At 69.3% G+C, this 82490-nt stretch carries 75 protein-coding genes, 1 tRNA gene and 1 riboswitch; of the genes, 17 read left to right on the top strand and 59 right to left on the bottom strand.

Going from position 1 to position 82490, the window contains the following annotated elements:
- Positions 1-459: 459 nt before the first annotated feature.
- From argH to infC, 22 genes are all read right to left on the bottom strand, one after another.
- Positions 460-1884, bottom strand: a complete 1425-nt coding sequence (gene argH / locus CQ044_RS15725; protein WP_105689323.1) for an argininosuccinate lyase — start codon at positions 1882-1884, stop codon at positions 460-462.
- Positions 1881-2813 (bottom strand): ornithine carbamoyltransferase, encoded by a 933-nt coding sequence (argF, locus tag CQ044_RS15720; protein ID WP_045272324.1) that lies wholly within the window; start codon positions 2811-2813, stop codon positions 1881-1883. Before argF ends, argH begins: the two co-directional genes overlap by 4 nt.
- The gene (locus CQ044_RS15715; protein ID WP_105689322.1) at positions 2810-4030 is read right to left on the bottom strand and encodes an acetylornithine transaminase; all 1221 of its coding nucleotides are present in this window, start codon (positions 4028-4030) and stop codon (positions 2810-2812) included. The genes argF and CQ044_RS15715 overlap by 4 nt, the downstream gene beginning before the upstream one ends.
- Complete coding sequence (gene argB, locus CQ044_RS15710) at positions 4027-4926, bottom strand: acetylglutamate kinase (RefSeq protein WP_045272322.1); 900 nt, start codon at positions 4924-4926, stop codon at positions 4027-4029. The genes CQ044_RS15715 and argB overlap by 4 nt, the downstream gene beginning before the upstream one ends.
- Positions 4923-6080 (bottom strand): bifunctional glutamate N-acetyltransferase/amino-acid acetyltransferase ArgJ, encoded by a 1158-nt coding sequence (gene argJ, locus CQ044_RS15705; RefSeq protein ID WP_105689321.1) that lies wholly within the window; start codon positions 6078-6080, stop codon positions 4923-4925. The genes argB and argJ overlap by 4 nt, the downstream gene beginning before the upstream one ends.
- Positions 6077-7165, bottom strand: coding sequence for an N-acetyl-gamma-glutamyl-phosphate reductase (gene argC, locus CQ044_RS15700; RefSeq protein WP_105689320.1), 1089 nt, complete (start codon positions 7163-7165; stop codon positions 6077-6079). Before argC ends, argJ begins: the two co-directional genes overlap by 4 nt.
- A gap of 303 nt (positions 7166-7468) precedes the next feature.
- Complete coding sequence (locus CQ044_RS15695; protein WP_105689319.1) at positions 7469-9661, bottom strand: bifunctional hydroxymethylpyrimidine kinase/phosphomethylpyrimidine kinase; 2193 nt, start codon at positions 9659-9661, stop codon at positions 7469-7471.
- On the bottom strand, positions 9658-10524 hold the full coding sequence (gene thiM, locus CQ044_RS15690; RefSeq protein WP_105689332.1) for a hydroxyethylthiazole kinase: 867 nt from the start codon (positions 10522-10524) through the stop codon (positions 9658-9660). Before thiM ends, CQ044_RS15695 begins: the two co-directional genes overlap by 4 nt.
- Positions 10515-10608, bottom strand: a riboswitch (TPP riboswitch). It overlaps the preceding gene by 10 nt.
- A 133-nt stretch (positions 10609-10741) precedes the next feature.
- Positions 10742-13297, bottom strand: a complete 2556-nt coding sequence (gene pheT, locus CQ044_RS15685) for a phenylalanine--tRNA ligase subunit beta (protein WP_105689331.1) — start codon at positions 13295-13297, stop codon at positions 10742-10744.
- Positions 13297-14349, bottom strand: a complete 1053-nt coding sequence (pheS, locus tag CQ044_RS15680) for a phenylalanine--tRNA ligase subunit alpha (RefSeq protein ID WP_105689318.1) — start codon at positions 14347-14349, stop codon at positions 13297-13299. The genes pheT and pheS overlap by 1 nt, the downstream gene beginning before the upstream one ends.
- Positions 14350-14401: 52 nt before the next feature.
- A complete protein-coding gene (locus tag CQ044_RS19640) occupies positions 14402-14839 on the bottom strand; it encodes a hypothetical protein (protein WP_181158340.1) in 438 nt (145 codons plus the stop codon).
- Between the two features lie 77 nt (positions 14840-14916).
- Entirely contained in the window at positions 14917-15843 is a 927-nt protein-coding gene (locus CQ044_RS15670; protein ID WP_105689316.1) for an amino acid ABC transporter permease, read from the bottom strand.
- A complete protein-coding gene (locus CQ044_RS15665) occupies positions 15840-16496 on the bottom strand; it encodes an amino acid ABC transporter permease (RefSeq protein WP_105689315.1) in 657 nt (218 codons plus the stop codon). Before CQ044_RS15665 ends, CQ044_RS15670 begins: the two co-directional genes overlap by 4 nt.
- 85 nt (positions 16497-16581) lie before the next feature.
- Positions 16582-17487: a glutamate ABC transporter substrate-binding protein gene (locus tag CQ044_RS15660; RefSeq protein ID WP_105689314.1), complete on the bottom strand. Its 906-nt coding sequence runs from the start codon at positions 17485-17487 to the stop codon at positions 16582-16584.
- Between the two features lie 42 nt (positions 17488-17529).
- The gene (locus CQ044_RS15655; protein ID WP_105689313.1) at positions 17530-18318 is read right to left on the bottom strand and encodes an amino acid ABC transporter ATP-binding protein; all 789 of its coding nucleotides are present in this window, start codon (positions 18316-18318) and stop codon (positions 17530-17532) included.
- A gap of 173 nt (positions 18319-18491) precedes the next feature.
- Positions 18492-19469 carry a TAXI family TRAP transporter solute-binding subunit gene (locus CQ044_RS15650; RefSeq protein WP_105689312.1) on the bottom strand — a complete coding sequence of 326 codons (978 nt, stop codon included), beginning with the start codon at positions 19467-19469 and terminating at the stop codon, positions 18492-18494.
- Complete coding sequence (locus CQ044_RS15645) at positions 19466-20845, bottom strand: HAMP domain-containing sensor histidine kinase (RefSeq protein WP_105689311.1); 1380 nt, start codon at positions 20843-20845, stop codon at positions 19466-19468. Before CQ044_RS15645 ends, CQ044_RS15650 begins: the two co-directional genes overlap by 4 nt.
- Before the next feature lie 3 nt (positions 20846-20848).
- Positions 20849-21517, bottom strand: a complete 669-nt coding sequence (locus CQ044_RS15640; protein WP_105689310.1) for a response regulator transcription factor — start codon at positions 21515-21517, stop codon at positions 20849-20851.
- A gap of 25 nt (positions 21518-21542) precedes the next feature.
- Positions 21543-22343 (bottom strand): RNA methyltransferase, encoded by an 801-nt coding sequence (locus CQ044_RS15635; RefSeq protein WP_105689330.1) that lies wholly within the window; start codon positions 22341-22343, stop codon positions 21543-21545.
- A 67-nt stretch (positions 22344-22410) separates the two neighbouring features.
- On the bottom strand, positions 22411-22797 hold the full coding sequence (gene rplT / locus CQ044_RS15630; protein ID WP_045272308.1) for a 50S ribosomal protein L20: 387 nt from the start codon (positions 22795-22797) through the stop codon (positions 22411-22413).
- Between the two features lie 29 nt (positions 22798-22826).
- A complete protein-coding gene (gene rpmI, locus CQ044_RS15625; protein WP_045272307.1) occupies positions 22827-23021 on the bottom strand; it encodes a 50S ribosomal protein L35 in 195 nt (64 codons plus the stop codon).
- 86 nt (positions 23022-23107) lie between these two features.
- On the bottom strand, positions 23108-23728 hold the full coding sequence (gene infC / locus CQ044_RS15620) for a translation initiation factor IF-3 (protein WP_374954869.1): 621 nt from the start codon (positions 23726-23728) through the stop codon (positions 23108-23110).
- Positions 23729-24035: 307 nt separating this feature from the next.
- Here infC and CQ044_RS15615 point away from each other — a divergent pair, with 307 nt between their 5' ends.
- A complete protein-coding gene (locus tag CQ044_RS15615; protein WP_374954868.1) occupies positions 24036-24413 on the top strand; it encodes a DUF1844 domain-containing protein in 378 nt (125 codons plus the stop codon).
- A 39-nt stretch (positions 24414-24452) separates the two neighbouring features.
- Here CQ044_RS15615 and CQ044_RS15610 read toward each other — a convergent pair whose 3' ends face one another.
- The 6 genes from CQ044_RS15610 to CQ044_RS15585 all read right to left on the bottom strand — a co-directional run bounded on the left by CQ044_RS15610 (position 24453) and on the right by CQ044_RS15585 (position 28862).
- The gene (locus CQ044_RS15610; protein ID WP_105689308.1) at positions 24453-25268 is read right to left on the bottom strand and encodes an SseB family protein; all 816 of its coding nucleotides are present in this window, start codon (positions 25266-25268) and stop codon (positions 24453-24455) included.
- Positions 25252-25998, bottom strand: coding sequence for a bifunctional 1-(5-phosphoribosyl)-5-((5-phosphoribosylamino)methylideneamino)imidazole-4-carboxamide isomerase/phosphoribosylanthranilate isomerase PriA (priA, locus tag CQ044_RS15605; protein WP_105689328.1), 747 nt, complete (start codon positions 25996-25998; stop codon positions 25252-25254). The genes CQ044_RS15610 and priA overlap by 17 nt, the downstream gene beginning before the upstream one ends.
- A gap of 110 nt (positions 25999-26108) precedes the next feature.
- On the bottom strand, positions 26109-26759 hold the full coding sequence (gene hisH / locus CQ044_RS15600) for an imidazole glycerol phosphate synthase subunit HisH (protein WP_105689307.1): 651 nt from the start codon (positions 26757-26759) through the stop codon (positions 26109-26111).
- Positions 26756-27376, bottom strand: a complete 621-nt coding sequence (gene hisB, locus CQ044_RS15595) for an imidazoleglycerol-phosphate dehydratase HisB (protein WP_105689306.1) — start codon at positions 27374-27376, stop codon at positions 26756-26758. The genes hisH and hisB overlap by 4 nt, the downstream gene beginning before the upstream one ends.
- Positions 27373-28458 (bottom strand): histidinol-phosphate transaminase, encoded by a 1086-nt coding sequence (locus CQ044_RS15590; RefSeq protein ID WP_105689305.1) that lies wholly within the window; start codon positions 28456-28458, stop codon positions 27373-27375. The genes hisB and CQ044_RS15590 overlap by 4 nt, the downstream gene beginning before the upstream one ends.
- Before the next feature lie 47 nt (positions 28459-28505).
- Complete coding sequence (locus tag CQ044_RS15585; protein WP_045272299.1) at positions 28506-28862, bottom strand: LysM peptidoglycan-binding domain-containing protein; 357 nt, start codon at positions 28860-28862, stop codon at positions 28506-28508.
- Between the two features lie 321 nt (positions 28863-29183).
- Between CQ044_RS15585 and lexA the strand changes: the two genes are divergently transcribed.
- Positions 29184-29870, top strand: a complete 687-nt coding sequence (gene lexA / locus CQ044_RS15580; protein WP_045272298.1) for a transcriptional repressor LexA — start codon at positions 29184-29186, stop codon at positions 29868-29870.
- Between the two features lie 120 nt (positions 29871-29990).
- On the opposite strand, the gene metE is transcribed toward lexA, so the two are convergent.
- Positions 29991-32312 (bottom strand): 5-methyltetrahydropteroyltriglutamate--homocysteine S-methyltransferase, encoded by a 2322-nt coding sequence (gene metE, locus CQ044_RS15575; protein ID WP_105689304.1) that lies wholly within the window; start codon positions 32310-32312, stop codon positions 29991-29993.
- 37 nt (positions 32313-32349) lie between these two features.
- Positions 32350-33363, bottom strand: a complete 1014-nt coding sequence (locus CQ044_RS15570; protein WP_105689303.1) for a methylenetetrahydrofolate reductase — start codon at positions 33361-33363, stop codon at positions 32350-32352.
- Positions 33364-33509: 146 nt separating this feature from the next.
- On the opposite strand from CQ044_RS15570, the gene CQ044_RS15565 reads away from it, so the two are divergent.
- Positions 33510-35375, top strand: coding sequence for a prolyl oligopeptidase family serine peptidase (locus CQ044_RS15565; RefSeq protein WP_105689302.1), 1866 nt, complete (start codon positions 33510-33512; stop codon positions 35373-35375).
- Positions 35376-35383: 8 nt separating this feature from the next.
- Here CQ044_RS15565 and smpB read toward each other — a convergent pair whose 3' ends face one another.
- From smpB to prfB, 5 genes are all read right to left on the bottom strand, one after another.
- On the bottom strand, positions 35384-35860 hold the full coding sequence (gene smpB / locus CQ044_RS15560; RefSeq protein WP_105689301.1) for an SsrA-binding protein SmpB: 477 nt from the start codon (positions 35858-35860) through the stop codon (positions 35384-35386).
- A gap of 105 nt (positions 35861-35965) precedes the next feature.
- Positions 35966-36880, bottom strand: coding sequence for a permease-like cell division protein FtsX (ftsX, locus tag CQ044_RS15555; protein WP_105689300.1), 915 nt, complete (start codon positions 36878-36880; stop codon positions 35966-35968).
- Positions 36877-37884: a cell division ATP-binding protein FtsE gene (gene ftsE, locus CQ044_RS15550; RefSeq protein ID WP_105689299.1), complete on the bottom strand. Its 1008-nt coding sequence runs from the start codon at positions 37882-37884 to the stop codon at positions 36877-36879. Before ftsE ends, ftsX begins: the two co-directional genes overlap by 4 nt.
- A gap of 277 nt (positions 37885-38161) precedes the next feature.
- Positions 38162-38803, bottom strand: a complete 642-nt coding sequence (locus tag CQ044_RS15545; protein WP_181158339.1) for a C40 family peptidase — start codon at positions 38801-38803, stop codon at positions 38162-38164.
- A gap of 94 nt (positions 38804-38897) precedes the next feature.
- Positions 38898-40010, bottom strand: coding sequence for a peptide chain release factor 2 (prfB, locus tag CQ044_RS15540; protein ID WP_105689297.1), 1113 nt, complete (start codon positions 40008-40010; stop codon positions 38898-38900).
- Positions 40011-40145: 135 nt separating this feature from the next.
- Between prfB and CQ044_RS15535 the strand changes: the two genes are divergently transcribed.
- Together CQ044_RS15535 and CQ044_RS15530 are read left to right on the top strand one after the other, a co-directional pair.
- Positions 40146-41393: an HNH endonuclease signature motif containing protein gene (locus CQ044_RS15535; RefSeq protein ID WP_105689296.1), complete on the top strand. Its 1248-nt coding sequence runs from the start codon at positions 40146-40148 to the stop codon at positions 41391-41393.
- A 92-nt stretch (positions 41394-41485) separates the two neighbouring features.
- On the top strand, positions 41486-42706 hold the full coding sequence (locus CQ044_RS15530; RefSeq protein WP_105689327.1) for an MFS transporter: 1221 nt from the start codon (positions 41486-41488) through the stop codon (positions 42704-42706).
- Positions 42707-42802: 96 nt separating this feature from the next.
- Here the strand turns inward: CQ044_RS15530 and CQ044_RS15525 are convergent, their stop codons facing one another.
- The 7 genes from CQ044_RS15525 to CQ044_RS19455 all read right to left on the bottom strand — a co-directional run bounded on the left by CQ044_RS15525 (position 42803) and on the right by CQ044_RS19455 (position 53063).
- Positions 42803-43459: a hypothetical protein gene (locus tag CQ044_RS15525; protein WP_146116806.1), complete on the bottom strand. Its 657-nt coding sequence runs from the start codon at positions 43457-43459 to the stop codon at positions 42803-42805.
- Positions 43456-50184: a PA14 domain-containing protein gene (locus tag CQ044_RS15520; RefSeq protein ID WP_146116805.1), complete on the bottom strand. Its 6729-nt coding sequence runs from the start codon at positions 50182-50184 to the stop codon at positions 43456-43458. Before CQ044_RS15520 ends, CQ044_RS15525 begins: the two co-directional genes overlap by 4 nt.
- 226 nt (positions 50185-50410) lie before the next feature.
- A complete protein-coding gene (locus tag CQ044_RS15515) occupies positions 50411-50821 on the bottom strand; it encodes a pilus assembly protein TadG-related protein (RefSeq protein ID WP_105689293.1) in 411 nt (136 codons plus the stop codon).
- Complete coding sequence (locus CQ044_RS15510; RefSeq protein WP_258133338.1) at positions 50818-51318, bottom strand: TadE family protein; 501 nt, start codon at positions 51316-51318, stop codon at positions 50818-50820. Before CQ044_RS15510 ends, CQ044_RS15515 begins: the two co-directional genes overlap by 4 nt.
- Complete coding sequence (locus CQ044_RS15505; RefSeq protein WP_105689292.1) at positions 51284-51679, bottom strand: TadE family protein; 396 nt, start codon at positions 51677-51679, stop codon at positions 51284-51286. The genes CQ044_RS15510 and CQ044_RS15505 overlap by 35 nt, the downstream gene beginning before the upstream one ends.
- Before the next feature lie 101 nt (positions 51680-51780).
- Complete coding sequence (locus CQ044_RS19460) at positions 51781-52638, bottom strand: hypothetical protein (RefSeq protein ID WP_146116804.1); 858 nt, start codon at positions 52636-52638, stop codon at positions 51781-51783.
- A complete protein-coding gene (locus tag CQ044_RS19455) occupies positions 52638-53063 on the bottom strand; it encodes a hypothetical protein (protein WP_146116803.1) in 426 nt (141 codons plus the stop codon). Before CQ044_RS19455 ends, CQ044_RS19460 begins: the two co-directional genes overlap by 1 nt.
- Before the next feature lie 111 nt (positions 53064-53174).
- On the opposite strand from CQ044_RS19455, the gene CQ044_RS19940 reads away from it, so the two are divergent.
- The gene (locus CQ044_RS19940) at positions 53175-53333 is read left to right on the top strand and encodes a zf-TFIIB domain-containing protein (protein ID WP_146116802.1); all 159 of its coding nucleotides are present in this window, start codon (positions 53175-53177) and stop codon (positions 53331-53333) included.
- 166 nt (positions 53334-53499) lie between these two features.
- Positions 53500-54633: a GTP pyrophosphokinase family protein gene (locus CQ044_RS15500; RefSeq protein ID WP_105689291.1), complete on the top strand. Its 1134-nt coding sequence runs from the start codon at positions 53500-53502 to the stop codon at positions 54631-54633.
- A 280-nt stretch (positions 54634-54913) separates the two neighbouring features.
- On the opposite strand, the gene CQ044_RS19445 is transcribed toward CQ044_RS15500, so the two are convergent.
- The 4 genes from CQ044_RS19445 to CQ044_RS15480 all read right to left on the bottom strand — a co-directional run bounded on the left by CQ044_RS19445 (position 54914) and on the right by CQ044_RS15480 (position 58053).
- A complete protein-coding gene (locus tag CQ044_RS19445) occupies positions 54914-55543 on the bottom strand; it encodes a hypothetical protein (RefSeq protein WP_146116801.1) in 630 nt (209 codons plus the stop codon).
- Between the two features lie 219 nt (positions 55544-55762).
- Positions 55763-56281 (bottom strand): hypothetical protein, encoded by a 519-nt coding sequence (locus tag CQ044_RS15490; protein ID WP_105689289.1) that lies wholly within the window; start codon positions 56279-56281, stop codon positions 55763-55765.
- A 59-nt stretch (positions 56282-56340) separates the two neighbouring features.
- A complete protein-coding gene (locus CQ044_RS15485; RefSeq protein WP_105689288.1) occupies positions 56341-57516 on the bottom strand; it encodes a CpaF family protein in 1176 nt (391 codons plus the stop codon).
- Positions 57517-57603: 87 nt separating this feature from the next.
- On the bottom strand, positions 57604-58053 hold the full coding sequence (locus CQ044_RS15480) for a MarR family winged helix-turn-helix transcriptional regulator (RefSeq protein WP_105689287.1): 450 nt from the start codon (positions 58051-58053) through the stop codon (positions 57604-57606).
- A gap of 110 nt (positions 58054-58163) precedes the next feature.
- On the opposite strand from CQ044_RS15480, the gene CQ044_RS15475 reads away from it, so the two are divergent.
- Together CQ044_RS15475 and CQ044_RS15470 are read left to right on the top strand one after the other, a co-directional pair.
- On the top strand, positions 58164-59378 hold the full coding sequence (locus tag CQ044_RS15475; RefSeq protein ID WP_105689286.1) for an MFS transporter: 1215 nt from the start codon (positions 58164-58166) through the stop codon (positions 59376-59378).
- A 56-nt stretch (positions 59379-59434) separates the two neighbouring features.
- Positions 59435-59516, top strand: a tRNA-Leu gene (locus CQ044_RS15470).
- A 44-nt stretch (positions 59517-59560) separates the two neighbouring features.
- Here CQ044_RS15470 and CQ044_RS15465 read toward each other — a convergent pair.
- Positions 59561-60727 carry an MFS transporter gene (locus CQ044_RS15465; RefSeq protein ID WP_105689285.1) on the bottom strand — a complete coding sequence of 389 codons (1167 nt, stop codon included), beginning with the start codon at positions 60725-60727 and terminating at the stop codon, positions 59561-59563.
- A gap of 107 nt (positions 60728-60834) precedes the next feature.
- A complete protein-coding gene (locus tag CQ044_RS15460) occupies positions 60835-61119 on the bottom strand; it encodes an ArsR/SmtB family transcription factor (protein WP_374954867.1) in 285 nt (94 codons plus the stop codon).
- A 212-nt stretch (positions 61120-61331) separates the two neighbouring features.
- On the opposite strand from CQ044_RS15460, the gene CQ044_RS15455 reads away from it, so the two are divergent.
- On the top strand, positions 61332-62018 hold the full coding sequence (locus CQ044_RS15455) for a DedA family protein (RefSeq protein WP_105689283.1): 687 nt from the start codon (positions 61332-61334) through the stop codon (positions 62016-62018).
- 7 nt (positions 62019-62025) lie between these two features.
- Here CQ044_RS15455 and CQ044_RS15450 read toward each other — a convergent pair whose 3' ends face one another.
- Positions 62026-62862 carry a Ku protein gene (locus tag CQ044_RS15450; protein WP_105689282.1) on the bottom strand — a complete coding sequence of 279 codons (837 nt, stop codon included), beginning with the start codon at positions 62860-62862 and terminating at the stop codon, positions 62026-62028.
- A gap of 61 nt (positions 62863-62923) precedes the next feature.
- Between CQ044_RS15450 and ligD the strand changes: the two genes are divergently transcribed.
- On the top strand, positions 62924-64939 hold the full coding sequence (ligD, locus tag CQ044_RS15445; RefSeq protein ID WP_105689281.1) for a non-homologous end-joining DNA ligase: 2016 nt from the start codon (positions 62924-62926) through the stop codon (positions 64937-64939).
- A gap of 23 nt (positions 64940-64962) precedes the next feature.
- On the opposite strand, the gene CQ044_RS15440 is transcribed toward ligD, so the two are convergent.
- The 4 genes from CQ044_RS15440 to murI form a co-directional block, all read right to left on the bottom strand.
- Complete coding sequence (locus CQ044_RS15440) at positions 64963-65895, bottom strand: cation diffusion facilitator family transporter (RefSeq protein ID WP_105689280.1); 933 nt, start codon at positions 65893-65895, stop codon at positions 64963-64965.
- A 98-nt stretch (positions 65896-65993) separates the two neighbouring features.
- Complete coding sequence (gene rdgB / locus CQ044_RS15435) at positions 65994-66584, bottom strand: RdgB/HAM1 family non-canonical purine NTP pyrophosphatase (protein WP_105689279.1); 591 nt, start codon at positions 66582-66584, stop codon at positions 65994-65996.
- Entirely contained in the window at positions 66584-67342 is a 759-nt protein-coding gene (rph, locus tag CQ044_RS15430; RefSeq protein ID WP_105689278.1) for a ribonuclease PH, read from the bottom strand. Before rph ends, rdgB begins: the two co-directional genes overlap by 1 nt.
- The gene (gene murI, locus CQ044_RS15425) at positions 67339-68172 is read right to left on the bottom strand and encodes a glutamate racemase (RefSeq protein WP_105689277.1); all 834 of its coding nucleotides are present in this window, start codon (positions 68170-68172) and stop codon (positions 67339-67341) included. The genes rph and murI overlap by 4 nt, the downstream gene beginning before the upstream one ends.
- Before the next feature lie 70 nt (positions 68173-68242).
- On the opposite strand from murI, the gene CQ044_RS15420 reads away from it, so the two are divergent.
- Complete coding sequence (locus CQ044_RS15420; RefSeq protein WP_105689325.1) at positions 68243-69565, top strand: nicotinate phosphoribosyltransferase; 1323 nt, start codon at positions 68243-68245, stop codon at positions 69563-69565.
- A gap of 12 nt (positions 69566-69577) precedes the next feature.
- Here CQ044_RS15420 and CQ044_RS15415 read toward each other — a convergent pair whose 3' ends face one another.
- Genes CQ044_RS15415 through CQ044_RS15405 form a run of 3 tightly spaced genes read right to left on the bottom strand, consistent with a single transcriptional unit; the run spans position 69578 to position 73212 of the window.
- Positions 69578-69844 carry a DUF3039 domain-containing protein gene (locus CQ044_RS15415; protein ID WP_045272272.1) on the bottom strand — a complete coding sequence of 89 codons (267 nt, stop codon included), beginning with the start codon at positions 69842-69844 and terminating at the stop codon, positions 69578-69580.
- Between the two features lie 54 nt (positions 69845-69898).
- Positions 69899-71467, bottom strand: a complete 1569-nt coding sequence (locus CQ044_RS15410) for a hypothetical protein (RefSeq protein ID WP_105689276.1) — start codon at positions 71465-71467, stop codon at positions 69899-69901.
- A complete protein-coding gene (locus CQ044_RS15405; protein WP_105689275.1) occupies positions 71443-73212 on the bottom strand; it encodes an ABC transporter ATP-binding protein in 1770 nt (589 codons plus the stop codon). The genes CQ044_RS15410 and CQ044_RS15405 overlap by 25 nt, the downstream gene beginning before the upstream one ends.
- Positions 73213-73452: 240 nt before the next feature.
- Between CQ044_RS15405 and CQ044_RS15400 the strand changes: the two genes are divergently transcribed.
- The 5 genes from CQ044_RS15400 (at position 73453) to CQ044_RS15380 (ending at position 78255) form a co-directional block, all read left to right on the top strand.
- Positions 73453-74145 (top strand): NTP transferase domain-containing protein, encoded by a 693-nt coding sequence (locus CQ044_RS15400; protein WP_045272270.1) that lies wholly within the window; start codon positions 73453-73455, stop codon positions 74143-74145.
- Between the two features lie 100 nt (positions 74146-74245).
- Complete coding sequence (locus CQ044_RS15395; protein WP_258133337.1) at positions 74246-75235, top strand: hypothetical protein; 990 nt, start codon at positions 74246-74248, stop codon at positions 75233-75235.
- A 101-nt stretch (positions 75236-75336) separates the two neighbouring features.
- Positions 75337-75642 carry a hypothetical protein gene (locus CQ044_RS15390; protein ID WP_105689274.1) on the top strand — a complete coding sequence of 102 codons (306 nt, stop codon included), beginning with the start codon at positions 75337-75339 and terminating at the stop codon, positions 75640-75642.
- Between the two features lie 65 nt (positions 75643-75707).
- Positions 75708-77087: a sugar porter family MFS transporter gene (locus CQ044_RS15385; protein ID WP_105689273.1), complete on the top strand. Its 1380-nt coding sequence runs from the start codon at positions 75708-75710 to the stop codon at positions 77085-77087.
- A 130-nt stretch (positions 77088-77217) separates the two neighbouring features.
- Positions 77218-78255: a glycosyltransferase family 2 protein gene (locus tag CQ044_RS15380; protein ID WP_105689324.1), complete on the top strand. Its 1038-nt coding sequence runs from the start codon at positions 77218-77220 to the stop codon at positions 78253-78255.
- Between the two features lie 18 nt (positions 78256-78273).
- On the opposite strand, the gene CQ044_RS15375 is transcribed toward CQ044_RS15380, so the two are convergent.
- The 3 genes from CQ044_RS15375 to CQ044_RS15365 all read right to left on the bottom strand — a co-directional run.
- Positions 78274-79728 carry a CDP-glycerol glycerophosphotransferase family protein gene (locus tag CQ044_RS15375; RefSeq protein ID WP_105689272.1) on the bottom strand — a complete coding sequence of 485 codons (1455 nt, stop codon included), beginning with the start codon at positions 79726-79728 and terminating at the stop codon, positions 78274-78276.
- The gene (locus CQ044_RS15370; protein WP_105689271.1) at positions 79725-81008 is read right to left on the bottom strand and encodes a CDP-glycerol glycerophosphotransferase family protein; all 1284 of its coding nucleotides are present in this window, start codon (positions 81006-81008) and stop codon (positions 79725-79727) included. Before CQ044_RS15370 ends, CQ044_RS15375 begins: the two co-directional genes overlap by 4 nt.
- Before the next feature lie 106 nt (positions 81009-81114).
- On the bottom strand, positions 81115-82490 hold a 1376-nt coding region (locus CQ044_RS15365), incomplete at its 5' end, for a trypsin-like peptidase domain-containing protein (protein ID WP_105689270.1).

The following is an 82490-nucleotide window of genomic DNA, read 5'->3' as shown; positions in this document are numbered from 1 at the left end:
CAGCCCGAAAGCTGGACGAGGAATAAATTGGCATTTGACAAGTGCACGCTGTTGAGTTCTCAAGGATCGGATGCTCCCACAGTCCAGCCTGGCGGCATCACAAGTAGGGCTTGATCTCACTCCCCCTCGCTGCGCCTTGCGGCGAACCTGAGGTGGGAGTTCCCAATCATAGTCGAAGATCTTCCGCGAGGGAAGTTCTTCGTCGAGATCGGGATTCGTTCGCCGCTTGGGGAGTCAGACCTTCCGGCCTTTCGCTCTACCGCTTGGGGCGAACAAGTAATAAGTTACGCGGATCCCGGGGTTCCGGCAAATCGTGGTCGCAACCCGGGCGTGTCGTGCACCCCGATCGCCCGCGCTCACCCGAACGAAACACCTGATGAACGGCGAAACCCCCCTCCAGGCGATGGCCTGGAGGGGGGTTTCGACGGACGAAAGGTCTATCGATGCCGGGGACTTCGGTCACATCCCGAGGGCGTGAGCCGCCGACTGCGCACGGGCGACGAGCTCGGTGCGCTGCTCGGCGACGCGCACCGGCGCCGTTCCCCCGACGCCGTCGCGGCTCGCAACGGATCCTTCGATCGTGAGCACCTCGCGCACGGCCGGGGTCAGGTGCGGCGAGACCTCGGCGAGGAGCGCGTCGTCCGCATCCTCGAGGCCGATGCCCCGCTGCTCGCACGCACGCACCAGGGAGCCGGAGATCTCATGGGCATCCCGGAACGGCACGCGGTTCTTCACCAGCCACTCGGCGACATCGGTCGCGAGCGAGAAGCCCTGGGGAGCGAGCTCCGCCATGCGCGCGGTGTCGAATCGCAGCGTCGCGACCATCCCGGTGAACGCCGGCAGCACGACCTCGAGGGTGCGGACCGAGTCGAACACGGGTTCCTTGTCCTCCTGCAGATCGCGGTTGTACGCGAGGGGCAGGCCCTTGAGCGTCGCCATCAGGCCGGACAGGTTGCCGATGAGCCGCCCTGACTTGCCGCGCGCGAGCTCGGCGATGTCCGGGTTCTTCTTCTGCGGCATGATGCTGGATCCGGTCGAGTAGCCGTCGTCGAGGGTGACGAAGCCGAACTCGCGGGTGTTCCAGAGGATGATCTCCTCGGAGATGCGGGACAGGTTGATGCCGATCATCGCCATGATGAACGCGAACTCCGCGACCACGTCGCGCGAGGCGGTGCCGTCCAGCGAGTTCTCCGCGGGGCGGTCCAGACCGAGTTCACGGGCGACCAGCGCAGGGTCGAGCCCCAGAGTGGATCCGGCCAGCGCTCCCCCGCCGTACGGCGAGACGCCGGCACGCGCGCGCCAGTCGACGAGCCGCTCGAGATCGCGCACCAGCGGCCAGGCGTGCGCCTGCAGGTGGTGCGCGAGCAGCACGGGCTGCGCGTGCTGGAGATGCGTGCGCCCCGGCAGGATCGCGCTGTCGTGCGCCTGCGCCTGCGCGACGAGGGCGTCGACGAGGCCGAGCACCTCGCGTGCGATGACCCGCGCGTGGTCGATCAGGTACATGCGCACGAGCGTCGCGATCTGGTCGTTGCGGCTGCGCCCGGCGCGCAGGCGCCCGCCCAGATCCGCGCCGACCTCGGCGATGAGCGCCGCCTCGAGCGCGCCGTGCACGTCCTCATCGGCAGGCTGCGGGAGCAGCGTGCCATCGGCGATCCGCGCGGCGAGTGCGTCGAGGCCCGCGTGCATCCGCGCGGCCTCATCCGCCTCCAGGTAGCCCGCCGCCTCCAGCGCGGTGGCGTGCGCGTGCGAACCCGCGATGTCGTAGGGGGCGAGGATCCAGTCGAACTGGGTCGACCGGCTCAGCTCGGCGAGCTCCGGGCTGGGTCCCCCGGCGAACCGGCCGCCCCAGAGGGCGCCCTGGTTCGTGCCGTGCGCGGCGGTCACGGCTGGTCCTGCTTCCCGATGAGCCAGACGAGCAGGGCCTTCTGGGCGTGGAGGCGGTTCTCCGCCTCGTCCCAGACGACGCTCTGCGGGCCGTCGATGACCTCGGAGTCGACCTCGTAGCCGCGGTCGGCGGGCAGGCAGTGGATGAAGATCGCCTCAGGATCGGCGAGCGCCATGGTCGCGCTCGTCACCTTGTAGGCGCCGAGGTCGCGAAGGCGCTGTGCCTTCTCCTCCTCCTTGCCCATCGACACCCAGGTGTCGGTGACGATCACGTCGGCGCCTGCCGCGGCCTCATCCGGATCCGCGACCAGGGTCAGGGATCCGCCGGTCTCCGCCGCACGGCGGTGGGCGTCGGCCACGACATCGGCACGAGGTGCATAGGCCTCGGGAGAGGCGACCCGCACGTGCATCCCCGCGGTGACGCCCGCGAGCACGTACGAGTGCGCCATGTTGCTGCGCCCGTCGCCGAAGAACGAGAGCGTGAGGCCCTTCAGGTCGCCCTTGTGCTCGCGGATCGTGAGCAGGTCGGCGAGCAGCTGGCAGGGGTGGAAGTCGTCGGACAGGGCGTTGATCACCGGCACCCTGGTGCCGGCGGCCATCTCCTCGAGGCCCGCCTGCGCGTAGGTGCGCCACACGATCGCGGCCACCTGGCGCTCGAGCACCCTGGCCGTGTCGGCCGGGGTCTCCTTGCCGCCGAGCTGGCTGTTCGCCGTCGAGATGATCAGCGGGGATCCGCCGAGATCCGCGATGCCCACCGCGAACGAGACGCGGGTGCGGGTCGAGGACTTGTCGAAGATCACCGCGACGGTCTGCGGACCGGCGAGCGTCTTGTCCGCCCAGCGGTCCTTCTTCAGCTCGAGCGCGAGATCGAGGATCTCGGTCTGCTCGGCCGTGGTGAGGTCGTCGTCGCGCAGCAGGTGGCGGGTCATACTGATGTCTCCGTGAGTGCGGTGGCCGCGACCTCTGCGAGGGCGGCCGTGAACAGTTCGGTGAACTCGGCGATCTCGGCGTCGCCGATCGTGAGCGCGGGAGCGATCCGCACCGAGGACGGGTTGGCGGCGTTGACGACGAGCCCGAGGCGCTGCGCCGCGGCGACGACGTCCCCGGCGACGGGGGCGGCCAGCGCCACGCCGATGAGCAGACCGCGACCGCGCACGCCGGTGACGAGCGGGGATCCGATCCCCTCGACCGCTTCGCGCACCTGCACGCCGCGATCCCGTGCGTTCTGCACGAGGCCGGAGTTCTCGATCTCCTCCAGCACCGCGTTGCTCACGGCGGTGGCGAGCGGGTTGCCGCCGAAGGTGGAGCCGTGCGAGCCGGGCTGCAGGAGTGCGGCAGCCTCGCCGAACGCGACGAGCGCGCCGATCGGGAAGCCGCCGCCGATGCCCTTCGCCAGGGTGATCGCGTCGGGCACGATCCCCTCGTGCTGGAAGGCGAACCAGTCGCCCGTGCGGCCGGCACCGGTCTGGATCTCGTCCACGATCAGCAGCGCACCGTGCTTCGCGGTGAGCTCGCGCGCTGCGCGGAGGTAGCCCTCCGGCAGCTCGAGCACGCCGGCCTCGCCCTGGATGGGCTCGACGAACAGCGCGGCGACGCGGTCGTCGATCGCCGCCTCGAGCGCCTCGATCGTGGCGGGGATGTGCTCGACGCCCCCGGGAAGCGGCTGGAACGGATCGCGCATCGACGCCTTCGCCGTGAGCGCGAGCGCACCGATCGTGCGGCCGTGGAAGGCGTTGTCGAGCGACAGGATCCGCGGGCGCTCGGTGCCGCCGTGCAGGCGGGCGAGTTTGAACGCGGCCTCGTTCGCCTCGGTTCCGGAGTTGCCGAAGAACACGCGGCCCTCGTCCCCGGTGCCGGCGAGGCGCTTCAGCCGCGCCGCGAGCTCGAGCTGCGGAGGCGTTGCGAAGTAGTTCGACACGTGCGCGAGCGTGCCCGCCTGACGGGACACGGCCTCGACGAAGACGGGGTGGGCGTGCCCGAGCGCGGTGACCGCGATCCCCGCGAGGAAGTCGAGGTAGCGTCGCCCCTCGCCATCCCAGAGGTGCGATCCCTCACCGCGGACGAGCAGTTCGAACCGCGGCCCCGCATTCAAGATCAGGTCGCGATCCGCGCTCTGCTGCCATGTTCCCTCGGCCGGCGACGTCATCCCGCCACCACCTCCGTTCCGATTCCCTTGCTGGTGAACAGTTCGACGAGCACCGAATGCGGCACCCGTCCGTCGATGATGGCCGCCGCGTGCACGCCAGACTCCACGGCCTCCAGGCACGCGGTCATCTTCGGGATCATCCCCGATTCGAGCGACGGGAGGAGCTTCTTCAGCTCTCCCGTGGTGAGGTGCGAGACCAGGGAGTCGCGGTTCGGCCAGTCCGCGTACAGGCCCGCGACGTCCGTGAGGATCACGAGTTTGACCGCTCCGAGCGCGGTGGCCAGCGCCGAGGCGGCTGCGTCCGCGTTCACGTTGAGCGACTGACCGGGGTGGTCGAGGTCCGGCGCGATGCTGGAGACGACGGGGATCCGGCCGGCGGCCAGATGGTCGAGAACGGGAGTCGGATCCACCTGCACGACATCGCCGACGCGGCCCAGATCCACCTCCTCGCCGTTCACGACCACACCTCGACGGCGTCCGCCGAAGAGCCCGGCATCCTCGCCGCTGAGGCCCGTCGCGATCGGGCCGTGGCTGTTGATCTTCGCGACGAGCTGCGGATTGATGTGCCCCGTGAGCACCATCCGCACGACGCTGATCGCCTCGGTCGACGTGACGCGGTAGCCGCCCTTGAACTCGCTCGGGATCGCCAGGCGGTCCAGCATGTGCGAGATCTGCGGGCCGCCGCCGTGCACGACGACGGGCATCACGCCGACGTAGCGCAGGTACGCGATGTCCTGAGCGAAGGCCTCCTGCAGCTCGTCCGAGATCATGGCGTTGCCGCCGTACTTGACCACGACGATCTGGTCGCGGAACCGCTTCAGCCACGGCAGCGAGTCGATGAGGGTCTGCGCCTTGAGCGCTGCTTCCTCCGGCGCGGTGTCCTGGAGATCGCTCATGAGGCGTAGGCGCTGTTCTCGTGCACGTAGTCATGGGTGAGGTCGTTCGTGCGGATCGTCGCCGCGGCCTCACCGACCTTGAGATCGATCAGCACGTGCGTCGCGCGCGGGGTGAGGTCGACCTCCTCCCGCGGGCGGTCAGGACGGCCGGCGGTGCACACGCGCACGCCGTTCATCCACACGTCGACGTCATAGGGATCGAACGCCGCCCTGGTGGTGCCGATCGCGGCGAGCACGCGCCCCCAGTTCGGGTCGTTGCCGAAGATCGCCGCCTTGAAGAGGTTGTTGCGCGCAACCGAGCGGCCCACCTCGACGGCGTCCCGCTCGTCCGCCGCGTGCACGACCTCGATCGAGATCGCGTGGCTCGCGCCCTCGGCGTCATCCTGCAGCTTGCGGGCCAGCTCGTCCGAGACCTCGGTGAGCGCCGCCGCGAATGCGTCGAGGTCGGGGCGGATCCCGCTCGCGCCGTTGGCGAGCAGCGTGACCTGGTCGTTGGTCGACATGCAGCCGTCGGAGTCGAGCCGGTCGAAGGTCGTGCCGGTCGCGCGCCGCAGAACCGCGTGGGCCTCCGACGCCTCGAGGTCGGCGTCGGTGGTGAGCACCACGAGCATCGTGGCGAGACCAGGGGCGAGCATGCCCGCGCCCTTCGCCATGCCGCCGATGGTCCAGCCGTCGCGGCTGACGACGACGGTCTTCGCGACCGTGTCGGTGGTCATGATCGCCTCGGCCGCGGCCTGGCCGCCGTCGGTGCTCAGCTGCGCGACGCCCACCTCGACGCCCGCGAGCACCCTGCCGCGGAAGACCTCGTCGCCGGTGCCGATGAGACCGGTGGAGCAGACCACCACGTCTCCGGCACTCACGCCCAGCAGCTCGGCGGCGCGCTCCGCCGTGAGGTGGCTGGTCTGGAACCCGAAGGGGCCCGTGAAGCAGTTGGCTCCGCCGGAGTTCAGCACGACCGCCTCGACGACGCCGTCCTTCACCACCTCCTGCGACCAGATGATCGGGTTGGCCTTGGCGCGGTTGCTGGTGAACACCGCGGCGCCGACCTTGCGCGGGCCGCGGTTCACCACCAGCGCCACATCGGGCTTTCCGGTGGACTTGAGACCCGCGGCGACACCGGCCGCCTCGAATCCCTGGGGTGCTGTCACGCTCATGGGGCGACTCCGTTGATGCTGAGCGCCGTGGTCTCGGTGAGGCCGAGCGCGAGGTTCATGGACTGGATGGCGGCGCCCGCTGTGCCCTTGACGAGGTTGTCGACGGCGGTGACGACGACGACGCGGTTCGCGGCGCGGTCGATCGCGAGGCCGATGAGCGCCGTGTTGGCGCCCAGCACGTCGGCGGTGCGCGGGACGGATCCCTCCGGCAGCAGCTGCACGAAGGTCTCGTCGCCGTAGGCGGCCTGCCACGCGTCGCGGATCTGCGCGTCGGTGGCGCCGGGGGCGATGGGGGCGGTCGAGGTCGCGAGGATCCCCCGCGCCATCGGCACGATGACGGGGGTGAACGAGATCCGGATCCCGTCCGGATCCACGGTCCCTGAGCCTGTCGAAGGGCCCGACGCGGCTGCGAGCGCCTGCCGGATCTCGGGGATGTGCCGATGCGTGCCGCCGACCGCGTACGGGTTCGCGGATCCGAGGATCTCGCTGCCCAGCAGGTGCGGCTTGAGGCTCTTGCCGGCGCCGGAGGGGCCGACGGCGAGAACCGTCACGATGTCGGAGGGGTCGATCACGCCTGCCGCGACGCCGGGGGCGAGGCTCAGGCTGACGGTGGAGGCGTTGCAGCCGGGGGCCGCGATCCGGGTGGCGCCGCGGAGGTGCTCGCGCTGCTTCACCGAGCCGCCGGAGCCACCCCCGACCAGGAGCTCAGGGACGCCGTACGCCCACGGCTCGTGGAACGCCCCGCCGTAGAACGAGTCCCACGCGGACTGCGAGGTGAGCCGGTGGTCGGCGCCCGCGTCGATCACGAGCGGGACGTCGCCGAGCGCGTCGGTGTACTGACCCGACTGGCCGTGCGGCAGCGCGAGGAACACGATGTCGTGCCCGGAGAGGACCTCGGGCGTCGTGTCCTGCAGAGTCAGGTGCGCCAGGGAGCGCAGGTGCGGCTGATGCTCGGAGAGCTTCTGTCCGGCGTTCGAGTGCGCCGTGACGGTGCGGATCTCGACGTCGGGATGGCTCGCGAGCAGGCGAAGGATCTCGCCGCCCGCATAACCGGATGCGCCGGAGACGGCGACGGAATACGTCATGCTTCCACCTTAACGGTCGGGCCTGCCGACGACGCCCAAGAAGGCGGCGCGCGGCAACAGTGCGGATGCGGGGCCGGAGGCGGCGACACCGGCACCCCACCGTCGTCGACGCGGGAGCGCAGGGTCGCCTAGAGTCGGCGGTCGCCCGTGCGGCGTCGACGCACCACGGCAGCACCCGTCTGGGTGGTCGTGTGCGGAGCCGGAAGCATGCGGCGACGATATCGCGCCGTGGCGCCCTCGACCAAATCGTCCTTCGTCTCGCGTAGCGGTCCCTGAGCGAGCCGAAGGCGAGACGAAGGGCGCTCAGAGAGCCGCGGCGGCGAAGAACGCGCGCTCGTGCTCGCTCGAGCGCACGAACGCGATCCGCATCCGCTCGCGGGTCTGCACGTCCGCCGCGGCCGCGTGCGCGGTGACGATCCGGATCGCCTCCTCGGTCGCCTCGGCGAAGCGCGGATCCGCGTACTCGTCCAGCCAGGACGCGAACGGGTGCGCAGGGTCGCCTCCCGCCTGCGCGTGCAGCCGCGTGCCGACATCGGCGTAGATCCAGAAGCACGGCAGCAGCGCGGCGATGAGCACCCGGTAGTCGCCGTCGAACGCCGTGCCGCGCAGGTGGTCCAGGTAGGCGACCGTCGCGGGCGCGGCATCTGCGCGGAACGTCTCGTCGCCGACTCCCTCCGGCGACAGCATGCTCGCGTGCAGCTGCAGCTCGCCGATCACGGACTGCTCGGCGGAGTGCGCCCAGAAGGCCTGCTCCGCCGAATCCGGTGCGATGCGCGACGCCTCCGCGAGGGTGCGCGCGTAGTCGCGCAGGTAGAGGGCGTCCTGCGCGAGATACCAGCGGAACGCGGCCTCCGGCAGGCTCCCTTCGGCGAGTCGCTGCAGGAACGGCAGGTCGTCGATCGCACGGCGGATCGGGGCGATCGAGGACCACCACTCCGCGGCGATCGCCTCGCGACCCGGAGCGGCGTCGAGGCCTCCGCGGCGCCACAGCCCGGCGAAGTGGCTGACCGGACCGTGGCCGGATCCGACTTGGAGCCCCGCGCCGGCGACGATCGACTCGCGCAGCCACGAACGCACTTCGGCGACCACGTCGCGCCAGTCGTGATCGGCGGCCCGGCGGGTCGCGAGTCCGGCGGAGAGCGAGCAGCCGGTGCCGTGCGTGCTGGCCGTGCGGATCCGGGATCCGGGATACTCGCGCACCGGCCCGGAGGGACCGACGAGCGCGTCGGGCGCCTCATCGCCGCCGAGATGCCCTCCCTTCACGAGCACCAGGGCCCCGGTCTCGGCCGAGAGCCGCTGCGCCTGGGCGAGGGCGCCGGTCCAGCTCGTGGCCGCGGGCTCGCGGGCGAGCACGGCCAGCTCTGGCAGGTTCGGCGTGAGGAGATCGGCGAGCGGCAGCAGGGCGCGGAGGGCCTGCTCCGCCTCGGAGTCCAGCAGCCGGTCGCCGCTGGTGGCGATCATGACCGGATCCAGGACGACGGTGGGCGGCCGGTGCTCCCGCAGCCAGGAACCGACCTCGGCGATGACCGCGGATCCGGCGAGCATCCCGATCTTCACGGCGTCGATCCGCACGTCGTCGCTGATCGCGTCGAGCTGGGCGCGCAGGAACTCGGCGGGCGGGACGTGCACGCCCCTGACGCCGCGGGTGTTCTGCGCGGTCAGCGCGGTGATCGCGGCCATGCCGTAGCCGCCGTTCGCGGCGATCGCTTTGAGGTCGGCCTGGATCCCGGCCCCGCCTGATGGGTCGCTGCCGGCGATCGACAGCACGCGGGGCACTCCGCCCGCGCCCCAGGCGCGGAGCAGCTTGCGCGCGGCGACGCGCGGATCCGGTGCCGCGCACAGCGCGGAGACCACCGCGACCCCGGCCGCTCCCGCAGCGCGGAGGGCCGCCACGTCGATCCGCTCGATACCGCCGATCGCGACGCACGGCAAGGGGCTCGCGGCGGCGAACGCGGCGAACCCCGCCACGCCGAGGGGCGCGGGGTGGTCGGCCTTGGTGCTCGTGGGGTGGATCACGCCGACGCCGAGGTAGTCCACGGTGCCTGAGGGCAGGGCCCGCACGGCGTCGAGGTGCGCAGAAGTGTTGGCGGTGAGACCCACGATCGCGTCGGGGCCGAGCACCGAGCGCGCCAGGAGCGGCGAGGCATCGGACTGGCCGAGGTGGATCCCGTCCACGCGGGCGCCGCGGCGCCGCGCCTCCACGACCGCGTCGAGACGGTCGTCCACGACGAGCAGCGCCCGCCCCGCGATGGCCTCGGAGAGCTCCATCAGCTGGTCCACGATCGACGCGTCGTCGGCGTCCTTGTCCCGCAGCTGCACGAATCGCACGCCGCCCGCGACCGCCGCGTCGACCACGGCCGCGACACCGCGCGCCCCGCTCAGCACGGGATCCGTGACGAGGTAGAGGGCGAGATCGTCGGCCGTCAGCCTCCGGCGCGGCGCTGCTGGGAACGTGCTCGCGGACCGGGGCGCGGTCGCGAGGCCGGTCGGCGTCATGCCGCGACCCCCGCCGTCGCGGAGTCCCGCGCCTCGACGCGGGCGCGCCCCGGAAGGGCGTCCGGCCGGATCGCGGCGAGGGCGTCGAGCAGGGCGACCGCGAAGGACCCAGGCCCCTCGGACCGCGCCGCGGCGTCCTCGGCGGCGAGCGTGTAGACGAGCGTTGCCGCGGCCGCGGCGACCAGCGGGCTGTCGCCCGTCTTCCGGGCCGCGCCGAGGAACGCGGCCATCACGGCGCCGAGCGCGCAGCCGCCGCCGGTGACCCGGGTGAGCAGGACATCGCCGTTCGCGATGCGGACCTCGCGATCCGCATCGACGAGGAGATCGACCGGGCCGGATACCGCCACCGCTCCCCCGGTGATCCTGGCCAGCTCTCGGGCCGCGCCGGCCGCGGCCTCGGTGCCGTCCAGCGCATCGACGCCGCGCCCGCCCTGGCTGCGGCCGGCGAGCGCGAGAATCTCGGAGGCGTTGCCGCGGATGAGCGTGGGGCGCAGCGCGAGCAGGTCCTGCGCGAGCGCGGTGCGCACCGGCAGTGCGCCGACCGCGACCGGATCCAGCACCCAGGGGGTGCCGGCCGAACGGGCGCCGCCGACGGCTTCGAGGCTCGCGGAGCGCTGCTCGGGCGTCGGTGTTCCGAGGTTCACCAGCAGCCCGGACGAGATCGCGGCGAACATGCCCGCCTCGCCGGTGATGTCCACCATCGCGGGAGCAGCGCCCAGCGCCAGCAGCACGTTGGCGGTGAACCCGGTGACCACCGAGTTCGTGATGCAGTGCACGAGCGGGGGCTCCGCTCGCAGCTCGGTGAGAAGGTCCGCGGCGGCTTCCACCACGGATTCGGACGACATTTCCAGACGCGCGCTCATCGCGACATCCCTTCGCTAGTACGACCTAGATCAGGTTCGACGGGTCTGTTCTCAGCCGCGGATGCGGCACCCCGTGTCACTGCCGGCCAGTCTAGCCAGGAACGGTTCCGGCCCGCCTGCCTCTCGCGCGACGGATGCACGACGAAGGAACGCCTGCACGAGGGATCCGCGGATCCGGTCGTGCAGGCGTTCCCCTGTCGTGCGTTCGTGTCGCGTCTCAGTCGCGGATCTGGGCTCCGAACCGCTCGGCCGCGACGGCGACGCCGGCGAGCTTCGCCTCGGTCGCCTCGGCGGCGGTCAGGGTGCGGTCGTCGGCCCGGAAGCGCAGCGCGAAGCTCAGGCTCTTGGATCCGTCCGCGACGCCCTCGCCGCGGTAGTCGTCGACGAGGCGGACCGACTCCAGGAGCGCGCCCGCGCCCTCGGACAGGGCCGCGCTCACATCGGCGGCGGGGATCCCCGCGGCGATCACGAGGGATACGTCCTGCGTCGCGGCGGGGTAGGTCGACAGCGAGGCCGCGACCACGCGCTCCCCCGCCAGCCCCAGTACGCCGTCCAGGTCGAGCTCGAGCACCACCGCGCGTCCCGGCAGGTCGGCGTCGGCCGAGACCCGCGGGTGCAGCTCGCCCACGTAGCCGACCTCGGTCGTGGAGCCCGTCGATGCGTCGCGCACCTGCAGCACGCCGGTTCGTCCGGGGTGCAGAGCAGCGCGGCCCCCCTGCACGACGTCGATCTCGACGCCGGCGGCATCCGCGATCACGCGCACGGCGTCGAGCGCCTCGCTGAGACCGTACTCCTCGGCCGCGCGTCCCGGCTGACGCGGGGTCACGTGCCCGGTGAACAGCGCGGCGACGAAGCGGGCCTGCGGCGGGATCGAGGCGTCCAGGGCCGCGAGCGTCTCGTCCGAGGGCTTGACGCCGAGCGGCGGCACCTCGTCGGTGCCGTAGACGACGCCCGGCTCGGGCAGGAACACGACGCCGGTCTCGAAGATCGCGAGATCCACGAGCCCTCGCGCGATGTTGCGGTGCGCGATCTGCAGCAGGCCGGGGAGCAGCGAACGGCGCAGGAACGGCGCCTGCCCGTCGAGCGGGTTCGCCAGGCGCACACCGGGGATGCGCTCCCCCGTGGCGGAGCCGTGCAGGTCGTTCTGCTCCTGCGTGGTGAACGGGAACGCCGGGGTCTCCACGAGCCCCGCGGCGGCCAGCGCGTTCGCGACGCGGCGCCGGCCCTGCTGCAGGTCGGTGAGTCCGCGGCCGGACGGCGGCGTCGGCAGCACGGACGGGATCCGGTCCAGTCCGTGGATGCGCGCGACCTCCTCGGCCAGCGACCACTTGTCGGTGAGGTCGGGACGCCAGCTCGGCGGGATCACGTTCCAGCCGGTCCCTGACGCTTCGACGAGCTCAGCGGTCGAAGGGTCGACGGCCGTCACCTCGGCGCCGATCGTCTCGAGTGCGCCGGTCACCTCGTCGTCGGTGTAGTCGACGCCGATCAGGCCCTGCACGAAGCCGGCCGGAAGGTCGATGCCCTCGATGAAGACCTCGGCGAAGAGCGCGCCGCCCTCCTCGGTCAGTGTTCCGCCGGCGAGCTCGACCATCAGGTCGGCGACGCGACGCGCGGCCGCGAACGGGATGAGCGGATCCACTCCGCGCTCGAAGCGCTTGGACGCCTCGCTGGGCAGCTTGTGCCGGCGCGCGGAGCGCGCGATCGTGATCGGGTCGAACGTCGCCGCCTCGATCAGCACGTTGCGCGTGGTCTCGCTCATCTCGGTCGTGCCGCCGCCCATGACGCCGGCGAGGCCGATCGGACCCGATCCGTCGGTGATGAGCAGGTCCTCGGCGTGGAGGGTCCGCTCCTGGCCGTCGAGCGTGACCATCTTCTCGCCCTGCGCAGCACGGCGGACCACGATGTTGCCGTCGAGCTTGTCCAGGTCGTAGCCGTGCACCGGGTTGCCGAGCTCGAGCATCACGTAGTTCGTGATGTCGATCAGCACCCCGAGCGAACGCATGCCCGCGAGCGTGAGGCGCGCGACCATCCACGGCGGGGTCGGACGGGACGGATCCACGCCGCGCACCACGCGGGTGACGAACTCGCTCGCGCCGGCGGCGCCGCGGATGGGAGCCGCGTCCTCGACCACGGCGGTGCGGCCGTTGCCGGGCTGCAGCTCGGCGAAGTCACGGTTGGCGGGGTCACGGAAGGCCGCCCCCGTCGCGTGCGCGTACTCGCGGGCGATGCCGCGCAGCGAGAAGGCGTAGCCGCGGTCGGGTGTGACGTTCACGTCGACCGCGACGTCGTCCAGGCCGAGCAGCGCGATCGCGTCGGTGCCGACGGGCGCGTCGATGCCGAGCTCGGAGAGGATCAGGATCCCGTTGTGCTCGTCGCCGAGCCCCAGCTCGCGGGCCGAGGCGATCATGCCGTCCGAGACGTGTCCGTAAGTCTTGCGCGCGGCGATCGGGAACGGGCCGGGCAGCACGGCGCCGGGCAGGGTCACGACGACCTTGTCCCCGACGGCGAAGTTGCTCGCGCCGCAGACGATGCCACGGACGCCGCCGTTCGCCTCGGCGACGTCGACCTGGCACCAGCGGATGGTCTTGCCGTTGGACTGGGGCTCGTCCTCGAAGGAGAGGACCTGTCCGACGACGACCGGGCCGGAGATGTCGAAGCCGTGCAGCTCCTCCTCCTCGAAGCCCACGGAGACGAGCGCCGCGAAGACGTCGTCCGGCGTGGCCGTCTCGGCCACATCCACGTACTCACGCAACCACGAAAGCGGGACGCGCATCACACCACCATCCCGAACTGCTCGCTGAAACGGACATCGCCCTCGGCCATGTCGCGCATGTCCTGCACATCGCTGCGGAACATGAGCGCACGCTCCACGCCCATGCCGAACGCGAAGCCGCTGTACACGTCGGGGTCGATCCCCGCCGCGCGCAGCACGTTCGGGTTGACCATGCCGCAGCCGCCCCACTCGATCCAGCGCGCGCCGCCCTTGAAGGTCGGGTGCCACAGGTCGAGCTCGGCGGAGGGCTCCGTGAAGGGGAAGAAGTTGGTGCGGAAGCGGGTCTTCGCCTCCGGGCCGAAGAGCTGGCGCGCGACGTGGTCGAGCGTGCCCTTCAGGTGCGCCATCGAGATGCCCTTGTCGACGACGAGGCCCTCGAACTGGGTGAACACCGGCAGGTGCGTGGCGTCGAACTCATCGGTGCGGTAGACCCGCCCGGGGCAGAGCACATAGATCGGCACCTCGCGGTCGAGCATCGAGCGCACCTGCACCGGGCTGGTGTGCGTGCGCATCACGAGGTGGCGGGAGGACGGGTCCACGTAGAACGTGTCCTGCTCCTGGCGCGCGGGGTGGTCGACGTCGAAGTTCAGGGCGTCGAAGTTGAACCACTCGTGCTCGAGCTCCGGGCCTTCGGCGATCTCCCAGCCCATCCCGACGAACACGTCGCTGATCTGCTCCTGCAGCAGGGTGAGCGGGTGCCGGGCGCCCACGCGGGTGCGCGAGGCGACCGCGGTGATGTCGACGCGCTCGGCCTCGAGCCGCGCGGCGGTCTCGGCCTCGGCCAGCTCCGCCTCCTTCGCGGCCAGCGCCTGCGTGACGCGCCCGCGGCCCTGGCCGATGAGCTTGCCGAACGCGGCCTTGTGCTCGGGCGCGACCTGGCGCATGGACGCGTTGAGGGTCGCGAGCGGCGAACCCTCTGCGACGTGCGCCGCACGCGCGGCCTTGAGCTGGGCCGTGTCGGCCGCGGATCCGATCGCGGCGAGCGCGGCTTCGACGGCCGTCTCCACCGCCTCGGGCGTGATCTCAGATGTGGTCTGTGCGTTGTCGGACACGAGAACCGAGTCTACCGGCGTGCCGGAGCCCGCCCCGCTCTCAGCCGATCGCTCAGAGGGGTCCGAACACCGGGGTGCGTCCGTCCGGTGTCCACGACAGCCGCTCCTGCTCCAGGGTCGCCGCGAGGCGAGGGTCCTCGTGCGCCTGCCGCCGCAGGATCGGCCGGCTCCGGCCGAGGGTCGCGGACGGGACGACGAGGACAGAGGCGAGGAGGAGCACCATGCCGAGATCGACGAAGACCATCGAGAGGACGCGTCCCGACGTCAGCGCACCGATCACCAGGAACACGTTGACCAGGAGCAGGATCCCTCCCGCCGTCCACAGACCACTCCGCAGATTCCCCGGGCCCCGGACCGACAGTGACGTCCCCGGTCGCGGCACCCAGCGGCGCACCCGGTTCAGGAACAGCGCGCTGACCACTGCGAGCCACTGCTCCAGCGTCCGACTCGTAGCGGGCGGGTACGCGGAGACGGGTTCGACGTGCACCATGATCGCGAGGCTACAGGGCACCTCGGCCCGCCACGCGAGGTACCGGCGCGCTCAGCCCCTCGCTGAGCGCGCCGGAGTCAGGACTGCCCGCCGCCCGAGTCGAGCCGGCCGGCGCGGCCCTGCAGGGCGATGACCTCGGTCAGAGTCGACTCGTCGTCCGCAGCCGAGTTGCCGGCGTTGTGGTGCACCTTCGGCGAGCGCCGGGTGCGCACCTCGAGCCATTTCGCGATCCCGGAGAGGATCAGGCACATGGAGATGTAGATGACCGCGACGATGAGGCCCGCCTGCAGGAGCGGCCTGCCCGGCTGTCCGCTGAGGTACTTGGCGTAGTAGATGAGCTCGGGGTAGGTGATGATGAAGCCGAGCGCGGTGTCCTTCAGAGTCACCACGAGCTGGGACACGATGATCGGCAGCATGGCGCGCAGCGCCTGCGGCAGCAGGATGAACGCCATCACGCCGGACTTGCGGAGCCCGATCGCGTAGCCGGCCTCCTTCTGACCCTTCGGCAGCGCCTCGATGCCGGCGCGCAGCGCCTCTGCGAGCACGGATCCGTTGTAGAGCACGAGTCCGATCACGACCGCGGCGTACGGCGTCATCCGGAAGGTGCTGCCCGGGATGGAGTTGATGCCGTAGTAGAAGATCATCATCATGACCAGCACCGGCACAGCACGGAGCAGCTCGATCACGACCGTGACGGGGATCCGCACCCAGGCGTGCTCCGAGACGCGGCCGATCGCGAGCACGAAGCCGAGGATGAGGCTGCCGACCGCGGCGGCGAGGAATGCGCTGACGGTCGCCCACAGCGCCTGAGCCATGCCCTGCCACACGAGCGTGTAGGTGAACAGGTTCCAGCGCGCGGCGTCGAACTGCCCGGTCACGGCGAAGCGGTAGACGACGAAGCCGATCGCCGCGAGGACGACGAGCACGGTGACGGCGCCGAGGATGCGATTGCGGACCACGGCCCTGGGGCCGGGGACGTCGTAGAGAACGGATGCGCCGCTCATCGGACGATCCTCCACTTCTTCTCGAAGTGCCGTTGCACGAGGCTCAGCAGGAACACCAGGATGATGAAGATGACGGCGACCCAGAGCAGGATCTCCATGACCGTGCCTGGTCGGTTGTAGGAGTCGGCGACTTCGGCACGGAGCGCGGCGAGCTCGACGATCGAGAAGCCGGCGGCGATCGTGGTGTTCTTCAGCAGGGCGATGAAGACGCTCATCATGGGCGGCACGACCGAGCGGAACGCCTGCGGCATGATGACCAGGGTCATGACCTGTCCGAAGGACAGCCCGATCGCGCGGGCGGCCTCGGCCTGTCCCACCGGCACCGTGTTGATGCCGGCGCGCAGCACCTCGGCGACGTAGGTGGCGGTGTAGATCCCGAGCGCGAGGATCGCGAGCCACATGTAGGGGATGTCCGGCAGGTCGAGCTTCGGATACCCGAACACGAAGAAGAAGAACACCAGCGTGAGCGGGGTGTTGCGGATCAGGTTCACGTACACCGTGCCCACGCCGCGCGCGATCGGCACCGGCGAGACCCGCATGGCGCCGACGATGGTGCCGAGCACGAGCGCCAGCACACCGCCGCCGAGGAACAGCAGGACCGTGTTCAGGGTCGCCTGGCCCCACAGATCGAGGTTGCCCAGGAGTGCGTCCACGCATCTCTCCTTCGAGTTCGAGGACTTCAGAGGTCAGAAAGGGAGGAGACGGCCGGTGGGACCGAGCCCGCCGGCCGTCTCGGGGTCACTTCTCGACAGCGGGCTGAGTGACCTTCATGCCACTCGCGCCCAGGTTCTGCTCGAAGATCGCCTTCCAGGTGTCCCCGCCATCGGTGAACATCGTGTTCACGAAGGTCTGGAACGCGGTGTCGCCCTTGGCCAGGCCCACGCCGTACTTCTCGGTCGTGAACGGCTCGCCGACGACCTTGAGCTCCTCCGGGTCCTGCGCGGCGTAGCCGATCAGGATCGCCTGGTCGGTGGTGACCGCGTCGACCTGCTTGTTGATGAGCTGCTCGACGCACGCCGAGTACACGTCGAGTCCGACGGTCTTGGTGTCGGGGAAGTTCTGCTGGATGTTCTGCAGCGGCGTGGATCCGGTAGCGGAGCAGACGGTCTTGCCCGCCAGGTCCTTCTCGCTCTTGATCGTGTCCTCGCTCTTGCGGACCAGCAGACCCTGGCCGGTGACGAAGTACGGGCCGGCGAAGTCGATGACGGCCTTGCGCTTGTCGGTGATCGAGTAGGTGCCGACGTAGTAGTCCACGTCGCCGTTCACGATCGCCTGCTCACGGTTGGCCGACGGGATCGCCTTGAACTCGATCTTGTCCTCGCTGTAGCCGAGCGAGGCGGCGATCCAGCGGGCGATGTCGATGTCGAATCCGGTGCGCTCGCCGCTGGTGGCGTCCTTGTAGCCGAGACCGGGCTGGTCCTCCTTGACGCCGATCGTGATCTTGCCGTTCTTGGTGATCCGGTCGAACGTGGGGCTGCCGTCGATCTTGACGTCCTTGGCGACCTCGAACAGCGGCTTGTCGCTGGTCGGGGTCGTGCCCTCGGTCGCGCCAGGGCTGGTGGGGCTGCCACTGTTGCAGCCCGTGAGGGCGATCAGGGCGACGGCCGCGATGCCGATGCCGGTGAGGATCCGTGACTTTCGCATGTGCTTCTCCTTCGGTGCAGGTGCTGTGGTGCGGGGATCAGATCAGTGGGTGAGGAGCTTGGACAGGAAGTCCTTCGCCCGGTCGGACTGCGGGTTCGTGAAGAACTGGTCGGGCTCTGCCTCCTCGAGGATCCGGCCGTCCGCCATGAACACGACGCGGTTCGCCGCCTTGCGGGCGAAGCCCATCTCGTGCGTGACGACGATCATCGTCATCCCGCTCGCGGCCAGCTCGATCATGACGTCGAGGACCTCGGTGATCATCTCCGGGTCCAGGGCGCTCGTGGGCTCGTCGAAGAGCATGACCTTGGGGTGCATCGCGAGTGCTCGCGCGATCGCGACGCGCTGCTGCTGGCCGCCGCTGAGCTGCGCGGGGAGCTTCGAGGCCTGGGCGGCGACGCCGACCCGCTCGAGCAGTTGCATCGCCTCGTTCTCGGCGTCCGCCTTCTTGAGCCCGCGCACCTTGATCGGCCCGAGCGTCACGTTCTCCAGGATCGTCAGGTGGGCGAACAGGTTGAACGACTGGAACACCATGCCGACATCGGCGCGCAGCTGGGCCAGTCCCTTGCCCTCCGCGGGCAGTTCCTTGCCGTCGATCGTGATCGAGCCGCTGGTGATCGTCTCCAGCCGGTTGATCGTGCGGCAGAGCGTGGACTTGCCGGATCCGGACGGGCCGATGATCACGACCACCTCGCCCTTGTGCACGGTGAGGTCGATGTCGGTCAGAGCCTGGAACTCGCCGTAGTGCTTCTGCACGTTCTGCACGACGACGAGAGGGGCACCGAGCGAGGACGCACGATCGGGACGCTCGGCAGCAGGGGTGACGTCGGTCATGGCTGACTCTCCATCGAATCGAATGGCCGGATGTTTCGGGCAGTGCCGGAACCGCAGGGTTCCGACCGGATGAGGCTATTGACCGCGCCGGATCCCGTGGGGTTCCTTGAGCCTTTCTTGAGGCGGGTGCAGATACCTCGACGCGCTCCGCAGCTGCCGGGTCCGCGAGAGCGTCAGTCGTGGGTCTCGCGGTAGTAGCGCACGGCGCCGGCGTGCAGCGCGATCGGGTCCGTGAAGATCGCCTGGCGTCGATCGAGCAGCGCGGCCGCCGGAGCACGACGGGCGATCGTCACGCGTTCGTCGAACAGGACGGCGGTCGCGTCGTGGATGAGCCCTTCCGGCGCATCGGCGCGGGCGACCAGGTAGTTCGGCACGGTCATCGTCACCGTCGAGGTGTCGATGCCGTAGCCGCCGATCGGGAAGTCCGCCTGCCGATAGGCCCCCGCGTGCGCCGCGTTGACGGCGTCGACGACGGGCGGAGGGATGGACAGCAGTCGGATCGGGGTGTCGGCCGCGAGCGTCGCGATGCCCGGTGTCGGCAGTCCCCCGACCCAGAAGAAGGCCTCGATCTCGCCCTTGCGCAGGGCGGCGATGGAGCCCTCCAACCCCAGCGCGGGGTTGCGGATCGTGGTGGCGTCGACGTGGGCGGCCGCGAGCACGCGTCCCGCGACGAGTTCCACGCCGGAGCCGCGCGCGCCGAGGGACACCGTGCGGCCGGCGAGGTCCCCGAGATCGTGCACGTCGGACCCCTCCCGGACCACGATGTGCACGTACTCGTCGTACAGGCGCGCGACCGCGACGATCGGGACCGCCTCGGGGAAGGCGCCGGTGCCGGCCACGGCATCGGCGACCGCATCGCCCTGGGCGAAGCCGAGCACCGCCCGTCCCGATCCGACCCGCTCCAGGTTGTCGACGGATCCGTTGGTCTGCTGCACGGCGAACCCGGCCCCGAGCCGTGCGGTGAGCACCTCGGCGAACTGCTGGCCGTAGGAGTAGTAGACGCCGGTCGCTCCCCCGCCCGCGATCGCCTGCGGCTTGTCCGCCCAGCTCCGGTCCTCCGGCGCGCACGAGGCGAGCGCCGACGCGCTGAGCACGCACAGCAGGAGCGCGAGCAGCATCCGCAGCATCGCCCGCGGGGATCGCTTCGTCATCGCGCCTCCGCGGCGGGGAGCATCAGCACCACGCGGAGTCCGCCGCCGTCCGCCGCCTCGACGCGCACTCCGGCGTCGACCGAGGCCAGCAGATCCGTGGCGATCGCGAGCCCCAGGCCGGTGCCGGGGATCGCGCGCGTCCGGTCGCTGCGCCAGTGCCGGTCGGTCGCGTGCGCGAGCTCCTCCTCGGGGAGTCCAGGCCCGTGATCCCGCACCGACAGCTCGCAGCCGGACTCGGCCCGCGACGCCGCGACGTCGATCGCGGTGCCCGCGGGCGAGAACTTCACGGCGTTGTCCATCACGGCGTCCAGCGCGCTCTCCGCGATGGTCTCGTCCGTGCGGGAGCGCACGGGCCCTTCGACGTGCAGCCTGAGGGCGACGCCCTTCGCGGCCGCGGCATCCCGCCAGGCCGCCACCCTGCGCTCGGCGAGGGCGGCGAGATCGATCGGATCCCGGAGCGGAGCAGGATCCGCTCCGCGCGCGAAGGACAGCAGGGTGTCCAGGATCCTGGTCATCCGCCTGCCCTCCTCGCGCGTGGCCTCGACCTCGCGGTCCCAGCCGCTGTCGAGACCGGTGGCGAGCGATTCCACCCGCAGCAGCAGGGCGCTGAGCGGATTGCGCAGCTCGTGCGACGCATTGAGCGCGAACTCCTGCTGACGCGACACGACGCGCTCGATCTCCTCCGCCATCCGGTTGAAGAGCAGGATCATGCGGTGCAGCTCAGGAGGTCCGGTGTCATCGGCGATCCGTGCCTCCATGTCACCGCGCTCGATCGCCTCCATGGCCTCGTCCACACGATGCACGGGTCTGAGCACCCACCGCGCGAGACCCAGCACCACGAGCAGGCCGATCCCGATCGCGATCACGCTGACGATGCCGAGCAGGATCCACTGCCGCACGATCTCGGCCCGGGGTGCCTCCACGCTCGCCGACATGACGACGGCCCCGATGACGTCACCCTGGTCGAAGATCGGCTCCACGAGGGACTGCTCGGCGAACTGCCACGGCAGCAGAACCGGCTCCGGCAGATCGCTGCGCCGCCCGGAGAGGGCGAGCTGCACCTTGTTCGCGGTCGCATCGTCCAGTACGGGCGCGTCGCCCTGCTGCGGAGACCACGGGCGACCGGATCGGTCGACCACGGTCACCCGGGTGCCGTACAGCTCGTGGTAGCGGCGCAGTTCGCCGTCCAGCACCTCGGCGCTTCCGGACAGCAGCGCCTGCCGCGCGCTCGTCACGAAGGTGCCGATGTCACCGACCTGCTGCGTGTAGAAGCTCTGCTGCACGCCGCGCGAGGCCGTCCAGCCATAGGCGCCGCCGAGCAGCAGGAGCACCGCCGCGAGCGGCACCAGGAACACGATGAACAGGCGCTTCCGCACGGGTCACAGCCCTGTCAGCCGGTAGCCCACGCCGCGCACCGTCTCGATGAGCGCGGGCCGCCCGAGCTTTCGACGGATCGAGGCGACGTGCACCTCGAGCGAGCGGGCGAAGCTCTGCCAGTCGGTGTTCCACACCTCGCGGATGAGCCGCTCCCTGGGGACGGGCACGCCGGGATAGCGGGCGAGCACCGCGACGATGTCGAACTCCTTGCGGGTCAGCTCGACGGGCTCGCCGTCCACGAGCACCCGGCGCGCGACCAGATCGATCCGCACGCCGTCGATGTCGATGCCCACGGGCCCCACTTCGGCCCCGATCGCATGGCTGCGGCGGGTGACCGCCTCGATGCGGGCCAGCAGCTCCTGCACGTCGTAGGGCTTGACGAGGAAGTCGTCGGCTCCGGCCCGCAGCCCCCGGATCCGCTCGTGCACCTGACTGCGCGCCGTGGCGATGAGGATCGGAACCCCGCTGACCGCGCGGATGCGCCGGCACAGCTCGATGCCGTCGATGTCGGGGAGGCCGAGGTCGAGGATCACCGCCTCGGTGTCCGACCCGAGCATGTCGAGGGCGCCGCGCCCGTCGCCGGCGCGCTCGACCGCGTAGCCGGCGCGGCCGAGGAAGCCGGCAAGGGCATCGGCCACGCGTTCGTCGTCTTCGACGATGAGGATCTTCATACCGTGAGCGTGTCTCCTGCGACCCCTAGGCCCGCTGCGCGAACGCGCTCTCGTACAGGCACACGCTCGCGGCGGTCGCGAGGTTCAGCGATTCGGCCCGGCCGAAGATCGGCAGCCGCAGCGCCCGATCGGCCAGCCCCAGCGCGGGCTCCTCGAGCCCCCGCGCCTCGTTGCCGAACAGCCAGGCCGTGGGCCGGGCGAGCACGCCCTCGGCGCGGGCGGCGAGCAGGTCGTCGCCCTTCACGTCGGCCGCGACCACCTGCAGACCCGCCGCGTGCGCACGTTCGACGACGTCGGTGAGCTCTCCGCCGACCGAGACCGGCAGATGGAACAGGGATCCGGTGGTCGAGCGCACGACCTTCGGGTTGTACAGGTCGACCGTGCGGCCGGTGAGCACGACGGCATCGGCGCCGGTGGCATCGGCGGCGCGGATGATCGTGCCGAGGTTGCCGGGATCGCGGATCTCCTCGCAGATCGCGACGAGGCGCGGCGAGGCGGCGAAGATGTCCCGCACCGAGGTGGGCATCTGCCGGGCGACGGCGACCACTCCCTGCGGCGTCACGGTGTCGGCCATCGCGGCGAGCACGAACTCCGTCACGTACTCGAAGCGCACCTCGGCGTCGGCCGCGGCCTGGCGCAGGTCGCCGTGCTTGTCCCACGCGGTCGGAGTCGCGAAGAGCTCGACGATCGCCTCCGGCCGATAGGACAGCGCTTCACGCACCGCCTGCGGTCCCTCCAGAAGGAACAGGCCGGTCTCGGTGCGGGCACTGCGCTTGGTGAGCTTGGCGACGGCGCGCACGCGCGGGGATCGGGGATTCTCCAGCACCATCACAGTCTAGGGACACCGAAGGGGCGCCGTCCTCGCGGACGGCGCCCCTTCGTGAACCAGATGCTTACGCAGCCGACTTGGGCGCGTTGACGTCCGCCGGCAGAGCCTTGCGGGCCGTCTCGACCAGAGCGGCGAAGGTCGCCGGCTCGTTGACCGCGAGCTCGGCGAGCATGCGGCGGTCGACCTGGACGCCGGCGAGACCGAGGCCCTGGATGAAGCGGTTGTACGTGATGCCGTTCTGGCGGGCAGCGGCGTTGATGCGCTGGATCCACAGACGGCGGAAGTCGCCCTTGCGCTTGCGACGGTCGCGGTACGCGTAGACGAGGGAGTGGGTGACCTGCTCCTTCGCCTTGCGGTACAGGCGCGAGCGCTGGCCACGGTAACCCGAGGCGCGCTCAAGGATGACGCGGCGCTTCTTGTGAGCGTTGACGGCGCGCTTGACTCTAGCCATTTTCGTGTATTCCTATCGTGCGATCGGCGTCAGCGGCCGAGGAGCTTCTTGGCGACCTTGGTGTCTGCCTTCGACAGCACCTGGTCCTGGTTGAGGCGACGGGTGCGACGGCTCGACTTCAGCTCGAGGTTGTGGCGCATCCCGGCCTGCTGCTTCTTCAGCTTTCCGCTGCCGGTGATCTTGAAGCGCTTCTTGGCACCCGAGTGGGTCTTCTGCTTCGGCATCTTCTCTTCCTTCGTATGGCGCCCAGCTGGGCGACAGGGTTCTGCCCGTCGTGCGGGAGGTCTGTGTGGGGCTGTGGGATCCGGGATCACTCAGCCGGGGCGGCCGGAGCAGCCGGAGCTGCCGGTTCGGCCGGGGCGCCGGGCGCCTTGGCGTCGCGGGCGGCCTGCTTGTTGGCCGCGCGCTGCGCGTCACGCACCGCGTTCTGCTCGGCCTTCGCCTCGGACTTGTTCTTCAGCGGGGCGACCACCATGACCATGTTGCGTCCGTCGATGGTGGGGTTGGACTCCACCGTGCCGAACTCGGCCACATCCTCCGCGAACTTGCGGAGGAGCCGCACGCCCTGCTCGGGACGGGACTGCTCGCGGCCGCGGAACAGGATCATCGCCTTCACCTTGTCGCCCGCCTTGAGAAAGCCCTCGGCGCGCTTGAGCTTCGTCGTGTAGTCGTGCGCTTCGATCTTCAGACGGAAGCGCACCTCCTTCAGGATCGTGTTCGCCTGGTTGCGGCGAGCTTCCTTCGCCTTCTGCGCGGCCTCGTACTTGAACTTGCCGTAGTCCATGATCTTGACCACGGGAGGCTTCGAGTTCGGGGCGACCTCGACGAGGTCGAGGTCGGCTTCCTGCGCAAGACGCAGCGCCGCCTCGATACGGACGACGCCGATCTGCTCACCCGCGGGGCCGACGAGGCGGACCTCGGGGACGCGGATGCGCTCATTGGTGCGGGGATCGCTGATGCGGACTCCTTAGACGATGGTTTCGGCCACCATGATCCGGACGGATCACGGGCGAAATCAGAATCGTCCCACCCGCCGGCATTCAGACGCCGGCGGCACCCTGACCCGCTGCGCAGCCTTCGCTGCACAGCGGCTACCGATGTGAATCGGCGGAGTGCTGAACCCGGTAGCCTTGAGCGGCAAGCGCGGGTGGGAAGTGAATCCTCTTTCGTGCCGGGACGAGAAGTCCCGGAGCCCGCAGAAGTCTATCAGAAGGCAAGACCTTCGGAAAGCCGGCACAGTGAGCACTCCCGCGCCCGACGGCCACGAGCACGTCACCCCCCTCTCCCCCGACGCGTCGGGAGCCGCCCGCGACATCGCGGATGTCGCCGCCGTCGAGGTGATCACCACCGCCGCCGTGCACCTGCTGAGCGCGGCCGCGGTCAAGGTGGGCCTCGCGGACGATCCCGAGACGCAGAAGGACCTGGACGAGGCACGCAAGCTCATCAACGCCCTGGCCGGCCTCATCACCGCCGCCGCCCCCGAGATCAGCGACATGCACGCGCGCTCCCTGCGCGACGGCCTGCGCTCCGTGCAGCTCGCCTTCCGCGAGGCCTCCGTCATCCCGGACCCGATCGGGCAGGGCCCCGGCGAGAAGTGGACCGGACCGGTCAACTGACCTCGCCGCGGGCGGGGGCGGGTTCGCTCGCTTCCGCCCTCAGGCGCTCGCGCGCAGGCGCACGGTGAGCGAGTCGACGAGCACCGCGATGCGGTCGTCGGCGGCCCAGCGCTGCGCGAGGCGAGCGAGCACCGCATCGAGCGTCTCCCGATCCAGCCCCTCGACGAGCTCGAGCGTGACGACCAGCTCCGGTCCGCGCAGGCGCGCGTCGGGGTCGCCGGCGGAGACGGCGACGTCGATCACGGCGAGCTCGCTGCCGACGCTCTCCAGGAGGCCCGCGTAGACCTCTGGCGAGAGGAAGCTCGGCTCCCAGTGCTGCCCCTGCGCGATCGCCCACACGGCGGGGCGGCGCAGGACGAACTCGGTCGCGGATCCGGGGTCGAGCACGATCAGCTCGGCATCGCCCGACGAAGCGGACAACGCCACGCGGGCGGCCTCGACGGGGATCGGGCGTGCGACCGCATCCCAGGAGCGCATGGTGTCGACGCTCGTGAAGGCCGGCTGCACCGTGCGCCCGTCGGGCGCGGCGACCGTGACGAGCGAGAGCTCCTGGGTCTTGTCCACCGTCAGTCCGGACGGCGCCACGCCTTCGTCGCCCTTCTCGGCGACCAGCGGCACGAGCACGCGCGCCGTGCGGAACGCGTCCACGACCTCGGCCTGCGAGCCGCCACCGGCGCGGAAGCGCGTCAGCGCGTCCCAGAGCGCCGGATCCGCGGATCCGTCGTCGCTCGCCCGGGTGTTCTCCTGGAAGGAGCGTCCCGCCCAGGGCACGCCCGCGGAGTCGCCGGCGTTGCCGTGCGCGCCGTGGTCGTGATCGCACGCCGCGGACGCGGCGTGGTCAGGATCCGGCGACATCCAGCGCCTCGGCCAGGGTGAATGCGCCGGCGTACAGCGCCTTGCCGACGATCGCGCCCTCGACGCCGAGCGGCACGAGCTCGCGGAGCGCGGCGATGTCGTCGAGGTTCGCGATGCCGCCCGAGGCCACGACGGGCTTCGGAGTGCGCGCGGTGATCTCGCGGAGCAGGTCGAGGTTCGGGCCCTTGAGCGTGCCGTCCTTGGTGACGTCGGTGACGACGTAGCGGCTGCACCCGGCGTCCTCGAGGCGGTCGAGCACCGTCCAGAGGTCGCCGCCCTCCTTGGTCCAGCCGCGGGCGGCGAGGGTCGTGCCGCGGACGTCCAGGCCCACCGCGACCGCGTCGCCGTAGCGGGCGATCACGTCGGCGGCCCACTCGGGGTTCTCGAGCGCCGCGGTGCCGAGGTTGATGCGGGAAGCGCCGGACTCCAGCGCCGCCTCGAGGCTCGCGTCGTCGCGGATGCCACCGGACAGCTCGACGTTGACGCTGCGGAACTGCTTGATCACGCGGCGCAGGATCGCGGTGTTGCTGCCGCGGCCGAACGCGGCGTCGAGGTCGACCAGGTGGATCCACTCGGCTCCCTGATCCACCCACTCCGCGGCGGCGTCCATCGGATCGCCGTAGCTGGTCTCGCTTCCGGCCTCACCCTGCGTCAGGCGGACGGCCTGTCCGCCCGCGACGTCTACGGCCGGGAGGAGGGTCAGGGAGGGGGACTGCGCGAACTCGTTCATGTCGTCCTTCGGGTCACGATGCACCGCGCGCTTCGGGCGCGGCACGAGAGAAGAGAGTAGTCCGCGCACGGTCGGGGCACCAATCCCCCGGCGTCACACGGTCAGACGGATCAGAGCGTGGAGATCCAGTTCCGGAGGAGCTGGATGCCCGCCTCGCCGGACTTCTCCGGGTGGAACTGCGTCGCGGAGAGCGGGCCGTTCTCGACCGCGGCGAGGAAGCGCGAGCCGTGCTCGGCCCACGTGAGGTGCGGCTCGGGGAACGGCGGCATGACCTCGAGCTCCCACGTCTGCGCGGCGAAGGAGTGCACGAAGTAGAAGCGCTCGTGCTCGATCCCGCGGAACAGCACGCTGCCGGGATCGGGTTCGACGGTGTTCCAGCCCATGTGCGGCAGGACCGGAGCGTCGAGCTCGGTCACGATGCCGGGCCACTCGCCCAGCCCTTCGACCTCGGCGCCGCGCTCGACACCGCCCTCGAACAGGACCTGCATGCCGACGCAGATGCCCAGCACGGGGCGGCCGCCGGCCAGGCGCCGCTCGATGATCTCATCCCCGCGGTGCGCGGCGAGCGCCTCGCGGACGGCTGCGAACGCCCCGACGCCCGGTACCACGAGCCCGTCGGCCTCGAGCGCCGCGGAGCGGTCGCCGGTGAGCTGCGCGTCCGCGCCGGCGCGGATCAGCGCCTTCACGGCCGAGTGCACGTTGCCGGACCCGTAGTCGAAGACGGCGACGGTCGGACGACGGCCTTCTGCGCCCTCGCTCACAGGGCGCCCTTGGTCGAGGGCACGCCGACCACGAGGGGGTCGAGCGCCTTGGCCTGACGGAACGCGCGCGCGAAGGCCTTGAACTCGGCCTCCGCGATGTGGTGCGGGTCGCGGCCGCTGATCACACGCACGTGCACGGTCAGGGCGGCGTTGTACGCGATCGCCTCGAAGACGTGACGCACGAGGGATCCGGTGAAGTGGCCGCCGATGAGGTGGTGCTCGTAGCCGGCCGGCTCTCCCTCGTGCACGAGGTAGGGGCGACCGGAGATGTCGACGACCGCCTGCACGAGCGCCTCGTCGAGCGGGACGAGCGCGTCGCCGTAGCGGGAGATGCCGTTCTTGTCGCCGAGCGCCTCGCGGATCGCCTGGCCGAGCACGATCGCCACGTCCTCCACCGTGTGGTGCGCGTCGATGTGGGTGTCGCCTGAGGCGCGCACGGTCAGATCTGTCAGCGAGTGCTTCGCGAACGCCGTCAGCAGGTGGTCGAAGAACGGGACCGAGGTGTCGATGTGGCTCTGCCCCGTGCCGTCGAGGTCGAGCTCGAGCTCGATCGTCGACTCGGACGTGGAGCGGGTGCGGCGCGCGGTCCGGGCCGCAGCGGGGGTCTCAGCGGTCATGAGGCCGATCCTATCGAGGCGAGGGCGTCCAGGAATGCGGTGGTCTCGGCCTCGGTTCCGGCCGTGACGCGCAGGTGATGCGTGATGCCGACATCGCGGATCAGCACGCCCCTGTCGTAGAGGGCGCGCCAGGTCGCGGCGGGATCGGCGACCCCGCCGAACAGCACGAAGTTGGACCAGGACGGGTGGGGTTCGTACCCCAGGGCCGCGAGCGTGGCGGAGATGCGATCGCGCTGCGCGACGATCTCATCGACCATCGCGAGCATGATCGGCGCGTTCCGCAGCGCCGCGATCGCCGCCGCCTGGGTGAGCGCGCTCAGGTGGTACGGCAGGCGCACCAGACGCAGGGCGTCGATGAACGCCGGATCCGCGGCGAGGTAGCCGACCCGCGCTCCGGCGAAGGCGAAGGCCTTGCTCATCGTGCGGGAGACGGCGAGCCGCGGCCGTCCCTCGAGCAGCGTCAGCGCCGTCGGCGAATCCTTCGGCGCGAACTCCTGGTACGCCTCGTCGACGATGACGATGCCTCGCGCGGCCTCGTACACCGCCTCGATCACGTCGAGAGGCAGCGGGGTGCCCGTGGGGTTGTTCGGCGCGCACAGCAGGATCACGTCCGGATCGTGCTCCAGGACCTGCGCGACCGCCTCGTCGACCGTCAGCTCGTAGTCGGGGTGGCGGACCCCGGCGACCCAGGTCGCCCCCGTGCCCTGGGCGAGCAGCGGGTACATCGAATAGGTCGGCGCGAACCCGAACACGGTGCGGCCAGGGCCGGCGAAGGCCTGCAGGATGTGCTGGAGCACCTCGTTGGACCCGTTGCCCGCCCAGATGTTCGCGGCCACGAGGTCGTGGCCGAGGTAGCCGGCGAACGCCTCACGGAGCTCGGTGAACTCGCGGTCCGGGTACCGGTTGACGTCGCGCAGCGCCACCGCGATGTCGTCGAGGATGTCGCTCGCGACCTTCTCGGGCACCGGATGCGTGTTCTCGTTCACGTTCAGCGCCACGGGCAGCGGCGCCTGCGGGGCCCCGTAGGGGCGCAGTCCGCGCAGGTCGTCACGAAGGGGTAAGTCGTCGAGCGAGACAGTCACCCTGCCATGCTAGGCGGCCCGGCTGTGATGCCGGTGCCGCGTGACGATCAGCGTCCGGTCGCGCCGTACTCCGCCGGGATGGCCAGGTGCTGCCCGACCTCGATCACGCCGCCGTCGACGAGGTTCAGCTGGGAGATCTTGGCGACGACGTCGCGCGGGTCGGCGTTCGGCGCGACCTCGCCCGCGATGGACCACAGGGTGTCGCCGGGTTGGACGGTGACGGTCGCGAAGGTGTTGCCCGTCGTCTGCTCGCCGGAGGCGAGCGCGGATCCGCCGCTCAGCGCTGCGAACGCGATCGCCGCAGCCACCGGGAGCGCGACCAGCGCGGCGAGCACGCGCCGACCGCGTGCGGTGATCCGCAGGCGCGTGGCGGGAACCGGACCGGCGAAGGTGATGCTGCTCATGGTGCTTCTCCTCAGTGTCTGTGTCGGTCCGCCTCTCCCCGGATCGGGATCCCGTGTGGAGGATCTTCGAATCCGGGCCTCTGGAGAGGCGAACCTACGTACCGAAACTACTTTCGAGTTCGAACATCTGTCAAGCGTTCTTCGAATATCGGTTCCGATAATTCGCCGACACGCTCGAACAGATCTATCGACTCCGCCCCGATCTCGGATACGGTTTCGATACGAAGACCCCATCACGGACCACCGACATTCGAATCGCCGCCCGCGAATCCATGCCGATCACCGGATCCGCGAGGGCCCGATGCACACGAAGGAGATGGCATGAGCGACGGTGCGAACCTCGGCTCCGAGGCCCCGCGGACGCGGCGCCGCAAGAGCCTCAGTGCGAAGCAGATGGCGATCCTCGAGGTCATCCAGACCTCGATCGCCCGGTACGGCTACCCGCCGAGCATGCGCGAGATCGGCGACGCCGTGGGTCTCAAGTCCCTCAGCAGCGTGACGCATCAGCTCGGCCAGCTCGAGCTCAGCGGCTACCTGCGCCGCGACGCCGGCAAGACCCGCGCCATGGAGGTCCTCATCGACCTGCCCGGCCTCTCGACCGAGAACCCCGCAGACACCGCCCCCTCGGTCGGAGACGCCGCGCTCGTGCCGCTCGTGGGCCGGATCGCCGCCGGAGTGCCGATCACGGCCGAGCAGCAGGTCGAGGAGATCTTCCCCCTCCCCCGCCAGCTCGTCGGCAAAGGTGATCTGTTCATGCTCAAGGTCTCCGGCGAGTCGATGATCGACGCCGCCATCTGCGACGGCGACTGGGTGGTCGTGCGCTCACAGGGCACCGCGGAGAACGGCGAGATCGTCGCGGCCATGCTCGACGGCGAGGCCACGGTCAAGACGTTCCGCCGGCGGGACGGCCACGTGTGGCTGCTCCCCCGCAACAGCGCCTTCGAGCCGATCCTGGGCGACGACGCCACGGTGCTCGGCAAGATCGTGGCGGTGCTGCGCGCGGTCTGATCCCCGCCCCTTCCACGTCGAGGCCCCCTCTGCGCATCGAGGCCCCCTCTCAGATCCGAATCTGGGAGGGGGCCTCGGTGCTGCGAGGGGGCCTCGATGAAGACGCCCGGTGCGGGGAGATCAGACCGCGACCGACACGTCCTCGCGGACGCGGCGGGTGGCCTCGACGATGTTGCGCAGCGAGGCGTTGGTCTCCTCGTAGCCGCGGGTCTTCAGACCGCAGTCCGGGTTGACCCAGAGCTGACGCGTCGGGATCTCCTCGACCGCACGGCGCAGGAGCACCTCGACCTCGGAGGCGTCCGGAACGCGCGGCGAGTGGATGTCGTACACGCCGGGGCCGATGCCGTGGTCGAAGCCGGCCGCGGCGATGTCCGTGACGACCTCCATGCGACTGCGGGCGGCCTCGATCGAGGTGACGTCGGCGTCGAGCGCGCGGATCGCGTCGATCACGACGCCGAACTCCGAGTAGCAGAGGTGCGTGTGCACCTGCGTGGCCGTCTCCGCGCCCGCCGTGGACAGCCGGAACGACGCGACGGACCAGTCCAGGTACGCCGGCTGGTCGGCCTTCTTGAGCGGCAGCAGCTCGCGCAGCGCCGGCTCGTCGACCTGGATGACGCCGATCCCGGCGGCCTCCAGGTCCGCGATCTCGTCGCGCAGCGCCAGGGCGACCTGGTTCGCCGTCTCGGCGAGCGGCTGGTCGTCGCGGACGAACGACCAGGCGAGGATCGTGACGGGGCCCGTCAGCATGCCCTTCATCGGCTTCGCGGTGAGGGACTGCGCGTACTCCGACCACGCCACCGTGATCGGCGCCGGACGCGAGACGTCGCCCCAGAGGATCGACGGGCGCGTCGCGCGGGATCCGTAGGACTGCACCCAGCCGTTCTCGGTGACGTCGAAGCCGTCGAGGTTCTCGGCGAAGTACTGCACCATGTCGTTGCGCTCGGGCTCGCCGTGCACGAGCACGTCCAGGCCCAGCTCCTCCTGCAGGGTCACGACCCGGCCGATCTCCTCGCGGAGGAAGCCGTCGTACTCGTCCGCGGTGATCTCGCCCTTGGTGAACTGCGCGCGGGCGCGTCGGATCTCGCCGGTCTGCGGGAAGGATCCGATGGTCGTGAGCGGCAGCGCGGGCAGGTCGAGCGCGATCGACTGCGCGGCCACACGGGCCTCGTAGTCGCCGCGGTCGAAGTCGGCGCCGGTCAGCGCCGAGGTGCGCGCACGGACGGCGTCCACGCGGACGCCGGGGGCTCTGAGACGGTCCGTCAGGGCGGCGGAGGCGGCGTCGAGCTCGGCGGCGATCGCGGAGCGCCCCTCGGCGAGGCCCTTGGCGAGGGTCGTGACCTGCGCGACCTTCTGGTCGGCGAAGGCGAGCCAGCTCACCAGGCGCTCATCGAGCTTGGTCTCGTCCTCGACGTCGTGCGGCACGTGCTGCAGCGAGGTGGAGGTCGCCGCGGCCACGCCGGCCGCACCGAGACCGCGCAGCGCCTCGAGGGTGTCGAAGGCCGCGGAGAGGTCGCCGCGCCAGATGTTGTGGCCGTCGACCACGCCGCCGACGAGCACCTTGTCGGCGAGGCCGGGGACGGATGCGGGCACGGTGCCGCGCACGAGGTCGAGGCCGATCGCCTCGATCGGAGCCGCGGCGAGAACCGCGAGGTTGGCGTCGAGGGCCGCGTACGGGGCCGCGACGAAGATCGCCGGGCGCTCCGCGAGACCGCCGAGGACCGCGTACGCGCGCTCCGCGGCCGCACCGAGCGCTGCCACGGAAGCCGGCAGCGACTCGCTCACGAGCGCCGGCTCATCCAGCTGCACCCACTCCGCGCCGGCGGCCTCGAGCGCGCCGAGCACCTCGGCGTAGACCGAGACGAGGTCGTCCAGGCGCGACAGCGGGTCGAAGCCCTCCGGCGCCTCGTCCGCGGCCTTGGCGAGGGCGAGGAACGTGACGGGGCCCACGAGCACGGGGCGGGTGCGGAAGCCGGCCTCCGCCGCCTCCCGCACCTGGCGCACGATGCGGTCGCTGGACAGCGAGAAGACGGTGTCCGGTCCGATCTCGGGCACGAGGTAGTGGTAGTTCGTGTCGAACCACTTCGTCATCTCGAGCGGCGCGCGCTCGCCCTCGCCACGGGCGACGGTGAAGTACGCCGGCAGGCCGATCGTGCCGTCGGCGGACCGCAGGTCCTCGAAGCGGGCGGGGATCGCACCCACGGTGACCGCGGCGTCGAGCACCTGGTCGTAGTACGAGAACGACTCGGGGATCGCCGAGTCGGAGCGGCCGAGGCCCTGCACGGCGAGACGCTCGCGCGTCGTCGCGCGCAGCTCGGCCGCGGTGCGCTCGAGCTCGGCCTCGTCGATCCGTCCGGCCCAGAACGCCTCGACGGCCTTCTTGAGCTCACGGCGACGGCCGATGCGCGGGTAGCCCAGGACGGTGCCCTCGGGGAATGCGGTCATGACGGTCCTCTCTGACGGAAGGGGGGAAGGATGCGGCCTAGTGCGCGCCGCTGGTCTCTGCGAGCTGGAGGGCGCCGCCCACGGGGGACGTCGCCCCGCCTTCGGGGAGGACCCCGGCGGCCGTGAGCACGTCCAGCACGGTGCGGTGCTGGTTGAACGCGTACAGGTGGATCCCAGGCGCCCCGCCGTCCACGAGCTCCCGCACGAGCTCCGCCGCATGCGCGACGCCGATCTCGGTGCGGCCCTCGGCGGTCGGCTCGACCTCGAGGTCGATGGACAGCTCGGCGGGAAGCTCCTCGCCGCTGAGCTCCAGCACGCGGCGCAGGCGCGCGGGCGACGTGATGGGCATGATGCCGGGCAGGATCGGGATCGTGACGCCCGCGCGACGTGCGCGCTCGACGAAGGCGAAGTAGTCGTCAGGGTGGAAGAACAGCTGCGTGATCGCGAGCGTCGCCCCCGCGGCCTGCTTGGCCAGCAGCGCGTCGATGTCCTGGTTGCGGTACGTCGAGCGCGGATGCCCGTTGGGGTACGCCGCGACGGCGATGTTCACCTTCCGGCGGGGCGTCACCTGAACGGCTCCGGGAACGCCAGGGATCGGCCGCTCCTGGTAGGGCGCCCGCTCGGCCTGCGCCCTGTCGATCAGCTGCACGAGCTGCGCCGAACTCTCCAGGTCGCCGAGGAACGGCTGGCTCTCATCCAGTGGCGGATCGCCGCGCAGGGCGAGGAAGCTGAGGATCCCTGCGTCGAGGAACTCCCGGATCAGCCGGGAGGCTCCGGCGTACGTGTTGCCGACGCAGGTGAGGTGCGCGAGCGGCTCGACGGAGGTGTGCTCGCGGATGTAGCGCAGCACGTCGAGCGAGCGACCGCCGACGGATCCGCCCGCGCCATAGGTCACGGAGATGAAGCGAGGTGCAGCCGATGCGAGCTGCTGGATCGTCTCGTGCAGAGCCTCGATCGGCGCCGTGGTGCGCGGCGGATACAGCTCGAAGGAGATCGGGACGCGCGGAACGACGGCCCCGGCGGGGGCGAACGGCGGCGCGTCGAAGGACATCTCTCTCCTGGGTCGGGGCGGTCACCCCACGCTAGGCGGCGCTGCCACGCGGCGCATGCTGTGTTTCGTCATGTGTCGGCGCTCCGGAAAGCCCGGCACGCAGCGCCGCACGAGACGGCGCCGGCCGGTTCTCCTAGGCTCGAATCATGACGACTCCGCACGGATCCTGGCCCTCCCCGCTGTCCGCGGCCGACCTCGCCGTCGCCGGCACGAAGATCGACGGAGCCCGCTATGCCGCGGGCGGGATCTGGTGGAGCGAATCGGTGCCGCAGGAGCGCGGGCGCATGCGGGTGATGCGCCGCGACGGCGTCGGCGCCGCGCGCGAGGTGCTGCGCGCGCCGTGGAGCGCCCGCTCCCGGGTGCACGAGTACGGCGGCGGTGCGTGGACGGTCGCCGATGACGGCACGCTCCTCTTCGTCGATGGCGAGGACCAGCGCGTGCACCGGCTGGATCCTGAGACCGACGCACCTGTGCCGCTCACCGCGCCGGGTCCGCGCTACGGCGGCCTCAGGGCGCAGCAGGGGCGCCTGTTCGCCGTGCGCGAGGACCTGCGCGCCGCGCCGCACCAGCGCGCGATCGTGGAGATCCCTCTCGACGGTTCCGCGGCAGCGGACGATGCCGCCGTCACCACGATCCTCGGCGGCGACGGCTTCTTCGCCCACCCGGTGCTCTCCCCCGACGGGACCCGGCTCGCACTCGTGACGTGGGACGTGCGGCGGATGCCGTGGGAGGCGTCGGAAGCGCTCGTCGTGGATCTGGCGACGGGATCGCGGACCCCGATGCCGGGCCGCGCCGCGCTGCAGCCCGAGTGGCTCAGCGACGACGAGCTGCTGTTCAGCCATGACGCGACCGGACGATGGAACCTGTACCGCGCGATGCCCGGCGGCGCACCCGCGACCGTCTCCCCCGCCGACGCCGACACCGGCGGCGGGCTGTGGGTGCTCGGCCAGCGATGGTTCCGGGTGCTCGAGGACGGCAGGATCCTGGCCGTCCGCACGAACGGATCGGACGCGCTGGTGCTCATCGAGCGGGACGGCACGGAGCGCGAACTGGCGGTCCCGTTCGACGGCGACCTCAGTCTGGAGGATGCACACGGATCCCTGGTGCTGATCACCGGACAGGGACGACGGGTCACGCCGGGTCTGTGGGAGCTGGACCTCGACGCGGGCGTCGCGCGCGCGATCCGCGGCGGCGATCCCGTAGACCCCGCGTGGGTGCCCGGCGCACGCCCGGTGAGCTTCGACGGACCGCACGGCCCCGTGCACGCGTTCGACCATGCCCCGGCGAACCCGGATGCCGATGCGGCTCCGCAGGCGCTGCCGCCCTACGTCGTACAGGTGCACGGCGGCCCGACGGCGCACTCCTCGGGCGCGCAGGCGGGATGGATCACGTACTTCACGAGTCGCGGCATCGGCGTGCTCGAGGTGAACTACGGCGGATCCACCGGCTACGGCCGCGCCTACCGCGAGCGGCTGGACGGCGAGTGGGGCATCGTCGACGTGGACGACGTGCTGGCCGCGGCGCAGGGGCTCGCGGATGCCGGTCTCGCGGATCCGGCCCGCATCGCGATCCGCGGAGGATCCGCCGGCGGCTGGACCGTGCTGTCCGCGCTCGTCCGCGGCGGGATGTTCGCGGCCGGCCTCGACCGGTACGGCGTCGTGGACCTGCGGCTGCTCGCCGAGGAGACGCACGACTTCGAGCGCTACTACCTCGACGGCCTCGTGGGAACGCTGCCCGAGGCCGAGCAGACGTACATCGACCGTTCGCCGCTCACCCACGCGGACCGCATCGACGTGCCGGTGCTGATCCTGCAGGGCGCCGACGACGCGGTCGTGCCGCCGTCGCAGTCGGAGGCGATCCGCGACGCACTCGCCGCGCGCGGAGTGCCGCACGAGTACGTGCTGTTCCCGGGCGAGGGACACGGATTCCGGCAGGCGGACACGATCATCGCGGCCGCCGAGGCGGAGCTGCGGTTCCTGGGCTCAGCCTTCGGATTCGACCCCGTGCCTTAAGCGGCGGGTCACTCCCCGAGGCGGTTGCGCGAACGCATCGCGCGCTCCGCCTCGCGGGAGTCCTGACGCTCGCGCAGGGCCTGTCGCTTGTCGTACTCGCGCTTGCCCTTCGCGAGGGCGATCTCGACCTTGGCGCGCCCGTCGGAGAAGTACAGCCGCAGCGGGATGAGCGTGTAGCCGCCCGCGGAGACCGCATGCGAGAGCTTCGCGATCTCCTCCTTGTGCAGCAGGAGCTTGCGGATCCGCTTGGCCGAGTGGTTCGTCCAGTGCCCCTGCGAGTACTCCGGGATGTGCACGGCGTCGAGGAACGCCTCGTTGCCCTTGATGAACGCGTATCCGTCCGTCAGGTTCGCACGCCCCTGGCGCAGCGACTTCACCTCGGTGCCGGTGAGCACGAGCCCCGCCTCGTACGACTTCTCCAGGTTGTAGTCGTGACGTGCGCGACGATTGGTCGCGATGACCTTCTCCCCGCGTTCCCTGGGCATGGTTGTCTCCTGCTGTTCGTATGACGGATCCGGCACGCGCCGGTCAGGCCCGAGAAGGCCAGCCCGCCAGTCTATACACGGAAGGGCCCCCGCCGCACGGACGGGTCAGGCGCGCAGCCAGCGGCGGATCGCGAAACCGGCGCTGAGCGCGGCGAGGATCACGCCGATGCCGATGAGCACCGGCACCACGAGCATCGCCTCGTTCAACCCGACCCAGGTCGTGATGAAGGACACCCGCTTGGTGAGGTAGTCCTGCACACCGAAGTGCACGCCCAGCAGCACCACGGCGCTCGCGAGCACGGATCCGATCACGGCGGCGAAGACGCCCTCCAGGACGAACGGGGTCTGGATGAATCTGTTCGAGGCGCCGACGAGGCGCATGATCCCGATCTCCCGCCGTCGCGCGTACGCCGACAATCGGATCGTGGTTCCGATGAGCAGCACGGCGGCGATCAGCATCAGCACCGCGATCCCGACCGCGATGTAGGTCGCGACAGTCAGAGCGTTGAAGAGCGGATCCAGATACTCGAGCTGGTCCTTCACCTCATCCACGCCCTTGACGCCGCTGAAGGCCTCCGCGATGACGGCGGACTGGGTCTGGTCCTTGAGATTGACCTTGAAGACCGCGTTGACCTGATCGGCCGTGAGCACGCCGGCATAGTCCTTGCCGACGAGCTTCAGGGTCTCCTGATAGGCCTGGTCCGCGGTCTGGAAGCTGCTCTGGGAGATCAGCGGCTTGAGGGTGGAGCCGTCGAGCTCCGCCTGCACGGCCTTGATCTGGTCCTCCGTCGCGGTGCCGCCGATGCAGCCCGGCGACGTCGAGACCGACGAGCACATGTAGATCGCGACCTGGGCGCGGTCCTGCCAGTAGGCGCGCATCGTGCCGATCTGCGCCTGCATCAGGATCGCCGCCCCCACGAAGGTGAGCGAGACGAACGTGACGAGCACGACCGAGATGACCATGGAGGCGTTACGGCGCAGGCCGGTGAGCGCCTCGCCGAGGATGAGTCCGAACCTCATGACGTCGGACCCACTTCCTCGTCGTCGCCGGTATCGAGTCCGAGCCGGTCCGCCACGCCCAGTTCGGCGAGGTCGACGGCGGGGATCGCGATCGGATGCGTGGCAGGACGCGCGTCGTCGGACGGCTTGAGCGTCGCCTGCTGCGGCGCGGTGGTCGGTGCCGCCGTCGCCGCCGCGTGGTGCTCCACGACCGGCGTGGGCGCGGAAGCCGGATCCGCGATCGCGGCCTCCGTCTGACGGTGCACCTCGCGCACGGTCTGGAGCGCGGCGGTTGCCGCGGCTCCGCGGATCGCCTCGGGCTCCAGGCGCGGGACGTTGGAGGTGTCGCCGTAGCCGCCGCCGACCTCGTCGCGCACCATCTCGCCGTCGCGAAGTTCGATCACGCGGCGCTGCATCTGGTCGACGAACGCGGCCTCGTGCGTGGCCATGAGCACCGTGGTGCCGCCGGCGTTGATCCGGGCGAGCAGCTGCATGATGTCGACCGAGGTGCCGGGGTCGAGGTTTCCGGTCGGCTCGTCGGCGAGCACGATCTGCGGACGGTTCACGATGGCGCGGGCGATCGCCACGCGCTGCTGCTCACCGCCGGACAGCTCGTGCGGCAGGCGCTTCTCCTTGCCGCTCAGACCGACGAGTGCGAGCGCCTCCGGCACCGCCTGCTGGATGAATCCGCGGGAGGCGCCGGTCACCTGCAGGGTGAAGGCGACGTTCTGGTAGACGGTCTTGGAGGGCAGGAGGCGGAAGTCCTGGAAGACGGATCCGATGCTGCGGCGGAAGTACGGAACCTTGCGGTTCGCGATGGACTTCAGGTCGCGTCCGAGCACCGCGACGCGGCCGGACGTGGGCGACTCCTCACGGAGGATCAGCTGCAGGCAGGAGCTCTTCCCGGATCCCGACGCGCCGACGAGGAAGACGAACTCGCCTCGCTGCACCTCGAAATCGACCCCGGACAGCGCGGGACGCTTGGTGCCGCGATAGCGCTTGGTGACGTTCTCGAATCGGATCATGGCGTGTCGAGCCTAAACGGGCGCCGCACGCAGCCCGCGAGCGACACCCCACCACGGCGGGTTCCCCCGGCTATGAGGTGCCTGGGATCATCAGGACGGCTCGAGGCCGATCACGAAGGCCAGGAACGTCACGATCGCGCCGAACAGCGCCAGTCCCGCGACGGTCGCACCGACCGTGCGCCATGCTCTCGTCGTGCTCATCCCGCGCACCTCCTCGGACGGCTGGGTAACCCACGATTCTACCGCCGGAGGCACCGCGGCCACCAGGAGTTCCGCGTCAGAGCCGGATGAAGATCGGCGGGCCGGAGCTCGCCCACGGGGCGTGGTGCTCGACGTAGCGACCCCAGTCCGGCGAGTCGATGATGCCGCCGGCGCCGTCCCAGATTCCGATGTGCCGGCCGGGCCACCACACCAGGTCGCCGGCGCGCGCCTCGTCGGCGGAGATCACGGTGCCCAGCGCCGCCTGGTTGTCGGCGCCCCGGGGAAGGCTGATCCCGAAGTGCCCGTACACGTACTGCACGAGCCCGTCGCAGCCGAAGGAGTCGCTGGGATCCGCGCCCCAGCCGTAGGGCACGACGCCCACGAACGTCTGCGCGTACGCGACGACCGCATCCCCGGAGAACTCCTGCGTGGGTGCGGGGGCCGCGGTCGTCGTGGAGCTCGCGGCGGCCGCGGGGGCGGCGCTCGGCTCGACGACCGGCGCGGGCGGCGTGTAGAGGACGTCGAAGACGGCCCTCGTCGTGCTCGGTTCCTGAGCGGCGGATGCGACCGTGTAGGTCTGCGGGGCGACGACGAGCGACACCGTGTGCGTCGAGGACGCGGGTGCTCCCGGCGCGAAGGCGTACGCAGCCGTCGCCGCCACGGGGACGATCAGCGCCGCGATCGCGCAGCCTGCCGCCGTCTTCCGTGTCACAGTCATCGGGATTCTCCGTGTCACAGCCATCGGGTCACCACCCTATGACACTCGCGGGCGCCGCGCCCTGGAAAGTCCCTGAATCGTCGGTGCCGACGGATCAGTCGTCGTCGTCCTTGCGCTTGCGCCACCGGATCCCTGCGGAGATGAAGCCGTCCAGGTCGCCGTCGAACACGTTCGCCGGGTTGCCGGACTCGTGACCCGTGCGGAGGTCCTTCACGAGCTGCTGTCCGTAGAGGAAGTAGGAGCGCATCTGGTCGCCCCAGCTCGCGGTGATGTTACCGGCGAGCTCCTTCTTCTTCGCGGCCTCCTCCTCCTTCTGCAGCAGCAGGAGGCGGGTCTGCAGCACGCGCATGGCGGCGGCGCGGTTCTGGATCTGCGACTTCTCGTTCTGCATCGAGACGACGATGCCGGTCGGGAGGTGCGTGAGGCGCACGGCGGAGTCGGTCGTGTTGACCGACTGGCCGCCGGGGCCGGACGAGCGGAACACGTCGACGCGGATGTCGCCCTCTGGGATGTCGACCTCGGTCGCCTCCTCCATGAGCGGGATGACCTCGACCGCCGCGAACGACGTCTGGCGCTTGTCGGCCGATCCGAACGGGCTGATCCGGGCGAGGCGGTGCGTGCCGGCCTCGACCGAGAGCGTGCCGAACGCGTAGGGCGCGTCGACCTCGAACGTCGTGGACTTGATGCCGGCGCCCTCGGCGTAGGACGTGTCCATGACCTTGACCGGGAACTTGTGGCGCTCGGCGTAGCGCAGGTACATGCGCAGCAGCATCTCGGCGAAGTCGGTGGCGTCGTCGCCGCCCGCGCCGGAGCGGATCGTGATGATCGCGGCGCGCTCGTCGTACTCGCCGTCCAGCAGGGTCTGCACCTCGAGCTGGTTCACCGTGTCGGTCAGGGAGGCGAGCTCGGCGCGCGCCTCGGTGGCGGAGTCCTCGTCCTCCATCTCGTTGGCGAGCTCGATGAGCACCTCGAGGTCGTCGAGACGCTGCTCCACCTCGGTGACGCGCTTCAGGTCGGCCTGACGGTGACTGAGCGCGCTCGTCACCTTCTGGGCCTTCTCCGGGTCGTCCCAGAGGTCGGGCGCACCGGCCTCCTCGCTGAGGCGTTCGATGTCGGCGCGGAGTCCCTCGACGTCGGCGACCTCGCGGATGTCGCCGAAGGTCTGACGGAGGGCCGCGATTTCGGCGGAGAGATCAAGTTCGAGCATGGCACCTCAGAGTATCGCGCGCGGCGATGACCTGACGACCCATCGGCCTCGCGCCTCCGGAAGAGGGCCGAGAACGGCCAAAGAATGAGGCGTTGATCCCTGGCATTCTTCGTAGTTTTGTACTATACTCGGGTCATGGAGAACACCGACGATCCGGCCCCGCGACTCGCGTCCGCGGCGGAGATCGTCGACCTCGTGCTGGGAGATCTCGCCCGCAACGATCATGAGGTGAACCGGCGGGCGGCTCTGCGCTCGGAGCGGATCCTCGAGGTGATCGAACTGGCGCGCCGGCACCCCGACCTCTACACGGCCGACGCGGATCCCGGCTTCGCCGAGCGGGCGGCGGTCATGGACATGGCGTTGCGGCTGCAGCTCTCCGAGGATCAGGTGCGCGCCATGCAGGCGACCGCCGAGTTCGCGATGACGCTGCTGCCTAACGTCTGGGAACGAGCCCGTTCCGGATTCGGCTCCCCCGCGGCCGTGCAGGACGTCGTCTCCCGCGTGCGGGTGCTTCAGGCGCCGATCGATGCACCGGACGACGTCCGGGCGGACGCGCGCAGGGCGATCGCGGCCGCCGACGAGGCGGCCGCCGAGTGGCTGCTGACCTGCCCTCCGGCGATGCTGCGGCGCAAGGTCCGCACCCTCGTGGACAGGCTGCTCGGCGACCGCACCGTGCGCCGTCATGCGCGGGCGATGGAGGACAGGGCGGTGACGTTGACCGAAGCCGGTGACGGCATGTCGTGGCTGAGCATCTACGGTCCGACCGCCGACCTGCACGCCGCCTATCACCGGCTCTCGGCAACCGCGAAGCACATGCAGAAAGCGGAGCGGGGCGGCCGCACGCGGGATCAGCTCCGTGCGGACCTCGCGGCGGCCTGGCTGAAGGGCGACGGCACCGCGACCGCGGTGACGACCAAGGTGTTCGTCACAGTGCCCGTGCAGCTGCTCGCGGGCGAGGGCGCCCCGACAGAGCAGGCGGAGATCGTCGGCGTCGGCCCCATCGACCCGCTCACGGCCGCGCAGATCTTCCTCGACGCCGGATCCTTCCACCGCGTCATCACGGATCCGGTCAAGGGCGTCATCGTCGACATGGATCGCCGCACCTACCGCCCCACCCGCGCTCAGCGCAACTGGCTGATCCTGCAGCACGGCACCTGCTCCCGCGACGGCTGCACCCGCCTTGCGCTCGATGCCGACATCGACCACGACATTCCCTGGGCCGACGGCGGGACCACCGATATCCGCCGGCTGCGCCCCCTCTGCCCCAGGGATCATCGCCTGCGACATCGCACGCGAGCGAAGTATCGCACCCGGCCAGAGGAGCGCACGGTCCAAGTCATCACACCGACCGGGTTCCGCACTTCCGCGCCTGCGCCGTTCTGAACGGCACGGCCGCTCCGTCTCAGACGGCACACGGGTCTACCGTGGAGAGCGTGGCGGAACGGTCGATCTCAGTGCTCTGGAAGTTCGGCCCGATGGTGTACCTGCCGACGCTGCTGTTCTCGCTCGGCGAGGGCGCGGTCCTGCCCCTCATCCCCGTGATCGCGGCGAGCCGGGGCGCATCGCTTGCCTCCGCCGGCCTCATCGCCTCGGCGCTCGTGGTCGGACAGCTTTGCGGCAACATCCCCGCGGGCTGGCTCGTGGCGAAGGTCGGCGAGCGCTTCACGATGGTCATCGCGGGTGCGCTCTCGCTGATCGGCGTGATCGCGGGCGCGTTGGCGCCGAGCCTCGTCGTGTTCACGATCGCGGTGTTCGTGGTCGGCATGTCGGCCGCGGCCTTCGGCCTCGCCCGCCACGCCTTCATGACCACCCGGGTGCCGCTCGAGTTCCGTGCCAGGGCCCTGTCGCTGCTCGGCGGATCCTTCCGCGCCGGGATGTTCGTAGGCCCCTTCCTCGCCGCCGCGCTGCTCGCACTATTCCACACCGAGAACGCGACCCTGTGGTTCTTCGCGGTCCTCCTGGTCGCGCTGATCCTGCTCGTGCTGTTCGGCCCGGATCCGGAGGCGCAGGCCGCGGCCGCCGAGCGGGAGCCGGACGCGATCGAGGACACCGGCGAGGCGGTGAGCGGGTCGATCCCCACCATCGAGCGCGCGGGCGTCTTCCGCACGATGTGGCGTTACCGCGGGGTGCTGGGCCGACTGGGTCTCGCGGCGGCGAGCCTGTCGGCGGTACGCGCGGCCCGCCAGGTGGTGCTGCCGCTATGGGGCGTCTCGATCGGCCTGGACGCATCCTCGATCGCGCTGGTCGTCGGCGTCTCCGGCGCGATCGACTTCGCCCTCTTCTACGCGAGCGGCCAGGTCATGGACCGGTTCGGTCGACTCTGGGCCGCGCTGCCCGCGATGGTGCTGATGGGAGCGGGCTTCCTCGTGCTCTCGCTCACGCACGACGCGTCCACCAACGTGCTGTGGTTCGGCATGATCGCGGCCGTGCTCGGCGTCGGCAACGGACTGTCGAGCGGCATCCTGCTCACGCTCGGGGCCGACATCGCCCCGCAATCCGAGCCCGCCGCGTTCCTCGGATCCTGGCGAACCCTCACCGACGCCGGAGGCGCCATCGCTCCCCTGCTGTTCTCCGGCATCGCAGCGATCAGCTCGCTCGCGATCGGAGCAGCCGTCATCGGCGGGATCGGCGTGCTCGGCGCGGTCGGGTTCCTGAGGTGGATCCCACGGTTCGTGCCGCGGCGGCCTGCGGGCTGAGTCGGTCGCGGTCACTGCAGTGCCGTTCGACTCGTGCTGGTGGACTGGATCACGAGCGTCGAGGGCACCGGTTCGCGACATCGACCTCCACAACGGTCAGTTGGACAGCAACTCTGGATGATCCGGGCTCAGGTTATTGCGACGCGCGGCGACTTGCATCCACGTCAAGAACTCTCTGCGATTCACCGGAACAGGCTCGATGCGCGAAAAGATGTCGTCAAGATCGATCGATATTCCCCGCACGGTGGCCTCGCCCTGCGGAAACCCACCCGCACGATCATCAAGGATTTCGATCGCATAGTCCATCGCTGTTTGCAAGACCGTAAAACTTGGATTCCGCGATCCCCCGGAAGTGAACCCGAAGACGACAGCGCTTTGGTACCCGTCATAGCTCTTTCCTCCGCGCGTCTCAAATTCCCATCGCAAATGCGGGAATCGCGCGATCATACAATCGCCGAGGAAGAGACCAACATCCCATGTCACGGAGGCCCAGCGAAGACTCGGCAGTGCCGGTTCATCAGCGGCCGGCTCCGTGTTCTCGATGAACCAGGAATTCAGTGCGTCTATCCCCTCATCCGACGCATCGAGGGCATGACCATCGGCGGCCAAAAGCCCACGCAGGATCTCAATCCGCAGTTCCCTCATCGCCATGAGCCCGTGGTACAGCGATCTTGCCTCCTTGCGCGGGATTTCCCCCAAAGGCTGAAGGTATTCTGGCGGCAAAGCGGTATACGCCGACCAGTCAAGACTCACGGAATAACCTCCCAAGATATGTTCGCATCCTTAAGTGCCTGCTGAAGCGGTCCGGACGGACCGGAGCGTCCGGTGATTGGACTCTTCGTGAACATCCACTGAACATCTTTTACTTCATTGGAACTTCGCAACATGACATCCTTCGCGATCTGTTTGCGAACATCGGAGCTCAGCGAGGTATATCCAGACTTCACCTCGATCGCGATACGCGCAGGGCTTAGGACGTCGATCCTTCGAAATCCAAGGTCGGTAGGACGTGTCTGCTCAATCCTGCTCCCAGGATATCTAGCGGCCACCGCGTCGCGCGCAGCATCTCCGTTGATCTTGTTGGTCTTGATCGGCACGCCGCGAGGGATGCCGCCGACAGGGCCTCCAGCGTTAGATATTGGACCTCTGAGCCCGAGGGCACCGAACATTGAGCGGACGGACGGCGTTCCGGCGCAAGGGCCTTCGTTCGCACACGGCATGCCACGCTGCCCGCTGAGATCATGGGCACCGACAGGGTCAGTTGGCCACACATAGTCGTTGTCAACGCCCCCCTCGATCGGGTCGATCTGAAGGAATCGACCGAGTGCGGGCACGTAGAGCCGGGCGCCCATCTCAGTCACGAGCGACGAGCCGAAAGATTCGGCTTGCTTCAGGGCCCCCTGATGCCAGAGCGTGTCGCCGACGAGCTGACCAGAGTCATCCGCCACCGCGGTCGCGATGGCGAGAGTGCCCGTGTCAACCGGTTGCCCGTACGGGTCCCACAGAAGCATCATGCCGGTCAAAGACGCCGCACGAGTGACGAGGGCGTGGCCCAGGAGGTCCGGGAACGACCACGTGGCTGCGGCACCCGCGCGGGTGAGACTAACACCGCCGGGCAGGAACGTACTGCTCGTCAGAGCGCTCTCAGACTGCTTCCCCCACGCGGCGTCGCCATTGCCCGCATACAGGTACTTCGTCAGGGCGGTTGGAGCCGGCCCTGCGGGGTCGACCGTACGGGCAACGATCCGTCCGGTAGCGTCTCGCGCGACGTTGACGGTCGTGCCGTCCGCGTAGGTGGTGCCGACGTGCTCGTTCAACGCGTCGTAGAGGAACGTCATGTCCGCGAGCTTGGTCGTGTTTCCGTGGGCGTCGAAGACGATGTCCGTACCAGACAGGCCATCGGCGACGGTCGTGGCACCAGACGGAGCCCCGCTCACCGTCGAGGACTGGATTCGGTCAGCCCAGTCGTAGCAATACGCCGTGGTCGTGACTGCTGCTGACGATGCACCGGGGGCGGTCCATTCATCCCTGAGGCTTGTCCGATTCCCGGACTTACCGGCCTCCACGTTCGCCGCACACCCTGTGGTGCTGCCGAATCCATAGGTTAGTTTGTGTCCGGGGATTGTCGCGGTGATGAGACGGCCAGCGGTGTCGTATCCGAATGTGGAGCTGTAAGACAAACTTCCCCGAGTTGACGTGTGCAACACGATCCTGCCGGATTGCGACCGGGAGACCTGGTCAATAATGCTCTCCCCCGCAACGGACCAGCTGTTGCGATTCGTCCGTCCCGCGGCGTCACGATTGACGCTGGTCAACGCAGACCCTTCCGGGTAGACAACCGACGCGAGGCGCTGCTTTGCGTCGTAACTGACTGACGCGAGCTGTTGCCCGTCGACCGTCACCGTCTTGACCTTTCCATCAAGATCGTAAGTGTTCTCGGTGGTAGACGGCGTACCACCGGCGGGGGTGGTGGTGACCTTCACGATTCGCCCAGTGAGCGCTTCATATGTCGGGGTGGTGATGGTGTTCCACACGTCTGTATAGCTCGTCACCCCGCCAAGCAGGTCGGTGGTCGTCGTGACCGTGGATCCGTTGGGTGATCCGGCCACCGCCACGCCGCTGACGACGACTTTGAGACCTCCGGCCTGGGCGGTGTACCCAGTTGTTATCGTCTTGGCCGCCATGCTCGCTACGCCATTTGCGACTTGCTGCGTCACCCGCCCACGGGCGTCGTACGTTAGGCACGACCAGCTCGTATCGCCTGACGCCTTGGTCCCGACAGTGCGGCCCCACGTATCGTAGACGTACTCGGTCGTCACCGCTCCTCCTGCGGCGGGCGTTGGCCCCGTGACCTTCTTTGTCATCCCATATTGTCTGGTGCCTGCAGGGATGCCGCATGCCGTGGGTGCAGTTTCGAGGTCGCCATAGTAGGTCGTGGTCGTTGCCGCCGACGCGGGTGCCCCAGCAACGGTCGCACCAGGCAGAGTCTTCGTTAGTCTTCGTAGCCACCCAGTTGCGCCAGGCTGTTCAAACGTTGTCTTCGTCGTCATCGCCAGCGCCGAGGGGTCGACAGTGGTCGAAGTAGCTTGGCCCAACCAGGGGTTCTCGTATGCGGTTGTCGCCGTGACGGAGGGGGCAGCCGCGCCGCTGACAGAGGTGCTGTCGTCAGCGGTGCGCGACGTTGCCAGGCCGTAGTCTGGCCGGAGTTGTGAGCCCGGGATCGTCACGAATGAGCCCGCGCCAGGCGCCTTCCAGCGCAGCTGAAGCGAAGCAACGGACGTGAAATCGTAGTACTCGACGCGAATGCGGCGCGATTCTCCGGCAGCTACAGTTATCGCCGTTCCGGTCGCGTCGGTGGCGGCCTGGTCGACCCATCGGTCGACGTTCAGCACATCGCTGAGCCACACGCGAACACCATCGTCGCTGTTGGTCTGCAACGTATAGGCGCCCGCTTGTGGGAACGTGATCAGCCCGGTCAGTCGGACCGACCATCCGTCCGCGGGAAGAGTGCCACCGGGACTGTTGGTTCCCCAGTTCTTGTCGACCGCTCCGCCCGTAGTGCCGAGGATACCGAGGCCGAACAACGTGGGCTTCCCAGCGAGGGTCTTGTTCGGATAGTAGGTGGCTTGCAGGCCGTTCAAGCCGCCGTCGTAGGCGGTGCTGGAGTGCGCAGGAAGGATGCCGCATCCGCCAGCCGATTCGGGTCCCGGGACCGGGCGCCGGTCCGCTCCGAAGCAGGCCGCAGGGGCAGGGCCGTAGGTGTCAGTGGCGCGGTCCGTGACCGGGTCAAAGACGCTCGTCGAGACGACGCCCGCGCTGTCCGACGTGGACAAGACGAGATCCTTTGCCGGGTCCCATTGCTGGGACACAGTTACGCCCATCGCTGACGTCGCGGCGGTCTGCCGCCATGCCGTGTCGAAGTTGACCGTCTTCGCGTTACCCGTGAGCCCGGCGACCTGCACGGTCGTCGTCCCGCCGTCCACATACGTGAAGGACTTGGATGGGCGCTGTGCAATCGTGGTACCGTCCGGCGCTGGCATGGTCACCGATGTGACTTTTCCCGCGGTGTATGCGATCTGAGTCGTTGACGCGTCTGTCGCGGTCAGCCCAGCATCGATCGCATCGTTCGCTGTCGAATCACGCACCTGCACCAGCTGCCCCGAGGAGTCGTATCCGAACGATGACACCTCCGTACCCGGGTCAGTGATGGAGGCCAGCAGGCCCTGCGCGTTATAGAGCAGCGTCGAGGTGGTGCCGTCGGGATATGTGATCTTGCAGAGCAGGTCGGCGGGAGTCTTCGCGTACCCGGATCCGGTGCCTTGAGGGCAGAGCGTTTGACCAGCATCCTGATAGGTGAAGTTCACAGCTCGGGTGTACGCATTGCCGTCCTTCGACACCGGGTCGTTGATCTGGGTAGTGACGCCGCGAGCATCCAGCACGGAGAATGGCGCTGCCGGCTTCTGCCCGTCCGCGACCGGGGTCGCGGACGCGACTTTGCCTTCCTTGGTGAACTGGTAGACGGTTCCATCCTCGTCCGTGAACACGAGCAAACCGGTGGCGTCGAGCGAAACGGTTCCGTACTCGCCGGAGGGGGGCGCGAACCCGGCCGTACTGGACCGCGAGTACGTGTGGGTCTTGCCCGATGAGTCTGTCAGGATCGCCGCAGAATCTGTCAAGGTCGACGACACCCATGTCGCGCTAGGGCCCGCGATCGGCGTCGATGCAGACCAGCCTGCTGGCAGCACCTGGACTTTCTTCGTGAACCAGTCGGGCGGGATCACGAACTGCGTTGTCGGCGTCTTCACCCACAACTCCGCAACCGCAAGACTCTGTCCCTCGAAGTACTCGAACTTGACGGGCATCGCGCCCGCGGCATAGGTACGTTGCGGTCCCCACGTCAGTGTCGGTGGCGTCGACACCCAGTTGTTGACCAACTGTTCGCCGTTGACCCATACTCTGGCGCCGTCATCCTGCCGAACACCGATCTGGATCGGTTGCCCGACCAGGCTCGCCGGCAGCGTCACGAAGCCCGACCATCGAGCAAGGAAGTAGTCCGCTGGGACCGCGTCCACCGGCGCCTTCTCTCCCCAGTCAAACGAGACCGAGGGATCAGTGCGGACGAACAACGGAGTTTTGTTGTCGAACGTATTGCCAGCAGGTGACGTTGGAGCGGCTCCGTTCACGCGCGCATCGAAATACTCACCCGTCAGTCCGCGATTCGCATCCTTGACCTCCTGGCTGTTGTAGGTGAAGGACATGCCCATAGGGCCGCCCAGGGTTTGCACCGTTGGTGATGCGAATGCGAGGTTTGCGTTTCCGTTGGCCAGGTTGACGGTCACGGGGCCCGCGGATTCGAACGGGGACGGGCCTGTGGACCCAAGCCGCAGATCGACCTTGATCGTCTTCTTCCACGTATTGAAGGTGTTCGAATCCTTGCCGTCATTGGTTTGTACCAGCCAAGAATAGATTCCGCCGTCCTGGGTGGTGCCCGCAGGTACAGTCCACCGTGCGATCCCGTCGGCGCCTGCCGCCACCCACTCTGAGGTGACGACCGCGCCTGACTTGCCGTCTGCGCCGGTCGCAATCTTGAACCGGTACTTCATTGGACCCGAGTTCACGGTGTCGGTGTCGGCGACCGAGCCGACTTGCAGCTGCGGGGTCAATGTGGTCACCACCTGGGGCACACCGGATTCCGTGCCTGGTGCTGCCGTTGTCGCCGAAGGAAGCGGGACCTGGTTCGTCGTGAAGCCACGCACGTCTGAGTTCTTGACCGTGTCTTGGCCGTACCACCCGTTGTGGTCGGCATCGTAGACCTTTGCCCGCCAGTAGTACTGCGTTCCGGCGCGCAGCACGCCTTCCGGGACGGTCCAGGAGAGCCCTGTCTGCCAGCTGGATGCAGCGACCACATTGGCCATGTCTGACGTCGAAGAGACCTCGAACCCGTACCGCTGGGCGGTGTTCCCCGGGTTCGTTGCCGTCGCGGTCAGCGTCGGAGTTACAGACGCCCCGGTGACGTTTGCTGCCGGCGCAGTCGGGGCAATCGTTGCATAACCCCAGTAGATAATCTGAATGCCCACGCTGACATCTTTGAAGCTGTAATTCGCGCCCTCCTCTCCTGTGAGCATCCAGGCGACCCCGTAGTCCTTGAGCTTGAACTGGTTGACCAACCGCTGCGCAATTCCTAGGCCTGCCGTCTGAGTCCACCCGGTGCCGACGGTGTACTGATCAATGTAGGTGCCGAGACAATTAAATCCCACACAATTTGCGTGGCGGACGTCGCCACGGTAAGCGGTTGGCGTTCCATTCCCCGACAGAAAGCCAACGTCCATCTGCGCGGCACCGATGAAGTTATCGGGGATCGAGCCGTAGTTGTACCCGACCACCGACCTCCAGGTCCGGTTCGGGGATTCACCCGTGTTTCCAACATAGGCCAGACCGTTGAAGGTCGGGCCGTCTGATTTGAACGTGGTAGCCCACGATGGGCCGGATTGGAGGGTTGGATCGATCTGTACCGGGAACACACGCGATTTCGCGCGCAACCAGGACTCGTCGGCCGTGAGGGTGTACTTCCAGACGCCGTTGCCCGTCTGAGCGAGCTTCACGGTCAGCGCGCTGATCGACGGGCCGGACGTGTCCTTCTGTGGAGCCGAGTCGATTGCAATAGGACTCGGGATCAGCATCACGACCGTGCCTACTGCATCGACGAGCTCGACAGCGTTTGTCTCCTCAACGACCTTTGGCGTCAGATCGCCCGCATCAAGCCGCCACGACCAAGAGTTCTTGCCCTTGCCCGGCTTCTTCCTCAGGACGAGCGACTCCTTGACCTCGCTCGTCTCGATCCGGTACTCAAGGTCCTGACCGTCGCCGACACCTCGGAACGCGAACTTCTCACGGTCGTCCCAGAACCAGAACGGCGTCTCTTTCTTGCCAGCGCCAGCGCCAATCAACGAGAAGGACACGTCGTGGCCATTACGAGATACGGAGACCGCGTCCTTCTTGTCCGCAGCCGTTCCGAATCTGGGCGAAAGTGGATGGTCCTTTACTTGCCAAGAGCCGTTCACTTCCTCGACGGAGGTGTTGATCGCGCCCCACTTGCCGTTCTTGCCCTTGACGTTGATCGGCGACGGCGAGAGCTGCTGTACCTGGGCGCCGTCTGGCCCTTCGAACGTCGTTGACGTCTCCGACCGCGTCAGCACTTTCAACCCAGAGGTGTCGACCAACCCACTCGGTTTCGGGGCAACTTTCGTCGGTGGCGCGTAGGCGCTATCCCCGATGGCTGGCAACGGCAGCGGGCGCGCCGGCTCAGATTCGCCCGCCGGAACTCCCGGATCCGTGGCCGGAGCATTCCCCACGGGGAGCGTCGCGCGATCCGTTGCGTCGTCCGGACTAGTCGGACTGCTCATTGCCTGACTCGTCGGCGACAACAGCCTCGCCGACGCCGGGTCGGCGAACAACGTTCCGATCAGAAGCGAAAGCACAGCGACAGCAGAAACGAGCGTCAGTCGAGCCCAGCGAATCACAGAGTCCCCATCGAATCCGAGCCGTCAACACCGACAGCTAGTCCAGCGAATACTTAACATACACACTGGTGACGCTCAGGTTGGACGAAAGTCGGTGCGTGCAGCAAGCACACTTTCGAACCGGCCGCAGCCAGGCCCCTCGACGCAGCCATCACTCGACTGCCCTGCGACTCGTGCCGGTCGACTAGATCACGAGCATCGAAGGCACGAGCTCGCTGAGCAGGGGCGGCGACCACGTCGCGCTCACGGTCACCCGTGCCGAGCGTCCGTCGGGGCTGCCCGCAGAGACCAGTTCTGCGCCGTCGTCGATGACTCCGATCACCGCGCTCGCCTGATCCGCGATCTCCGCGTCGTCGAGCTCGGCGCGGATCGCCTCGCCCTCGACCTGCAGACGGAAGCCGTCGGCTCCGGCGAGCGCGGCCGCGTCGGCCACCGAGTCGAGCCGCTTCTGCGCGATGTACAGATCGGTCGCGCACACGCAGACGTAGATCGCGGCGATCGCCAGCACGAGATACCCCAGGATGAGCGGCATCGTGCTGCCGCGGTCATCGTCGAGCAGACCGACACGTTGCTCCCTGGTCCGCACCGCGCTCATCCGTCCGTCCACGTGCGCGAGACCTTGTACGCCGAAGACGCCTGCACCCGCACCCTGCTCACGCGGTCCAGGCCGAACACCGGCGGCACGAACGGCAACGCGACCTCTGCCGTCACCGTGACCACGACCGTCGCGCCCGCAGCCGGGCATCCGGCACTGAGCAGTGCGCAGCGGATGTCGACGTCGACAGTGTCCGCATCCATCCCGTACTCCTCGATCGCGGACCGCACGGTCGCGTCCGCCCGTGCGGTGGCGTCGGCGACGCCGCTCGCCGCACCCATCGTGCGCGCCGCGTGCCGCGCCGCGGACTCGACTCCCAGCATCTGCCCCTGGATCGCGCCGAGAGCGAGCACGAGATACACCAGCGGCACGAGCAGGATCACCCCGAGCCCGATGAACTCCAGCGCCGCGGATCCGGTCTCGTCCGACAGCCCGCGAGCGGATGCGCGGCAGCCGGCGGGGTCACCCGTTCTCGGTGAAGGACTCCACGGGAGCACGACCGGTCACCTCCATTCCGGAGGGCACCCCGAGCAGGCCGATGAGCGGCAGGGTCGTGCGCACGGTGACCTCCATGGTCGGTACGCCCAGTGCCGCCGTCTCGCGCACGGTCACGTTCTGCGCGTAACCGCGCCCGACGGCGCGACTGATCACGAGCTCGGTGCGCCGCACGCCCTCACCGTCCTCGGTGTCGGCGAGGGCCGCGACGTGCGTGCCCTCGACCGCGGCGTCGTGCACCACGTTGCGCACATAGACGGTCAGGGCGAACTGCTCGCCGTCACGGCCGTGACTCTTAACGCCGAAGGCCTCACCACGGCGACTGGCGCTGCCTGGACCGAGAACGCCGTCTGAACGCTGCACAACCGTCTCGCTCGGACGTCAACCTCGTGTACTGGCAGCAACCTCTGGCGTGCAAGCAACGCCCAATTTGCCGAGCAACGAGCGGCCTAGTCCTGAAGCGGTCACCTCGCTCGGAGTTTGATTCTGTCCCTCAACTGCGGAATAGCCGCGTCGGCTCGCTCCAGAGAACTTGGATCATAATCTCCACCGTGCATTACGGCGTTCCGAAGTGCGAGAAGTTCTCGCAAAGTCTGGTAGTCGGTCGGGGCAAGGACTCCTTCACGCTGCAACCTTCTCAGCAGCTCACCGAAAGGGTAACGACGCGCGTCCTCAGGAGGTATGCCGAGGAAATCACCGCCCAACTCACGAAGCTGCTCTTCGAGCAGGATCCAACTAGCGATGAACGCCCCCGTAGCTCGCTGGCTTTGCGTACGAATTATCCAAGATTGCCTCAGCGCAGGATCGACCTCGATGGCATGGGAATGGGTCGAACGGTCTCCATAGAGCGGGGTCACCTCAATGTCGTTCATCTCGCGTGCGTAACGGTTTGCTCGCCGCGCGCCACCCGCGAGAGCAACCGCCGCAAAGCCAACGGCAGCGGTAGCGGCCCCAGCAGCGACTGACACAGCGGCTTGCAGCCATGGCTCCGCGCTCCCTACCCCCTTGTCGGGAATGTTGAGCAAGATCGGTATCACGATGGCCACAACCCCCAGCAAGCCGACTGCAACAAATGCTAGAGCACTCCACGTCTTCCAGCGCTCGAGGGAGGTCCGCCGATACCCGCGAACAGGAGCTTCGCGTTCGCGTGCAGTGATCAGCTCAACAGCATTCACGATGTCGAACGCCGAAAGCGCGGTGCCATCGCCCAACCGGGTCGCCTCGGCGAGTATCCGTCGGCGCTCGGCGTCAAGGTGCTCCTCCAAAGCCTCCCGGCCCGCCGTGCTCAACCGAACAGAAGAGTCGCGATCTTTGGCGATCATCACTCTCCTCCCTTCCAGTACTCGACCGCGAACGCACAAAAGACGCCGCCCACCAAGGTTGCCCCCGCGACAACTCCCCATCCAGGCCAAGGAGTCGGAGCGAATGCCAATGGCAAGGCAACTCCGGTGGCCAAGAACAGGATCGGACCGACGATCTTTGCTACGGGATGCCATTTAGGGATCTTGCGAACATGGCCAGCATTGCGGACGTCGAATTTCGCATACTCAAAGTAGGCGCTTGTGTACTGGACTTCGTCGGAGGTCGCGCCACGAGCGATCGTCTCACGAATGCTTGCCGCGTTGAGAACATCGATGGCGAAGTCGCGAACCGCTTCTTCGAACGTCCCTCGCGGTGGCCCCGCAACTTCGGCGGAACCAGGCACATCGATGCGTACCTGGTCAGCAGGCAGTGCGACTTCGGTCACTGCACGGGTTGATCTCGCCCGTTGGGACGCCATGGCACCTCCGACACATCGTTCGATCCGATCCTAGTGGTGCTCGGAGCGCCCGATTCGTGAGGCACCTAACCTGGCGGGATGGATGATCTGGAACGACAGCGGGATCTTCGGCGCCTCCGCGACGAGGTTCTGAACACGCCGAGCTGCCCGCGATGCCTGCATCGGATGGAGCCGGATGACGTTGACGGCGAACCGGTCTGGCAATGCCCGGACTGTGGCCGGATGAACGAGCCTTAGAAGCCATATTGGAGTCCTGAGTGCTCACCGGTGTACTCAATTCGCCCCCTAGGCTCACCCTGGAACAGACCGGATCGAGTTGCTATAAGTTGCTCCGCGGGCTCGAGCGGGCACTAGATCGCGTGATCTCGGACATGATGCTCGCCTGATTCGATAGCCTCATCCTATGGTGGAGTCCCAGGACGCGGGTTACGCGAGTCGCCAAGCTTTGCTCGTGCCTCTGGGTAACAAGGTAGAACGTTTGGTCCGAGAACTCATCGAAACGACGGGCCTAACAGTTCTAGACGTGGTCCACCGCGTCAAGGGCCAGCAGAGCGCGACGAAGAAAGTCCGGGCCAATCCAGCCAGGTATGGCTCCTTTGGCGACCTTCACGACATGCTCGGTCTGCGGGTAATCACATATCTAGCGAGCGACGTGGACACCGTTGTTAGCGTGTTGCGAGCCAACTTCGATATTGATGAAGACCGGTCGCTCGATAAGCAAACTTCACTAGACCCGGATCGCTTCGGATATCTTTCCAATCATCTCGTGGCAACGACCAGCACAGCACGATCGACACTTGCGGAGTGGGCCCCCTACCGGGGCATCTACTTCGAAATCCAAATCCGGTCAATCCTCCAACATGCCTGGGCCGAGATAGAACATGATCTCGGCTACAAGTCAACCTCCGGAATTCCTGTGCATCTTCGCAGACGATTCGCTCGACTGGCGAGCCTGCTTGAACTTGCCGATTCGGAATTCGACGCAGTTTCCCGCGAGGTTGCGGACCACGTTCAAAGAGTCGAGGCGGTAGTCGCCGACGGCGGGAATCTCGCGATCGACCGAGACTCGATCCGCGCCCTCGTGACTTCAGACGGGCCAGTCGCGCGGGCCGATCTCGCTATCTCATCTGGGATTGGAGCAAAGCTCAATGACCAGATGTCGCGAGGATACGCGGACGCACGCGCTGACGAGCTCGTCGCCGTGGGCTACCAGAACACGGAGCGTGTTGCGGAGTCGGTCTCACGAAACTTCGATGCGCTTGTCGACTTCGCCGTGAACTGGTTCAATCTACCTGATCCCGTGGCGATTGACCCAGCCGATGAGTTCGTCGATGAAGACCGTGATTCCGATGGCAAATACCGCACGCTCTCACCCGGCATCAGCCTCTTTTACCTGTACCTGCACGAGCGTCTTCAGCAACCGGAGGGCGAGCAGGAGTTGACGAACATCCACCATCTCAAAATTCCAGAGGTCCGCACAGCCTTCCGGAGGGTGCACGATGAGGCGTTCGTCGACCCGTTCGGCGCGAAGTACTGAACATGGCTCATGGCTGCGCAGACTACGTCATGCTGAAAATGGTCTGAAACAGCCGAAATGCGATCCAGGATTGTGCCGGGCAGTGGCGTGGTCGGCTTTCGGGATAGCACCTTAGCGCCCCGTCGAGCGACAGCCCGCTCGGACCACATCCGTTCGATGGTTCACAAGACTTGCCCGAAGGGGGCCATTCGGGCCAACTGAGAACTATTCGCGACTCTCCGGCACCCTCATCACCTGACCTAGGAGATGCCGCCGAGGTTCGCGCGATGGATGCAGCCCTCTAATGCGCCAAGAACTCCTCAGTTTCGTGTCGCGCAGTAGTCACGACGTCCTGAAGCGTTGCCTCCAACTCGTGCATAGCGGCTGTTCTGTAGTCAGGGGGCACAGTCGTATACTTCGCCAAAGCATCAACGATCTGATCCATCGCGCGGATCTGCACATCGGTGTATGGCGGAGTGGTTGCGGTCAGGCTTCCGATGGCGTTGACCACACGGTGGTCGGCGTCCTTCGCAATCGCCGCGACTGCGAACAGCCGCTGCGTGAGTGATAGCAACGAGTTGCGGTACTGCTTGTACCCGTTTCCGATCGGCACGTTTGTACGCATCGCGTCGTACACTGCTCGACTGGCATTACCGAAGAGGCGAGTGTCCCCGATGATATCGGGCCATGCACGCCGAAGGCGTTCGTCGTAGTCCCAAGCCCTTTGTTCTTCTCGCTCAACGCGGCGGTCCTCCCGGTCGAGATCGCGTTCGGCCTGCCGGTCAAGTCGATCTTGCTCCCGCTCCTGCGCGCGGTCTTCGCGTTCGCGGCGACGTAGGTCAAGCGAGAAGAGCCAAGCTGCCAATGCGCCGACCACCGCACCGCCTAGCGCGCCCCACATCGTCGCCCAGAACGTGTCCCCGAAGTTCACTCTCGAACCTTAGCGAGTACCCACTGAGAGGTGGACGATCTAGACCGGAAACGAGAGTTGAGAGTCGCACGCACCTCTTTCGCCTACGACACGCCGAACTGTCTGCATCGCTTCTGGCACGGGAGTTCCTCCGACTTGAGCTCGCAAGCTTCGATGGCCGCCGTCGCTGCGCCTCAATCGGCTAACCACGTCACCTGGCGCAACGACGGCATGAACTCACTACTCAGTTTCGGCAGACCCCTGGGGTGAGTTCCATGAACCCATCGACCAGCCGGTGATGTCCGACAGTTTGCCGCGCCAGAGCGGCACCTGAGTAGTCGCGGCACCGCTACCGAGCCGAACGTCCTTCATGTGGACAAATCCTCGGACGCGCGCAGGAAGCCCAGCCTCGTTGCGGCGTTCTGCTTCCTTCACAAAGCCTTCATGCGCATCGGTGAACAGCTTCTCGACGTGCTCCGCGACGTCAGGTACGCCAGCATTCTTGTAGAGCTCAACTTGAGCGGTTATCCATTCGGCACGGCTGATCGCGAGGCCAGACACGACCACACCATTGGACGTAACCGTCAGCCCGAACGATCCCAAGTGCTTGTCGTCCATGCCATGAATGAAGTTGAGCGCCGTGTGTAGATACCAGTCTTTGGCATCTACATCGTCGAGCGTGTAGCCGTCGGGGTCAGTATCCGGAGTCCAGCGCTCCGCCTGTTCTTCTGTCTCTGGGGTGTGCATCTCGTCAGTCATTTAGTCCTCCTGTCCGGTTGCTATGACCGTATCGGCGACCTCCGACATTGTTGCGGACGTCATGCGACGCCCCGGTGGCGGAACATGCCCGAAGAGGCATACGGCTCCGGCTCCGCATGGATGACACGATGCGTGATGCGTCCGCCGGCGTCGACGACGAGAGGCTCGATCACCTCGGCGACACGTCGGGTGCCGTCAGCCTCGCGGCGGCAGTGCACGACGAGGTCCACGGATGCGGCGAGCGCCGGTGCGATGAACGCCCTGTCGATGTTGCGTCCCGCGAGCAAGGGCAGCATCGTGAGCTTGTCGAGGGCATCCGCGGCCGAGTTCGCATGCACGGTGGCGGCGCCGGGGACGCCGGTGTTGAGTGCGAGAACCAGATCGAGCGCCTCGGCATCGCGTACCTCGCCGACAACGAGCCGGTCGGGCCGCATCCGCAGCGCCTCCTTCACGAGGCGCCGCAGCGTGATCTCCCCGGTACCTTCGAGGCCCGCCTGGCGACCCTGCAGAGCCACGAGATCCGGCGCCTGCACGCCGAGTTCGAACGTCTCCTCCACGGTGATCACCCGCTGTTCGCGGCATTCGGCGACGAGCGCGGCCAGGAGCGTGGTCTTGCCCGCATGGGTGGGCCCCGAGACCACCACGCTGCGGCCCGCGCGCATCGCGTCGGAGAGCATCGCGCCGACCGGCGCGGGGACCATGCCCTGTGCGACGAGGGAGTCAAGGCTCCGGTATCGCGGCAGGAACCGCCGGATGTTGACCGCCCAGGACCCATGGACGACATCGGCGATCGCGACGTGCAGCCGGGAACCATCCGGCAGGGATGCATCGACGAACGGCTGCCCGATGTCGACCCGCCGCCCGGTGGAGTGCAGCATGCGTTCGACGACGTCGCGCAGCTGCGCCTCGGTCAGGGCGATCGGCACGCGCTCGCTGCGCCCGTCGCGGGCGATGAACACGCGTGAGGGACCGTTGAGCCAGATCTCCTCGATCGAATCGTCCTCGAGCAGCGGTTGCAGCGGCCCGTAGCCGGCCACCCCGGCGAGGATGTCCCGCACACAGGCCGCCTCGTCGTCGATCGTGGCAGTCCCGCGGGCGAGCGCGTGATCGTTGTGCCGACGCACCTCGAACTGAGCGATCCGCCGCGCCTCATCGGGATGGGTCGAAGGATCCGTCCGCTCGGCACGCAGCCGCGCGCGCACCCTCTCGGTGACGGCAGCGGTGGTCGGACTCACCCCCGCATCGTCGCAGGATCCGCGTATCCGCCTCGGAAGTTATCCACAGGCACCGCTACTCGGCGCCGGACGCGCACCTGACAGCTGTCAGCCCGCGCGGGCGACGTCGTGCAGGGCGTCCACCATGGGCAGCAGCTCGGGCTGCTCCGCGGCATCGGCGAGCACGCGCTCCAGGGTCTCGTCGTGCACCGGGCGGGCGCGCTCGTGCAGCTCCCGACCACTCGGCGTGAGCTCCGTGTAGATCCCGCGCCGGTCGTCGATGCAGAGGATGCGGGTGAGCAGTCCCCTGTCCTCGAGCCGGTTCACCAGGCGGGTCGTCGCACTCGGGCTGAGGGCCGCGGCTCGGGCCAGCTGCTGCATGCGCATGTGCCAGCCGTCCTGCCGGTCCAGCGCCTCCAGCACGGTGTACTCGACCACGGAGAGCCCCGCGTCGGCCGACAGGGCGCGCTCCAGCTCGGCCTCGATCATGGCGTGCAGGGCAGCCATCGTGCGCCACCCGCGGGCGCGGATCTCGACGGCGTCATCGGCGATGCCCATGGATCCTCCTCAAGTAGTTGCTTGCGCTTTCTATTTGCGCGTGCAAGCATGGTGTTCACCCGCGCGAAATCCCGCGCCTGCAACTATCTCACTGTACCAGGAGCTCCTCCATGCCTCTCGGCCTGATCGCCCTCGCCCTCGGCGCCTTCGGAATCGGCCTCACCGAGTTCGTCATCATGGGCCTGCTGCCCGAAGTGGCCGCCGACTTCGCCGTCACCGAGACCGCCGCCGGCTGGCTCATCTCCGGCTACGCGCTGAGCGTCGTCATCGGCGCGCTCCTCCTCACCGCCGCGACCACGCGCCTCCCCCGCAAGCCCGTGCTGCTCGCCCTCATCGTCCTCTTCATCATCGGCAACGCCCTCACCGCCCTCGCCCCCGACTACGGTCTGGCGATGGTCGGCCGCATCATCGCGGCCCTCACGCACGGCGCATTCTTCGGGATCGGATCCGTCCTCGCCGCCTCACTCGTACCCGCCGCGAAGAAGGCCGGGGCGATCGCGATCATGTTCACCGGTCTCACCGCCGCGAACGTGCTCGGCGTCCCCTTCGGCACCTTCCTCGGCCAGCAGTTCGGCTGGCGCGCGACGTTCTGGGCGATCGCGATCATCGGCGTCGTCGCGTTCGCCGGGATCGCCCTGCTCGTTCCTGCGACCCACGACATCGCGCCCACCCGCCTGCGTGACGAGCTCGGCGCCTTCCGCTCGAGCCAGGTGTGGTTCTCCCTCACCGTGACGGTGCTCGCCTACGGCGGCATGTTCGGCGCCTTCACCTACATCGCGTACACGCTCACCGAGGTCAGCGGCTTCGCGTCGGGCATGGTGCCCTGGCTGCTCGTGCTGTTCGGCCTCGGCCTGTTCCTCGGGAACTGGGCGGGCGGCAAGGCCGCAGATCGATCGATCGACGCGACCCTCATCGTCTTCATCGCGGCCCTCGTCGTCGTGCTCGCGGGCTTCGCGCTCGTCGCGTCGAACGGCCCCGCGACCACCGTCGCCCTGTTCCTCATGGGCGGCTTCGGATTCGGCACCGTGCCGGGCCTGCAGTCCCGGGTCATGGGCTACGCGTCCTCGGCTCCGACGCTCGCCTCCGGTGCGAACATCGGCGCATTCAACGTCGGCAACGCCCTCGGTGCCTGGGCCGGCGGAGTCGGCATCGCTGCGGGACTCGGATACACCTCCCCCATCTGGATCGGCGCCGGGATCACTGCACTGGCGCTCGTCGTGATGATCGCCGCGGCGACGCTCGCCCGACACGGATCCGCGCGGCCCGACACCGCGGGCACAGGCGCGCCCACCGCCACGAATCCGATTCCCGTCGCCGCGCGCTGACTACGGCCGGCCCACCCCGCAGACCCGGACTCGCCGCCGATAGACTGGTCGCGCTCGCGGGAGTGGTGAAATCGGTAGACACGCAGGATTTAGGTTCCTGTGCCTTCGGGCGTGTGGGTTCAAGTCCCACCTTCCGCACGAAAGCATGAGGGGGCGGCCGTCCGGCCGCCCCCTCATGCGTCTCACGCGCGAAGATCGACCTCCGCGCGCCGGGTCGGCGACCGCACGACCAGGACGAGCACCAGAGACAGCAGGGCCGCGCCCGCTCCGAGGACCAGCACGGACCGGACTCCGGACACGCTGATGCTCAACGCGCCGAGCGCGGAGCCGAGAGCCACGCCGATGTTCGATGAGGAGACGAAGAGGCTGTTGCCGAACTCCGGCGCATCGGACGTCTCCCCCGCGATGAGGCTCTGGCCCAGAAGCAGCCCGCCGGAATGCACCAGGCTCCACGGGATCACGAGCAGGCCGATCGCCCAGGCCCAGGGGGACACCAGAGCGAGCACGACGTAGAGCACCGCGTACGCGAGCAGGAAGCCCAGGAGCGTGGCGCGCAGGCCGCGCGCGATCAGCCGCGCGAAGAGGAAGTTCCCCCCGACCATGACGACGCCGAACACCAGCAGGAGCACGCTGACCATCGGTCCCGGCATGCCTGCGACCGTGCCGAGCAGATCCGCGAAGTAGCTGTACGTGGAGAACATCACGACGAAGATCGCCGTGACCGTCGCGAGCTGCAGCCACACCCGGGGCCGTCGCAGGGTCCCCACAGACACGCGCGCCGCGGTTCTTCCGGCGGCAGGCAGGGCGGGAACCCACAGGGCGATCCCCACCAGCGCGAGGACGTTGACGGCTCCGGCCGCCGCGAAAGCCACGGGGAGGGTGAAGCGGTCGGCGAGGAACGACATCGCCGGCACTCCGAACGCGAACCCCAGCGTGACACCGGCGAAGACGCGGGCCGCCGCCCCCGCCGCTTTGCCGGGCGCAGCCATGCTGCCGGCCGCGGTCAGGGCGAACGCGAAATAGACGGGATGCATCAGGGCAGGGAGGATCCGGAACACGACGAGCACCGGGAAGCTCTCCGAGACCGCGTAGACCGCGTTGGAGAGGGCGAACACGCCCATCGCGACGAGCAGGACGCTCTTCCGGTCGAACCGTTCCGTGAGCAGTACACCGAACGGCCCGCTCGCCGCGACGACCACGGCGAACACGCTCACCAGCAGCCCCGCCTCGGCCACCGAGACATGGGTGCGCGAGGCCACCAGGGGCAGCACCCCCACAAGCCCGATCTCGGTGCTGATGATGCCGAACACCCCCATCGACAGCGCCATCATCGACAATCCACGTCTCATATTGCCTCCATATATATAGATAAATAGATGTAGAAGTGCGAACGAGGGGCACACAACAGAAGCCCCTCCGGCGAGTGCCGTTCAGGCGGACAGACGGCTGGAGCGAACTACAGCGAGCGACTCACGCGCTCGGCGAACTCGCGGATGGCGTCCTCATCACGGCGGTAGTACGTCCAGCGCCCCGCCCGGAACGACCGCAGCAGTCCCGCGTCCTGGAGATTCTTGAGGTAGGTCGACGTCACCGACTGAGAGAGCCCGATCGCCTTCTGGATGTCCTGGACGCATACTCCGGCGTCGACGTCCAGACCTTGGTCCGCGTACCGCTCCCGCCCGAAGCTCCGTTCCGGATCCTTGAGGAGTGCGAGGATCTCGCGCCTGGTCTCATTCGCCACGGCGCGATACACGCGATCCTCGGATACCCGATCATCTGCACTCACATATCTAAATTATCAGATGAATAGCATCGCCGCGGTCGGAGCCCTCTCCCAGCCGCGCGACACCCGCGCCACCATAGAATTCAACTCAAGCCGCATCCCGCGGACGGACGGCGCACTGCGCGCCGCTGCAAGACCACCAGCGACGACTCCACGGACGGGAACCACCTGTGCACCACGCCGCCCTCATCCCCTGGCTCGACCCGAACGTCATCATTCACGGCGCCGGCCCCTGGGCACTCGCCGTGGTGCTGTTCATCATCTTCGCCGAGACGGGCCTGCTCATCGGGTTCCTCCTCCCCGGCGACACGCTGCTGATCATCTCTGGCCTGCTCACCAACACCAACCACGTGTTCGGGGTGGAGATCTGGGCCGTCGGGCTGCTGATCGCGCTTGCGGCGTTCCTCGGCGGTGAGGTCGGCTATCTGATCGGGCACAAGGGCGGCCCCGCGGTCTTCGAGCGCAAGGAGTCCGGCCTGTTCAGCAGGAAGAACGTGGAACGCACGAACCACTTCTTCGAGCGCTTCGGCGGTCTGACCGTGATCATCGCGCGCTTCGTCCCGGTCGTGCGCACCTTCGCCCCGGTCGCGGCGGGCGTCGGGCACATGCCGTGGCGCAAGTACAGCCTCTACAACCTCATCGGCGCACTCATCTGGGGCTTCGGGCTCACCTACGTCGGCTACCTGATCGCGTACATCCCCTGGATCGCGGACCTCGTCACCAAGTACATCGACGTGATCCTGCTCGGCGTCGTCGCGCTCACGCTCGCCGTCACGGTCTGGCATTACCTCAACGAGCGCCGCAAGGCGAAGAAGGAGGCGGCTGCCGGAATCCCGGTGGTCGAGCCGGAGATCTGAGCCGGGCTCAGCCGGCGTCGCGGGCGGCTCCGTCCGCGACGCCCTTGCCGGACGCCTCGGCCCGCGCGGCCTTCGACTTCTCGACGCTCGCCCGCAGCGCTTCCATCAGGTCGATGACCTCGCCGCCCTTCTCGGCCGGCGCGAACGTCTCCTCGGTCTCGAAGGCCTCCCCCTTCTCGATCTTGGCGTCGATGAGCGTGCGCAGCTCGACCTGGTACTCGTCGACGAATGCACTCGGATCGAAGTCCGCGGAGAACCCGTCGACGAGCGACGCCGACAGCTCCAGCTCCTTGTCGGAGACCGTGACCTCCTCCTGCAGGGCGGGGAAGTCGGCCTCGCGCACCTCGTCGGCCCACAGCAGGGTCTGCAGCACGAGCACGTCGCCGCGCACCCGCAGGGCCGCGAGCCGCGTCTTCTGGCGGAGCGTGAAGCGCACGATCGCGGTGCGGTCCGTGGCCTCGAGGGTCTTGCGCAGCAGGACGTAGGCCTTGGGCGACTTCGAATCCGGCTCGAGGTAGTACGCCTTGTCCAGCGTCAGCAGATCCACCTGGTCCGAAGGCACGAACTCGACGACGTCGATCTCGCGGCTGCGCTCGGCGGGCAGCGACTCGAGGTCCTCTTTGGTCAGCACCACGGTCTGCGACTCGTCCTGGTACGCCCGGTCGATCTCCGAATAGGCGACGGTCTCTCCGCAGATCTCGCACACCCGCTTGTACCGGATCCGCCCGCCGTCCGCGTCGTGCACCTGGTGCAGCGAGACGTCGTGGTCCTCCGTCGCCGAGTACACCTTGACCGGCACGTTGACCAGGCCGAAGGTGAGCGAGCCCTTCCAGATCGTCCTCATGGCACCAGTACACACCACCGGCGCTCACGACGGATACCTCCCTGCGCACTACTGTGACCACATGGCAGACGGTCCGCAGTTCGTGCGCATCGGAGAGCGGCGACTGCGCGTGACGAACCTCGACAAGGTGGTGTACCCCGAGACGGGGACCACCAAGGGCGAGGTGATCGACTATTACGCGCGGATCGCCCCGCAGCTGCTGCCCGTCGTCGCCGGCCGTCCTGTCACCCGCAAGCGCTGGGTGGAGGGCGTCGGCACCGCGGCGGATCCGCAGGGATCCTTCTTCGCGAAGCAGCTCGAACCGGGCGCGCCGGGGTGGATCCCCCGTCAGGAGATCCCGCACTCCGGTGGCGCGAAGGACTATCCGCTCGTCGACGAGGTCGCCACGCTGGTCTGGATGGCGCAGGTCGCCGCGATCGAGCTGCACATCCCGCAGTGGCGCTTCGGCCCGGACGGCGGCCGCGGCGACCCGGACCGTCTGGTGCTCGACCTGGATCCGGGCCCTGGCGTGACGCTCGCGCAGTGCGCCGAGGTGGCACTCCTCGCCCGCGGGATCCTCACCGGCATGGGTCTGGATGCGGTCCCCGTCACGAGCGGGAGCAAGGGGATCCACCTGTACGCGCATCTCCCGGGCGATCGCACGAGCGACGAGATCTCCGCCTTCGCGCACGCGCTGGCGCGCGCGATCGAGGCCGATCGCCCGGACCTCGTGACGAGCGTCATGACGAAGACCCTGCGCGCGGGCAAGGTCTTCCTCGACTGGAGCCAGAACAACGGCAAGAAGACGACGATCGCGCCCTACTCGCTGCGCGGCCGCCCGCAGCCGTGGGTCGCCGCCCCGCGCACCTGGGCCGAACTGGAGGATCCGGACCTCCGTCAGCTGCGGTTCGACGAGGTGCTCGAGCGCGCCGGGAGGGGCCTGGATCCGTTCGCAGCCATCACGGCGGCGGCCACGGCGGTGGCTGACGCCCCGATTCGGGGCGCAGATCACCGTTTTGGGGCGCGCCACGCCACAGAATCCGTGCGGGACGCGCCCCAAAACGAGATTCCGCGCCCCAAAACCACTGTCGCCACGCCGGACGGAGCCACCGCCGCCGGGGACGGAGCCCCCGTCCCGGTGTACTCCCCCATGCTGGCCGAGCACGGGACCCCCGGCACGGCCCGGGGTCTCGGCTGGGCCGAGATCAAGTGGGACGGGATCCGCGCGATCGGCACCTGGTCGGACGGCCGCTTCCGGCTGCGCGCCCGCAGCGGCACCGACATCACCGACCGCTATCCGGAGCTCACCGCGGACGGCGCGCCGGGATTCCCCGTCGGCGAGGCCGTGGTCGACGGGGAGATCGTGGCGCTGGATTCCGCGGGCCGGCCGAGCTTCCACCGCCTGCAGGACCGGATGCACCTCACCCGGGCGCGCGAGATCGAGCGCGAAGTCGTCCGCACCCCGGTCCGCTACCACCTGTTCGACCTCCTGCACCTGGAGGGTCACGACCTCACCCCGCTCCCGCTGCGCGACCGCCGGGAGCTCCTGGAGCAGATCGCCACGGATCTGCCCGCCCCGGTGCTCGTGCCGCCGGTGTTCGACGACGTCGACGCCGCCCTGGCGACGAGCGCCGCGCTCGACCTCGAGGGGGTCGTCGTGAAGGATCCCGCCTCGTCCTACGCGTCGGGCGGGCGCTCCCCGCGCTGGCTGAAGATCAAGCTCACCCGGGCGCAGGAGGTCGTGATCGTCGGCATCCGGCCGGGCAAGGGCGACCGCACGGGGCGCATCGGATCGCTGCTGCTCGCGATCCCCGAACCCGGGCTGCCGTCCGGACTGCGCTACGTCGGCCGGGTGGGCACGGGCTTCACCGACCGGGTTCTGCAGGATCTCGGCGCGCGGCTGGAGGCCCTGCGCACGCCGTCGCCCTCCGTCGACGGTGTGCCGGTCGCCGACGCCTCTGACGCGCAGTGGGTCAGTCCCGAACTCGTCGGCGAGGTCGAGTTCGCGAACTGGACCGACGACGGCGTGCTGCGACACTCCCGCTGGCGGGGCCTGCGGCCAGACAAGCGGCCGGACGAGGTCGTCATCGAGTCCTGATCTGCGGGCTCAGACGTGCGGCCTCAGGCGTGCACGGCCTCGCAGTCTCCGGCGTTTCCGGCGCCGCTCGCGTCGGGCTCGATCTGGAACGTCGAGTGCTCCACGTCGAAGTGCTCCGCGAGGCAGGTCTGCATCTGGACGAGGAGCGCTGCCGCACCCCCGTCGGCGAGCACCGCGGGCTGCACCGAGACGTGTGCCGTGAACACCGGCGCGCCACGCGTGAGCTGCCAGACGTGCACGTCGTGCACCCCGGTCACGCCGGCATAGCCGAGCAGATGCTGACGGATCTCGCTGACGGCGGTGCCCTTCGGCGCCGATTCGGCGAGCACGGAGAACACCTCGCGCAGCAGCGCGATCGCGCGGGGGATGATCATGGCGGCGATCACGAGCGAGGCGATCGCATCGGCGGGCATCCAGCCGGTCGTGATGATGACGATCGCCGCGACGATGACCATGGCGGATCCGATGAGGTCCCCCATGACCTCGAGATACGCGCCTCGGACGTTGATGCTCTCCCGCTGCGCCGCACTGAGCAGCCACATCGAGATCGCGTTCGCGACCAGGCCGACCGCGGCGACGATCAGCATGAGGGATCCGGCGACCTCGACCTCTCCCGGGTTCACCAGCCGGGTGATGCCCTCGAACGCCACCCACGCGGAGAGCAGGATCAGGATGATCGCGTTGATCAGCGCTCCGAAGACCTCGGCGCGCTGATAGCCGAAGGTGCGCCGGTCATCGGCCGGGCGCGCGGCGACGGCGCTCGCGATGAGGGCGATGACGAGGGCGGAGGCGTCCGTGAACATGTGCGCCGCGTCCGCGAGCAGCGCGAGGGACCCGCTGAGGATCGCACCGACCACCTGCACGATCATGATCACGGACGTGAGCGTCAGTGAGATCGCGAGCAGACGGCGGTGGCCTGATGAGCGGATCCCCGTGGCGGGTGCGTGGTCGTGCATGCTTCAAGGGTAGAGCCGGGATCCCCCGGTCGGAGGCGTTTTCGCCTAGTCGGGAATGGGGATGATTCTCACTTGCGCCGCACGTCGGCGGCGCAGCCTCAGAGCTCGGCGAGCAGGGGCACCAGCGCCACGAAGGCGCGGGCACGGTGCGACTGCGACTGCTTCTCCTCGGCCGTGAACTCGCCGACCGTGCGCTCGGCGCCGGTCTGCCCTTCCGGCAGGAACACAGGGTCGTAACCGAAGCCGCCGTCGCCGACGGCGGCCTGCGCGAGGCGGCCCGGCCATTCGCCGCGGACCGTCCACTCCCGTCCGTCCGGAAGGACGAGCGCGATGACGCTGACATAGTGCGCGGCGCGATGCGGATCCGCGATGTCGCGCAGCTGATCCAGCAGCAGCTCCCGGTTCGCGACGTCATCCTTCTTCTGCCCCGCCCAGTAGGCGGAGAACACCCCCGGCGAGCCGCCCAGCACGTCCACCGCGATGCCGGAGTCGTCGGCCAGCGCCGCGAGGCCGGTGTGCGCGGCGGCCGCGCGCGCCTTGATGAGCGCGTTCTCCTCGAACGTCACGCCGTCCTCGACCGGCTCCGGGCCGTCGTACCCGACGACCTCGAGATCGGGGCGTGTGGCCGCCACGATCTGCCCGAACTCCGCGATCTTGTGCGCGTTGTGCGTCGCGAGGACGATCCTCATCACTCGGTCCCTGAGCCCGCCGAATCGGCGAGCGCCGTGAGCTGACGGTCGCGCAGCTCGGCGCAGCCGTTGACGCCGAGCTCGAGCAGCGCATCGAGCTCGCGCTTGTCGAAGGGCGCGCCCTCGGCCGTGCCCTGCACCTCGACGAACAGACCGCGACCGGTGACCACCACGTTCATGTCGGTCTCGGCGCGCACGTCTTCGACGTAGGCCAGGTCGAGCATGGGCTCGCCGTCGATGATGCCGACCGAGACCGCGGCGACCGAGTCGTGCAGGACCTGGGCCTTCTGCCCGATGAACTTCTTGCGGCGGCCCCACTCGATCGCGTCGGCCAGCGCGACGTACGCCCCGGTGATCGCGGCGGTGCGGGTGCCGCCGTCGGCCTGCAGGACGTCGCAGTCGATCACGATCGTGTTCTCGCCGAGCGCCTTGGTGTCGACGACCGCGCGGAGGGCCCGGCCGATCAGGCGCGAGATCTCGTGCGTGCGCCCGCCGATGCGGCCCTTCACGCTCTCCCGGTCGTTGCGCTCGTTCGTCGCCCGCGGCAGCATCGCGTACTCGGCGGTGACCCAGCCCTTGCCCTTGCCGCTGAGCCAGCGCGGCACGCCGTTCGTGAACGACGCCGTGCACAGCACCTTCGTGTTCCCGAAGCTGATCAGCGCGGATCCCTCCGCCTGGGCGCTCCAGCCGCGTTCGATCGTGATCGGGCGGAGCTGGTCGACGGTGCGGCCGTCCTTGCGGATGGTGGACTCGGTCATGGGATCTCCTTGAGGTGGGGAAGGTCGATGACGCCGGTCTGCACGAGCCGGACGCCCCGCACCTCCTGGCCCATCAGGCGGTTGGCGAGGGCGGTGAAGTCGTCCGCGGACGCCCCGGTCGCCTCGTACACGTAGTTGGGGCTGGCATCGGCGGAGGCGAGGAGATCGCCGCGGACGAGCTGGCGGTAGACGTCGCCCGCGGTCTCGTCGTCGCTGGAGACGAGCGAGACGCCCTCCCCCATGACGTAGCCGATCGCACCGCGGAGGAACGGATAGTGCGTGCAGCCGAGCACGAGGGTGTCGACGTCCGCGTCACGCAGCGGCGCCAGGTATTCCTCCGCGACCCGGAGCACCTCAGCGGTGTCGGTGATGCCGGCCTCCACGAACTCGACGAAGCGCGGGCACGCCGCCGTGAACACCGCGAGGTTCTCGTTCACCTCGAGCATGTCCTGATAGGCGCGGGATCCGATCGTGCCGACCGTGCCGATCACGCCGATCCGGCCGTTGCGGGTGGTCGAGATCGCCCGGCGGACGGCGGGGCCGATCACCTCGACGACGGGCACGTCGTAGCGCTCGCGGGCGTCCCGCAGCATCGCCGAGGACGCCGTGTTGCAGGCGATCACGAGCATCTTCACGCCCTGATCGACGAGCGTGTCGAGCACCTCGAGCGAATAGCGGCGCACGTCGGCGATGGGCTTCGGCCCGTAGGGCGAGTGCGCGGTGTCGCCGATGTAGACGAACGACTCCCTGGGCAGCTGCGCCCTGATCGCCCTCGCGACGGTGAGCCCGCCGACCCCGGAGTCGAAGATCCCGATCGGCGCGTCGTTCATGATGCTCCAGCCTAGTCGGGCGCACGCGTCCTCGCGCTTCGGACGGCCCGCCGCCCGTATGCTGATCGCCATGACCGCGTCCAGCGCCCTGAAGACCGATCGGTACGAGCTCACGATGCTGGAGGCCGCGCTGCGCGACGGCACCGCCGCGCGCCAGAGCGTGTTCGAGCTGTTCTCCCGGCGTCTGTCCGGGGGTCGGCGGTTCGGCGTCGTGGCCGGCACCGGACGCCTGCTCTCGCTGCTGCGCGACTTCCGGTTCGGCGAGGACGAGCTGCGCTACCTGCGCGATGCGAAGGTCGTGGATGCGGCCACGCACCGCTACCTCGAGGGCTACCGCTTCTCCGGGACCATCCGCGGCTACCGCGAGGGCGAGCTGTACTTCCCCGGATCCCCGATCCTCACGGTCGAGGGCACGTTCGCCGACGCCGTGATCCTGGAGACCCTGGCCCTCAGCGTGCTCAACCACGACTCCGCCGTCGCGACCGCCGCCAGCCGCATGAGCATCGCCGCCGGAGAGCGCCCGCTCGCCGAGATGGGATCCCGACGCGCCGCGGAGGACTCCGCCGTCGCCGCCGCCCGCGCCGCTTTCATCGCCGGTTTCGGCGCCACCAGCAACCTCGAGGCGGGCCGCACCTGGGGCATCCCCACCATGGGCACCGCCGCGCACTCCTGGACGCTCCTGCACGACAGCGAGGAGGACGCCTTCCGCGCCCAGATCGACGCGCTCGGCACCGGCACCACGCTGCTCGTAGACACCTACGACGTCCGTCGCGGGGTCGAGACGGCGATCCGCGTGGCCGGCACGGAGCTGGGCGGGGTGCGCATCGACTCCGGCGACCTCCCGATCATGGCCGCCGAGGTGCGCGCACAGCTCGACGAGCTCGGCGCGACCGGCACGAAGATCACCGTGACGAGCGATCTGGACGAATACGCGATCGCCGCCCTCGCCGCCTCCCCGGTCGACTCATACGGCGTCGGCACGTCGGTGGTGACCGGATCCGGATACCCGACCGCGAGCATGGTCTACAAGCTCGTGGCGCGCCAGGGATCCGACGGCGGCTGGGTCGCCGTGGCCAAGGCCTCGGCGGACAAGGCCTCGAAGGGCGGCCGCAAGGCGGCGTTCCGGATCCTCGCCGACGGCGTCGCCCAGTCCGAACGCGTGCTCGTCGCGGACGGTTTCGAGGAACTCGGCGTCCAGGAGAGCGCGGACGGACGGGCGCTCCAGGTGACCCTCGTCGAGGGCGGCGAGATCGACACCGCGTACGAGGGACCGGCCGGAACCGTCGCCGCACGGGAGCACCACCTCAAGGTGCGCGAGGAGCTGCCGGTGCGCGCCCTCGCGCTCAGCAAGTCGGATCCGGCGATCCCAACCGAGTTCGTCGACGTCGCCTGAGGTCAGTCGAGGTCAGCCGACCATCGACTCGTAGATCTCCTTGCAGGTCGGGCACACCGGGAACTTCTCCGGATCCCGTCCCGGAGTCCACTTCTTGCCGCACAGCGCCCGCACGGGCTTGCCGGTCAGAGCGGACTCGAGGATCTTCTCCTTCTTCACGTAATGGGAGAACCGCTCGTGGTCTCCCGGCTCCTGCAGCTCCTCGTTGAGGAGCTGCTCGAGTTCGCGATCGAGGGTGGCGACGCCGCCCTGGTCCGGGGCATCCAGCGGGGTACTCATGACCGCGAGTCTAATCGCGCCCAGGCCGACCGGCGCCGCGATCGCGCGGATCTCTCACACCGTCTCGACGAACTCCATCAGTTGCGCACCGCGGCGCTCGAACGTCCGGCCTCCGATCTGGACGCCGAGGAACAGCACCGCGGCCCCGACCAGCAGTCCGGTCCAGAGCACGGGCGCCGTGGAGACCTGATCACCCGCCAGCGCGGGCCAGGCCAGCAGCAGCGCAGGCAGGCTCAGCACGACCGCGCCCAGGAGCGTGCCCGCCTGCCCCAGCAGACCGCCGCGGGCGCGCTGCGGCTGCTGGAACGGGCTGTCGCCCGGACGCGAGACCGCATAGGGCGCGACCGCGGACAGGATGCTGGACAGGCCGAGGCCCGACAGCAGCAGGCTCGCGACCACGCCGATGAACAGCGGCAGCAGGGTCCATCGCCCGATCACGGCGAGCGTGACCGGGATCGCCACGGCGAGGGTCGGCACGGCGATCAGAAGGACGGGGATGAGACGGCCGAGCCGGTCCGGCACTCCCCTCACTCCGCTCGCGACGTGGATCCAGAAGGCGGTCGAGTCGTAGGCGACGTCGTTGTGCGGGAGCCAGCCGAAGAACAGCGCCATCACCGCGACCGGCAGCGCCGCCGCGATCTCGAGCGGCACGCCGGCGACGAGCAGCGGGACGATCGTCAGCACGCCCGCGATCGGGACGATCACGAAGTTCATGATGTAGCGACGGTCGCGCAGCCAATAGACGAGGCTGCGCGCAGCCACCGCGCCGAAGGCGTTCGACGGCAGCAGAGCGAACCAGCCGAGCCCCGGCCGCTCGCGCACCGCGGTGGGCCGCTCGGTCGTGCTCAGCGCCCGACGCGCGAGCGCCAGCCACCCGATCGCGACGATGGCCGCAGTCGCCGCCGCGACGATCGCCGCACCCCACACCCCGCCGCCGTGATCGGACAGTGCGAGGAACGGCATGGCAGCGGAGGCGCCGAGCGGCGTGAAGCCGAGCACCCCTGCGACGGTGTGCAGGACCGGCGGAACCGCGCCCGCCCAGCCCAGCGAGGCCACGAACACGCACACCGGCACCGCGATGACGATCACGGCGAGTGCGAAGAGCGATGTGAGCTCGCGCGAGCGCCGCTCTGGCAGCAGCCGCGCGCTCAGCGCCATCCCGACCCGCGCGGCCAGTACGGACGTCGCGAGGGTGAGCAGCCCGGAGAGCACCGCGAGGATCCAGGGAACCCCGAACGAGATCGCCACGGTCACCACGGCCGCCTCCACCACGAGCAGCGCCAGGCTCGGCACGCTCACGAAGGCGGCGAGGGTGAGGACCACCGGAAGCCGCCGCTCGTCGACGCCGAAGACCACGAAGCGACGCGGATCCAGCTGGTCGACGGATCCCGCCAGGATCGGCGCCACGAAGAAGCCGAGGACCACGGCGGAGCTGCCGAGCACGATGACCGTGTGCGCGGCCGCCTCGGAGGTCTGCGCGAGGCTGCGGATGGCGACCACCGCCACCGTCGCCGCCGCGGCAGTGAGCAGCAGTGCCACGATGGTCCGCGCCACCCGGCTGCGGTCGCCGCGCAGCGCGCCGAGCGCCAGCATGAGCCTCAGTCGGAGAACGTGTGCAACCACTCGAGCCCCTCCACCTCGGCGCCCGCGCCGGACAGCTCCACGAAGCGCTGCTCGAGGGTCTGCCCCGCCCGCACCTCGTCGACCGTGCCTTCGGCGAGGACCTCGCCACCGACGATGATCGCGATCCGGGCGCACACCTGCTCGACCAGATCCATGCCGTGACTGGAGAGGATGACGGTGCCGCCGTGCGCGACGTAGGCGCGCAGGATGTCCAGGATGACTCCCGAGGACACCGGATCCACCGACTCGAACGGCTCGTCCAGCACCAGTACGCGCGGCGAGTGGATCATGGCCCCGGCGAGCATGATCTTCTTGGTCATTCCGGCGGAGTAGTCGGAGACGACGCGGCTGAGCGCGCCGGTGAGATCGAACGCCCTGGCCAGGTCGGCGACGCGCTTCTCCACGACGTCCGAGGGAAGACCCCGCAGCAGCCCGTAATAGTGCAGCAGCTGACGCCCGGTCAGCCGGTCGAAGGTGCGCAGGCGATCGGGCAGCACGCCGAGCGCCCGCTTCGCGGCAGCCGGATCGGCGGTCTGATCGATCCCGCTGATCCGCACGGTGCCCTCGTCGGGACGCAGCAGGCCGGCGATGATCGACAGCGTCGTGGTCTTTCCCGCACCGTTGGGGCCGACGATCCCGTAGAAGGATCCGGCGGGCACCGTCAGGTCGATGCTCCCCACCGCCACGGCGTCGCCGAAGCGCTTGACGAGGCCGCGCACGACGAGCGCCTGCCCGTCGACGTCGGCGACAGGATCCGGCGCGACCGCGGCGGCATCCTCCACGACATCCGTTGTCGCCTCCGCCGGTGCGATCTCGGCGTCGACCTCGTCGGTCGCGACACCCTCGTTCTCGACGACGGCGACCGTGGACGCGACGGATTCGACCTCGACGACCTCCGCCGCGACCGGCTCGGCGGCCGCGGCTTCGCTCGTGGCGGATCCCGCCGCCCCCGATTCGCTGTCCACAGGAGCATCATGCCCCGTGTCGGCGGGCTGTGGGGAGGGCTTTGAGCCCGAGTCCTCGACCGCTTCGATCGCGGGCTCCGCGACGACGGGCGGGTTCACCACCTCCAGAACGGCAGCGGCGGCCTCCGCGGCCACAGCAGCGGGTGCCGTCCGCGCTGCCTCTGCGGCCTTCGCCCGCGGAGCGCGCTTCGTGGCCGTCGTCTTCGGCGCGGTGCTCTTCGCCGCCGTCGTCTTCGCGGCGGCGGCTTTCGTCGTGGTCGTCTTCGCGGCCGTCGTCTTCGCGGCCGCGGTCTTCGCCGCCGTCTTGCGCGCGGTCCGGGCGGTCGTCGTGCGCTTCGGCGCGGACTCGCTCGACTCCGGGTCCGTGACGCCCCCCGACGTCTCGGCGCCCGTGGCTGCGGCCTCGCTCTTCGCCGTCGCGGCCGTGCGCTTCGCCGTCGCGGCGGTCTTGGCCGCCCGCGGTGCGCGTGCGGTGCGCGGCGCCGTGGCCTTGACCGCGGCGACCTTGGCGGCGGACTCCTTCGCGTCCTCCGCCGCCGCCTCCGCCTTCGCGGCGCCGGCCTTCTCGGCTGCGGATTTCGCCGCCGCCGTGCGCGCGGCGCTCGTCCTGGCGGCCGTGCGCTTGGCGGCCGCGGCACGCGCCGCGGAGGCCTGGCTCTCGGCCTTCACGCGCGCCGTCTGCGCGGCCGTCGCCCGAGGGCTGGCGGACGCGGGACGACGGGCCTTTGTGGGCGGGGAAGAGTCCTTGGGCGCGCGGGGATCGTTGGGTGCTCCGGTCATGCCCTTCACGGTAGCAACCGACGAGCCTGCGAACCCGGGCGACGACCCGAAGTGACGGGATCCGAAGCATCGAATGTCGCCTATGCCGAACCTGGGAATGAACCGAGCAGTCGATAACGGAATGGCATCGCGCCCATTCTGACCATGATCCGCTCAGGGTCGGTCGATAGCATGATCACCGGCACGAGGAAGTGTCCCATCGGTGACGTAACCGTGAACACAAGTAACAGGAGCATTTCTGTGACTCTTCAGACCATCATTCTCGCTGCCGGGATGGGCTCGCGCCTCGGGCGCTCCCTCCCGAAGCCGCTGACCGAGCTCAACGACGGGCGTTCGATCATGCGGCAGCAGCACGACAACATCCACGCCGCGTTCGGCGACGACGTGCGCATCACGACGATCGTCGGCTACCGCGCCGAGACGATCATCGAGGCGTTCCCCGATGTGAACTACGTGCACAACGAGCGCTACGACGAGACCAACACGTCGAAGAGCCTGCTGCGCGGCCTCGCCGCGACCGGCCGCAAGGGCGTGCTCTGGATGAACGGCGACGTCGTGTTCGACCCGCGCATCCTCGGGCGCGCGATCTCGTTCATCGAGCGCGACCAGTCCTTCGTCACCGTCAACACCGCCAAGGTGAGCGATGAAGAGGTCAAGTACACCGTCGATGCCGAGGGCTACATCAAGGAGCTCTCCAAGACGGTCAAGGGCGGCATCGGCGAGGCCGTCGGCATCAACTACATCTCCTCGCGCGACAAGCAGGCGTTCATGCGCCAGCTGCAGCGCGTGGAGGACCAGGACTACTTCGAGCGCGGCCTCGAGCTCGCGATCGTGGAGAACGGCCTGCTGCTGGAGCCGATGGACATCTCCGATCTGTACGCGGTCGAGGTCGACTTCGCCGAGGACCTGGAGCGGGCGAACCTGTTCGTCTGACCCTCCCTGCAACGCAGAGAGCCCGTGCCGCGCCCGTCGCGCGCACGGGCTCTCTGCGTTGCGGGCGTTCTCGCAGCGCCGCGGACATAGGCTCTGCTCCATGGGGCGAAAAGAAGGCAAGGGCGACAAGGCCATCCACCGGATCCACTCCCTGCCCGACGATGCGCCGTGGGCAGGCGGAGTCCCGCCTGCCGGTTCCTCGGAGCACCCGATGCACATCCGCGGTCTCGATCGCGTCCTGGCCGTGCAGCGGCCGCTCGTGCTCGCGCACATCCGCAGCATCCGCCTGCGCCACCCCGACGCCACTCCGGCGCAGGTCATCACCCTGCTCGAACGCCGCTACCTCGCCGCCGTCACGACCGGAGGTGCGGCCGTCGGAGCGACGGCGGTGATCCCGGGGATCGGCACGGGGGTGACGCTCGCCCTGTCCGGCGTCGAGACCGCCGGGTTCGTCGAGACGACGGCCCTGTTCGCCCAGTCGATCGCGGAGGTGCACGGCATCACCGTGACGAATCCCGACCGGGCCAGGGCCCTCGTGATGACCCTGATGCTCGGCAAGGAGGGGGTCGACCTGATCCGCCAGCTCGCGGGCCAGGCCGGCGGCAAGGGGCTGGGCAGATCCGCCTATTGGGGCGAGCTCGTGACGAAGTCGCTGCCGCGTGCCGCAGTCGGGCCGCTCGCCGACCGGCTGAAGAGCATGCTGATCAGACAGTTCGCCGGCGTGGGTGGCGCGTCCCTTCTGGGCAAGGCGCTGCCGTTCGGCGTCGGCGCCGTGATCGGGGGTGCGGGCAACCATGTGCTCGGCCGACGCGTGCTGACCAGCTCGCGTCGTGCGTTCGGGCTTCCTCCCCAGACGCTGCCCGCCGAGCTCGAACCGGTGCCGGGCGCGCAGCGCATCGAACGCCGGATCGCGCGCGGTGCGCAGCTGGCGGGAACCGCGGTCGCCGGGGCCGCCGGCAGCGCCGCACGGGGTGTCGGCGTCGTCGGCCGGAAGGCCGCCGAGGTCGTGCGCCGCAAGCCCGCTCCGATCTCCGCTCCAGAAGGCCCTGGTCCGGAACTGCATCCTTCGCCGCCCGGCGAGCAGCTCTGACCGATCCGCACAATTCCCCGAGCGGGGAAGGTCTGCACAGCCCTCGTCGCCGCGCGGGATCTGTCGCCGCGATGGTCGGCGCCCGCTCCTAGCGTGGGGACATGAACAGCTCCCCCGACCCGCCCTCGGCTCGACTCCCCGAGCCGGCGTATCCGATTCCCTGGGCCGTCGACCGGCGTGACAGGACGCACCCGATGATCACCAACGGCGGCGGGGAGATCCGCTTCGTGCGCGTCTTCGCCCGTGCCTCCTCCGATCCGGGTCGCACTCAGCTCTGGGGACACGTGCGCGGAGGCGACCAGATGGAGGTGTGCCTCTGCGATGCGGATGTCGATGACATCGTGATCACCCTCGCCTGGTTCCGCCCCGAGGACGGGCTGGAGTACGTGTGGCGGTTCGTCGTCTGAGCCGCGCGCCCCCGGTGTACGCTCGAATGCCCTCCCTGGGAGACACCTGAAAGAAGGACGGGACCATGAGCTCGGCACTGACCGGCAACGGCCGCACGACCCGCCTGGCGCTCCTCGTCGGCGTCGCCGCCGCGACCGTCGGCATCATCTACGGCTACGACTCGTCGAACATCGGCGGCGCGATGCTGTACCTCGCGAAGGACTTCCACCTCGACGCCGCCGCGCAGTCGTGGGTCACCACCACGGTCGTCGTCGGCGAGATCCTCGGCGCGCTGTTCGGCGGGGCGCTCGCGAACAGGATCGGCCGGAAGCCGACGATGGTCGCGGTCGCATCGTGCTTCGCGCTGTTCTCGCTCCTCTCCGGCGTGGCCCCCGCCCTGTGGGTGCTCGTGGTCGCACGGTTCCTGCTCGGCCTGACGATCGGCATCTCGGTGGTCGTCGTCCCGGTCTTCGTGGCCGAGTCGGCCCCCACCCGTTCGCGCGGCGCATTCCTCGTGCTCTACCAGGTCGCCACCGTCTCCGGCATCATCCTCGGCTACCTCGTGGCGATGGCGCTCGCGCCCACCGAGAGCTGGCGCTGGATGCTCGGGCTCGCGGCGATCCCCGGCGTGATCATCACGATCGTGCTGCTCCGGCTGCCCGACACCGCGCGCTGGTACGTCATGAAGGGCCGCACCGAGGAGGCCCGCGCGACTCTGGCCAGGATCGAGGGCCCTGAGGTCGACGTCGACGCGGAGATCGAGACGATCACAGCGGGCTTCGCGTCCGCGCACACCACATCCTGGCGGGACCTGCTGCGCAAGCCCTTCCTCCGCGCGACGCTTTTCGTCGTGGGCCTCGGCTTCTTCGTGCAGCTCACCGGCATCAACGCGATCGTGTACTACAGCCCGCGCATCTTCGAGGCCATGGGCTTCACCGACGACATCGTCAAGCTCGGTCTCTCCGCCCTGGTGCAGGTCGCCGGCCTCGTCGCGGTGTTCATCGCACTGCTCGTCATCGACAGGATGGGTCGCCGTCCCGTGCTGCTCATCGGCATCGGCACGATGGTGCTGGCGAACCTGCTGCTGGTCATCGTGTTCGCGATCGGTGGCGGCCACTTCGACGGCGCACTCACGATCGCCGGATTCATCGGCCTCGTGCTGTTCACCGCCGGCTTCACGTTCGGGTTCGGATCCCTGGTCTGGGTGTACGCCGGCGAGGCGATGCCCGCGCATCTGCGCTCCCTCGGCGCGAGCGTCATGCTGACGAGCGACCTCGTCGCCAACGTCATCGTCGGAGCGTTCTTCCTCACGATGCTGAACGCCCTGGGCGGTGCCGGCACCTTCGCCGTCTTCGGCGTCATCGCGATCGTCGCGTTCTTCTTCGTGGTGTGGCTGGCACCCGAGACCAAGGGCCGTCCGCTCGAGGACATCGGGCAGTACTGGAAGAACGGCGGGCGCTGGTAGTCCGGCGCGCCCGGCGCGGGCACCCTGGGGGCGCGCAGGTGCGACATGAAAGGATCGACGGGTGAACCATCGCGAACCGTCCTCCCCCGGCGCGGGCGCCCCGCTGTCCGGCGCGGGCGTGTCGTTCGTGATGCCGGTGCTCAACGAACGCGCGTACCTCGAGCACGCCGTGGCTTCGGCCCTGGCGCAGGACGTGGACGGCCCGACCGAGCTCGTGCTGGCGCTCGGCCCCTCCTCCGACGGCACCACCGCGCTCGCAGAGCGCCTGGCCGCCCGTGAGCCGCGGCTGCGGATCGTGCACAACCCTGCCGCCGACATCCCGGTCGGACTGAACGCCGCGATCAGGGCGAGCAGGTATCCGACGGTCATCCGCGTGGACGCGCACTCCGAGCTCTCGCCGGGATACGCCGCGCGCGCCCTGGCCACGCTCGAGCGCACCGGAGCGGCGAACGTCGGCGGGGTCATGCGCGCCGACGGGCGCACGCCGTTCCAGGCCGCCGTCGCCCGCGCGTACAACTCCCCGGTCGGGCTCGGCGGCGGCAGCTATCACGGCGGCACCAAGGAGGGCAGGGCCGAGTCCGCCTACCTCGGCGTCATGCGGCGCACCGTGCTCGACGAGGTCGGCCTGTTCGACGAGTCGATCCGCCGTGGCGAGGACTGGGAGCTGAACCTCCGGATCCGCCAGGCGGGTCACACCGTGTGGTTCGATCCGCAGCTCGCCGTCACCTACTGGCCGCGTGAGAGCTGGACCCGGCTCTCACGCCAGTTCCGCTCCACCGGCGCCTGGCGCGGCGAACTGGTGCGCCGCTACGGCCGCAGCAACGGCGTCCGCTTCTTCGCCCCGCCCGCCCTGCTGGTGATTCTGGCGCTCGCGGTCGTCGTCGGCGTCCTGCAGCTGACCGGGGTGCTCTCCGGTCTCGGCTCCGTGATCGCCTCCGCCGTCTATCTGCCCCTCGTCGCCTACGCGGCGCTGGTCATCGCCATGGCCCTGATCCCGGCTCGCCCCGCGGATCCTCCGCGCAGCCCTCGGGAGCGCCTGTGGACGCTCGCCGTCCTGCCGACCATGCACCTCTCCTGGGGCCTGGGCTTCCTCATGGGCGTCCTCCGCGGAGCGCACGACACGGTCGACACCTCGCGGCTGGGCACGCGGAACACGCCCCTGCCCTGACGTCTCAGCCGGACGGCGTCAGGCGTCCAGCCAGCCGAGGTCCAGGATCCTGTCGACCACGCGCACCGAGGCTGCGCCGTCGTCGCGACCGTTGAACTGGGCCTGCCACGCGACGTATTTCGGCGCATGCTCGGCGACCGCGGACACATCGGAGAGAGCCGAGACCAGCTCCTCCTGCGTGCGCAGCAGCGGGCCCGGCGCGCGGGCCGCGAGGTCGAAGTAGAAGCCGCGCAGCTTGCCCCGGTAGTGCTCGAGGTCGGGCACGAGGAAGTACATCGGCTTGCCCGTCGCGCTGAAGTCGAACATGACCGAGGAGTAGTCGGTCACGAGCGCGTCGGCGACCAGCAGCAGCTCCGCGGTGTCGGGGTAGCCCGTCACGTCGATGACGCGGGATCCGGCTTGGTCCCGCCCTGGGCGGATCGTGCGGGAGTGCCCGCGCACGAGCACGACGGAGCCGGTGTCCGCGGCGAGCGCGTTCGGATCCACGAAGTCGACCATCTCCGACCGATCGTCGCGCCAGGTGGGCGCGTACAGCAGCACCCGCTCGTCCTCGCCGATCCCGAGCGCGGTGCGGATGCGGGCGGCATCCCCCGTCGCGAGCACGTCGTTGCGCGGATAGCCGTCGACCCAGATGGGCTTGCGCAGGAACGCGTACGCCTTGCGCAGCACGCGCTCGGCGTAGGGGTTCTGGGCGAGCAGGACGTCCCAGCGCCGCGACTCGCGCACGACGGCGAGCCAGCGCCGCGGGTGCAGTCCTGGACGATGCAGCGCGAGGCGCTTGAGCGGGGTGCCGTGCCAGGTCTGCAGCACGCGCTGACCCGGCTTGCGGTCGAAGCGGCGGCGCAGCCAGTCGTTCACGATGAGGAGCCGCGCGTCGGCGCGTGCGCGCCACCACTCGGGCGATCCCTCGACGACCGCGACAGCGCCCTCCGGAACCGGGACGGAGAGATCCACGACGCTCCAGTAGCGGGTGACCTGAGGGGCACGCCGGGCGAGCTCCCGGTCGATCGCACCCGGGTTGCAGCCGCTGGACTGGCCGTAGAACGACTCGAAGAACACCGCGTTCTCCCGCGCGCCGGGCAGCGCCGCATAGCGGCCCTCCAGTGCGAGCTTCCCCTCGGCGGTCTCGTAGACCGGGTCGACCGGAGGCGCGATCCGCACCGTGCGATCCGAGGCGCTGACGCGGAGGCCGGCGAGCAGCACGGTCTCGATCGCGAGTCCGTCGGCCGGGGCGCCGTCCACGGTGAGCGCGTACTCCCCGCTCGGCAGGGGCAGCTCGGCACCGCCCCAGCGCGAGGCCCGGAGCGGCAGCACGGCGCTCCACGCCTCCGGCCCGTCCTCGACGATGCGCGCGGCCGCCACGGCACGGCGACCGGCGAGCTCGACCTCGGCGGGGGCGGATCCCTCCCCCGCGATCAGCAGCGTCTGCTGCTCCTCGTCGACGCGGACGGAGCTGACGCGGGGGGTCGTCATTCGGTTCCCTTCGGAGCGGGGGTGGAAGGTGCGGGGATGGTCGCAGCGGCGCCCGTGCGCGCGAGGATCGCAGCGAGCACGCGAGCGGTGTTCCGGCCGTCGCGATGCGCGTGCATGCGCGCGCTGAGTTCGCGGGAGAGCCCGGCACGCCGGTCGAACTCCGCAGTGTCCTCGAGCGCCGCCTGCAGCTGCGCGGATGCGGCGGTCCAGTCGACGGCGGGATCCGGCCCTGAGACCTCGGCGTAGTCGCCGTAGAAGCCTCGCGTGCGGGCGTACTCGGCGGGGTCGGGTGCGAGGTAGATCACGGGCATCGCGAGCAGCCCGACGTCGTAGGCCATCGACGAGTAGTCGGTGACGAGCACATCGATCGCGGGAAGCACCGGCGTGATGTCCGGCACCACGGCGGATCCGATCGCGCGGACCCGATCCGTCGGGACGGGAGGACGGTACTCCCCCTCGCCGAGAGGATGCGAGCGCACCAGCAGCACGCTGTTGGTGCGCTCGAGGACGTCAAGGATCCGCGCCCATTCGGCGTCGTCCGGAACAGCCGGGTCCGGCGCTCCGTCGCGCCAGGTGGGCGCGTACAGCACCACACGCGCGCCGTCCGGGAGCGCCCCGACCGCGGCGTCGCGCCGTGCGACCGCCTGTGACCGGCGAGAGGAAGCATCCCCCGTCGACAGCACGTCGACGCGCGGCTCGCCGGTCACGAGGACCTGCTGCACGCCGAGCCCGAACGCCGACTCCAGGCGGCCGCGCGAGCGATCAGAGGCGGCGGGCAGCACGTCGATGCGCCGGGTCTGGGCCCGGTAGAGCAGGCCGAGCAGCTTCTGCAGCGGAACGAAGCCGGGCAGGAATGCGCTCTGCACGGTCGCCGGCGAGTCGAGGCCGATGCGCTTGAGCGGGATGCCGTGCCAGAGCTGCACGAGGTAGGCGCCGGAGCTCGCATAGCGGTTCGCATCACCGAAGCCGTGCGTGACCACGACCACACGGGCACGGGCGGTGGCCCACCAGCCGCGGAGGCCGTTCTTCGGAACGGCGCGGATGCCGAGGGCCGTGGCATCGCGCTGTTCGCGGGCGGATCCGGTCAGCCAGAGCGGGTCCAGCCCCGCGTCGACCGCCGCCCGCCAGAGGGCGAGGGCGCCGTCGCCGATCCCCGCTCCGCAGCCGATCACCCAGCCGCGTCCGCGCGGGACGATCAGGGTGCCCAGGCGCCCGAGCAGGTACAGCGGGATCCTCAGGAGCTTGCCGGCGTTGCCCGCACGGAAGGAGAAGGACGCCACCCCGCGAGCCTACCGGTCGGCGGCGCCGGCGAGGAAAGAGGACGCCACCCCGCGACGGCGTCGCGGGGTGGCGTCCTCTTCTGCTGCAGGGTTCAGGAGCGGTGGTTCACTGGGCGAGCGTGCCCAGCGTGACCTTGATGTCCTGCGACTGTCCGTTGCGGTCGATCGTGAGCGTCGCGGTGCTGCCGCCCGCGACCGAGCGCACCTGCGCCGTGAGGTCGCTGGCATCGGTGATCGGGTTGCCGTTGAAGCCCGTGACCACGTCGCCGGCCTGGATGCCCGCGTTGGCCGCGGCCCCTCCGCTGGAGACGGAGGCGATGGACGCGCCCACGACCGTGGCACCCTTCTGGCCGCTCGCGTCCTGCACCGTCGCTCCGAGCAGCCCGTGCGTGGCCTTGCCGTCGGCGATGATGTCGTTCGCGATGCGCTTGGCGATGTTCGACGGGATCGCGAAACCGACGCCGATGTTGCCCGACTGCCCCGACGAGGAGGACGAGGATCCCGCGCTCGCGATCGCGACGTTCACGCCGATGAGCTTGCCGTCGCTGTCGACGAGCGCGCCGCCGGAGTTTCCGGGGTTGATCGCGGCGTCGGTCTGGATCACCGAGATCGAGATCGTCGCCGCCGCGCTCTGGGACCCGGATCCGCGACCGGGGATGTCGAACTGGAACGGTTGCTGGGAGCCGTCCTGGTTCGGGCTCTGCTGCTGGTCGCCATTGGAGCCCTGCGACGGAGCGGCGGACGACTGGATCTGGATGCTGCGGTTAAGCGCGCTGACGATACCGGTCGTGACCGAGTTGGCCAGGCCCAGCGGGGCCCCGACCGCGACGGTCATCGACCCGACGTTGAGCTTGGACGAGTCGGCGAACTCCATCGGAGTGAGGCTCGAGCCATCCTTCACCTGGATGACGGCCATGTCGTAGGTCGCGTCGACCCCGACGACGGTGGCGTCGAGGATGCGGCCGTCCGAGGTGGTCACCCTGATCGTGGGGTTCGAGACTTCGCCGTCCAGGGTCACCACGTGCGCGTTGGTGAGGATGTGGCCTTCCTTGTCGAGCACGATGCCCGATCCGGAGCCGGCCGCGCTGGATCCGGAGACCTCGATCGTGACGACCGAGGGCACGGCCTTCGCGGCGATCGCCGTGGCCTCCGACACCGACTCCGGGTTGTTCACGGTGACGGTGCTGGGACCAGTCCCGGTCTTCGTCGAGGAGGAGTTCGACGAAGTCAGCGACCCGTAGCCGACGGCTCCGCCGACGCCGGCGAGGCCTCCGACGAGAGCTGCGGCGATGATGATCGCGGCGATCTTGCCGCCGCCGACGCCGTTCCTGGTCTTGCGCTCCGGGGCCGGGGACGCCGTCGCGGCAGCTCCGAACGCGGCACCGGTGTGCACGCCAGGGTGGCCGGGGTTGACGGGCTGGGTCGGGTGCGCCTGGCCCGGGACCGCGTAGCCGCCGGTGGGCGGGATCGGCGTCGTGGGGG

Origin of the sequence: Microbacterium sp. MYb64, assembly GCF_002979495.1 — a bacterium.
GTDB lineage: Bacteria > Actinomycetota > Actinomycetes > Actinomycetales > Microbacteriaceae > Microbacterium > Microbacterium azadirachtae_A.
The sequence above is the reverse complement of the archived record's forward strand: the minus strand, read 5'-3'. Positions and strand labels throughout refer to the sequence as shown.

Bases quoted from the DNA above. Each gene is read 5' to 3' on its own strand.
- argF (WP_045272324.1), bottom strand. From the start codon at position 2,813: ATGACCCGCCACCTGCTGCGCGACGACGACCTCACCACGGCCGAGCAG.
- CQ044_RS15715 (WP_105689322.1), bottom strand. From the start codon at position 4,030: ATGACGTCGCCGGCCGAGGGAACATGGCAGCAGAGCGCGGATCGCGAC.
- argB (WP_045272322.1), bottom strand. From the start codon at position 4,926: ATGAGCGATCTCCAGGACACCGCGCCGGAGGAAGCAGCGCTCAAGGCG.
- argJ (WP_105689321.1), bottom strand. From the start codon at position 6,080: ATGAGCGTGACAGCACCCCAGGGATTCGAGGCGGCCGGTGTCGCCGCG.
- argC (WP_105689320.1), bottom strand. From the start codon at position 7,165: ATGACGTATTCCGTCGCCGTCTCCGGCGCATCCGGTTATGCGGGCGGC.
- CQ044_RS15695 (WP_105689319.1), bottom strand. From the start codon at position 9,661: ATGACGCCGACCGGCCTCGCGACCGCGCCCCGGTCCGCGAGCACGTTC.
- thiM (WP_105689332.1), bottom strand. From the start codon at position 10,524: ATGAGCGCGCGTCTGGAAATGTCGTCCGAATCCGTGGTGGAAGCCGCC.
- pheT (WP_105689331.1), bottom strand. From the start codon at position 13,297: ATGCGCGTCCCGCTTTCGTGGTTGCGTGAGTACGTGGATGTGGCCGAG.
- CQ044_RS19640 (WP_181158340.1), bottom strand. From the start codon at position 14,839: ATGGTGCACGTCGAACCCGTCTCCGCGTACCCGCCCGCTACGAGTCGG.
- CQ044_RS15670 (WP_105689316.1), bottom strand. From the start codon at position 15,843: ATGAGCGGCGCATCCGTTCTCTACGACGTCCCCGGCCCCAGGGCCGTG.
- CQ044_RS15660 (WP_105689314.1), bottom strand. From the start codon at position 17,487: ATGCGAAAGTCACGGATCCTCACCGGCATCGGCATCGCGGCCGTCGCC.
- CQ044_RS15655 (WP_105689313.1), bottom strand. From the start codon at position 18,318: ATGACCGACGTCACCCCTGCTGCCGAGCGTCCCGATCGTGCGTCCTCG.
- CQ044_RS15650 (WP_105689312.1), bottom strand. From the start codon at position 19,469: ATGACGAAGCGATCCCCGCGGGCGATGCTGCGGATGCTGCTCGCGCTC.
- CQ044_RS15640 (WP_105689310.1), bottom strand. From the start codon at position 21,517: ATGAAGATCCTCATCGTCGAAGACGACGAACGCGTGGCCGATGCCCTT.
- rplT (WP_045272308.1), bottom strand. From the start codon at position 22,797: ATGGCTAGAGTCAAGCGCGCCGTCAACGCTCACAAGAAGCGCCGCGTC.
- rpmI (WP_045272307.1), bottom strand. From the start codon at position 23,021: ATGCCGAAGCAGAAGACCCACTCGGGTGCCAAGAAGCGCTTCAAGATC.
- CQ044_RS15610 (WP_105689308.1), bottom strand. From the start codon at position 25,268: ATGTCGCCGGATCCTGACCACGCCGCGTCCGCGGCGTGCGATCACGAC.
- priA (WP_105689328.1), bottom strand. From the start codon at position 25,998: ATGAACGAGTTCGCGCAGTCCCCCTCCCTGACCCTCCTCCCGGCCGTA.
- hisB (WP_105689306.1), bottom strand. From the start codon at position 27,376: ATGACCGCTGAGACCCCCGCTGCGGCCCGGACCGCGCGCCGCACCCGC.
- CQ044_RS15585 (WP_045272299.1), bottom strand. From the start codon at position 28,862: ATGAGCAGCATCACCTTCGCCGGTCCGGTTCCCGCCACGCGCCTGCGG.
- lexA (WP_045272298.1), top strand. From the start codon at position 29,184: ATGAGCGACGGTGCGAACCTCGGCTCCGAGGCCCCGCGGACGCGGCGC.
- metE (WP_105689304.1), bottom strand. From the start codon at position 32,312: ATGACCGCATTCCCCGAGGGCACCGTCCTGGGCTACCCGCGCATCGGC.
- CQ044_RS15570 (WP_105689303.1), bottom strand. From the start codon at position 33,363: ATGTCCTTCGACGCGCCGCCGTTCGCCCCCGCCGGGGCCGTCGTTCCG.
- CQ044_RS15565 (WP_105689302.1), top strand. From the start codon at position 33,510: ATGACGACTCCGCACGGATCCTGGCCCTCCCCGCTGTCCGCGGCCGAC.
- smpB (WP_105689301.1), bottom strand. From the start codon at position 35,860: ATGCCCAGGGAACGCGGGGAGAAGGTCATCGCGACCAATCGTCGCGCA.
- ftsX (WP_105689300.1), bottom strand. From the start codon at position 36,880: ATGAGGTTCGGACTCATCCTCGGCGAGGCGCTCACCGGCCTGCGCCGT.
- ftsE (WP_105689299.1), bottom strand. From the start codon at position 37,884: ATGATCCGATTCGAGAACGTCACCAAGCGCTATCGCGGCACCAAGCGT.
- CQ044_RS15545 (WP_181158339.1), bottom strand. From the start codon at position 38,803: ATGACTGTGACACGGAAGACGGCGGCAGGCTGCGCGATCGCGGCGCTG.
- prfB (WP_105689297.1), bottom strand. From the start codon at position 40,010: ATGCTCGAACTTGATCTCTCCGCCGAAATCGCGGCCCTCCGTCAGACC.
- CQ044_RS15535 (WP_105689296.1), top strand. From the start codon at position 40,146: ATGGAGAACACCGACGATCCGGCCCCGCGACTCGCGTCCGCGGCGGAG.
- CQ044_RS15530 (WP_105689327.1), top strand. From the start codon at position 41,486: ATGGTGTACCTGCCGACGCTGCTGTTCTCGCTCGGCGAGGGCGCGGTC.
- CQ044_RS15515 (WP_105689293.1), bottom strand. From the start codon at position 50,821: ATGAGCGCGGTGCGGACCAGGGAGCAACGTGTCGGTCTGCTCGACGAT.
- CQ044_RS19460 (WP_146116804.1), bottom strand. From the start codon at position 52,638: ATGATCGCCAAAGATCGCGACTCTTCTGTTCGGTTGAGCACGGCGGGC.
- CQ044_RS19940 (WP_146116802.1), top strand. From the start codon at position 53,175: ATGGATGATCTGGAACGACAGCGGGATCTTCGGCGCCTCCGCGACGAG.
- CQ044_RS15500 (WP_105689291.1), top strand. From the start codon at position 53,500: ATGGTGGAGTCCCAGGACGCGGGTTACGCGAGTCGCCAAGCTTTGCTC.
- CQ044_RS15490 (WP_105689289.1), bottom strand. From the start codon at position 56,281: ATGACTGACGAGATGCACACCCCAGAGACAGAAGAACAGGCGGAGCGC.
- CQ044_RS15480 (WP_105689287.1), bottom strand. From the start codon at position 58,053: ATGGGCATCGCCGATGACGCCGTCGAGATCCGCGCCCGCGGGTGGCGC.
- CQ044_RS15475 (WP_105689286.1), top strand. From the start codon at position 58,164: ATGCCTCTCGGCCTGATCGCCCTCGCCCTCGGCGCCTTCGGAATCGGC.
- CQ044_RS15465 (WP_105689285.1), bottom strand. From the start codon at position 60,727: ATGAGACGTGGATTGTCGATGATGGCGCTGTCGATGGGGGTGTTCGGC.
- CQ044_RS15450 (WP_105689282.1), bottom strand. From the start codon at position 62,862: ATGAGGACGATCTGGAAGGGCTCGCTCACCTTCGGCCTGGTCAACGTG.
- ligD (WP_105689281.1), top strand. From the start codon at position 62,924: ATGGCAGACGGTCCGCAGTTCGTGCGCATCGGAGAGCGGCGACTGCGC.
- CQ044_RS15440 (WP_105689280.1), bottom strand. From the start codon at position 65,895: ATGCACGACCACGCACCCGCCACGGGGATCCGCTCATCAGGCCACCGC.
- rdgB (WP_105689279.1), bottom strand. From the start codon at position 66,584: ATGAGGATCGTCCTCGCGACGCACAACGCGCACAAGATCGCGGAGTTC.
- rph (WP_105689278.1), bottom strand. From the start codon at position 67,342: ATGACCGAGTCCACCATCCGCAAGGACGGCCGCACCGTCGACCAGCTC.
- murI (WP_105689277.1), bottom strand. From the start codon at position 68,172: ATGAACGACGCGCCGATCGGGATCTTCGACTCCGGGGTCGGCGGGCTC.
- CQ044_RS15420 (WP_105689325.1), top strand. From the start codon at position 68,243: ATGACCGCGTCCAGCGCCCTGAAGACCGATCGGTACGAGCTCACGATG.
- CQ044_RS15415 (WP_045272272.1), bottom strand. From the start codon at position 69,844: ATGAGTACCCCGCTGGATGCCCCGGACCAGGGCGGCGTCGCCACCCTC.
- CQ044_RS15405 (WP_105689275.1), bottom strand. From the start codon at position 73,212: ATGACCGGAGCACCCAACGATCCCCGCGCGCCCAAGGACTCTTCCCCG.
- CQ044_RS15395 (WP_258133337.1), top strand. From the start codon at position 74,246: ATGGGGCGAAAAGAAGGCAAGGGCGACAAGGCCATCCACCGGATCCAC.
- CQ044_RS15390 (WP_105689274.1), top strand. From the start codon at position 75,337: ATGAACAGCTCCCCCGACCCGCCCTCGGCTCGACTCCCCGAGCCGGCG.
- CQ044_RS15385 (WP_105689273.1), top strand. From the start codon at position 75,708: ATGAGCTCGGCACTGACCGGCAACGGCCGCACGACCCGCCTGGCGCTC.
- CQ044_RS15380 (WP_105689324.1), top strand. From the start codon at position 77,218: ATGCCGGTGCTCAACGAACGCGCGTACCTCGAGCACGCCGTGGCTTCG.
- CQ044_RS15375 (WP_105689272.1), bottom strand. From the start codon at position 79,728: ATGACGACCCCCCGCGTCAGCTCCGTCCGCGTCGACGAGGAGCAGCAG.